This is a genomic window from Psychrobacter sp. NZS113 (assembly GCF_015864825.1).
GTDB lineage: Bacteria > Pseudomonadota > Gammaproteobacteria > Pseudomonadales > Moraxellaceae > Psychrobacter.
The window spans coordinates 288,358-403,700 of the sequence record NZ_JADYWL010000001.1; the positions used below are offsets into that span (position 1 = coordinate 288,358).

Annotated in this window: 93 protein-coding genes, 4 tRNA genes and 1 pseudogene (2 of these 98 only partly in view); 48 read left to right on the top strand and 50 right to left on the bottom strand. The window is 42.2% G+C overall.

Annotated features, from left to right (window positions below):
- A protein-coding gene (locus I6E61_RS01245; protein ID WP_197128752.1) for a Tex family protein crosses the window boundary here: on the top strand, nt 1-351 show its final stretch. 2,187 nt of this gene lie to the left of the window's left edge; 351 of the gene's 2,538 nt are visible here — the last part of the coding sequence; the start codon falls outside the window, past its left edge; the stop codon is at nt 349-351.
- Between the two features lie 133 nt (nt 352-484).
- Here I6E61_RS01245 and I6E61_RS01250 read toward each other — a convergent pair whose 3' ends face one another.
- Both I6E61_RS01250 and I6E61_RS01255 read right to left on the bottom strand, forming a co-directional pair.
- A complete protein-coding gene (locus tag I6E61_RS01250; protein ID WP_197128754.1) occupies nt 485-1,036 on the bottom strand; it encodes a hypothetical protein in 552 nt (183 codons plus the stop codon).
- A 613-nt stretch (nt 1,037-1,649) separates the two neighbouring features.
- Nucleotides 1,650-2,936, bottom strand: coding sequence for a trans-acting enoyl reductase family protein (locus I6E61_RS01255; protein WP_197128756.1), 1,287 nt, complete (start codon nt 2,934-2,936; stop codon nt 1,650-1,652).
- A 578-nt stretch (nt 2,937-3,514) separates the two neighbouring features.
- Here I6E61_RS01255 and I6E61_RS01260 point away from each other — a divergent pair.
- Entirely contained in the window at nt 3,515-3,670 is a 156-nt protein-coding gene (locus tag I6E61_RS01260; protein WP_082624527.1) for a DUF1328 domain-containing protein, read from the top strand.
- A 129-nt stretch (nt 3,671-3,799) separates the two neighbouring features.
- Here I6E61_RS01260 and I6E61_RS01265 read toward each other — a convergent pair whose 3' ends face one another.
- The 4 genes from I6E61_RS01265 to I6E61_RS01280 form a co-directional block, all read right to left on the bottom strand.
- Nucleotides 3,800-4,093, bottom strand: a complete 294-nt coding sequence (locus tag I6E61_RS01265; RefSeq protein ID WP_194196141.1) for a 4a-hydroxytetrahydrobiopterin dehydratase — start codon at nt 4,091-4,093, stop codon at nt 3,800-3,802.
- A gap of 326 nt (nt 4,094-4,419) precedes the next feature.
- Entirely contained in the window at nt 4,420-4,713 is a 294-nt protein-coding gene (locus I6E61_RS01270; RefSeq protein WP_197128758.1) for a GNAT family N-acetyltransferase, read from the bottom strand.
- A gap of 178 nt (nt 4,714-4,891) precedes the next feature.
- Nucleotides 4,892-6,220, bottom strand: coding sequence for an acyl-CoA desaturase (locus I6E61_RS01275; protein WP_197128760.1), 1,329 nt, complete (start codon nt 6,218-6,220; stop codon nt 4,892-4,894).
- Nucleotides 6,221-6,322: 102 nt separating this feature from the next.
- Nucleotides 6,323-7,579, bottom strand: a complete 1,257-nt coding sequence (locus tag I6E61_RS01280) for a flavin reductase family protein (protein ID WP_197128762.1) — start codon at nt 7,577-7,579, stop codon at nt 6,323-6,325.
- 456 nt (nt 7,580-8,035) lie between these two features.
- Between I6E61_RS01280 and ettA the strand changes: the two genes are divergently transcribed.
- Nucleotides 8,036-9,697, top strand: coding sequence for an energy-dependent translational throttle protein EttA (gene ettA / locus I6E61_RS01285; protein WP_197128764.1), 1,662 nt, complete (start codon nt 8,036-8,038; stop codon nt 9,695-9,697).
- Between the two features lie 95 nt (nt 9,698-9,792).
- The gene (locus I6E61_RS01290) at nt 9,793-10,206 is read left to right on the top strand and encodes a hypothetical protein (protein WP_197128766.1); all 414 of its coding nucleotides are present in this window, start codon (nt 9,793-9,795) and stop codon (nt 10,204-10,206) included.
- Nucleotides 10,207-10,358: 152 nt separating this feature from the next.
- On the opposite strand, the gene plsB is transcribed toward I6E61_RS01290, so the two are convergent.
- Complete coding sequence (plsB, locus tag I6E61_RS01295) at nt 10,359-13,202, bottom strand: glycerol-3-phosphate 1-O-acyltransferase PlsB (RefSeq protein WP_197128776.1); 2,844 nt, start codon at nt 13,200-13,202, stop codon at nt 10,359-10,361.
- Between the two features lie 248 nt (nt 13,203-13,450).
- Here plsB and ybaK point away from each other — a divergent pair, with 248 nt between their 5' ends.
- Together ybaK and I6E61_RS01305 are read left to right on the top strand one after the other, a co-directional pair.
- Entirely contained in the window at nt 13,451-13,939 is a 489-nt protein-coding gene (gene ybaK / locus I6E61_RS01300; protein WP_197128786.1) for a Cys-tRNA(Pro) deacylase, read from the top strand.
- Nucleotides 13,940-14,041: 102 nt separating this feature from the next.
- Nucleotides 14,042-14,416 (top strand): 5-carboxymethyl-2-hydroxymuconate Delta-isomerase, encoded by a 375-nt coding sequence (locus I6E61_RS01305; protein WP_197128788.1) that lies wholly within the window; start codon nt 14,042-14,044, stop codon nt 14,414-14,416.
- 113 nt (nt 14,417-14,529) lie between these two features.
- Here the strand turns inward: I6E61_RS01305 and I6E61_RS01310 are convergent, their stop codons facing one another.
- Nucleotides 14,530-16,350 carry an acyl-CoA dehydrogenase C-terminal domain-containing protein gene (locus tag I6E61_RS01310; protein ID WP_197128790.1) on the bottom strand — a complete coding sequence of 607 codons (1,821 nt, stop codon included), beginning with the start codon at nt 16,348-16,350 and terminating at the stop codon, nt 14,530-14,532.
- Nucleotides 16,351-16,766: 416 nt separating this feature from the next.
- Between I6E61_RS01310 and I6E61_RS01315 the strand changes: the two genes are divergently transcribed.
- Nucleotides 16,767-17,894: an FUSC family protein gene (locus I6E61_RS01315; protein ID WP_197128792.1), complete on the top strand. Its 1,128-nt coding sequence runs from the start codon at nt 16,767-16,769 to the stop codon at nt 17,892-17,894.
- 84 nt (nt 17,895-17,978) lie between these two features.
- On the opposite strand, the gene aroE is transcribed toward I6E61_RS01315, so the two are convergent.
- Nucleotides 17,979-18,839, bottom strand: coding sequence for a shikimate dehydrogenase (aroE, locus tag I6E61_RS01320; RefSeq protein WP_197128794.1), 861 nt, complete (start codon nt 18,837-18,839; stop codon nt 17,979-17,981).
- 479 nt (nt 18,840-19,318) lie between these two features.
- Between aroE and I6E61_RS01325 the strand changes: the two genes are divergently transcribed.
- Complete coding sequence (locus I6E61_RS01325) at nt 19,319-19,987, top strand: hypothetical protein (RefSeq protein WP_197128796.1); 669 nt, start codon at nt 19,319-19,321, stop codon at nt 19,985-19,987.
- Nucleotides 19,988-19,990: 3 nt separating this feature from the next.
- Nucleotides 19,991-20,983, top strand: coding sequence for an aminotransferase class IV (locus I6E61_RS01330; RefSeq protein WP_197128798.1), 993 nt, complete (start codon nt 19,991-19,993; stop codon nt 20,981-20,983).
- A 3-nt stretch (nt 20,984-20,986) separates the two neighbouring features.
- Here the strand turns inward: I6E61_RS01330 and I6E61_RS01335 are convergent, their stop codons facing one another.
- On the bottom strand, nt 20,987-21,175 hold the full coding sequence (locus tag I6E61_RS01335; RefSeq protein WP_197128800.1) for a DpnD/PcfM family protein: 189 nt from the start codon (nt 21,173-21,175) through the stop codon (nt 20,987-20,989).
- Between the two features lie 153 nt (nt 21,176-21,328).
- On the opposite strand from I6E61_RS01335, the gene I6E61_RS01340 reads away from it, so the two are divergent.
- Nucleotides 21,329-21,895 (top strand): hypothetical protein, encoded by a 567-nt coding sequence (locus I6E61_RS01340; RefSeq protein WP_197128802.1) that lies wholly within the window; start codon nt 21,329-21,331, stop codon nt 21,893-21,895.
- On the opposite strand, the gene I6E61_RS01345 is transcribed toward I6E61_RS01340, so the two are convergent.
- The gene (locus tag I6E61_RS01345) at nt 21,887-22,651 is read right to left on the bottom strand and encodes a DpnI domain-containing protein (protein WP_197128804.1); all 765 of its coding nucleotides are present in this window, start codon (nt 22,649-22,651) and stop codon (nt 21,887-21,889) included. The genes I6E61_RS01340 and I6E61_RS01345 overlap by 9 nt on opposite strands.
- A 170-nt stretch (nt 22,652-22,821) precedes the next feature.
- On the opposite strand from I6E61_RS01345, the gene mltG reads away from it, so the two are divergent.
- The gene (mltG, locus tag I6E61_RS01350; protein WP_197128805.1) at nt 22,822-24,102 is read left to right on the top strand and encodes an endolytic transglycosylase MltG; all 1,281 of its coding nucleotides are present in this window, start codon (nt 22,822-22,824) and stop codon (nt 24,100-24,102) included.
- A gap of 88 nt (nt 24,103-24,190) precedes the next feature.
- Nucleotides 24,191-24,892 (top strand): dTMP kinase, encoded by a 702-nt coding sequence (gene tmk, locus I6E61_RS01355; protein WP_197128806.1) that lies wholly within the window; start codon nt 24,191-24,193, stop codon nt 24,890-24,892.
- Nucleotides 24,893-25,092: 200 nt separating this feature from the next.
- Here the strand turns inward: tmk and I6E61_RS01360 are convergent, their stop codons facing one another.
- Nucleotides 25,093-27,414 carry a sodium:proton antiporter gene (locus tag I6E61_RS01360; protein ID WP_227685617.1) on the bottom strand — a complete coding sequence of 774 codons (2,322 nt, stop codon included), beginning with the start codon at nt 27,412-27,414 and terminating at the stop codon, nt 25,093-25,095.
- A gap of 1,012 nt (nt 27,415-28,426) precedes the next feature.
- On the opposite strand from I6E61_RS01360, the gene I6E61_RS01365 reads away from it, so the two are divergent.
- The 5 genes from I6E61_RS01365 (at nt 28,427) to purC (ending at nt 34,218) form a co-directional block, all read left to right on the top strand.
- Complete coding sequence (locus tag I6E61_RS01365) at nt 28,427-29,881, top strand: Do family serine endopeptidase (protein WP_197128807.1); 1,455 nt, start codon at nt 28,427-28,429, stop codon at nt 29,879-29,881.
- 469 nt (nt 29,882-30,350) lie between these two features.
- On the top strand, nt 30,351-31,532 hold the full coding sequence (locus tag I6E61_RS01370) for a hypothetical protein (protein WP_197128808.1): 1,182 nt from the start codon (nt 30,351-30,353) through the stop codon (nt 31,530-31,532).
- 488 nt (nt 31,533-32,020) lie between these two features.
- On the top strand, nt 32,021-32,926 hold the full coding sequence (dapA, locus tag I6E61_RS01375) for a 4-hydroxy-tetrahydrodipicolinate synthase (protein WP_197128809.1): 906 nt from the start codon (nt 32,021-32,023) through the stop codon (nt 32,924-32,926).
- Nucleotides 32,927-33,062: 136 nt separating this feature from the next.
- Nucleotides 33,063-33,377, top strand: coding sequence for a hypothetical protein (locus tag I6E61_RS01380; RefSeq protein WP_227685618.1), 315 nt, complete (start codon nt 33,063-33,065; stop codon nt 33,375-33,377).
- A gap of 127 nt (nt 33,378-33,504) precedes the next feature.
- The gene (gene purC / locus I6E61_RS01385) at nt 33,505-34,218 is read left to right on the top strand and encodes a phosphoribosylaminoimidazolesuccinocarboxamide synthase (RefSeq protein WP_197128811.1); all 714 of its coding nucleotides are present in this window, start codon (nt 33,505-33,507) and stop codon (nt 34,216-34,218) included.
- Nucleotides 34,219-34,439: 221 nt separating this feature from the next.
- On the opposite strand, the gene I6E61_RS01390 is transcribed toward purC, so the two are convergent.
- Nucleotides 34,440-36,122: an AAA family ATPase gene (locus I6E61_RS01390; RefSeq protein WP_265091272.1), complete on the bottom strand. Its 1,683-nt coding sequence runs from the start codon at nt 36,120-36,122 to the stop codon at nt 34,440-34,442.
- A gap of 40 nt (nt 36,123-36,162) precedes the next feature.
- Nucleotides 36,163-36,657 (bottom strand): AAA family ATPase, encoded by a 495-nt coding sequence (locus tag I6E61_RS14260; RefSeq protein ID WP_197128812.1) that lies wholly within the window; start codon nt 36,655-36,657, stop codon nt 36,163-36,165.
- Between the two features lie 509 nt (nt 36,658-37,166).
- On the opposite strand from I6E61_RS14260, the gene I6E61_RS01400 reads away from it, so the two are divergent.
- Nucleotides 37,167-37,799 (top strand): DNA-3-methyladenine glycosylase, encoded by a 633-nt coding sequence (locus tag I6E61_RS01400; RefSeq protein ID WP_197128813.1) that lies wholly within the window; start codon nt 37,167-37,169, stop codon nt 37,797-37,799.
- 69 nt (nt 37,800-37,868) lie between these two features.
- A complete protein-coding gene (locus I6E61_RS01405) occupies nt 37,869-38,180 on the top strand; it encodes an NGG1p interacting factor NIF3 (RefSeq protein ID WP_197128814.1) in 312 nt (103 codons plus the stop codon).
- A 172-nt stretch (nt 38,181-38,352) separates the two neighbouring features.
- On the opposite strand, the gene I6E61_RS01410 is transcribed toward I6E61_RS01405, so the two are convergent.
- Complete coding sequence (locus I6E61_RS01410; RefSeq protein WP_197128815.1) at nt 38,353-38,982, bottom strand: hypothetical protein; 630 nt, start codon at nt 38,980-38,982, stop codon at nt 38,353-38,355.
- A gap of 346 nt (nt 38,983-39,328) precedes the next feature.
- Between I6E61_RS01410 and I6E61_RS01415 the strand changes: the two genes are divergently transcribed.
- Entirely contained in the window at nt 39,329-40,036 is a 708-nt protein-coding gene (locus I6E61_RS01415; protein ID WP_197128816.1) for a ZIP family metal transporter, read from the top strand.
- Nucleotides 40,037-40,582: 546 nt separating this feature from the next.
- Here I6E61_RS01415 and I6E61_RS01420 read toward each other — a convergent pair.
- On the bottom strand, nt 40,583-40,786 hold the full coding sequence (locus I6E61_RS01420) for a CsbD family protein (protein ID WP_194196114.1): 204 nt from the start codon (nt 40,784-40,786) through the stop codon (nt 40,583-40,585).
- 429 nt (nt 40,787-41,215) lie between these two features.
- Nucleotides 41,216-42,463 carry an NADH:flavin oxidoreductase/NADH oxidase family protein gene (locus tag I6E61_RS01425; protein WP_197128817.1) on the bottom strand — a complete coding sequence of 416 codons (1,248 nt, stop codon included), beginning with the start codon at nt 42,461-42,463 and terminating at the stop codon, nt 41,216-41,218.
- 221 nt (nt 42,464-42,684) lie between these two features.
- Between I6E61_RS01425 and I6E61_RS01430 the strand changes: the two genes are divergently transcribed.
- Together I6E61_RS01430 and I6E61_RS01435 are read left to right on the top strand one after the other, a co-directional pair.
- A complete protein-coding gene (locus I6E61_RS01430; protein ID WP_197128818.1) occupies nt 42,685-43,383 on the top strand; it encodes a TetR/AcrR family transcriptional regulator in 699 nt (232 codons plus the stop codon).
- Nucleotides 43,384-43,448: 65 nt separating this feature from the next.
- Nucleotides 43,449-45,623 carry a molybdopterin oxidoreductase family protein gene (locus tag I6E61_RS01435; RefSeq protein ID WP_227685619.1) on the top strand — a complete coding sequence of 725 codons (2,175 nt, stop codon included), beginning with the start codon at nt 43,449-43,451 and terminating at the stop codon, nt 45,621-45,623.
- 119 nt (nt 45,624-45,742) lie between these two features.
- On the opposite strand, the gene I6E61_RS01440 is transcribed toward I6E61_RS01435, so the two are convergent.
- Both I6E61_RS01440 and I6E61_RS01445 read right to left on the bottom strand, forming a co-directional pair.
- The gene (locus I6E61_RS01440; protein WP_197128819.1) at nt 45,743-47,068 is read right to left on the bottom strand and encodes a D-amino acid dehydrogenase; all 1,326 of its coding nucleotides are present in this window, start codon (nt 47,066-47,068) and stop codon (nt 45,743-45,745) included.
- Nucleotides 47,069-47,143: 75 nt separating this feature from the next.
- Nucleotides 47,144-47,896, bottom strand: coding sequence for a folate-binding protein YgfZ (locus I6E61_RS01445; RefSeq protein WP_197128820.1), 753 nt, complete (start codon nt 47,894-47,896; stop codon nt 47,144-47,146).
- Nucleotides 47,897-48,165: 269 nt separating this feature from the next.
- Between I6E61_RS01445 and I6E61_RS01450 the strand changes: the two genes are divergently transcribed.
- Both I6E61_RS01450 and hemL read left to right on the top strand, forming a co-directional pair.
- Nucleotides 48,166-48,519, top strand: a complete 354-nt coding sequence (locus I6E61_RS01450; protein WP_227669171.1) for a zinc ribbon domain-containing protein YjdM — start codon at nt 48,166-48,168, stop codon at nt 48,517-48,519.
- A gap of 123 nt (nt 48,520-48,642) precedes the next feature.
- Nucleotides 48,643-49,944 carry a glutamate-1-semialdehyde 2,1-aminomutase gene (gene hemL / locus I6E61_RS01455; RefSeq protein WP_197128821.1) on the top strand — a complete coding sequence of 434 codons (1,302 nt, stop codon included), beginning with the start codon at nt 48,643-48,645 and terminating at the stop codon, nt 49,942-49,944.
- A 72-nt stretch (nt 49,945-50,016) separates the two neighbouring features.
- Here hemL and I6E61_RS01460 read toward each other — a convergent pair whose 3' ends face one another.
- On the bottom strand, nt 50,017-50,406 hold the full coding sequence (locus tag I6E61_RS01460; RefSeq protein WP_197128822.1) for a lysozyme inhibitor LprI family protein: 390 nt from the start codon (nt 50,404-50,406) through the stop codon (nt 50,017-50,019).
- Nucleotides 50,407-50,800: 394 nt separating this feature from the next.
- Between I6E61_RS01460 and I6E61_RS01465 the strand changes: the two genes are divergently transcribed.
- Nucleotides 50,801-52,549: an AMP-binding protein gene (locus tag I6E61_RS01465; RefSeq protein WP_197128823.1), complete on the top strand. Its 1,749-nt coding sequence runs from the start codon at nt 50,801-50,803 to the stop codon at nt 52,547-52,549.
- A 126-nt stretch (nt 52,550-52,675) separates the two neighbouring features.
- Here the strand turns inward: I6E61_RS01465 and I6E61_RS01470 are convergent, their stop codons facing one another.
- Nucleotides 52,676-53,083 carry a DUF962 domain-containing protein gene (locus tag I6E61_RS01470; protein WP_197128824.1) on the bottom strand — a complete coding sequence of 136 codons (408 nt, stop codon included), beginning with the start codon at nt 53,081-53,083 and terminating at the stop codon, nt 52,676-52,678.
- A gap of 412 nt (nt 53,084-53,495) precedes the next feature.
- On the opposite strand from I6E61_RS01470, the gene ppx reads away from it, so the two are divergent.
- The 5 genes from ppx (at nt 53,496) to I6E61_RS01495 (ending at nt 59,697) form a co-directional block, all read left to right on the top strand.
- Nucleotides 53,496-55,022 (top strand): exopolyphosphatase, encoded by a 1,527-nt coding sequence (gene ppx / locus I6E61_RS01475; RefSeq protein ID WP_194196104.1) that lies wholly within the window; start codon nt 53,496-53,498, stop codon nt 55,020-55,022.
- Between the two features lie 186 nt (nt 55,023-55,208).
- Complete coding sequence (locus I6E61_RS01480) at nt 55,209-56,012, top strand: acetyl-CoA carboxylase carboxyltransferase subunit alpha (protein ID WP_194196103.1); 804 nt, start codon at nt 55,209-55,211, stop codon at nt 56,010-56,012.
- A gap of 164 nt (nt 56,013-56,176) precedes the next feature.
- Nucleotides 56,177-57,766: a tRNA lysidine(34) synthetase TilS gene (gene tilS, locus I6E61_RS01485; RefSeq protein ID WP_197128825.1), complete on the top strand. Its 1,590-nt coding sequence runs from the start codon at nt 56,177-56,179 to the stop codon at nt 57,764-57,766.
- Between the two features lie 190 nt (nt 57,767-57,956).
- Nucleotides 57,957-58,790 (top strand): pyrroline-5-carboxylate reductase, encoded by an 834-nt coding sequence (proC, locus tag I6E61_RS01490; RefSeq protein WP_197128827.1) that lies wholly within the window; start codon nt 57,957-57,959, stop codon nt 58,788-58,790.
- Nucleotides 58,791-59,127: 337 nt separating this feature from the next.
- Nucleotides 59,128-59,697, top strand: coding sequence for a YggT family protein (locus I6E61_RS01495; protein ID WP_197128829.1), 570 nt, complete (start codon nt 59,128-59,130; stop codon nt 59,695-59,697).
- A gap of 132 nt (nt 59,698-59,829) precedes the next feature.
- Here I6E61_RS01495 and I6E61_RS01500 read toward each other — a convergent pair whose 3' ends face one another.
- Nucleotides 59,830-60,618, bottom strand: coding sequence for a hydroxymethylpyrimidine/phosphomethylpyrimidine kinase (locus I6E61_RS01500; protein WP_197128831.1), 789 nt, complete (start codon nt 60,616-60,618; stop codon nt 59,830-59,832).
- A gap of 467 nt (nt 60,619-61,085) precedes the next feature.
- Here I6E61_RS01500 and I6E61_RS01505 point away from each other — a divergent pair.
- The 3 genes from I6E61_RS01505 (at nt 61,086) to I6E61_RS01515 (ending at nt 62,310) form a co-directional block, all read left to right on the top strand.
- Nucleotides 61,086-61,175: transfer RNA gene (locus I6E61_RS01505), tRNA-Ser, on the top strand.
- Between the two features lie 176 nt (nt 61,176-61,351).
- Nucleotides 61,352-61,428, top strand: a tRNA-Arg gene (locus I6E61_RS01510).
- A gap of 210 nt (nt 61,429-61,638) precedes the next feature.
- Complete coding sequence (locus I6E61_RS01515) at nt 61,639-62,310, top strand: RDD family protein (protein ID WP_197128832.1); 672 nt, start codon at nt 61,639-61,641, stop codon at nt 62,308-62,310.
- Nucleotides 62,311-62,383: 73 nt separating this feature from the next.
- On the opposite strand, the gene I6E61_RS01520 is transcribed toward I6E61_RS01515, so the two are convergent.
- From I6E61_RS01520 to I6E61_RS01550, 7 genes are all read right to left on the bottom strand, one after another.
- A complete protein-coding gene (locus I6E61_RS01520) occupies nt 62,384-63,367 on the bottom strand; it encodes a calcium/sodium antiporter (RefSeq protein ID WP_197128833.1) in 984 nt (327 codons plus the stop codon).
- 209 nt (nt 63,368-63,576) lie between these two features.
- Nucleotides 63,577-63,957, bottom strand: coding sequence for an aspartate 1-decarboxylase (gene panD, locus I6E61_RS01525; protein WP_197128835.1), 381 nt, complete (start codon nt 63,955-63,957; stop codon nt 63,577-63,579).
- Nucleotides 63,958-64,130: 173 nt separating this feature from the next.
- Nucleotides 64,131-64,712, bottom strand: a complete 582-nt coding sequence (gene pth / locus I6E61_RS01530; RefSeq protein WP_194196097.1) for an aminoacyl-tRNA hydrolase — start codon at nt 64,710-64,712, stop codon at nt 64,131-64,133.
- A gap of 191 nt (nt 64,713-64,903) precedes the next feature.
- On the bottom strand, nt 64,904-65,578 hold the full coding sequence (locus I6E61_RS01535) for a 50S ribosomal protein L25/general stress protein Ctc (RefSeq protein WP_194196096.1): 675 nt from the start codon (nt 65,576-65,578) through the stop codon (nt 64,904-64,906).
- A gap of 380 nt (nt 65,579-65,958) precedes the next feature.
- Complete coding sequence (locus I6E61_RS01540; RefSeq protein ID WP_110921948.1) at nt 65,959-66,906, bottom strand: ribose-phosphate pyrophosphokinase; 948 nt, start codon at nt 66,904-66,906, stop codon at nt 65,959-65,961.
- Nucleotides 66,907-67,016: 110 nt separating this feature from the next.
- Nucleotides 67,017-67,092: transfer RNA gene (locus tag I6E61_RS01545), tRNA-Gln, on the bottom strand.
- Nucleotides 67,093-67,337: 245 nt separating this feature from the next.
- Nucleotides 67,338-67,413 (bottom strand) — tRNA-Gln (locus I6E61_RS01550).
- A gap of 340 nt (nt 67,414-67,753) precedes the next feature.
- Between I6E61_RS01550 and I6E61_RS01555 the strand changes: the two genes are divergently transcribed.
- Complete coding sequence (locus I6E61_RS01555; protein ID WP_194196095.1) at nt 67,754-68,668, top strand: hypothetical protein; 915 nt, start codon at nt 67,754-67,756, stop codon at nt 68,666-68,668.
- An 11-nt stretch (nt 68,669-68,679) separates the two neighbouring features.
- Here I6E61_RS01555 and ispE read toward each other — a convergent pair whose 3' ends face one another.
- The 3 genes from ispE to I6E61_RS01570 all read right to left on the bottom strand — a co-directional run bounded on the left by ispE (nt 68,680) and on the right by I6E61_RS01570 (nt 72,486).
- Nucleotides 68,680-69,642: a 4-(cytidine 5'-diphospho)-2-C-methyl-D-erythritol kinase gene (gene ispE, locus I6E61_RS01560; RefSeq protein WP_194196094.1), complete on the bottom strand. Its 963-nt coding sequence runs from the start codon at nt 69,640-69,642 to the stop codon at nt 68,680-68,682.
- 103 nt (nt 69,643-69,745) lie between these two features.
- Nucleotides 69,746-70,369, bottom strand: a complete 624-nt coding sequence (gene lolB, locus I6E61_RS01565; protein WP_194196093.1) for a lipoprotein insertase outer membrane protein LolB — start codon at nt 70,367-70,369, stop codon at nt 69,746-69,748.
- A gap of 164 nt (nt 70,370-70,533) precedes the next feature.
- Complete coding sequence (locus tag I6E61_RS01570) at nt 70,534-72,486, bottom strand: tetratricopeptide repeat protein (protein WP_194196092.1); 1,953 nt, start codon at nt 72,484-72,486, stop codon at nt 70,534-70,536.
- Between the two features lie 540 nt (nt 72,487-73,026).
- On the opposite strand from I6E61_RS01570, the gene hemA reads away from it, so the two are divergent.
- The 4 genes from hemA to I6E61_RS01590 all read left to right on the top strand — a co-directional run bounded on the left by hemA (nt 73,027) and on the right by I6E61_RS01590 (nt 77,369).
- Nucleotides 73,027-74,454 (top strand): glutamyl-tRNA reductase, encoded by a 1,428-nt coding sequence (gene hemA, locus I6E61_RS01575; protein ID WP_197128837.1) that lies wholly within the window; start codon nt 73,027-73,029, stop codon nt 74,452-74,454.
- A gap of 707 nt (nt 74,455-75,161) precedes the next feature.
- Nucleotides 75,162-76,295 (top strand): aminotransferase class V-fold PLP-dependent enzyme, encoded by a 1,134-nt coding sequence (locus tag I6E61_RS01580; RefSeq protein WP_194196090.1) that lies wholly within the window; start codon nt 75,162-75,164, stop codon nt 76,293-76,295.
- 141 nt (nt 76,296-76,436) lie between these two features.
- The gene (locus I6E61_RS01585) at nt 76,437-76,874 is read left to right on the top strand and encodes a YeeE/YedE family protein (RefSeq protein ID WP_197128839.1); all 438 of its coding nucleotides are present in this window, start codon (nt 76,437-76,439) and stop codon (nt 76,872-76,874) included.
- 75 nt (nt 76,875-76,949) lie between these two features.
- Nucleotides 76,950-77,369, top strand: a complete 420-nt coding sequence (locus tag I6E61_RS01590; protein WP_197128841.1) for a DUF6691 family protein — start codon at nt 76,950-76,952, stop codon at nt 77,367-77,369.
- A gap of 222 nt (nt 77,370-77,591) precedes the next feature.
- Here I6E61_RS01590 and I6E61_RS01595 read toward each other — a convergent pair whose 3' ends face one another.
- Nucleotides 77,592-79,256 carry an AMP-binding protein gene (locus I6E61_RS01595; protein ID WP_197128844.1) on the bottom strand — a complete coding sequence of 555 codons (1,665 nt, stop codon included), beginning with the start codon at nt 79,254-79,256 and terminating at the stop codon, nt 77,592-77,594.
- Between the two features lie 363 nt (nt 79,257-79,619).
- Between I6E61_RS01595 and I6E61_RS01600 the strand changes: the two genes are divergently transcribed.
- Entirely contained in the window at nt 79,620-81,755 is a 2,136-nt protein-coding gene (locus I6E61_RS01600; protein WP_197128845.1) for an NADPH-dependent 2,4-dienoyl-CoA reductase, read from the top strand.
- Nucleotides 81,756-81,904: 149 nt separating this feature from the next.
- Here I6E61_RS01600 and I6E61_RS01605 read toward each other — a convergent pair whose 3' ends face one another.
- The 3 genes from I6E61_RS01605 to I6E61_RS01615 form a co-directional block, all read right to left on the bottom strand.
- Nucleotides 81,905-82,678 (bottom strand): lysozyme inhibitor LprI family protein, encoded by a 774-nt coding sequence (locus tag I6E61_RS01605; RefSeq protein ID WP_197128848.1) that lies wholly within the window; start codon nt 82,676-82,678, stop codon nt 81,905-81,907.
- A 111-nt stretch (nt 82,679-82,789) separates the two neighbouring features.
- Complete coding sequence (locus I6E61_RS01610; RefSeq protein WP_197128853.1) at nt 82,790-83,206, bottom strand: VOC family protein; 417 nt, start codon at nt 83,204-83,206, stop codon at nt 82,790-82,792.
- Nucleotides 83,207-83,415: 209 nt separating this feature from the next.
- Nucleotides 83,416-84,420, bottom strand: coding sequence for a lipoate--protein ligase (locus I6E61_RS01615; protein ID WP_197128854.1), 1,005 nt, complete (start codon nt 84,418-84,420; stop codon nt 83,416-83,418).
- 332 nt (nt 84,421-84,752) lie between these two features.
- Between I6E61_RS01615 and I6E61_RS01620 the strand changes: the two genes are divergently transcribed.
- Nucleotides 84,753-85,649: a DMT family transporter gene (locus I6E61_RS01620; RefSeq protein ID WP_197128855.1), complete on the top strand. Its 897-nt coding sequence runs from the start codon at nt 84,753-84,755 to the stop codon at nt 85,647-85,649.
- Nucleotides 85,650-85,681: 32 nt separating this feature from the next.
- On the opposite strand, the gene I6E61_RS01625 is transcribed toward I6E61_RS01620, so the two are convergent.
- Both I6E61_RS01625 and I6E61_RS01630 read right to left on the bottom strand, forming a co-directional pair.
- A complete protein-coding gene (locus I6E61_RS01625; protein WP_197128856.1) occupies nt 85,682-86,833 on the bottom strand; it encodes a hypothetical protein in 1,152 nt (383 codons plus the stop codon).
- Nucleotides 86,834-86,921: 88 nt separating this feature from the next.
- Entirely contained in the window at nt 86,922-88,307 is a 1,386-nt protein-coding gene (locus I6E61_RS01630; protein WP_197128857.1) for a hypothetical protein, read from the bottom strand.
- A 445-nt stretch (nt 88,308-88,752) separates the two neighbouring features.
- On the opposite strand from I6E61_RS01630, the gene I6E61_RS01635 reads away from it, so the two are divergent.
- Nucleotides 88,753-89,856 carry an alkene reductase gene (locus I6E61_RS01635; RefSeq protein WP_197128859.1) on the top strand — a complete coding sequence of 368 codons (1,104 nt, stop codon included), beginning with the start codon at nt 88,753-88,755 and terminating at the stop codon, nt 89,854-89,856.
- 106 nt (nt 89,857-89,962) lie between these two features.
- On the opposite strand, the gene I6E61_RS01640 is transcribed toward I6E61_RS01635, so the two are convergent.
- Together I6E61_RS01640 and I6E61_RS01645 are read right to left on the bottom strand one after the other, a co-directional pair.
- On the bottom strand, nt 89,963-90,946 hold the full coding sequence (locus I6E61_RS01640) for a pirin family protein (protein WP_197128861.1): 984 nt from the start codon (nt 90,944-90,946) through the stop codon (nt 89,963-89,965).
- 269 nt (nt 90,947-91,215) lie between these two features.
- A complete protein-coding gene (locus tag I6E61_RS01645; RefSeq protein WP_197128863.1) occupies nt 91,216-92,517 on the bottom strand; it encodes an NAD(P)/FAD-dependent oxidoreductase in 1,302 nt (433 codons plus the stop codon).
- Between the two features lie 489 nt (nt 92,518-93,006).
- Here I6E61_RS01645 and acs point away from each other — a divergent pair, with 489 nt between their 5' ends.
- The 5 genes from acs (at nt 93,007) to I6E61_RS01670 (ending at nt 99,270) form a co-directional block, all read left to right on the top strand.
- Nucleotides 93,007-94,959, top strand: a complete 1,953-nt coding sequence (gene acs, locus I6E61_RS01650) for an acetate--CoA ligase (RefSeq protein ID WP_197128865.1) — start codon at nt 93,007-93,009, stop codon at nt 94,957-94,959.
- Between the two features lie 249 nt (nt 94,960-95,208).
- The gene (locus I6E61_RS01655) at nt 95,209-96,390 is read left to right on the top strand and encodes an NAD(P)/FAD-dependent oxidoreductase (protein ID WP_197128868.1); all 1,182 of its coding nucleotides are present in this window, start codon (nt 95,209-95,211) and stop codon (nt 96,388-96,390) included.
- Nucleotides 96,391-96,664: 274 nt separating this feature from the next.
- On the top strand, nt 96,665-96,910 hold the full coding sequence (locus I6E61_RS01660) for a hypothetical protein (RefSeq protein ID WP_320158556.1): 246 nt from the start codon (nt 96,665-96,667) through the stop codon (nt 96,908-96,910).
- A gap of 690 nt (nt 96,911-97,600) precedes the next feature.
- Complete coding sequence (pgsA, locus tag I6E61_RS01665) at nt 97,601-98,281, top strand: CDP-diacylglycerol--glycerol-3-phosphate 3-phosphatidyltransferase (RefSeq protein WP_110922213.1); 681 nt, start codon at nt 97,601-97,603, stop codon at nt 98,279-98,281.
- Between the two features lie 293 nt (nt 98,282-98,574).
- Nucleotides 98,575-99,270, top strand: a complete 696-nt coding sequence (locus I6E61_RS01670; protein WP_265091275.1) for a hypothetical protein — start codon at nt 98,575-98,577, stop codon at nt 99,268-99,270.
- A 134-nt stretch (nt 99,271-99,404) separates the two neighbouring features.
- Here I6E61_RS01670 and I6E61_RS01675 read toward each other — a convergent pair whose 3' ends face one another.
- Nucleotides 99,405-99,899 carry a pyridoxamine 5'-phosphate oxidase family protein gene (locus tag I6E61_RS01675; RefSeq protein WP_197099712.1) on the bottom strand — a complete coding sequence of 165 codons (495 nt, stop codon included), beginning with the start codon at nt 99,897-99,899 and terminating at the stop codon, nt 99,405-99,407.
- Nucleotides 99,900-100,460: 561 nt separating this feature from the next.
- On the opposite strand from I6E61_RS01675, the gene purL reads away from it, so the two are divergent.
- Nucleotides 100,461-104,471 carry a phosphoribosylformylglycinamidine synthase gene (purL, locus tag I6E61_RS01680; protein WP_197128874.1) on the top strand — a complete coding sequence of 1,337 codons (4,011 nt, stop codon included), beginning with the start codon at nt 100,461-100,463 and terminating at the stop codon, nt 104,469-104,471.
- Nucleotides 104,472-104,630: 159 nt separating this feature from the next.
- Here the strand turns inward: purL and I6E61_RS01685 are convergent.
- Nucleotides 104,631-104,828: pseudogene (locus I6E61_RS01685) on the bottom strand (transposase); the annotation flags it as partial.
- Between the two features lie 248 nt (nt 104,829-105,076).
- On the opposite strand from I6E61_RS01685, the gene I6E61_RS01690 reads away from it, so the two are divergent.
- A complete protein-coding gene (locus tag I6E61_RS01690; protein ID WP_197128876.1) occupies nt 105,077-108,901 on the top strand; it encodes a DUF4365 domain-containing protein in 3,825 nt (1,274 codons plus the stop codon).
- Here I6E61_RS01690 and I6E61_RS14380 read toward each other — a convergent pair.
- From I6E61_RS14380 to rsfS, 8 genes are all read right to left on the bottom strand, one after another.
- Nucleotides 108,891-109,214, bottom strand: a complete 324-nt coding sequence (locus I6E61_RS14380) for a DinB family protein (RefSeq protein ID WP_369074421.1) — start codon at nt 109,212-109,214, stop codon at nt 108,891-108,893. The two genes, I6E61_RS01690 and I6E61_RS14380, sit on opposite strands and share 11 nt — an antisense overlap.
- Before the next feature lie 82 nt (nt 109,215-109,296).
- Nucleotides 109,297-110,322 (bottom strand): L-threonine 3-dehydrogenase, encoded by a 1,026-nt coding sequence (tdh, locus tag I6E61_RS01700; protein WP_110921907.1) that lies wholly within the window; start codon nt 110,320-110,322, stop codon nt 109,297-109,299.
- Between the two features lie 77 nt (nt 110,323-110,399).
- A complete protein-coding gene (kbl, locus tag I6E61_RS01705) occupies nt 110,400-111,590 on the bottom strand; it encodes a glycine C-acetyltransferase (protein WP_197128880.1) in 1,191 nt (396 codons plus the stop codon).
- 235 nt (nt 111,591-111,825) lie between these two features.
- Nucleotides 111,826-112,572: a pyridoxine 5'-phosphate synthase gene (locus I6E61_RS01710; RefSeq protein WP_197128887.1), complete on the bottom strand. Its 747-nt coding sequence runs from the start codon at nt 112,570-112,572 to the stop codon at nt 111,826-111,828.
- A gap of 50 nt (nt 112,573-112,622) precedes the next feature.
- Nucleotides 112,623-113,504, bottom strand: coding sequence for an N-acetylmuramoyl-L-alanine amidase (locus I6E61_RS01715; protein ID WP_197128889.1), 882 nt, complete (start codon nt 113,502-113,504; stop codon nt 112,623-112,625).
- A 213-nt stretch (nt 113,505-113,717) separates the two neighbouring features.
- Nucleotides 113,718-114,146, bottom strand: a complete 429-nt coding sequence (locus I6E61_RS01720) for a hypothetical protein (RefSeq protein ID WP_197128891.1) — start codon at nt 114,144-114,146, stop codon at nt 113,718-113,720.
- A gap of 129 nt (nt 114,147-114,275) precedes the next feature.
- The gene (locus tag I6E61_RS01725; protein WP_197129448.1) at nt 114,276-115,043 is read right to left on the bottom strand and encodes an MOSC domain-containing protein; all 768 of its coding nucleotides are present in this window, start codon (nt 115,041-115,043) and stop codon (nt 114,276-114,278) included.
- A 226-nt stretch (nt 115,044-115,269) separates the two neighbouring features.
- Nucleotides 115,270-115,343: the final stretch of a ribosome silencing factor gene (gene rsfS, locus I6E61_RS01730; RefSeq protein WP_194196055.1), read on the bottom strand. It continues 340 nt past the right edge of the window; the window shows 74 of its 414 coding nt (coding positions 341-414); its start codon lies off the right edge, out of view; it ends in the stop codon at nt 115,270-115,272.

Sequence of the window (115,343 nt, forward strand, 5' to 3'; positions counted from 1 at the left end):
CCGGGTGATATCGTGTCAGTACGTGTCATCTCTATTGATGAAAAACGTGGTCGTATTGGTTTTAGCATGAAGCCTGAATCTGAAAAACTAGCACGCTCAGCAGCAAAATCTACTCCCAAAGAAACTGGATCTGATGAGAAAGTCAGTCGTCCTCGTAGCAGTCGCCCAAATAGTAGCCGTCCCGCTGCTGACAAACGACCAAACAAGCCACGTGGTGATCGTCAGGATAAAGGTAGTGCTAGCAGTAATCGTAGCAAAGCGCCAAGAGCTGAGAAAACTGAAGCGCCTAGCAAATTGGGTACACTTGGGGCCTTACTGCAAGAAGCTGGCGTGACCAAAACTAAGAAATAAAACATCAAGATTTTTGCAAAACAAAAAAGGCAGCCTGATGGCTGCCTTTTTTGTTTTGCAAAAATATCATATTCGAAGAATATTTTAACATCAGCTATCAAGTAATAACTGCTTGTCAGTAGCGGCTGTCTTATTATCTAATAATAGGCTGCATATCGTTTGGTTGTTGCATGCCATTTTGTGATTGTGACGTATCTTTTGATGACTGTTGCGTGCCGTTTGACGACTGTTGCGTGCCATTTTGTGATTGTGGCATATCTTTTGATGACTGCTGCGTGCTGTTTGATGACTGTTGCGAGCCGTTTGACGATTTTTGCATGCCATTTGACGACTGTTGCATGCCGTTTTGTGATTGTGACATATCTTTTGATGACTGCTGCGTGCCATTTGACGACTGTTGCATGACGTTTGATGATTGCTGTCTATTATTTACTTGTGAAGCCATATCTGCGCTGCCGTTTGTTCTGGCAACTGAGATAGTCTTTGTTTCGCTAATTTTGAACGGGTTTGCTTGACTAGTATTTTGTTGACCTTGCGCACTTCCGAGTTCAGTTTGAAGATCTCTGTCAGCCATTGATGCTTGTTTATCTACTGATTGATGGTTAGCAGGTGCTGCCATTGCCAAACTTGGAAGAGTAAGCGCTGCACCAATCAATAATGATAAAGGTAAAGTACGTTTTTTCATGATTTAATTCCTTGAGTTACAAATTTAATGTGCCAGTTAAAAGTAGTGTTTTTTAAAACTCTTAAACTAACCAGTGTTCAATAGTATTTCGTACAACTTGTCACGTATGACATAGAGATGTTTATAATTTTAAATATATATATTTATTATGTTTAATAAATGATACATAGACAAAATAAAATCATGATAACGGCTACGTTGGCTATCATGATTGAATAAGATGATATTATTAACTGACTATTAACCAGTCATAAACTCTGTAGAGGAGAATACCAATTAAGCTCACATTAATTCAGTAGTACATAAATTAATAGTCTCACAGCTTGATGTTTTCATGTGACATCGTGCAATGACTGTATTTGTGTTGTTGTAATGGAGCATTTATTGGTAGTTGCGATGTATTTTTCTCTTCCTTAGCATCGTTATTAAATCCTAATACTAAGAAACCGTACCTTGATATCAAGATACGGTTAGAAGAGTACTGAAAATCAAATTGCTCATTAGCTATTGTTGTGCCAATAGAATTTAGGTACAAGGAAACTAAGTAGAATTGCTATACTTGCTAACTTGAGTAAAGGTCACTCTATATCTGGTTGATATAGGATGGCCTCTATTAATGGTCAACGACTTCGAAACTTAGTCCTGCATGCTCTTCTAAACGCGTAAGTAACTGATCACCCATCGCAGATGCTGGTGTCCAAAAACCACCACCAACAGTCTCTTTACTGACATCTTGCGCCAAACACAGTGCCGCTTGAGCCAGCATACGTGAGGTGCTACCGTAGCCAGGATCTTTATCACCTGTGACTTTGGTGTTGATCGTGTGTTTCTTGGTGGTTTGACCAAAGAGACGAATATCAAAATAGCCATTTTTCTGCTCTTCTTTAGAAGGGCCAGAACCTGATTTGGGCAATACGTGTTTGGATAATAACTCACGGCTCGGCGTAATCATCATGGCCGTGGCAAATCCAAACAACCCTGCGCTCAAGGCATAGCTTGATAGCTGACCCTTCACCCCATCTTTCATCCACATCGCTTCGTCATATTTAAAGCCACGGCCATATTCATAGCCGAGCAGCTGGTTGCTACGATGAACGATACGAGTATTGATACTTGCCATCACAAAAGGCGCCAACCAGCGCTTATGCTCACTATCGTATTCTGGTTTGCTGACATTATCTTGGCGCACGTTTGGCGCATCTGTATCATCATTAAGCAAATAAGGGTTTGCTACCTGTTTACGACGTGATTTGTCTTTCCCAACTTCTTCAAATATAGTCGCCATAGAGGCAATGGTACCGCCCGATAGACCACCTTTTGCCGCTTTTACACGCATATGAATCACATCACATGCTTCACCGAACTTTTCTTTTGCTTTGGTTTGCGTAAAGTACACACCCAAGTCTGATGGAATTGAATCAAAGCCACACGAATTGACGATACGAGCACCACTTTGTTTTGCTGCATCTTGATATTTATCCATCATATCTTTGATAAAGATAGCTTCACCCGTGAGGTCGACATAGTCCGTACCATTAGCGCTACAAGATTTAATCAGCGTTTCACCATACTTAAGATAGGGGCCGACGGTAGAGATAATGACTTTGGTCTGTTTGGTCATTTCATCGAGGCTCGCCGAATCATTACTATTAGCAATAATAATATCTACTTTGCTTTCCAGCTCCGACTGTAGCTCATTCAGTTTTGCTTCATCACGACCTGCTATGGCCCACGTGACGTTAGCCCCATTTGCATCTTTAGCATTGGACAAAAACTCTGTTAGATAATGTGCCGTAATTTCCCCAACGAAGCTGGTTGCACCATACAGAACAACCGCGTAAGGACGGCTTTCACTGCTGCTTTGTAGCGTGTTATTTGAGGTTTCCGTATTGGTATCCATATTTATTATCCTTAATAGGTTATTTGGTGAGTCACTTTAAAATGAATGGTTTCTTGATGAATGACTTAGTACAACTAAGACTAAGCCAAACTATCCATAGAAGTTAAATGTTTATCTGACTATGGCTATCATAATTGGCATTTGTGTTTTGCAAAAAACGGTTTTTGGGAGTAATGATGACGAATGAAAGGTATTTGCTACTTACTGTTTATAGCAGATTATATGATGAAAGTGGTAGCGGATAAAAAGCCACTCACCCTCTCTATACACAAGACCTATAAATCTAGGAAAAAATGCCAAAATGCTAAGGTTTGCTACAAAGATTACATAACTTGCCGTTTTTATTACCAAAGTGAACGTTTTTTGAAGAGGAATATTGCTAATCTATGGTCATAAGCAGTTATCACTAATACTAAAAATATCATTAATACTAAAAACAAAAAAGGGAATATCAGATATAGCAGGACGAATATGAATAATAGCTATTGATTGTACTGGTCGATATTAGCCAGTTTTAATTGATACTTATCTTATGAGTCTTATGTCTGATTTTTCAATAATTATTTAAGGAGAAGATTATGTTTCGCTGGGCTATTATTTTTGCTGTAATCGCATTGTTGGCAAGTTTCTTAGGTTTTGGCGGCGTCGCTGGACTGTCTGCTAATTTGGCATACATTTTCTTGGCTGTGGCTGTGATTTTATTCATTGTCGCGTTCGTCAGTCGCAAGATGTAATAAATCATCACAGCATATTAAATAAACACAGTTTACTAAACAAAAAAGTCCTCATAAATTATGAGGACTTTTTTATTTCCAGTTTTCTTTGAACTGTTTATTTAAATATCAAAAATTATTCACACATCACTATAGGCGTTTGGGTTGAATAATATGTTCCATACGTTTGGCCAGACGGATATCATGGCTCGTAATGCCGCCTGTATCATCTGTGGTCAATCGTACCTCTACCACGTTGTAAGTATTACGCCACTCAGGGTGATGCTCAAGTGCTTCAGCATGGAATGCCGCTTGATTCATAAAGCTCATAGCTTCAATAAAATCGCTAAAGTGATATGTTTTCACGATAGCATCGCCATCACGCTGCCAGCCCGGTAAATCTTCTAACTGCAAATCCACTTGTTTATCAGATAGACTACTCATATTAATAACCTTTATTGTTATGTTGAATTGGTTTATTAAAAATTATATTAGATAATATTTTATACAGTGTAATTGACGATATAGAATAAATTTAAGAGTGACTTATTCTATCAATCATTATAAGACATAAACCGTTATTATATTTGTCATCTTGCCATATATTTAAAGATAAATATACGAGCGCAGACAACAAATAAAAAGAAGATTAGGTTGGATTCTTACTCAAAATATACATGCTAATACTGGGTTGTATAGTCAGTTTAATATGATTACGATACAGCTAGATCAATCATGGATGACGATGTAGCGGGTTTATATGAATTTGACTACAGCAGGTCTTTATATTCAGGATGCTTATTGATGTATGACGATACAAATGAGCATTGCGGTACCACTTTCTTATCATTCTCACGTGCATAATTGAGTGCGTGCTTGACCAGTGCTGATCCGACACCGCGTCCGCCTAAAGCTTGCGGTACGATAGTGTGATCATAGACCAGTTTGCCATTTTGCTCTTGATAGCTGATATAACCAATATGACCGTCGATAGCGGTCTCAAATCGTTTGGCCTCTATATCGTGGCTAATTTTCATAGGTTGTTCAGCAGTTTGATTACTCATAGCTACTCTCCATTATTATTAAGTGTCATTATTGTCAGTTATCGTTTGTGTCTATATTTCTACTTCTTATTATGCGTATTTTGTCATTTAATCTATAGTTCTTTACCGTAAGGGTAGATAGGGTAAATGTTAAGAGTCATTAGAATGACTGGTTATGTATGTCTATATTGGTCATGTCTTACAAGTAAAACAATGCTTGGCGCATGACAGGTGGAAGGTATTTCCCTAATCCACGGATAACTGGAGCATCGTCTTGTTTTTCTTTGGCAACCTGAGTCAATTCAGTAGCTTGCGATTGTAAATATACCTGCCATTCCTCGGCACTCGGTTTGCTAAAGTGACGTATACGACCAATGACCTGACGAAGCTGGCGACCAAAACGCCCAGTGTTGTAGGGTAGGTCGTATTTTCGGCATATGTCCTGTACTTGCGGTGATATGCGAGCGTAGTGGTTGGCTGGCATATCAGGAAAAATATGATGCTCAATCTGATGTGATAAATTGCCCGTCAAAATATGGAATAACTTGCTACCTTGGATATTACTAGAGCCGAGAATTTGCCGTATATACCAGTCACCCTTGCTTTCATTGGTATCAAGCTCAGTATAAATATGTGCTTGCTCCGTAAAATGCCCACAAAATATCACTGCCCAGGTCCATAAATTACGCGCCATATTTGCAGTGATATTACCGCTCAGTGTGGTCATCGCGCTACGTCGACCTAGTGCCAACCATGCTAGGGCAGGAAATGCAATATGGTCTTTGCCGACTTGCCTTGCAATTTTGGCAAATAATCCACGAGATTTGGGCCGCATGATCTCTGTGAGCTGCGGCGAATCAGCATATTCATCAGCACTAATTTGAATATCATGAAAGGCGACTGCCCACTCAAACCCCAAGGCCAATACCATGGTACTGAACAGATTATAGCGGTCGCTTGGTGTCCACGGCTGCTCGTCAGTCACGCGAATCAAATGATAGCCGACGTCATGATCACGGCCAACGATATTGGTAAACGTGTGATGCAAGTAATTGTGCGAATGCTGCCATAGCGGTGCAGGGCAAACGATGTCCCAATCAAATTTTTGACTGTTGAGATAGGGATGTTGTATCCAGTCATATTGCCCGTGCATGACATTGTGCCCAAGCTCCATATTGTTCAAGATTTTGCTGAAGCTCAGTAAAGAAGTACCAAGTAACCAAGTAGCGACCAGACTTCGTTTCGATGGCATGCGCCCAGCCGCTGCGAGTAAACCACGAGAGATAATTTCGCTATAGACCACGGTGGCATGTACACGTTGAATATAACGGGCATCATCGCTACCCAATGAATTCATGACACTTTGATATAGCGTGTTCAACTCATCGGCTAGCGCATCACTTTGATCTTTTGGTAATTGTGCACCCGTTAATGTTGGATATCGCTTTTGTTTCGATTGCATATTCGTGTCTGTCGAAAATGCAGATACGGCAGATTGAGCAGTGAACATAGGCGGTAATAAACGCATGGAAACTCCTTAACTAAGGCTATTAATATCAAATGTTATAGGGCTAGTTTCATCAGGTGTCTACGTACTATTGGACTATCTGACTCATGTTTTTTAATGATCTTAGATATCTAATACTACGTCCGTCATGGCAATATTGATACAAGTTTGAATCGATTCATAGCCATTGCTACTTATTTTTCCCGTCTCAATATTTTTGACTACGCCGCTGGCTTTGTTACAGCGACATAGCTGACAAATACCTTGCCTACACCCATAACTGAGAGTGATACCTGCTTGCTCAGCACCGATGAGTAACGTGGTATTGGTATCGAACTGTCGCTGTCGACCGCGTAAGTAGACCGTTTGTTTTGCTATATCATCTTTTGCGTTGTCTGTATTATGACTATTGTCATCGATAGCAAGCTCATGTGACAGATTACCAAAGCGCTCGAATATAATATTATCGCGTAACGAGCATTTATCTTTCAGTGAGTCCATATCTAACGATGTTATTGTTTGAACGGCGTCATATAGTCCTGCTAATAATGCTTGCGATCCACAAACAAATATCTGTGTATTTTCTAATGGCAAATTAAGTGCTAACAAGCTTTCTACACTTAAATGTCGCGTACCTACCAAATAACTATCAGGGTCTTCTGTATCGATAAAGTGATAAGTGAAGTTTGGATAACTGTCTTTTAATTGCTGCCAATGCTTTAAAAAAGGTGTCTCTGCCAGTGGCATGCGACTGTAATATAATAAGGTGACCGTATGGCTTTGCGATAAGGCTTGTGTGATAAGGCCTAGCATTGGGGTAATGCCACTACCTCCTGCTATAAACAGTAGCGATGAGGGTGTAGAGGACAAGTGGTTAGCACCTTGTGTATCAAGCTTTGCCTGTGCCAAGGTGAAATCGCCATCAGGCAAACTACTATCAAATATAGTACCCAGTGGTGCTTGCTGTGTTAGATAGTTGGAGACCAATCCTTGAGGTTTGATGGCAATGGTAACGATATTCGATTGTGATTGCTTGTTTTCACTATTCTCACTATTTTCACTATTGTCAATGTCTGATTGCAAATAGAAGGGTTGTTTTGGTAAGCCTACCAACGAGTAATAGCGCTGATGGTAAATGGCGTCAATAACGACCGTTAAATTTATATGTTGACCACCATGCCAACCGCCGTCTGAATCAAGTGCTTGCCGTTTAAAAGCATGATTGCCTTCGAACTGAACCGCAACCAAGTCATCATTAAGAACCTGCCGTGCAATCAACCGTAATTTAGGGCGGGTCAACGACCAAAACGGATGCAAACGTGATCCAATGAAGTCAACAAACGCACGTTGTATAATTTCAGGGCGATAGCCAGTGGCCATAAACTCATTACCTTGTATGATGCTATTTAGAGATGAATGTCACATGTTTTATTGTCAGGTCTAATTGTTCATATTTATTTAGAGGTATCGTACTGAGTGTATCTCAAATTAAATGACGTTACCTTATTAAGGTAAACTAATATTCTAAAGGCTATTCATTAAGTTTTCGAAAGGTTTGATGCTATTTTTTGTGGTCTTTATAAAGCAGTAATGAGTCAAAATGTTAAACGAGGCGTTTTGACAGTAGGTTTCCATAGCCACTTTTAGGGAGAAAGCGTCATGCTAAATGCCGAAAGCCGCAAAACAAACGCTAAAACAATCTGTTGGCTTGCAGGGTATGCGCCACAATGCGATAATGGCTCATAATTTGTAACCCTGATTTTGAGGTGCGGCGCGCTTGGCATCATTGCCAAGTATGATTTGCTCGCCTCTTCTATGCAGTCTATCGGAGTGTTAATGGCTCAATATATCTACACGATGAACAACGTGTCAAAACTTGTTCCACCTAAGCGTGAAATTCTAAAAAATATTAACCTATCGTTTTTCCCAGGTGCCAAGATTGGTGTATTGGGTATCAATGGTTCAGGTAAATCGACCTTGCTACGTATCATGGCAGGCGTTGACACTGAATTTAGCGGCGAAGCACGTGCGCAGACAGGTACCAAGATCGGTTATTTGCCGCAGGAACCACAGCTTGATGATAGCAAAGATGTACGCGGTAACGTTGAAGATGGTATGCGTGAAGCGTTAGATGCACTGGCTCGTCTAGATGCCATTTATGCTGAATACGCTGAGCCTGATGCTGATTTTGATAAGCTTGCTGAAGAGCAGGGCAAGATGGAAGACATCATCCAATCGTGGGATGCACATAACTTAAACAATCAGCTAGAAAAAGCGGCCGATGCGCTACGTCTGCCACCATGGGATGCGGATGTTAGTAAATTATCTGGTGGTGAAAAACGCCGTGTGGCACTATGTCGTCTATTATTGTCGCGCCCTGATATGCTGTTACTTGACGAACCGACCAACCATTTGGACGCCGAGTCCGTCGCATGGCTAGAGCAGTTCTTACAGAACTACAGCGGTACTATCGTTGCTATTACCCATGATCGCTATTTCTTGGACAATGTCGCTCAGTGGATTTTAGAGCTTGACCGTGGCCATGGCTATCCGTATGAAGGTAACTATACCGAGTGGCTAGAGCAAAAGAACACGCGTCTAGAGCAGCAGAACAAGCAAGAAGAATCGTTTGCTAAAGCACTGAAAAAAGAGCTTGAGTGGATTCGTAAAAACCAGAAGGGCCAACAAGCCAAGTCTAAATCTCGTGTACAGCGTTTTGAAGAGTTGAACTCAACAGAGTTCCAACAGCGTAATGAGACGGCTGAAATTTACATTCCACCTGGTCCACGTTTGGGTAACAAGGTTATTGAGATTAACGACATCTCGAAATCATTTGGCGATCGTCTGCTGTATGAAAACCTAAGCTTCAACGTGCCAGCAGGTGCTATCGTAGGTATCATTGGTCCAAATGGTGCGGGTAAAACCACGCTATTTAACATGATTACTGAACGCGATACGCCAGATACTGGCACTGTTGATTTGGGTGAAAGTGTTAAAGTTGCCTATGTCGGTCAGGTACGTGATCACTTAGATGATAGCAAAACCGTATGGGAAGAAGTATCTGACGGCCTTGATATCATTACTGTCGGCGATTACACCACGCCAAGCCGTGCATATATCGGTCGCTTTAACTTTAAAGGCTCAGACCAGCAAAAACGTGTTGGTCAGTTGTCAGGTGGTGAGCGTAACCGTCTGCAATTAGCAAAAACCCTAAAGCAAGGCGCGAACGTACTATTACTCGATGAACCATCAAACGATTTGGATATCGAAACCTTACGTGCACTAGAGGATGCGATTCAAGTATTCCCAGGTACGGTAATGGTTGTATCGCATGATCGCTGGTTCCTTGATCGTATCGCTACTCATATCTTGGCATTCGAAGAAGAAGGCCCAGTTTGGTTCGACGGTAACTACTCTGAGTTTGAAACCTATCGCAAAAAGACCATGGGTGATGATGCCAGTCCTAAACGTGCGAAGTATAAGAAGATTACGAACTAGAGGGAATTCAATAAAAACCCATAGATAGTCCATTATGGTTGCACAAAAAAGGCATAACTTAGGTTATGCCTTTTTTATTGTTTAAGAGATAAGTTATGGAAAAAACACTCGAAATACTAAGATTGTTGTCTATATTTGCAACGATATTGTTACCTATTGTGATGGTCTATAAACATCAGTTTTCAAAAAAATCTCGTCTGGCTTCTTGGCAAATATTTTTTATTGGCATAGTTGTGGTTTGGTTGTTGGTTCAAATAGGTGTTTATTTTACCGATGCTTATCTACAAGCCAAGCTTGATGTTTTTGATTTAGATGGCAATGGTTTTTTTACGGCGGATGAAAGAAGTGAGGCACAGCATCAGGCTATGATGAGAGTGACGTCAGACACAGGTAGGGTATTTGCTCCTATTACTGGTGCCATATTTGCCTTTGGCTACATGTCGATACTTATCATATTTTTTAAGCTGGTAGGTTTTTTCACGAAAAAAGAGCCGAGCTCAAAAGCCTGACTCTTTTATGATAATCGCTAAACCCATTTACAATGCTTAACTGTTGCAGTTACAGCAAAAAAGAAGTGGTTAATAAAAAAGGGACTGAATGCAGTCCCTTACTATTATTAAAACTTCTATTTGATGAATAAGCTTTATCTTGTCGTCAAAACCTAACGCTTCCGCCCAAATTTACGCTGCTTTTTATTACTAATTTCAGTAATGGCATGGTTGATTTCATTCTCGTCTAAGGTAGCGACTTGCTTCAAGATTTGCATCATGTCAGGCGTTAGGACGTACTTAGCATGATGGGCAATGTCATTGATACGGTGATCAAATGTCAGAACGCCAGTCTCTTCATCTTTCTGTAAATAATCAAGACGCGTCAGAGCACCAATGAAACTGGTGAATAAAGCACGGTCAAAGAAGTCAGGAATATCGTCTGCATATAGCACAGATAAGCGCTGACCAAGTAGATGACACAAATCAACGACTTCGTTTTCGGTCAAGTTGCCCGAGCCTTGTTGAGCGAGTAACGCAAGCGTCATAAAGTAACGCTCAAGACTTTGGCCAACTGGAGTCGCCAGTACTTGTAGCTGTTGATAGGACTTGCTATTTGACTCAGGAACGCTAAGTATGCCGTCGCCCAACTCTACGATTAGCCCATGAGAGAGTAGGCTATCGACCTTTTTATTGAGTGTATCTGCTAAGCCGTGAGCTGGATAATATAAGAATAGCTCACTTTGTAAGAACGGATACAGCTGCTCAGCGATGCTATCCAAACGACTGCGTTTGATGCGACCATTGCGTGCAACTAGCGCTGACAAAAATGACAGCAGAATGAAGACATGCAAGATGTTATTACGGAAATAACTGAGTAAGGCAGCCTGCTTGCCGACGACCTGAATGATATCGCCTAGGATATGCGGTGTTCGCTCTATCAGCTTGAGTTTAATACCGTAATCAATGATTTGCTGCGGGGTCATGTCTGTGATGACGGTATCATCTGAATAAGCAAGCTGCTTAGCCAAACCTTGATAAAGCTCGATTTGCTCTCTGCAGCTGTTTTCATCCAGTGCCGCTTTGGGCGCTGACAATAACACCAGTGACAACAGTGATACAGGTGTGACCACGGCGGCTTTATTGATATGCTGCATGATTTTCACGCCGATATTATCGACCATCGCACTGGCTTTCTCATCGAGTGGGGTATCGGTACGGTCAGAAGGTAAACTGTCTGCAGACACGTCAAACTTTGTCATAAATTCTGTAAGATGTAGTGGCGTACCAAAGCTTAAGTGTACGTTACCGAAGATACGCTCAATTTTTCGACCTACCTTGAGCAGACCAAGCAAAGATTCTGATTCTTTTGGCTTGCCCTTCAGCTCACCAACATACGTGCCGCCTTCCATAATACGCTCGTAGCCGATGTAAGTAGGAATGAACACGACAGGCTTATTGGTTTTGCGTAATTGACTGTGTACTGTCATCGCAAGCATACCCATTTTCGGCGGTAGCAGGCGACCTGAGCGTGAGCGACCACCTTCGATAAAGTATTCGATAGGCGTATTGCGTGTGATTAATGTGTGCATGTATTCACGTAATACAGAGGTGTATAATGCATTACCACGGAAACTACGACGGATAAAGAACGCCACTGCACCGCGTAACATAGGGCCTAATACTGGTACATCAAGGTTATCACCTGCGGCAACATAAGGAATGCTCAAACCGCGTTTATAAATAACATAAGACAGTAATAGGTAGTCAACATGGCTACGATGGCACGGCACATAGATGATTTCGTAGTCAGTCGCTATCTCTCGTACTCGCTCAAAATGATGTACTTCTACGCCATCATACAACTGCGTCCACAACCACGTCAAAAAGCGGTCGAATACTCGAATGATAGGATAAGAGTAATCATTTACCATCTCGTTGGCATAGCCTTTTGCTAAGCTTCGGGCTTCACGGGTAGTAGTGCCGCTTTCTGCAGCTTCTGTCTCTATCGCATGCTTGATCGCTGGCGAGTACACCAGTTTGTCTACCAAATTGCGTCTGTCTGACAAATCAGGGCCGAGCATGCTGGCACGTTGCTTGTCTAAATAAATAGAGAGCTGTTGCTGCAATATGCGCACCAGTTCGCGATTACTATCGGTAGTTGCTACCAACGCGTAACTTGGGGCGTCGTCAGTAGCTTCTACATTACTGTTATCGTCTAATTGGCTATCTTTTGCAGGACTTTCTTTTGCAAGACTGTCCTCTATAGAAGTACTTTTTATATATACCTCTTTGACTGAGCTATCTTGTAAGTCAGTGGCTAGCGAATCAAAAATAGAAGGCCCTTCCACATCGCCTTTGAGGCTATTGTCGATAAGAGTGCGCAAATCTTGTGGTGGATGAAACTGTACAAAGGTATCGCGTCCCATTACCCCGATATTAAATAACTGCTTAGTAATGCTTGGGTCTTCCCAGTTATCAGTAGTCAACAGCTTAAACAGCGAATCCTCTTTTTCTGGCGCGCGTCCCCATAGGATGGAGACAGGTACCAAACGCACTTTTAGTTCTGGGTACTGTAGTACAGCCGATACCAAGCGTGACAGGCGTGGTGATAATTGACTGTCTTTGGCACTTGGGTGATTCAAAAAGATGATGGCCGCATTTTCTTTAATATTATGCTCGGCATCTTGCACCCCAACCAATGCTGGCGGTAAATTGTGCTCTTGCGTCTGCAAATCAATCAAAATACTGTTGGAACGGGAATAGTCTTGTAAGACATAGAATCTTAATGTCTGATCGTCAGCATCAAACTCAGGTAACTCACCTAAAAGTTTAGGTTTGACAGCAACGTCGAGCATGTGACCCGATAGCTTGCGATATAGCTGATTAATCGGAGCACTCGAATAGGACTTGGCGGCGATTGGACTGACGTCAGTATTAGAGCCGCTGTCAGTAGTGACGGGCGCTTTAAAAATCCGTTTTTTTAGAAACTTATTCTTTAAGAAGCTGGGTATCATAATCAGTATCAAAAGTAGTTAAATATATTGCGCTTATGATGCCATAAAAGCCATCAAAGCGATATATAGTGTCTGTATATACTGCTAATATTCATACGGGCTGTTTACCAGCTGGTGATTTACCGACATACTGGATGTACTTAATTGTTTGAAAGTTAAGGTCTTTAGCATAGTAATATAGTGGTATAAAATACGATAAATACTATCTCTCTCTACTCAAAAACTTCACTTAACGATATGAAAATATTATGACTCCAGCGATCAATCTTGCTAAAAAACGTGGCCTTGACTACCAATTACATGAATATACTCATGACAGTAATGCGGTCTCTTTTGGCTTAGAAGCTGCCGAAAAACTCGGTGTAGATGTAGCACAAGTTTTCAAGACCTTGGTAGTAGCGACCGAAATAGGTACGCTAGCTGTTGCTATTTTGCCAGTAGACAAGACTTTAAACTTTAAAAAAATGGCCAAAGCTTTATCCTCTAATAAAGTACTGCCCTGCAAAAAAGTACAAATGGCAGATCCCAAGCAAGTAGAGCGTAGCACAGGCTATGTACTGGGCGGTGTCAGCCCACTAGGACAAAAGAAACGCTTAGCGACTATCATAGATAGCTCGGCTGAAGCGCATACAACGATGTATGTGAGTGGCGGTCGCCGTGGTTTGGAGATTGAGCTGCCACCTCTGCAATTGGCTGCCACTCTATCGGCACTTTTTAGTAACATTACTGATGATTAAAAAGCATTGTCGCTGATATCAAATAAGTTTATCCTTTTGAATGTTCAACAGACTCTGATCATTTAAGTCCTACCTTTACCCATACTCTATAAGGATATATTCATGCCACATTTAACTCTGCAAGTGACACCCAATGTCAGTGTTCCTCACGAAGAATCATTGCTTAAATCTTTGAATAAAGCCCTATGGGATACCGGACATTTTGGTAAACCAACAGATATCAAAGCTCGCATCGTACCTATTAAGACGTTTCTAGTGGGAGTTGAGGATGATGAGCAAGCAAATGGCATGGTTTATGCGAATCTGAAAATGATGGCTGGTCGTGATATTGCTACGCGCAATCAACTTGCTGAGCTATTGATGACAACGATAGAGGAGCAGCTAAGCGCAGAGCAGTCAGGGCGAGCAGCACTGCAAGTGTGTGTGGAAGTGGAAGAGCTTAGTGCGGTATATCACAAAAAAATGCTAGGTAGCTAGAAATTGGCTATCGGTTAATTTTTTTTAGTTTGAGAGCACTGATTTTCATCAACCACAAAAAAAGCGCCTATATCTAGGCGCTTTTTTATGTGTCATCTATTAACTTTTTAATCTTAATCTAGGAAAGCAAAGCTTTCGATTGGCATTGTCATCATGCTTTCGCTTGGTGCAACCATACCTTCGGCGTGACCTGAGGTACGTGGTAACAGCTTATCAAAGTAGAATTCTGCCGTTTGGATTTTGGCTTTATAGAACTCTGGGGCTTCTACGCCGCCGTTTTTGAGTTTGTCATGAGCCACTGCTGCCATACGTGCCCAGTGGTAACCCATCATTACATAGCCTGAGTACATTAAGAAATCGTCCGATGCTGCAGAGATGATTTCACGATCTTTACGTGCCATTAGCATTAAGCGTACGGTCAAAGTATTCCACTCAGCACATAGCTTGGTTAGTGCCCAAACAAATTTACGCATGTCTTTGTCTAGCGCATATTCACCACACCATTTCATAATGCTAGATGTGTAGTCGCGAATAATTTTACCTTTTGACTGCAAAATCACTTTACGGCCTAACAAATCTAACGCCTGAATACCGGTGGTGCCTTCATACATGGTGGCAATACGGGCATCACGAGCAATCAGCTCCATACCCCATTCTTTAATATAGCCGTGACCACCGTAAATTTGCTGACCATGTTTGGCTGCTTCAATACCAAGCTCAGTCAAAAAGCCTTTTAGAATTGGCGTGTAGAAGCCAAGCTTGTCATCCCATTTTTCGAACTCTTCGTCATCACCATTAATGATGCCTTGCGCCATTTTGTCCGCATAGCGTGCTGAATGATAAATCATTGAGCGGCCGCCTTCGGCAAAGGCTTTTTGAGTCAATAGCATGCGGCGTACATCGGCATGATTGATAATGGCATCAGCCACTTTTTCAGGCTCTTTAGTGCCTGATAGCGCACGCATAGAACGGCGATCTATTGCATAAGGTAGGGCGTTTTGGAATGACAGTTCAGTATGTGCCAAACCTTGGATACCAGTACCGATACGTGCCGTGTTCATAAAGGTGAACATGGCTTTCAGGCCTTTGTTCGGCTCACCAATTAGGTAACCGACCGCATCATCAAAGTTTAGGACACACGTTGCTGATGAGTTGATACCCATTTTGTGTTCAATAGAACCACAAGTGACGCCATTACGCTCGCCAATCTCGCCTTCTGCATTTGGCAAGAATTTTGGTACGATAAATAGTGAGATACCGCGAGTACCTTCTGGTGCATTTGGTAGGCGCGCTAGTACAATATGCACAATGTTTTCTGTTAAATCATGCTCACCGCTTGAGATAAAGATTTTGGTGCCGCCAAGCTTATAAGTACCGTCTTCTTGCGGAATAGCTTTAGACTTAACCTGACCCAAATCGGTACCACATTGTGGCTCAGTCAAGCACATGGTGCCAGCCCAAGAGCCTTCAACCAATTTATGCAAGTAGGTCTCTTTTTGCTCATCAGTACCGTACTGCAATATGGTGTTGATACAACCTGTTGATAGACCAGGATACATTGCCCAAGGCCAATTAGCCGTACCAATCATTTCAGCTTTAATTAGGTTTAACGACGTTGGTAAGTTCATACCACCGTATTCTTCTGGGTAAGAAATACCTTGCCAGCCGCCTTCGACGAACTGGTCATAGGCATCTTTAAAACCTTTAGGCGTAGTCACCACACCATTATCAAAATGACAGCCTTCTGCATCAGCCGGTTGATAAAGAGGGGCAAGTACGTTTTCGGCAAAGTCAGCCATGCCTTGCAAAATCATATCGATTGTTTCAGGGTCAGCATTTTCGCCATTGTCTAAATCTTTATAATGCGTTTGAAAGTCAAAAACATCATTTATCAAAAACTTGATATCACGTAAAGGCGCTTTGTAAGTTAACATAGGTGCTCTCTTTAATTTGTTGATGTCGATTTATAAGTGAGATATGCGTTAAATATAAGTGTGTTCAGAAATGGGTTGGTTAAGGCGGTTTCTTTGATGCTGTTATTAGCTGATATGTTCTATTTAATAATGGGCAGTGGTGTATAATTTTTCTTATTATAAATCTTCTTTAGCAATAAATATATGTTTCATAACTAATATTCATAAATAATAAAAATTAATATAAAAATTAGTTATTGATATAAAGGATTTGTTTAAGGTTAATCAAGTATTTCCTATATGTTTATACATTTAATATTTTGTTAGATGTTCAGAATTACCAACACTCAGATTTACCAGCATTAAGAATATCATCACATACTTATTAACCGCCATTGTGTTAATAACGTTACGTTATTTTGTAAGGACAGGGTCTTATGGTTGACTCCAAACCAATGTCGTCGCTCAAGCGATGGTTCGCTATTTTTAAAGTTTTTATTGCGAACTTTATTAACAGTGAGCTAACACACTTAACGACAGTCAATAAAAGCCGTCGGCCGTGGCACATCCCGCTTTTTTCTGCGACTACCATCAGTTTTCCTGTCTTTGTCAGCGCTTATTTTGATGCATTGTCTGCAGGAATTATCAGCTCCTTAGGTGCAATGGTGATTCTGAATTTGCCCTTAGTTGGCAAGCTGCCATATCGTTTGGTCACTGTGATGGCTTGGGGCTTTGGTATGTCGCTATGCTTTGCGCTCGGTCTGATGGCGCAGCAGATTCCTATTTTGATATTCCCCATCTTTGTACTGATATCTTTGAGTGTGGTTCTGTTTAGCCGCTATTATCAGCAGCCACCACCGGGTGGGCTATTTATTATGATGGCAGGCGCTATCGCGTTATTTATGCCTATCACACTTGCTCAGCTACCACATACCATTGGTCTTATCATGCTCGGTAGTGCATTCGCAGTGCTGATGGCATTGCCATACTCTTTGTTTTTATTACTGACACGTGAGTGTAAACCTGCGCCAATCTATACTTATCAGGAAGATACCATTAGTGAAAGTGTGATTGTGGCAGGGTTTGTGACGTTGTCTTTGTCCATTGCAGTGATGCTGAATATGTCTCACCCTTATTGGGCGGCAGTTAGTTGTTTTATTATTATTCAAGGCATTCATCTGCGTACGATATGGATTAAGCAAGCACACCGTTTGCTTGGGACATTGGTGGGTGCAGGGCTGGCCAGCTGGATGATGTCGTGGGGGTTGTCGGTATGGGGCGTGGCTGCTTCAGTGTTGATGATGATTCTGTGTATTGAATCCTTGGTTGACCGTCATTATGGTTTAGCCGTGATATTTATCACACCGCTGACCATATTTATTGCTGAATATGGCAGTGGTGTACCGCTAGTGGAGCAGGCGTATAAACATGTGACCTACGTACGTTTGGTGGATACCGCCATTGGTTGTATGGTGGCTCTGGCTGGCGGCGTGGTGATGCATTCTACCAATTTACGTGTGCCATTACGGCGTATGGAAAACTGGCTACTGGCACGTTTTGGATAAGAGCTAGATAAGAACTCGATAAGAGAAAGGCGTATAAATTGAATTTATACGCCTTTTTTACTGGTAGAGCCTGTGTCTGTTAGCTTAACGACCATTTAGGGCCTTTGTGGCTTGCGTCACATCAACGGTATGACCCGTCCAACGCTCAAAGCTTAAGGCGGCTTGCCCAATCAGCATGCCATAACCCTCTGATATCTGCGCGTCACGTGCCGCAAAATGCTGTAAGAATGGTAGCGTGCGACCGTACATCATGTCGTAAGCATAATGGCAGTTTAAGTCATTATCTAGTGGCAAGGTATCACCTGACAGACCGATAGAAGTGGCATTAATAATGATATCAAATTGTCCGGTCAATTCACTGGTCGCACAAGTTTCGATACTATGTTTACCGATAGTTTCACTCGCGGTACTTAGCTCATCTACTAAATTGGTCGCCTTACTCAGTGTACGATTAGCAATGGTTAATGCCCCGATACCTGCTTGAATCAATGGCAATACCACGCCTCGCGCCGCACCGCCTGCACCAATGAGTGCCACACGCGCACCTTTTAATGGCCAGCCTAAGCTCGTGATATGATTGACGAGACCTTGACCATCAGTATTGTCACCATAGAGTGCATCAGCGATTGGTGTACCACTCTCTAATAATGCTTTATTCAACAGTAGCGTATTGACTGCACCTGCAACTTTGGCATGCTCAGACAGACCGCCACGCGCCACGCAGCAGTCATAAGCGATTTGCTTAAATGGCACCGTCACGTTGGCACCGACACCGCCACCATGAAAAAACGCTTCGACCACTGCGGTAAAACTGGCAGCATCGTCAGGGCAATACTGGCGTTGGTAGCTGATATCAATAGCTGCTTGCTCTGCAAATAGCGTATGGATTTCAGGGGATTTACTGTGGGCAATAGGATTGCCAATAACGATAAAATGCTGGGTCATATATGGTCCGCGAGCTATAAGAGGCAAAAAAGCATTAATAAGAGAGTCGTTGGAGCGCTATTATCATAAGGGATAACACGAAGTTTGACAAACCGAGGCTTTCGTGAATAAATGCTTGAATAGATGGCATTTTTTTATGCGTTAGGTATTTAACAAATATGTACTCTCTAGGAGTGTTATCCGTAACGTAAAGGGTAGTCAAGTATCAAGCAGTTGGGTAAACTATATGACACGCCCTATATAGTCATTCCACTATAAAAGTATGACAGCGTTAACCTCGCTTGAAGTATCACATATATATCTACACTCGTTTGCCTTGTACTACTTTTAAATTGAATCGACTATAGTGGTTATTACATTATAAAAAATTGGCTTTGAAAACGTGAAGCCATAAAAAAACATTATTCATTAGCAGCGGCATATTTGCTTGCTCGCTAATATTCTTTTGAGATCAATCTGAAAGTGTGAGTAAATTGCCCATGTGGAATAATAGCCTACAGACCTTTTTGGCCAGTACGATAATGGCAGTTGGTGTGTCGTTGAGTGGCTGTAATAGCAATACAGATAATGACCAAAGTGTCGATGCAGGAGCCAGTGAGCAGGCAGTCACTGATACGACTTCAGCAGATGATAGCGCTGCAACGAATACTGAGGTAGAAGCTGGAACAGCTCAGCAAGGCACACAAGTAAAGTATGACGTCTCGGCATGGGGCAACGAAAGTGTCAAATCAATCAACGTCGGTGACTTGGATGGTATCCAGTCGACCTTTGGTAAAGTTTTGAGCACTGATGAAAACAGCTTGGACTATGCCAGTAATCCGGCTGCCAAGTATCGTTTTATGGATACTGAAGCGCCTTACTTAGACATCATTGATTCTGAAAAGTATCTGGAGCTGGGTTGGTATTTTGCGAATCCTACCGACTCTGATGAAGAAAAAGAGCTGAGTCAAAATCATGCCAAAAAAGCGTATCAGCTTGCACGCAAGTTGATGGGTGATGAGGGCGGTAATCTCGTGGCTGATATGCTAAATGTACAAATTATCAAAAACAAAACCATCGGTGGTCAGAAAGTAGAGCTGGCAAAATGTGAGTTCTATAGTTGTATGCTGGTCATCAATAAAGCAGATGCCCAAACAGATAATAGCTAACTCATGATAGATACGACGTCAGTGCCGAACGGCTGGGTATGTCTATACCCACAAGACAATAAGGTGATCGAAGATAATAGGGCGATTGACCCAACGGTAACGATGTCTCTAGATAATCGCGGACTGGCATACGCTGATGGGTTCTTTACTACTATGGGCGTCATCGATGGGCAAATATTGTGGTCAGACTATCATTATCAGCGGCTTGTCTCTCATGCTAATGCGTTGCAGCTAAATATAAATAGCGAAGAGCTATTAGCAGTACTGCAATTGTACGCCCAGCAATTACAGCAAGGGATGCTCAAACTGGTAGTAACCCGCGCTACGCAGGATGTGCGCGGTTATGGTTATACACCTAGTGCAAATGGCAGCGACTGTGAGATGTGGCTAAAGGCTACGACCATGAGAGTCACTACGGCGCTGCAATTGTCTTTGCCCGATGGGAGCTTGGTACCCATCCAACCTAATGCCTCTGCAATATGTTTGTCCTCTCAGATTGCTTGCTTACCGCCACCGCTGGCAGGTCTCAAAAGCCTCAGTCGTTTAGATAATGTCCTCGCTAGTGGTGAGCTACAGCGTATAAAATCTGAGCCATTGGCATCTAAAATTGCTTCAAAACTTAGTGAAGGACTGCTGCGCGATATGAGCGGGCAGTGGGTTGAGGGTACGATGAGCAATGTATTCTATCAATTGTCAGAAGCACCACTATCAGAATCCGAAACCACTTCTAGCGCTCATAAAGATAATGAAAATTACCTAATCACTGGCCAGTGGTATACGCCGTCTATGGCTCAATCGGGCGTTGCTGGCGTTATGCGGCAAGTGATTATCGATGCTTTATCAAATACGGAATATCCAGTTGTGACAAGGTCGCTACAAGATGAAGACTTACCCAAACTAACGCAGGTTTTCTTTTGCAATGCATTACGTGGCATCATGCCAATGAATAGTCTGACATTATTATCTAGTGAGGTTGTGGATTTTCAATCCGTTTAGCTATTATTGAAAAATATTAACTTTGGTATCGATAAAATCATCAGAATATAAAACCACTTGCTCATTTCTATACATCTCTTGCGCTTTCAAAAGCGCACTTTGTTTATCTTCTGCAACCACTTCTATAAGAGCACTCATCGTCTCAACAATCTCTATTTGAAATTTTCGCGCTGCTTTCTCATCTTTTTTCATCGTATTCACTTTCATTTCTCACAAATAACTTCAGTTATCAATGCCAACTAGATTAGCAAAAGTGCTCAAAAGAAGTGATCGTCTTTTGTTACGTGGTCTTGTGTCTTAAAGCAAATCGATCAATGATCCGGTTTTTTAAAAGGATAAAATCGCATGCGCTCAGTCTATGAAGAAACTAGGATTCCGCTACAAATTCGTCGCTTGATGGTTTTTGATGAAATTTGCCAACTGGCTAAAAGTAAGCCTGATGAAATTGTGCATTTATCACCTTATACCCAATTATCATTTGGTGTGATGTATTTACTAGACTTTAAAAGGTTTTTAGCCTTTGGTGGTATGTTCGAGTATGCGTACACGCGAGAGGAGGTTATTGAGCAGCGTATTTCAGTTATCCCTAATGATGAGCTAGTGATGTGTGCATTGACAGTCAACTTAAAAGCTTTTACCAAGCCTGCTCGCAATGCAGTTGGGCTTTTATGGCAGTGGAATGATTATGTGAAAAATAGAATGCATGCTTACGTTGATTATAGTGAAGAGCATTTTTTCAAAATTAATGATGAGACTGATTGGAATTACCCAGCGCATAAGTTTCATCAGCGCCTTGTTGCCACTGCAAGATTACCGCTATGGGATGATAGAGATGAGCTAATTGCCGATGTATACCGTGATAAAAAAGGAAAGCCGAGACCTGAGCGCTACAACGAGAAGCGATTAGTATAACTTTCGATAATGACCACGGCTCACAAATTCAATAATGCCTTTATCACGTAGTATCTGTAGCTGCTGACGGATTTTATCTGGAATATATTTGTTTTCGGGATGTTTAAATTTTAACTCGTCAGCAAAACCATAAACTTGCTTTAGCGAAAAATTAGTATCGAGTCTATCGATACATTGCCAGATATCTAGTGTCCAACCACGAGACGCAACAGACTGTTTTCGTAAAAACAAGGTTTTTTGAAATTGCTGGCTGACATCTTCGCGTGGTATGACTTGCTGATTTTTGACCAAAAACACTTTGCCTGATTCTGGTACTTGGCGCAAGTCGATATTACAGCCGACCCAACCTGCGCGTTTGGCAGTCGCTGATAACGGCTTACGCTTGATAATAATATCTGGCTTAAAGAACTGCTTAGGAATAATTAGAAAGTTATTGACGGTATATTCTTTTGAGTACGTCAGGAAGAAAAAATTGGGATTGTCTGCACTATTGATGCGTTCAATCATCGTCTTATAAGCACCATCGTTAATGATGTTACTTAATTTGGATTTTTTACTTTTTAGCTCATATTGCTCACTACAATGTGCACAATAAAAATCAGCGACAGGTTTGCCGTTCGTAAATTCTGATAATGGTTGGGTATTACAGTTAGGGCAGTAGCTATTGGTTGCGACCCAGTTTTCACTTAATACCCGAATTATTTGACTAGGTGATTTATAATTTTTGGCAAGACTTTGATTAAAATGTAGGTTCATAGGATGTTTTCATTCTTGATAGATAAGCTCAGAATACTGAAAAAAGGGTATGAGTATTAAGCCATATAAATGAGCATCAATAGCAAGATAATTCATAAGCTAAGCAAATACCATTGAAAATCGCACGGTTCAGTGCTAAATTCTAGCAAACATCTGCCTCGCGAGTTGCCATGAGCACACCTACACCTGAAACGCCTCCTGAACGTCCTAATAATGAGCCATCTAATAAAAAAGATAGCAGCGTTGAGGAGCGTGTCGATACCACACTACCAGACTCGCAGCCGGTAGTGGATAAGGTGGAGGATAAGCCCGCGACCAATGTCTCACTGATCAGCGGAGAGAGTAAGCCGCGCCAATATAGAGTGGACAATCAATCGTTCTTTATGCAGCGTGGTTATCAGGTATTGCTCGTGCTTGGGCTGATTGCTGCTTTTTTCTTAGTGATGGTCTATCAGACATTGTTTGGACGTATCGAGCAGCCCGCAAAAAAGGTCACGATTGAGCAGGGTCAGACCTACTATGGTCTACTGCCGCAGTGGCAACAGCAGATTCCGCTGTTTTCTGCCAGTGTGGCCAAGCTTTATATCAAGTCGCAAGTCGATGCACCATTACATTCGGGCATTTACCAGTTACCAGAAAATCCTACTATTGCCGAAGCGTTGCAAGTGCTAGCACAAGGTGCAAAAGCAGCGATGGTAAAGGTACAAATCATCGAAGGCAAAACCTCTAAAGACCTATATCAGACACTACGTGATAATAATGGTATCAAAAAAGAAGTACTGACTGCTGATAGCGACAATGCCAGTATTGCCAAAGCGTTGGAGTTAGATGGCATCTTGCCAGCATCGGTCATCAATGACAGTGATCCTATCGTCAATCACAATCTCGAAGGGTGGTTTGCCCCTGATACTTATTATTATGGTGAGGATACCACTGATAAGCAGGTACTGACGGATTTGTATAAGCGTCAGCAGCAAGCGTTGACCGAAGCGTGGGAAGGTCGCGCGCCTAACTTACCTTATAGCACACCTTATGAGGCGTTGGTGATGGCTTCTATTATCGAAAAAGAAACCAGCGTGGCAGAAGAGCGTCCGTTGGTGTCGGCGGTATTTAGAAACCGTCTGAATCAAGGCATGCGTATGCAAACTGATCCGACCATTATCTACGGTATGGGCAGTCGCTATGACGGCAATATTCGCCGCAAAGACATCAATGAAAAAACGTCTTATAATACCTATCAAATTGATGGCCTGCCACCAACACCAATCGCGCTACCATCAGCGGCTTCTATCGAAGCAACTTTGCACCCTGCAGACAGCGAAGCATTATATTTTGTAGCGACTGGTACAGGTGGGCACAAATTCACCAATAGTCTGGCGGCACACAATCAAGCGGTAAAAGACTATCTAAAAGTCATGCGCGAAAAGAAAGCACAAGCAGCATCACAGTAAATTAGTCCGTCTCTCTTTTAAAACCTATCATTTACTGAGCGCTATGTAATTATCTACATAACGCTCATCAATGACACAAGGTCATATCATGTCAGCACCTATGCAAGACCATCTATCTCAAACAACCTCATCCAACGAAATCCATGACACCATGCCCAATCAAGGACGTTTTATCAGTTTTGAAGGTACAGAGGGTGTAGGGAAAACCACAGCAATTGAACAACTCTGCCTGCGATTAGAGGACAGTGGCATCCAGTATCTGCGCACCCGTGAGCCAGGTGGCAGTCCATTTGCAGAGCGTTTACGAGAGATATTATTAGATCCTGCGACCGATATTAATGATGATACAGAGCTGTTGCTACTATTTGCCGCCCGATGTGATCATCTACAGCAAGTGATTATACCCGCGCTACAACGTGGCACATGGGTGATATGTGACCGTTTTACTGATTCAACCATTGCGTATCAAGGCTTTGGTCGTGCGCATGGCGATGAGGCAGTACGAGCCAAGATTGATGCGCTCATCGAGCAGTTTGTGCCACAACTGCCCGAGCTAACATTATGGTTGGACTTACCAGTATTAGAGGGTATGGCACGCGCCAACAAGCGCAGCGCTGCAGATCGTTTTGAGCAGCAAGCGACCGATTTTTTTACTTGGGTACATACAGGTTTTGATGGACTTGCCACCCAGTATCCTGAGCGCATACAGCGTATTGATGCATCAGGCAATGCCGATGAAGTAGGTGTGCGAATATGGATGACGGTACAAGATAAGTTGGATATTAAATAGCCGTCCGATTAAGAAAATTCTGAGATTCCAGATTTTGACGATTGACCACAGTAGGGCGATTATCAAAATCGTCACCATAAAAAGCCCCAACATTACGTTGGGGCTTTTGTTTTTTTTGAACCATTAATACAGTCGGTAAATAGCCACGCAAAAAGTGGTCATCATTACTTATTTACTGGCTATTTTCTAACTATTTACTATTACTTCTCTTTATTATTTACTTCGTTATCTACCTTGCTTTCTAAACTCGTCGATTTTGCATCCTGAGCAGTGTCGATGTCAGAACTGTTGGCATTGTCTTGACCAGAGTCAGGTAAGCGACTTGGATCAAGCGCGCCTTTCTTGGTCTTAGGTGCATTACCATTACCGTTGGTATTGCTACTGGTAGATGTCTTAGTTTTGGAGATAGCGGTTGAGTTCGCTGACATTACCCCTTTATTAGCAGACTCGTCTTTTGGTTCGACAATTTTGTCATTAGTCGTTGCTGGCGACGTTGAAGAGTCTTTAGATTCAGCATCGTTGCTTGAATGACTTGATGAATCGCTCATGGTGTTTTGCTCAGTGCTTTTCTGCTCAGCGCCTTTTTCTTTGTCGTTATCCGTCGCTTGCTCGGCTGCATCAGTATTCTCATCGCTCAGCTCTTTTTCCTTGCGTTTTTCTGGTGCTTTTGAGCTGGACTCAAAGTTGGCATCTGCTGCCATACGCGCTTGCTCTTGCTTAGGTGTCACATCTACTGGCTTTGGCTGCACTTCATCCTCTACCACTAGTGAGATAAGCTTACGATCGCGCGGTACGATGCCATCGAACTTATCGGTAATGACGTGCAACTTGCCTTCTTTGTCTATGGTATAGAGCGGGACAAATTGCTTGTTATCCGCTTTATATTGTTCAAAGGTATAGCTATCCGTGATGTTGGTAATCTTGATACGTGCCTTTTTCGACAGCATGCTGGCAAGCTTGGTATAAGTCGCATCTTTGCCAAACAGCCACTGTGACTGAAAGCTCGACTGCTTGTCTTCACGTTCGCTTTTGACTTTTTCATCACTGAATTTGAGACGGTACAATTTACGCTCACCGAATTCATGACGATAATGAATCTCGGACAAGGTATTCATTTCTTTATCCATACTCATGGCAAATAGACGACCAATACCGATAAGATCAAGGTTATGATCGGCATGGTCAGAGATGGGATTGCCAAAATAAGTACGCAAACCGCTCATGCGTGCACGGGCAATATTGGTATAGTTATTATGCGCAACGATGACATCAAAGCCTTGGTCTTTTAGCGACGTGGCTATCAATAGTGCGATAGGGTTTGAACCAACGATAAGAATACCGTTGGTCTCAGGCTCACGGACGCCAAGCAAGTTGCCGACCACTTTTGAGCCCAAGCCCTGAATCATAACGGTACCTATGATGACCATAAATACCAAGGGCACGAGTAGCTCAACACCTTGAATATCATACTCTTGCAAACGAATGGCAAACAGTGAGGAGATAGCCGCCGCGACGATACCACGTGGGCCAATCCAACTGATCATCAGCTTTTCATTTGTCTTGAGGTTTGAGCCGATAGCCGATGCCCAAACAGACAATGGGCGCGCCACGAACATCACGATGGCGAGCAGCAGCAAACCTGCAAAGCCCACACTCATTAAGCTTGCCAGTTCTACCCGTGCCGCAAGAATAATAAAGAGCACCGAAATCAGTAGAATAGTTAAAGATTCATTGAATTCTAGAATGGTCTCACGTGGGAATTTTGGCCAGTTTGCCAATGCCACGCCTAATACCGTAACGGTCAATAGACCAGACTCATGCTCTAAATGGTTCGATATTGAGAACAGAACCAAGACAAAGGCAAGGGTAAAGACATTGCGTAAAAACTCAGGAATCATATGGCGGCGCATGAGGAACGCGAGTACCCAAGCACCCGCCATACCCATTGCAGTCGCTAATACGACGATTTTAGCAAACAATAATATACTGCTGGCTTCACCGCCAGAGATAATATATTCATAGACCAATACCACCGCAATGGCGCCGATTGGATCAATGATGATACCTTCCCATTTCAGAATGTTAGATATCGTCTTATTCGGGCGCACACTACGCAGTAACGGCATGATGACCGTTGGGCCAGTTACGCAAACCAGCGCACCGAATAGCAAGGCGATCAGTGGATCGACGTCAAATAATAGATATGTCGATAACGCGACGATAGCGATGGTAATAAGCACGCCGACCGATACCAGCATTTGTACAACGGTACCGTGTTGTTTAATCTCATCGAACTCTAAAGTCAGTGACCCTTCAAAGAGAATAATCGCCACGCCCAAAGAGATGAAAGGGAACATCAGCTCCCCCAATACCAAATCGGGATCGAAGATGCCTAGCACTGGGCCGACGATAATACCAATCAGTAATAAAAATAAAATGGACGGCTGCTTTAAATACCAAGCCAACCATTGGGCGGCAATGCCAATCCCAACCACGCCAGATAATAATAGGGCGGTATCCATAAATTGATCCTTTTATAATCTTGTCATATTTTATATCTATCAATCGCTTTTTAGCGCTTGCCCATAGAGTAACTGCCATAAGACAGTGTCATAAATAGTTTGATGCCATACTCTATAGAGGCACGTTTTACAAAATCTGAGCGACAACAATGGCTAAGTGACAATAATGACAACGATGGTAATAATGACAGTCATCATGAATCACAACGTGAGCCAGATATGATATATATACTATAAAGTAATAAAGACAAACGCATTCCTAGACGAATAACACCCATTCCAAGAAATACAATTAGCAGTGTCGACAGTGCTTATTCTACAAGCTTAGCTTACTAGCGGTAGTACTTACCCTTGTTTTGCTGCTATGCAAATTTTTAGAAATGGTATAAGCGCCTCTAGATATGCAAAAGATGAAAAATAAGGGTGATGATAGCCAATGCTATAAATATATAGTCCGTAATGATTATGGCTATTAACCTGCGTTTTTTATAAAGTTATTAGGCTTGCCATCATAACATGGTTTTATTTCCTACTTACTAGGACCGACCTTATCACGATACAGTTTACCCATTATGAAACGGTTACATCTTCAACTTTGCTGACTATATAGAGGTATTGCTTGTATTCGGCTATCTTGTATCGATATTATAGTGGGTTGATTATAATAGTGAGCAGCCACAATAGGGTGCAGAACCATTATGAAATAACCTTACATTGGGTTATCCTGAATTATCAGAGCGATGGCAAGATAATGTGATGGTTTATTAATCATACAGTAGCGGCATTTATCGTGCACGTAGCTTGTATCGCGAATCTACTATAAAAAGTTGCAGCAATGATTGCAATACAGAGGCAGCAACATATACATATACGCACAAGCTAAAAAACACCAAGATGACCTGAGCTCAAGTCACATTTTTCACCTGTCTAGTAATAGCTTTAGAGAATAACCAGAACAAATTTATTAACGTTGACAATAATAACAATCATGATCACTCATATGGAGGATGGTATGCCTACAGATATGTTTACAGCACAATCTAAATTGAATTTGCAACATTGGTTGCAGCGTAGTGCGTTGGCGCTCGCTGTCAGTACATCGCTAGTCGTTGGTATGACTGCCACGACTATGACGAGTGCTCAAGCCGCGGTTACTACAGCAGACTTCTCCGATTTAGTGCAACAAGTGACCCCAGCAGTCGCCCGTGTGAACGTCACAAAAACGATCAGTGAGGCTGAACTTGCCAAGGCGCAGACAGCTGAGCTGCTACGTCAGTTTTTTGGAGACCGCCTAAGTATCCCTGAACAGGCTACCATGCCAGCGATTGAGCATGCTTATGGCACGGCTTTTTTTGTCACCTCTGATGGTTATATGCTGACCAACCATCACGTGGTGGAAGGCGCTGATAAAATCACGGTGACGCTCAATGATAGAACCGAGTTAGATGCGGTTTTAGTCGGTAGTGATGAGCGTTCAGATGTGGCAGTGTTGAAAGTCGTGGGTAATAAATTCCCACCTCTACCTATCGGTGATTCAAATGCTCTGAGAGTAGGAGAGCCTGTACTAGCAATTGGTTCACCATTTGGTTTTGATTATTCGGCATCCGCTGGTATTGTCAGTGCCAAGTCACGCAGTTTTTCGCGTGAGACCAGTGTGCCATTTATTCAAACAGATGTGGCATTGAACCCCGGTAACTCAGGTGGTCCATTATTCAACCAGCGCGGTGAAGTTATTGGTATCAACTCGCGTATCTTTAGTGGTACCGGTGGTTATATGGGTCTATCGTTCTCGATACCGATCGATGCGGCAATGGATATCTATCAGCAGTTAAAAACAGATGGCGAAGTGGTGCGTGCTTATCTAGGTATTTATCCACAAGATATCGATCGCAATTTGGCTGAGGCTTATAAGCTGGCTCGCCCTCAAGGTGCCTTATTAACACGTGTGTCACCAGACTCACCAGCACAAAAAGCCGGTCTAAAATCTGGTGACATTATTTTGCAATATAACAATGTGCAGATTATGCAGGCATCAGATTTATTGAATCTGCTCAATAGAGCCAAACCAAGTGATGCTTTCCGTGCGCAGATTCAGCGTAATGGTAAGCAGATGATGGTCAGCGGCCAGCTTGCTTATGCACCCGATGATGTTAGAGCTCAAGGCGGGGATCAACAGAATGACGATGTACAGTTGGGCTTGCGTCTACGTAATTTGACCGTTGATGAGCAAGCCGAAATCGCCGTAGACAATAAAACAGGCATTTTGGTGACTACGGTTGACCCTACTGGGCTTGCTGCACGTTCGGGTATATTGGCGGGGGATGTGATTACCAATTTTCATCAAAAACCGATTAAGGAAGTGACTGACTTTTCAGATGCTATTTCATCGCTACCTGAAAAGGGCGTGGTGACTATGGAGGTTATCCGTCAAGGCATCCCTGCGATTATCGGGTTAAGAATTGAGTAGTTAGGAAGGTAGTGATCATCAATGCATTATAAAAGAGAGGTCACGTTAACCTTGCTTGAAGTTGTGCCTATACAGCTGTACTTGGTATCTTGACCCTTTTTGACATTGATTCAACGACACGAGAGATACTATTAAAAATAGTATGAGTGAACAAATTGTGATAGTAGGCGTCAACAATTATACTTGTCTATCGTAGAGGCTGACCTCTATAATGGCTGATTTTTTTATCCCATGATTAAAGGTTTGTCTTTAGCGAGATAGAAGATTGCTTCAATAGATGATCGTTTTGATGGGTTAAATGCTCCATTTTTATGATTGTTATTACAATCGAAACACGCCCTCATAAATTATTACAACCTATGATAAACGTATTCATGGAGTGATTTATTTAGCACTCCATACACTCTAATATAGGATTGACTATAAGCTGTTTGATAGGCTCATACCGTTACACAACCATCAGGTAATTATGACTGACCATGTTTTATATATACTAGGTATCTCTACGTCAGCAGCATTGCTAGCGTACATCGTACTGTGGTCAATATTACAAACGTTTAATGCGAACCCTACTAAGCGTTTTTTGCGTATCTGGATTAAATTAGTATTGTATTACGCAGCCTATACCATGCCCGTTTGGATCGTATTGATGGTGATAGGTTGGTCGCAGAATGTGTTGCCAGTGCTGGCGCAATTATCCGTACCATCATTGCTTTTAGCCATGTTCGCAATGGGCCTGTACTTTTATACTGTGGTGGTACAGCCTAATTGTTTACGAGTAGAGCATCATGCTGTTGATTTAAATTTATCAAAACCACTTACTGTCGCTGTGCTGGCTGATTTACGTATGGGGATATATAGCGGTAAACCACGACATATTCGCAAGCTTGTTGCCACTATCAATGCTCTGACAGCCGATGCTGTACTGATTACAGGTGACTGGCTGTATTACCCAAGTGCAGATTTGGTGGGGCAGCTTATGCTGTTTAAAGCGGTTAATAAACCTGTCTATACGGTGATGAGCACGTCAGATTTGTGCTATCAATCGATTAATACAACTAAGCAAGGTCAGCCGCTACTGGAAGATACGTTGGCCAGTACTTTTGATGTACTCGATATCAGTTATATTGGTCAGCAGTGTACCTCGTTGCCGCTTAAGTGTATGAGCCCTGTGAGTAGTCGACCGTTTAACCAAGATACTCTTAAACAGCAAGACTTGAATGCCAACTCAATAGTCGCAGCGCTCTGCGGCTGGCAAGATACTCCTCAGAGATTCACTGATACTGAGAACTTGAATACTACTGCAAAAATAGCACTTGGTCTTGAAATCGCTAACGCTATTAACCCTGTTATCATTTTGGCTTCACGATTTGATAGTCTCAGCGACTTACCCAAATCTCTACAGCCGAGACCGCTATTGATTACGGGTGCTGATAAAGCCATTCAAGGAAACAGTTGGTGGGGGCAAAAAAATCCAGATGTACAACAGAGCGATGAGCAGTCGACATTGTCAAATAACGGTCGTGTGGGTAAGCAGCGAGGTTTATATCAACATGCCAGTGCGCAGATATTTGTCAGTAGTGGTATAGGCACACGAGGACTACCTTTTCGGTTGTATCGCCCCACTATCGATGTGTTGACAATTCGTTAATATGTGCCAAAAGCCTTATAAGTGCTTATCCATTGCGCTAAACTGACTGTTTAATAATAATGTTATTATTAACACGCTTTTTTAGGCCCTACATTGGCAGTATATGATGAGAGAAGCGGCGTGTTATTTGCTGCATAATAACCATATTGACCGTTAATTGATTGATAGCGGTCAAATCAAAATATGCTACACTAGCAGGCGTTTTTATCATTAAATTTCTATTGTCGAATAAGCCCTGTCAGTCATTGGCAAAAACAATGTCAATGCAGATCTGAGCACATCATTATTTATGTGGTGGACGCTTTTGCAGTAGAAAAATATTTGTTTTAGAAATACACTTAGCACTACCATCAGGCAAGACATTGCTAATTGCGTTTATGGTTATACATATTGTTATGTACTACCATAAGTATGAGAATTGGCTCTTGCAAACGACCTATCATGTGACAGCTTTGACAAAAGCTAGGATAATACAGTAAGGCACGGTTATGAGCACAGCATACGACGAGATCAAAACCCGACTACAAGGCTCAATGGTAGCTTTGGTAACGCCCATGCATCCTGACGGCAAGGTTGATTATAAACGTCTGGCAGATCTCATAGATTGGCAGATTGAACAGGGCACCCATTGCTTAGTTGCTGTCGGTACCACTGGTGAGTCAGCGACATTGTCTATGCAAGAGCATAGCGATGTGATTCGCTACTTTGTACAGCATGTCAAAGGTCGTGTACCGGTCATTGCTGGTACAGGGGCCAACAATACAATGGAAGCCATCAAGCTGACTCAAGATGCAGCCGATGCTGGTGCAGACTGCGCATTGCTCGTAGCACCTTACTATAACAAGCCACCTCAAGAAGGTTTGTTCCAACATTATAAAGCCATTGCTGAAGCGGTAAATATCCCGCAGATGCTTTATAACGTACCAGGACGCACAGTCGTCGATATCGCCCAAGATACCGTTGAGCGTTTATGTGATATTGACAATATTGTGGCTATTAAAGATGCGACCGGATCTGTCAGCCGCGGTGAGCAATTGATTAAAGCCGTTGGTGATAGAATTGTTGTGCTGTCAGGTGATGACGGCACTGCGCTAGAGTTGATGAAATTCGGCGGCAAAGGTAACATCTCAGTGACGGCCAACGTTGCACCGCAAGCGATGAGCAAGACGTTTACGGCTGCGCTCCGCGGTGACTTTGACGCTGCCAATAAAGTACACGATATCGTTAAACACTTACATCGTGATTTGTTTATCGAATCAAGCCCTATCCCAGCTAAGTACGCCTTGCATAAAATGGGCATAATCGATAAGGGCATTCGTCTGCCATTGGTTTGGCTAGCGGAGCAACATCATGCGACTATTGATGAAGCCTTGGTTCGTGCTAACTTAATATAGATTTGTGTGAACTTATATAACATCGAGTATTATAAATGCTAAGTCAGTCATCAGTGACATAGGCTTAGCAAATTCTATATGACCTCATACACACGATAAGCCAAATAAGCAATCATTGCTAACTCAGAGAGATAATATGATGAACAGCTCATCAACGACCACAAAAATATTCCCTGCGATGCTGACTTTGATACTAGGAAGTACCCTAGTATTGAGCGGCTGCCAAGCGACTAAAAACCTACTTGGTAAGCGTGACAACGGTAGCTTAGAGTATCAGCAAAGCAAAAAGCTTGCGCCAATAGAACTGCCAGCTGCTACAGAAGCAGCACCTTTTGTGCCTTTATATGCCACACCTGATGCAGGTACAAATACGCTAAAACTAGAGAACGAATCTGGTAGCCAGTATAAATTACCACAGCCTCAGCGTGCTGTAAGCGGTCTTTCCAATTAAACATATTTCCCTATTTATACCGTTGGTTTTTTATACTCGTTAATTTAATTATGAACGCTGTTATAAAAAAACTAGCGGTAGCTGCGCGTTTTTACCACATAAGCTTGAACGAACAGGAACTCTCATAATGCAAAAGCAACAACTGCTGTATAAAGGCAAAGCCAAATCTGTCTATGAAACAGAAGACAATGATCTTTTAATTTTACATTTCCGTGATGATACATCAGCGCTTGATGGTAAGCGTATCGAGCAGTTAGCACGTAAAGGTGTGGTCAATAACCGTTTCAATGCTTTTATCATGCAAAAGCTCGCTGATGCTGGTATCGAAACGCATTTTGAAAAGCAATTGTCTGAAGACGAAGTATTGGTAAAACGTCTAGATATGATTCCGGTTGAGTGTGTAGTACGTAACTTTGCTGCTGGTAGCTTGGTTCGTCGTTTGGGTTTAGAAGAAGGCCAAGCATTGACGCCATCTACTTATGAGCTGTTTTATAAAGACGATGCGCTTGGTGATCCAATGGTTAATACGTCACTGTCTGTTTCTCTTGGTTGGGCAACTGAAGCACAATTGGCAAGAATGAAAGAGCTGACTCATCAAGTAAACGATGTACTAAAAGCACTGTTCGATGCAGGCGATTTGATACTGGTTGATTTCAAGCTGGAGTTTGGTGTATTCCATGATCGCATCGTTTTAGGTGATGAGTTCTCACCAGATGGTTGCCGTATTTGGGATAAAATCACCAAAAAGAAACTTGACAAAGATCGTTTCCGCCAATCATTAGGCGATGTGATCGAAGCTTATGAAGAAGTGGCCAACCGTATTGGTGTGCCATTAAGCTAAGCGATTAAGTTTCATAACATACAATAAAAGACTGAGCCATGTGCTCAGTTTTTTTATGGCATTATATTAATGTCGGTTCCTCGTAAGGACTCGAATCTTTGGCTGTAGGCTAATGGTATCAATAGTTTGAGTTATTTAGGTAGTCGCGGTGTACTTGGTAATATACATGTAGTGAGCCTTTGTATCGTTATTTTTGTTTACAATAAGGGCTGTGAGATTTCTTAGACAGCTATTTGACTTATATTATTGTTCGTATTTCTCATCATCATATTATAGTGTGAGATATGACCTGTCTTTTCGAACACAGCCTCAAAAATTCTATTATATTCGTCTATAGATGCAAATTGCCCATCAATAAATAGATCATCTGGAATACAGTGAGATCCGTCATTGACCCAACATATGAGGGATTTACAAATTAACTGCTCATTCGGACATGTGAATTTATTTAGAATATCATCATCCCCCATACTGCCAAGAATTTTAAAATAATTCTCAATTATTCGTCGCATAGAGTTCTGAATAGCTATTGGAGACCTCATATTTTCTTGTAACTCTCGCCACAACATCTCATAAGAACTGTATATCGGATTCTTATTTTGATAATTGATAATACTTGTCTTATTTTCTGATTTTCTCAATTTCCAGAAATTAACTGTATTCTCCGACTGTGCTTGACCGTTCACAAATGATATTTCTTTATGGAAATAAATATTATGGGTCAATATTATTAATTGTTTAAATTGATGATTATCATCAGTTTTTACGTTTTTTATTATGTCTTTAACCAAGCTATTAACAACGAACAGGATATTACTATCTAAACTTGATATTGGATCATCAATTACAATCACCCGATCGGTATTTATTGAAAATTCAGTTCGCCCTCCTTTACATAGGTGATAAAAATAAAGAAAAGTTATGAATGTTACTTCACCTTCACTTAAAGTATCCCTAGCAAGAGTACCGTCACTTCTATGTAGCTGATATTTATTTTCAGCAACAGGTTGTATAGTAAACCCAGTAAAACCGAAAGATAATAACGAAGCGTTTATGCCATGAACTGTTGATAAAGTATTAGTTGGTATCTGCGAAAGATCTACTAGCACTTCCTCAATACCCGCAATTCTTGAGTTCGCAATACCAATTGCCTTTCTAAGAGCTGTTATAGCTCTACCTAGCTTGATTTTTTTGGAGTTATATTCGTCGAGTATGGTTTTATTGGAAGCGACTGTGTAGTGCCATACTTGCTGTTTCAAGAGATTTTTTGAGGTACTTAAGGTGGTAACTAAATTATTATGAACTTGAATAGCACCGTTCGAATTAGCAATAATTTCCTGTAATTTCTCGAACTCGTCTGAAGTAGTGTGAATATCTAAATCACGACTCAACTCATGTGATTTCTCACGCATAATATTAATGTTTAACTCGAATTTTATTTTAAGTTGAGTAGAAATTTGCTTGAATAGGTCTATGTCAAAGCTATAAGGAGTAGGCTGCTCATGTATACCGATTATATGATCTAATGATGATTCTATAGCTCTGGCTTCGGTAACGTAATGAGTAAGCAACGTCTTTACTAGAGTGGCGTTTTCTTTGTAAGTATCATCAAAATAATTTTCTATACTCTCTCTAAACCCATCGTCGATTGTCTCTTTTTGACAAAATGGGCATGTGCTATTATCTTCTTGAATATATGCTATACCAGTGCTTACCCAATCACTAATTCTCAAATGCTCTATTAGATTTGATATGCCAACGTTATTTTTACCTATTATTATTTCTTTCCAAATAGTGTTGTTTTCTATTCTGGACAGAGTTTCTGGTGATATATTGTGTATGTTAGATATTGCAGATGTGTCGTCATAAAAAAGAGACGTTGCAGTGGCTTCTAATTCTTCCAATGTTAAAATTGGCGTATTATCGCTTAACCCTTGTAGATTCCTAGTGAAAAAAGAACTTTTTTTTGCCTAGGAAACCTGATAAAGAACTCCTGAGGAGATCATGGTTTATTAGCGCACTGTTATTCCACACAGCCTCTACTTTTTCTTCTTCTAATGCTGTTAATAAATCTTGTTGAGCTTTTAATGTAACTGTATACCGTCTAATATTATCTATCAGTTTATCTAATTTAACCTTTTCTTCTATGATTTTTCTTTCGTTATCTATATCTTCTTCACCAATTGTAAAAACACCTTTAAGACTACTATTAAGAATATTTTTTTCTTTAAAATCTTTATTATATACAAGAGTTTCAAGTGTACGGTTATCTAACCAGTTAATCGTACAGTTAGATTGTGGGTTATTTAGTAGCTTAGAGATTGTAGTCTTTCCACTACCATTAGCTCCATAAATAAAATTAACTTTTTCTAAGTTATCACAGCTTATTCCTGCTGCATCGTATGTACCAATATTTCTAATTTGGAAGCTCTGAATCATACCTATAACCAAAGTAAAGAGTATTTTCGCTTGTAGAAAACACTAAGAAAGAGGAAAGACACAACTAATATTGATAAATGTCATATTTGCACATCATATGTTACTTATGAGAGTAAAATCAAAATTAAATAACATTTCCACTCAGATAGTATCTATCATTTATGAGTATACCCCAGCGGAACCAATTATTTTACCTTTTAAACCTATTAACAAACCACTTAAAACAGCCTATATTTGTGGAACTACTCAAAACAGACTACGGTGTTTATCTATTTATTAATAATGCTTAATGACGAAATCCTCTTTATCCATAAGTATCGATGCTTACTACGCACTATCGATATTAGCCTTTTGGACACAGATTTATAGTCTAACTCGTATAAAAAATCAAACATAGCATAAACATTGTTCTCAATACCTTATTTTAATTTTGTGCTAATTTATTAATACTGGTTTATTAGTATTTGGTCATGTCAATTAGATGATAAAAATAAGAAAAGGTTTCGCTAATGTCTACTGCTTCTTCAACTGTTTTAGCACCTGACTGGTTTACTCGTCCTACTTGTGTGGTCGCCGCCGATTTAGTTGGCAAAGTGCTCTGTAGAAAATTGATAGATACCGATGGCACGGTGAAAGTATTGCGCATGCGTATCTCAGAGACTGAGGCCTATATCGGTGAAAGTGATCCTGCCTGTCATTCCCATGCAGGCACACGAACCTCACGTACTGAAATCATGTATGAGCAAGGCGGTGTGTTCTATGTCTATTTGACCTACGGCATACATCATATGCTTAACTTAATCAGTGGTGCTGCAGAGTCGCCAGAGTCGGTGTTGATACGGGCTGGGTTTTTGACAGAGGATAGTGATCGTCTAGTTGACGAGCAGTTGCTTAGCTCAGACAAACAACTTAACCATCCCAAGCAGTTTGCCGGCCCTGGAAAATTAACCAAGCGATTGCAAATTGATCGAGATTTATATGGCAAAGTGATTGGTTCAGCGTCAGCTGTTTGGGTAGAAGATGATGGATGTCAGCCACCAATATCGCTGCGCCCACGTATTGGTATTGACTATGCAGGTGAAGCGAAAGACTGGTTATTACGTTATGTTTGGACTGACCATCCTTCTTTATCCAAAAAATAGTATCGCCTGTAGATTAGACAGTTTATCTTGAATGTATTTTATGAGATTAATGTAGAGAGGATGGACGATATGTATAAGCTCACGGTTTTTATCCCAGAATCTGCTTTAGAGCAAGTGAAGTCTGCATTGTTTGCGGCCGGTGCAGGTACCATTGGTAATTATGAGCAGTGCTGTTGGCAAGTGAGAGGTATGGGGCAGTTTATGCCGTTGGCAGGCAGTAATCCAAATATCGGCGTGCACAATAGACTCGAAGCTGTTGAGGAATGGCGAGTTGAGATGGTCGTTGCTGAAGGGGTTATTGGAACTGTCATCGCTGCGTTAAAAGAAGCTCATCCGTATGAGACACCAGCTTACGATGTAATAAAGGTCTTAGATTTTTAGTATTGGGATTGAGGGGACGCTCTAGTTGTACGTAATAAAACGAAAAAAAGGTCAAATATACCAAGAGCTGGTTTATTTGACCACAGGCATCAAGAAGTTAATGATGCCAAAAGTTTATACTCGTATCTGTGTTGTAAAATACGAATGTCATAAATAGTCGTGCTATAGAAAATCAGTCTTTTTTAACTTGAATGACATTTAGATTAGGATAGCCAAGTAGTATTTCATAATCTTGTGAGCCACGTCTTGCTTCGATTTCAAACACACCGCGATTATTCTTTTCTTCAAGCTCAATATCTTTTACACGGTAGCCCATTGCGCTAACTTTTCTGACGGCTTGTTGTTTGATAGCTGGATAGCGTGCTTCTCTTATAATACTGTCTTCGACATCATCGTTTTTATGATGCTTACTGTTTTTATGCTTACCGTTGTCTTTATATTTGTCCTCTTTACCATTAGATGACCATGATTTTTTGTCTGAACTGATAAGCCTCAAGGCAGGATACGTATACTTAAGCTCATAGGCTTGTTTACCTTTAGTAGCATAAGCAGTAAGTATTTGATTCCCTCGATAATTGCTAGCTTGAATGTCTCTGACATCATAACCATTGCGGCGTAAGTCTTGACGTAGCTGCTGACTAACGCGGTTGACGTTATTGTTACTCGTATTGCTATCACGGTATACAGGGCGATTGTCATAAGGGGAAGCGATAGTGGTACAGCCGACCATCGTGCCCAACAAAGCAACTGAAAGTCCTGATGAAAGAATCGTCTTTACGGTAGAGCGTTGTAGTGTTCTCATAATGAATCTTCCTATTGTTTGGTAGGGCACAGCGACTGTATATTTTTAACTATGTATTCTTAATTTGGTATGCGTAATTTGACATCTAATATATTGGTATTTACTAACGTGCTGTCGAAAATACCTTACCTAGCAACTGCATCCTAATTGTTTAGCTAGTAATGAAATATTTACTTACATTATCAATCATAAGGTATAAAACTTGGTGTTAGATGTCATTTACGTTAAGAAGTTGTAAATGAGTAGAATTTGGATACATTGTTGATGGGTTCAAAGCTAAGCTGTTGAGCGATATCAGCCAAAGACAATAAATTAATAAGATACTCAACCAACAATAAGGAAAAAAATGCCACTCAAACTTATTTTGTTTTCAGGATTTGCAGGTGCAACGGTATTTATCGGTGGACTATTAGCCAATATGTTTGACCATCATATTAAAGACAGTCCGGTTAAATCACAGTTGGTTCACACGTTAATGTCCTTTGGCGCAGGTATTATTTTGTCTGCACTGGCATTGGTATTAGTACCCAAAGGCATGGATGAATTGAGCGTTTGGGGAGTGATGGGATCATTTTCATTTGGTGCTATCTTATTTATGTTGATAGACCGAAAGCTAGCATCGTCAGGCAGTCAGCAGGCAACGTTGTTAGCGATGATGATGGATTTTGTGCCAGAGTCTATTGCTTTAGGTGCTGTTTTCGCAATCGAGCCACAAATGGCATTGCTATTGGCTATTTTTATTGGTTTACAGAATCTGCCTGAATCCTTTAATTCGTTTCGTGATTTAGTGCGCAGCGGTTTCAGTGTGGGAAAGACATTGACCATATTTTTTGGTTTAAGCTTTTTTGGGGTTATATCTGCCTTAGTCGGGCATTTTTTGCTGAGTCAGCATCCTAATATTACTGCACATTTAATGACGTTTGCGAGTGGTGGCATCCTTTATTTACTGATTCAAGACATCATTCCTGAAAGTAAATTAGATAATAATTATCTGACGTCATTGGGTGCATCACTAGGGTTTTTGGTCGGCGTGGTCGGTGAAATGGTCATTTAGCCATACAAAAGCAAGAAAAATTGGCTTGTTATTAAAAAGCGTGTAAGCATATGCTTACACTCAATGACGCTTATGCGACTTAACATCAGGTTAGGAATTGGGCATTATAGTCACACGGCATTAGGAAATGTGACTCAAGGATTGAGTTGACCGCATTAAGGATAATGACTGACTTATTGGCATCAGGATGATAATAATAAGTGAGGTAAGGACACATAACCTTTGCTGATAGCAGTAGTTAATGCTGTAGACGTAGTAAATAGGGCAGGATGCCCAGTATCACAATATGCTGAAGACTATGCAAGGATGTATAGAAACGGTCGTGATAGGTAACATGGATAGTTAACAATAAAACCGCATAACAATTAATTGCTATGCGGTTTTATCGTGTCTGGACATTAAGAAAAGTATGTCAATTCAAACGGCGAACAGCTCTCTACCTATCAGCTCGTACTCAATATATTTATCCATTACTATAGAAACCATTATCCAATAAAAAGCCGCATAGTTTGTATGCGGCTTTTTGTTTTTTATAATTAAAATGAATTAATATTTATTTTCACGGCGCCAGTCATCTACTTCACGCTCAGCGTCGTCTTTGGCATGGCCATAACGCTCTTGTACACGGCCAACCAACTTGTCACGGCTGCCTTCAATGTGCGTTAAATCGTCGTCAGTTAGTTCAGCCCATTTTTGCTTTGCTGAGCCTTTTAGCTGATTCCATTCACCTTTTAGCGTATGTTCATTCATTATTTTCTTCCTTATTTTATTGGACGTTTTTGATTACTTTTTGATTACATCGTGTTTTTAACTAATCTTATTATTGGTTATTTTTATAATTATCTAATCACAAAAGCAGTTGGTTTTTATTAGTATTGACTGCCTTGTGGTAATAAATATAATCAGTTTTAACAGTGGTGTCTGTACATCCAATGTTTATAGTGTTGCTTAATTATAATGAATGGCATAGGTCTGTTACCTGTACCATCATTGTGTCAAAATCGCGCTCACTTGTGTTTGCAATACGTAGTAGCTACCAAGCATTTTTCCATGAAATTATAATTTCAAAGCCATTTAAATTTATAAAACCACTCTGCTGCATGCTACATAATTAGAAGAATGTAGATGGTAAGGCAGCTACAATGCGGTCAAACTTATAAATAACTTTTAACGTTGATATTACGGCGTAGGATTTTTTAAAGTGGCCAAATATGTGTGATAGCGTTTGGTTAGCTTTTTTAATCGAATGCGATCAGCAATGAGTGAGAATATCGGTGAAGCATCGGGTTTAGGTAGCTTGCCTTTACCCATGCGCTGCAGTTGGCGCTTGATCACTGCCATAGTAGCAACAGCGCTCAAGGTTTTATCACGCCATTGCACGACTGGATTATGAGCGCTAGTAGTTTCATATTTTTTCCAATCATTGAGTAATGAAGGGTTCATGGCAAGAGCGGTTCCCATACCAACGATATCAATCCCTTGCGCGAGTACATTTTCTGCAACGGCCAAGCGTCTAACACCACCTGTGGTCATCACTGGCATGGTAGCTACCTGCGCAATCTCTTTTGCAAAATCTAAAAAATAGGCTTCTCGTTGTAGCGTTCTGCCGTCTGCCGTACTACCTTGCATAGCAGGACTTTCGTAACTGCCACCAGACAGCTCAACCAAATCTACCGCCAATTCATTCATAGCTAAAACAACCACTTTTGCATCGTCTGCATCAAACCCACCACGTTGAAAATCTGCTGAATTTATTTTGACCCCAACGGCAAAACTGGGTGACACTTCAGCACGAACCGCTTTAATGACTGCAATCAATAGTCGCATACGGTTTTCAATTGAGCCGCCATATTCATCTTGGCGCTTATTGGTCAGTGGTGATAAAAACTGAGAAATGAGATAACCGTGAGCGGCATGAATTTGTACGCCATCAAACCCCGCCTGTTCGGCTCTGACTGCTGTGTCTACGAAGCGTTGAATGAGCTGTTCAATATCTTGTAGCGTCATGGCTCGGGGTTGGCTAAATAAACCAGAGTGCTTACCCAAGTCAATGGCCACATCAGAAGGCGACAACACATCCCCGCCCATGGCAGCATACACTTGACGGCCAGGATGGTTGAGTTGCATCCAAACGTGCGTATTGTTTTGTTTGGCAGCCTGCGCCCATGCTGTGAAAGGAGCCATGTCGCTGTATTTATCTAATACGATGCCACCAGGCCCAGTCATTGCGCGACCATCGACCATGACATTACCTGTAATCAATAATCCTGTACCGCCATTGGCCCAGTGCTGATATAAGAGCAGTAGATCAGTGCCAGGAATTTGTCCTTCATCCGCCATGTTTTCTTCCATAGCAGCTTTAGCCAAGCGGTTAGGAAGGGTAGCGCCACAAGGCAATGTGAAAGGGAAAAAAACAGATGATGTCATGATGGCAACCTAAAAATTTCGTTTTGTGAAGCACGAGTTCTACTATGGATTTCACTATAGACTTATGGTTTAAATGACTATAACCTTATAGTTGAAACAATAGTTATCGGCGTGTGGCCGTCATCATCACATTTTTTCGGCACAATAGCACTCAAGGTAAATTACTGGTGTGTCGATTTAATTATTTATCGAGTAAGTAAATAAAGAAGGATGCTTTTTCATTGACTGTACTAGCGCAACATTTGGTTGTACCAACAGAGTCTAAACGCGAGATGGCGAAAGCCAAAACACGCCGTGCATTACTAAAAAGTGCATTAAGACTGTACAGCTTAGAGGGCGCTCAGGGCATGAGTATGAATAAAGTGGCCAAAGGCGCTGGTATTGCACAGCCCAGTTTTTATAACCATTTTGATAGCCTAGACGCGCTGCAAAATGAATTGAGCACCCAGTTAAAGGATAATTACTTATCGCCCATGCGACTGGCCTGGGTCGATATGCTCAAAGATTATGATGTATTGAGTAAAGTGCAGTTCAATGAGCGCTGTCAGCAATGTTTGGTGATGATCTTTGATTCGGCCTTTCAAAATATTGCACTGTTTCAGCATTTGTTAGAAGATCGCCCTCGGTTTACTGCCAATATAGAAAACCAATCTTCGTTAAACAACGGATTGGGTAATCTGGTCACCGAGATACAAGAAGAGTGGACAGAGATATTTATTCAAGGATTGCAGCTATCCAATCGTTCTTGTGAACGCAGTGCTGTCAATCTTTGTGTTGATATTGCTGCTGCACAAGTACATGAGCTCATATTAGGCTGTCATCAGCAGCGCTACTCAAGGCAGCAAGCGATTGATACGTTAAGCAGCAGCTTTGATGCACTGTTCGCCAATTTTTTGCACGGAAGCAATAGTAGTGAATAACGATAATAAGCGACAACTATTATCGTAAAAACTAGGATTAATCAAACACAACAAGGAGAGTTATTATGGCCACAACCATGGCTACACCAACGTTAGGCGAAGCGCAAACGCATTTTAGAACTTGTACATTGTGCGAGGCCATGTGCGGTGTTGAGATAAAGCATGATGGTGAACAAGTATTATCGATTAAAGGCGATAAAAACGACCCTTTTTCTCAAGGGTATATTTGTCCAAAAGCAACGGCTTTACAGGATTTGCATGAAGATCCTGACCGTCTGCGTCAGCCTGTCGAAAGAACGGCCGATGGCTGGAAAACCATCAGTTGGCCCGAAGCGTTGGATAAAGTGGCCGCTGGTATTCAATCAGTACAGCAAAAGTATGGCCAAAATGCATTGGGGGTCTATCTTGGCAACCCTAACGTGCATAACATGGGCGGTATGCTGACCATCAAACAGCTGCTCACTAGCTTAAAAACGCGCAGTCGATTTTCTGCCACTTCAATTGACCAACTGCCGCACCATATCGTCAGTATGCACTTATTTGGCCATATGCTACGCATTCCAGTTCCTGATGTGAATCACACTCAGTATATGCTCATTATCGGCGGTAATCCGCTGGCCTCTAACGGCAGTATCATGACCGCCCCAAACATGCGCCAAAAACTAAAAGACATCAAAGCCCGTGATGGCAAAGTGGTGGTGATTGACCCAAGACGTACAGAAACTGCTGACATTGCCAGCGAACACCATTTTATTCGTCCTGCAACAGATGTATTGCTGTTACTGGCGATGCTCAATGAGATCTATGCACAAGGCTATGCTAAGTTAGATACTAGAGTGGCTGCCTTGGCACCAGAGATTGATCGACTTGCTTTGTTTGCCAAAGAGTACACGGCTGAATCTGTAGCAGACATTACGGGTATTACGGCTGCTGAAATCAAACGTATTGTCAAAGAATTCTGCGAAGCGGAAAGCTCAGTCTGCTACGGCCGAATGGGTATTTCGGTGCAAGAGTTTGGCCTACTGAGTCAGTACCTGTCTATGGTCATTAATATCGTCACAGGACGCTTAGACGAAGTGGGCGGGCTGATGTTCCCTAATCCTGCAATGGACGTTGTGAACAGCTCAGGCCCAGGCTATTTGGGTAAACGCCACAGCCGAGTGAGCAACTTGCCTGATTTTAATGGCGAGTATCCTGTGGTCGCCATGGCAGATGAGATGTTGGTCGAGGGCGAGGGGCAATTAAAAGGATTCGTCACCGTTGCGGGTAACCCTGTGCTCAGTACCCCAAATGGTGAAAAGCTAGACGAAGCGCTGTCAAAACTAGAGTTTATGGTGTCACTCGATTACTTTGTGACCGAGACCAGTCGTCATGCCAATATTATCTTGCCGCCTGTATCGCCACTAGAGCGTGACCATTATGATGTTACGTTTAACGGTTTTGCTGTCCATAATGTCGCCAAATACTCGCCCGCCTTGTTTGAGAGATCAGAAGAGACGAGACATGATTGGGAGATTTATTTAGAGCTCGCAGCGCGCTTGGATAAAGATGCGCCAGAAGCAACGCAAAAAGAGCGTGCAGCGATAAAAGCATTTGGGCCGAAATTTGTTTTAGAGCAAGGTCTAAAGTATGGGCCTTATAAAGAGGTCACGTTAGATGTGCTCATGGAAAACCCGCATGGTATCGATTTAGGGCCTCTACATAGTATGTTGCCAGACGCTATTAAGCACGCAGACAAGCAGATTCATCTTCATGTCGATTTTTATCAAGCAGATTTAGCACGGGTGAGAGAGATGGTACAGCAGTATAACGATAATGAGATTTTGCTCATTGGCCGTCGTCATGTGCGTAGCAACAACTCATGGTTGCACAACAGCCATCGATTGGTAAAAGGCAAATCTCGTTGTACATTGATGCTGCATCCTGACACAGCGGCACAGCATGGCATTGTTGATGGTCAATCTGTAAAAGTCACCTCACGGATTAGCAGTGTGATCATTGCAGCAGAAGTGACCGACGAGCTGATGCCAGGCGTGGTGAGTATTCCGCATGGCTTTGGTCACGGCCGTAAAGGGGTCAAGCAAAAAATCGCCCAAGCAAATGCAGGGGTGAGTGTGAACGATTTGACTGATGACACTTTGATTGACCAGTTAAGTGGTAATGCGGCAGTTAACGGTGTACCGGTACAATTGGAAGCCCTTGAATCAGTAACAGATGACGCATTGGCTACCGCATCATAAACCTTGATGGATAACGCAATCACTTAAGAATTGTCCTAAATTTAAAGTAAAAAGAAGGCGCTTACCTACAATAAGCGTCTTCTTTTTTTGCATGAAACTTTAATCTATTGCTTATATGATCAAGTGCTCATACCGACAAAGTCAAAATCAACGTTAGGGGTTTCGCCTTGGATTAATAAACTAAGGGCTTTTGCAGAACCACAAGAATGCGTCCAACCCAGCGTACCATGCCCAGTATTGAGCCATAAGTTGTCAAAAGTCGCTGAGGCATTATGGCTGCCGTGTTTGACTTGACCGCAGTGTGCGCGACCAATAAGGGGCACGTTCGATGGGGTCATCGGGCGCAGTCCTGTCCAATATTGCACAGAGTTTGCAATGATACCTTTCGGAAATAATTGCTGCACGCGGCGAGTAATGGCTTCACAGCGCGTAGCATTTAGGTCTAGGTTATAGCCATTGAATTCAGCCGTACCAGCCACCCGTAATTTGTCACCCAGTCGTGAGGTGACTAGCTTAAACTCATCATCAATTAAGCTCACAAAAGGCGCTAAATGTGGAGCGCGCGGGTTGACGGTATAGGTGGCAGAGTAGCCTTTTGCTGGAAATATTGGCGCGTGTATGCCCAAAGGTTTTAACAATGACACGCTATAGCTGCCAAGCGCCAACACATAAGTACCTGCAGTAAAGGTCTGGGCATTTTCACCTGCTGGGCGAATGGTAATACTGTGTACGTGCGGACGCGAAGAGTCTGTATCGGTATTGAGTGCTAAAATCTCAGTATCATATAAAAACTGTACACCAGCATCGATGCAGCGCTGCGCTAACCGCTGCGTAAATAGATGGGCATTGCCAGATTCATCACGACTGGTATAGGTTGCCCCAGTGAGTTTGTGAGCAATTGGGTAAAGCGCTGGCTCTAAATTGACGGCGTTATTGATATCAATCACGTAACGCTCACAACCGAGCGCTTGCATGCGTTCAGTTGGTTCAATGGCGGCATCAAACTCTGCCTGATTGGTATAAAAATGCATGATGCCGCGTGTTTGCTGTTCGTAATCAATACCGATATCCGCACGCAGCTGCTGCAAAGCGTCTCTGGAATACAGACCCAAACGTACCATTTGCACTAGATTGGCATCGGCTTTGTCAGCGCGGCATTCTTGCAGAAATTGCATCGCCCATTTTAATTGAGCTTTGTCAGCCCGCAAGCGATACAGTAGCGGGGCATCTTCTTTAAACAACCATTTGAGTGCTTTCATCGGAGTCGCAGGGTTGGCCCAAGGCGTGGCATGCGACACCGATATTTGGCCACCATTTGCAAATGAGGTTTGCAAGCCTGCTGCGGGTTCACGCTCAATCACAGTCACATCATAGCCTGCTTGACGAAGATACCATGCGGTGGTCACACCGACCACGCCTGCTCCAAGTACTGCAACATGTGTCATAGGGTTCTCTACTGTGATTGTCTAATGGCCTGACAGCAATGGGTTAAACTTTTAACACCATTTATAGGGCAAATTTTATTTGGCGCGGGCCACATCAGCTTGCAGCGCGGCTGGCAAGTCTAGTGGTGTTAGTGCGCTATCAACAAGGTATTCTGGACGAGTAATGACCAATGCTTCAAAACCTTCAGCATTAGCAATCGCATTGACCACTTGAATTTTATCGATTTTATCACCCGCAGATGGTAGCTCACCAACGCCTTTTACATAGTGCAAAAATGCTTTGGGTGCTGATTTAAAATAAATACGAGCGATGACTTCTTGACCCAGATAGCAGCCTTTGTCGTAGTCCATGCCGCCGCGCTGATGTAGGCGCAGCTCTTGCGGTTGGAATTCACCTTGAGTGGCAGCTACGATCCAATAGTTGCCAGTGGCAATACTGCATTGCGTCCAAGCTTGTGTATCCTCAGTCGTATTATGGTCATCTTTATGGCTAAAAGTTGGTACATTATCAAGGACACAAGGATAAATTGGCGTTGGCGCGCTGGTTTCAAATTTAGAAAATGCACCATACTTTTTGAGGTGGGCTTGTAGAGCATCCGCGCAGTCAGCACTAATGACCACATCATATTGCTTTTCTGCTTGCTTCTTAATCCAAATACCAAATTCAATACGGCCTTTCAAGTTACCAATGGCAGCAGCTTGATAGCTAAGCCCGAGCTTGGTGACATCACAGGTCAGCTGTCCTTGAAAGAATTTTTCGGCATCCTCACCTTGAATGGTTAATTGGGCAAACTTTGGTAATATCGATGCATTTGAAATTTGAGTCATTATTATTATCCTTTTAATGTCAGTTTATTCATTAAAGATATCGGTTTGGGAGTTAATTGATAAACGTACATGCACATAAAACTAAATGAAGCTAAGAAGAGTACCACAAAAAACACGGTCATAAAAAAGCTCGTGGTTAAGTGGTGAGTTAAGCGTTAAATTGGGCTCAGTACCCAGTTTTCAACCGTACAAATTGGTTAAAATTGTCGAGTTACGGTACAATGTTAGCTCTAGAATAAACTTAATTTACAATGGCTGCCGAGGAAATTATGAGCTTACCCAATTGCCCAAAATGTGATGCTGAATATACGTATGAAGATGGTGCGTTACTGGTATGTCCGATGTGTGCTCATGAATGGACGGCGGCAGAGTCTGATGCTGCGCAAGCTGAAGAGCAAGATGCAGTTATTCGTGATGCAGTGGGTAATGAGCTACAAGATGGCGATGCCGTGACTGTAATCAAAGACTTAAAAGTCAAAGGCTCTTCAATCGTGATTAAAGTAGGTACCAAGGCGAAAAGTATTCGTCTATTGCCGGATGCGACCGATGGTCATGATATCGACTGCAAACTCGATGGCTATGGCCCGATGAAGCTCAAGTCTTCTGTCGTTAAAAAAGCCTAGCATTTCAGATATGCTTGAAAGATTAGATAATAAACAAATATAAAATCAACGACAGTCAAAAAATACAGAAGCTATTAAGACATAGAATTTATAAAACATAGAACCTATAAGTAGAGAATAACTATGAGTACTAAAAACGAACAGCTCTTTGCACAAGCCAGCAAGCATATTCCAGGTGGTGTCAACTCGCCAGTCCGCGCCTTTGCGGGAGTCGGTGGTACGCCTATCTTTATGCACCGTGCCAATGGCAGCAAGATTTATGACACCGAAGACAATGCCTATATCGATTATGTTGGCTCTTGGGGCCCGATGATTTTGGGTCATGCGCATCCAAAAGTTATTGATGCGGTTAAAAAAGCCGCTGATGATGGTCTTAGCTTTGGTACACCAACGCCGTTCGAGACGACAGTTGCCGATAAGATTTGCGAAATAGTACCTAGTGTTGAAATGATTCGTATGACCAGCTCTGGTACCGAAGCAACCATGAGTGCGATTCGTCTAGCACGTGGTTATACTCAGCGTGACAAAATCGTTAAATTTGAAGGTTGCTACCATGGGCATTCAGACAGCTTGTTGGTAAAAGCAGGTTCGGGCATGCTTGATATTGGTGAGCCAACCTCAAAAGGCGTACCTGCTGATTTTGCTAAGCACACGATTACGATTCCTTATAATGATCCTCAAGCGATTAAAGACTGTTTTGAGAAATGGGGCGAAGAAGTCGCATGCGTTATCTTAGAGCCGATCGCTGGCAACATGAACATGGTCATCCCTACACAAGAATTCCATGATACGTTGCGTGCCGAGTGTACTGCTAATGGCGCGGTATTAATCTTTGATGAAGTCATGACAGGCTTTCGCGTTGGTCTTGGCGGCGCACAGGCGCACTTCGGTATCGACCCTGATTTAACTTGCTTTGGCAAAATCATCGGTGCAGGTCTACCCGTGGGCGCTTTCGGCGGTAAAAAAGAAGTCATGTCTTGTATCGCGCCACTTGGTGGTGTCTATCAAGCGGGTACGTTATCAGGTAACCCACTAGCGATGCGTGCTGGTATTGCGATGTTTGAAGATTTAACGGCAGACGGTTTTTATGATGAATTGGCAGCGAAAGTTGATCGTTTAGTAGACGGTTTCCAAGCGGCGGCTGACAAGCATGGTATTAACCTTCGTACCAATAAATTGGGCGGCATGTTTGGTATGTTCTTCGTTAGAGACAACGAGACCACTGTGCCTCAGAACTTTGATGATGTGACAGAGTGTGACATGACTGTGTTTAATACTTTCTTCCACGGTATGCTAGATCGTGGTATCTACCTTGCACCGTCGGCTTATGAAGCAGGCTTTATGTCTATCAAGCATAGCGATGAAGACATCGACGCATCAATCAAAGCGGCTGATGAGATATTTGCAAAAATGGCAAAAGCGTAATTTAGCTAGAGCTATTTTTTGGCTTAATAAAAAAACCAGTACCTTAAGAGGTGCTGGTTTTTTTATGCTCATTTATTTATTTTTGATGCTTTTAATATCGGCGTCCAACTGTACGCGTCGTTGTTGTGTATAAGTGGTCAAACAACTATTGAGCACCATTGGATAAATACTACCGCCACGAACCGAACTGGCAGAAAACTGGCAAGCTTTGTCTCTAAAATTAATCCATGCCAATTGCACCGTTTTTAATTGCTTTTTCTCAGAGCTATTAAGTAAGCGCTGAAAATCACGGTAAGATTGGTTTAGCTTTTGGTCTTCTACGGCCAACTTAGCTGCAGCACACTTATTCATATCTGTTTGAGTATAGGCATTGTCGCAGGTGTTTTCTGCAGACGCTTGAGCATTGACAAATAGCCCTGTTGACAGTAAAGCAAGACAGCCGACTTTTTTAATATGGCTCATAATAAACATGTAATCTCGTTATTTGTGTGAAATGGCATTTAGCATAACATGGCTATATTTCGGCTATATCTCAAATATATAAGGGGTTTAGTAAATGTGCGTACGGAATTGAACCTATAGTCGATTCAATTCAAAAGTAGTACAAGGCAACCGAGTATAGATGTATATCAAATACTTCAAGCGAGGTTAACGCAGTAACACTTTTTTAGTGGAATGACTATATAGTTTTAAGCTGATCGAGCTAAGTTTTTGTCCTGTATCTTGGTCATAAAAAGCGATATATAGCCCAAAAGTATGGTCAGTGACAGACTTAGCAAAGTGACTCAGCCGCTTAAAAAATCATGATTAGAGTGTGCTATGCTGAGAAAAACACACTCAGCAGGGACGCTAACTCATGACTACCAGCACTAACGATATGCCTAGCAGCAATACGCCACCGTTATGGCAAGCCTCGTATGAGAAACATGGACTAAGAAATAATCTAGATGTGTTAGAGGGCAAGCACAACCTGCTAGATTTATTGCAACCGAAGATAAATCAACATAGTGATTCTGTAGCTTTTAGTATGGGGCCCGCTACGCTTACCTTTGCACAATTGGATATTGCCAGTCGCCGCTTTGCTGCTTTTTTACAAGCAAAAGGAATCAACAAGGGCGATCGTGTCGCGGTACAACTACCCAATATATTACAGTATGCAGTCGTGCTGCTTGGTTGCCTGCGCTCAGGCACGGTACTGGTGAACGTCAATCCGATGTATACCCATTATGAATTGGCACACCAACTGACGGATGCTCAAGCCAGTGTGTTGATTGTCCTTGATGGGATGACAGCCGCTTTCGATCAATTAGACGATGCAGTGAAATCGCAGCTGTCACTGGTCGTACATTGTTCTGTCAATCCGAATGCTGTACCTACTGATAACGATATTACCTTACTTACTCAACTTGAGCTGTCGACCGATACAACTCGCCAATCTAGTCAATCCAACCAAACCACAACCGATAATGCTGCAAACAATATCTCAGAGCAGAATGTAAGCTTTGCGCATATTATAAATACATACCACGCTGGGCAATATCAGTCTGTGACTATCAAGCGTGAGGATTTGGCGTTATTACAATATACAGGCGGCACGACTGGTAAGCCAAAAGGCGCCATGCTGACACACTATAATGTCATGGCTAATATCTGTCAGTGTTATGCGATGTTTGGCAAGGCGATAGAGGCTGGTCGTAGCGAGCAGATCAAGATACTGAATCCTTTACCGCTTTATCATATCTTCTCATTTACCGTTTGCGGTCTGCTCGGTATATATGGTGGGTGGGAGGATATCTTGGTTACTAATCCACGTGACATTGATGGGCTAGTCAATACCATCGAACAGCATCGTCCGCATGTCATTCCTTCTGTGAATACCTTGTTTATTGGTATGCTCAATCATCCAAAATTTTCTGGCCTTGATTTTAGTCGATTGGCCTTATCTATCGGTGGTGGCACTGCCATCATCAAAGCTGTATCTGATCAGTGGCAACAAGTGACTGGTATGATGATTCATGAAGGTTATGGGATGTCTGAAACAGCACCGGTAATCTCGTTCAACCCACCAGGGATTACGACTTTTAATGGTAGCGTTGGTCTGCCGTTAGCAATGATGAATATCAAAATCATTGACGATAATGGATCTTCGTGTGCGATTGGAACACCTGGAGAAGTTGGCATCAAAGGGCCACAAGTAATGCAAGGCTATTGGCAAAAAGATAATACAGATACCTTTACTAAAGATGGCTATTTTAAATCAGGCGATATTGGCGTCATGGACAGAGATGGTTTTTTGACACTCGTGGATCGTAAAAAAGACATGATACTGGTTTCAGGATTTAATGTTTATCCTAATGAAGTAGAGGCTGCACTAACTGAACATCCAAAAGTGCTAGAAGTTGCTGTCATTGGGGTTGAAGACAAGCATAGCGGTGAAGTACCGAAAGCTTTTGTGGTCAAAAAAGACCCAAGTTTAACGGCTGATGAACTGGCGGCTTTTGCCATTGAGCGTCTGACTGGCTATAAGCGTCCGCAGTCTTATGTGTTTATCGATGAGTTGCCGAAAACGGCAGTAGGTAAAATATTACGTAAGTCTTTGCGATAAATGAATACGTCATTTCATTGATTAGAATGAAATAACACGAATAAAATTCTCTAAACGAACAAAAAACTGGGCTGCTATTTTTAGCAACCCAGTTTTTTAATGCGTGCTGTATACAACGATTGAATCTTATCGTGCTTTATCAAATTTGCGATCCTTCAGGCTCAAGTTACCGCGCACCACATCGCCATACATTCGGAAATCACTGACAAAACTCTTTAGAGGAGATTTAAAAGAGGCTGGTTTGTTTTTTTCAAAGAAAAAATGTCCGACCCATGCGCAAGCATATCCAGCAGCAATACCTTTGAGCAATGGTTTGGGCGAACGGGTTTTGACAGATTTGGCCAATCCTAATAATCCAAAACTGCTACCGGCGAAATGCAAGCGACGGCAAGCCATGTTTTGATGCTCATCCAAATAGAAATCATAAAATTTCTGCTCAGTTGGCGTATTGTTTTTAACGACTTCTTTCTTGGCATTGCTGTTTATCTGCGTATCAGCAGTTTTGGTCATGTTCTGTGTGGCAGTTTCTTTCATTTTTAGCTTCCTTGCTAGTGGTGTATGCCATATAAAATTAAGGCAGACTTTAACATTGGTGAGTAAGTTGCTTTCTATTTAGATGCGGATTATAGGTGATAGTCTATTTATAAACAGACACCAAGTCACTGTTATTTATTATAATATTAGTGGCTTTCAATGTAGCAAACCAATATTATTAACACAAGCAATAGATGCTAACTGTGCCTCCATTACTGTATATATGGTGTCATAACACGTTCACTGTGGTTTTGCGTCGCTTGCCAGTGTTTGGCATAAATGCTTTAATGGCAAAAATACCGTCTATTCATATGGATAGATTTATTTATGCATCTGTATTTTTGTACAGATCAGCCTCCTGATTTTAGTAAGTATTCTTTTTCCTTTATCTAACATGGTAACGACCCCTCTTATGCCTATTGACTACCTTACGAATCCACCGCTTGCTGATGACGAAATGATGGCAGCCATTGATATTGGCTCCAACAGCTTTCACCTAGCCATTGCGCGTCTCGATCATGGTGAGGTGCGAAAAGTAGTGTCTATGTCTGAAAAGGTTCAGCTGGCCGCCGGATTAGATGAAAATAAGATCCTAAGTGCAGCAGCTGAAAAACGTGGCCTTGAATGCCTGAGTCGCTTTGTGGCGCGCTTGGATTCGGTACCACCTGAGCGTATCCGTATCGTCGCGACCAATGCGCTGCGACAAGCCAAAAACGCAAACGACTTTATTGCACGTGCCAATAAGATTTTGCCTAAGCCTATTGAAATCATTGCAGGACGCGAAGAGGCTCGATTGATCTATTTGGGTGTCTCGCATACCAATGCCAGTAGTGATAAACGCTTGGTGATGGATATCGGTGGTGGTTCGACAGAGTTCATTATTGGTCAAGAGTTCGATCCACTATTGACTGAAAGCCTACAGATGGGCTGTGTGTCTTTTACGCAAAAGTATTTTTCTGACGGATTGATTACCAAAGAAGCCTTTAATAATGCCATCTTGGATGCCCGCAAAGCAGTGTTGGCGATTAATGGGCGTTATCAAAAGACGGGTTGGAGTAGCGTGGTTGGCTCCAGTGGGACGATAAAAGCGGTGCGTAACGTCCTTGTGTCCAAAGGCTGGGCTGATGAGCAAGAGTGCATCACTTATAAAGGTGTCAAAAAACTAGAAAAGCTACTGCTTAAAATTGGCAACGTTGATGATATTGACTTAGAAGGTGTTAAAGAACACCGTAAAGCGGTATTCCCAGCAGGAGTAGCTGTGCTGCTTGCTATCATGGATGTGCTGGGTGTAGAGAGTATCACTTACTCAGATGGTGCACTACGTGAAGGAGTGATGTACGACATGCTCGGCCGCTTTGTGAGCGAAGATGTACGTGATCGCAGTGTGATGGCATTGATTAAACGTTATTCAGGCGACAAAAAGCAAGCCAAACAAGTGGTCAAGACCAGCCGTCATTTATTTGAGCAAGTAAAAGACAAGCTTACGCTGACCAACGATGACTGTGATTTGCTCAGACGTGCAGCCTTCTTGCACGAGATAGGACTAGCGATCAGTCACAGCAGCTATCATAAACACAGTGCGTATCTGCTCGAATATTCAGATATTCCAGGGTTTTCGCAAGTCGATCAAAAGCGTATGGCGCAGTTGATGCTCAATCATCGTCGTAAGCTTAAGGCGGATATGCTTGAGCAGACGTGTACTATCGGTGGTGATCAGCTCGTCTATCTCTGTTTGCTATTACGTCTGGCAGTATTGGCGCATCATAGCCGCAGCGATTATGAGTTACCCGAATTAGAATTGAAGGTCATGGATGATAACTGTTGGCAAATCACCGTCATCGATAGCAGTGAGCACTATGCTTTCTTATTGTCTGATCTCCGTACTGAAGCGGATCAGTTCGCCAAGTGGGGCGTGAAGCTGAGCGTGGTTGAAGCTTAGCGCTGATAGAAATTACGGTTGTAATTATTAAGCTAAAGATTCGCGTAACAAAAGCTGCTCTGTCGGTAATGTTATGCGATTTAAGATGTGCTACTATAGCCTCTATTGAGTTTACAACTGTACTTTCATTAGCTGTAAACCGATAACGATGCCATTGTTAAATATAATTATTAAAGGGAAAGGTCTATGAGCACTGTCTGGGATAGTGTGCAGCTTGCACGACACGCCAAGCGTCCATTATTTATGGACTATGTTAATCAGCTGTTTACCGAATTTGATGAATTGCATGGCGACCGTGCTTATGCCGATGACAAAGCCATACTTGGTGGCTTGGCTCGTTTTGACGGTCAGCCTGTGATGGTAATTGGCCAACATCGCGGTCGCAGTACTCGCGAGCGTATTGCTCATAACTTTGGTATGGCCAATCCTGAAGGTTATCGTAAAGTTATTCGTCTGGTCAAAATGGCTGAGCGTTTTAATATTCCGGTGATGACCTTTGTAGATACCCAAGGTGCATATCCTGGCATCGGTGCAGAAGAGCGTGGACAAGCGCAAGCCATTGCAGAGAGTATCGCAGTCTTTTCTAGTCTAAAAGTACCTATCATTGTCACGATTATCGGCGAAGGTGGTTCAGGTGGCGCATTAGCCATCGGTGTGGGTGATAAAGTAAACATGCTGCAAAACAGTATTTACTCAGTCATCTCTCCTGAAGGGTGTGCGTCTATCTTATGGAAAACGGCTGAAAAAGCACAAGATGCTAGTGAAGCATTGAAATTAAATGCCATTAACCTATATCAAATGGGCTTAATTGATGCAGTCATTGAAGAGGGCGAAGGTGCTCACGTGCAACCGCAGCCAGTCATGACCGCATTGAAAGCACTTATTGCTGAACAGTTAGATGAGCTTAAAGATTTGGATGCGCATGATCGTTGCGAGCTACGCTATGAAAAGCTAAAAACGTTTAACTCTGAAGTGATGTTGCCTGCCTAGTCAGCTAATACTGTACTAACCTAATATTAAACGTCATGAATACGTGGCTTTTCATATTAGAGTCTGAGTCTTAGTGCTAAAATAAAAACGTGTCATTTAATGGCGCGTTTTTTTGTGGCTGTTACTATATAAAGCATCTAACGTAACTGAAAATAAGGCTGACTATGACCAGCAGTGCAATCCTTTCTTACTCTATTGAGCCAATCGATGAGTTACCCGCTGATAATAAGCTAGCCGCAGCATTATTGAACAGTTTGGCTGAGTATGGTGAACAGCTGCATGGTCGACGACTTTGGCTGGCATGTAGTGGTGGGCGCGATTCACTGGCATTAGCAGCGTTATGTGTGCAGCTCTATCGACAAGGAAAATTGCCGTTTTTACCGCAGCTCTTACATGTAAATCACGGTCTGCAAGCGGATAGTAACGCTTGGGCATCACATGTCGCTGATTGGGCAGCGGCTCAAACGATACCGTGTCATATATTACGTGCGCAAGTAAACGGTCATGATGAACAGGCAGCACGGCAAGCTCGCTATGACGTCATGCGCGCACATATCAATCAAGGTGATGTTTTGCTACTGGGCCATCATGCTGACGACCAAGCAGAAACCGTATTGATGCGATTGATTCAAGGCGCTGGCGTGAATGGTCTATCGGGCATGCAGCCGTGGCGCGTACAAAGACAAGGCGGGCAGCACAATATACTATGGCGACCTTGGCTAACTATTCAGCGTGCCCGCATTAGCGCCTATGCTCAGCGTCTACAACTGCCCTATATTGATGATCCCACCAATGACACAGGTGATAACGTGCGTAGTGGATTACGCCGTGACATCATGCCAGTATTGGCGAGATATAATCCCAACGTCATTGATAATATTGCTCGTAGCGCGCAGCTATTGAGTGAAGCGCAGGCAAGTATCAGTGCACAAGCAGATGCGGATTTACAGCAGACAGCAGTTGCTTCATTACAATTGCCATCTGTACAGCAAGTCCTGAGTATTGATGAATTGCACAATCTGCCACTGTATCGCCAACGTCAATTATTACATTATTGGTTGGGTCAAGATGAGCCATTACCGCCGGCTAAGCAGCTCGTAGATGATGTATTACTTCTAAGTCAACGTGATGACCATGATCATCAAACGGAAATTTTTTGGCAAGGTCGTCAGCAGTCTTATACTATCCGTCGTTATCGGCAGCAGCTTTATCGTCTAAGCAATGAGTGGCTGACTTGGCTGAAATTGCCACTTATTGAACAGAGACGAATACTAACTCAAAGACCTTCTCCTGATATCGCTGTTGAGCCACACGACTTCATTACTTTGCGTAGTAGTCAACGTGCTATCTGGCAGTTGCAGATTCCGACGGATGCGTTTGTGCGATTTTTACTAGACGGTGATAAAGATGAAGCAGTACACGATACAGTATCTCCTATCTTACAAATCGCCCCATTGCACCGCAATCAACGCCTGAAGACAGCGTTGGCATCGCGTCCACAATCTGGCAAGAAGCTTTATCAAACACTGGGAATACCATTATGGCTGCGTGAAAGTTTGATCGTGGTTAGTATTATTTGGCCAAATGAAAAAGATGAGCTGCCTATAGAATTACCCTTGTTACTAGTCTCTCCTTTTGATAGTTGGACATTGAGTAGTGATAACTTAAGCAATAAGTATTTGAGTATTGCAGATAAAGTTATCCAGTTGTCTAAACTGGTAAAAAGCAGTGTGAATATAAAAGAGATGCTGTAGAAATGCGACAAAACTTGTTCTAAATATGGGATGAAGGTCTTTCAATTTATTGGGTTTTTTAGAGTCTGGTTCCTATGCTGACTTGTTCAATTTGTCAAACAGCCCTAGTGGCAGTATGGTAAACTGAATGTCATTTTGCATAAGCTTATGTTAGTTTGAGTATCTTTGAATTTTTGAGCAGGAGACACATATGTCAGTATTAGATAATAAAAAAATCAGCTTTATCGGCGGCGGAAACATGGCACAAGCGCTTATTAGCGGGCTTGTGGGCTGCGGCATCAAACCAAATCTAATCACAGTCGCTGATCCTAGCAGCGATGCACGTGAGCAATTAACTGCCAAAGGTCTAAACACTGTGGATCCAATGGCTGATCCTAAATCTGCTGTAATCGATGCTGATATCGTGGTACTAGCAGTAAAACCACAGATGATGAAAGTGGTCGTTAGTGCCTTCGCAGATATATTAGACACTCAATTAGTCATTTCAGTAGCGGCAGGCTTGTCGACTGATCTTTTGTCAAATATGCTAGGTGGCTATAGCAATATCGTCCGTGCGATGCCAAACACGCCTTCTATGATTCAAATGGGTGCTACTGGCCTTTATGGTACAGCTAATATCTCAGCAGAACAAAAAGAATTGGCAACTGCTGTTATGGAAGCCTCAGGCTTAGTTATGTGGGTTGATGATGAAGCGCAGATGCATGCTGTAACAGCGGTATCAGGTTCAGCGCCAGCCTACATGTTCTACTTCCTCGAATCGATGATTGATGGCGCAGTGGCGTTAGGGTTAGACAAAGAACAAGCTTCAGCACTTGCTATGCAAACCATGATAGGTGCTGCAAAGATGGCGATGGAAAGTGATGATGCGCCTGCTGAATTACGCCGCAAGGTTACCTCACCGAATGGCACGACCCAAGCTGCGGTTGAGTCAATGCAAGCCAATGAAATTGGTCGTCAAATCAGCGAAGCCATGAAAGCCTGCTCTGATCGCAGCCAAGCGCTTAGTGAAGAGATGAGTAAATAGTTAGACAACACCCAAAAATACGATTGCTGGTGTCAAAATCGTTTTAGTCTGCAAGATGTAGTATTGATATTCGCATCACTGGCTAATTTTATTTTTGGGCATGATATTACCTATATGTCAGGTGCTTATTTTTCCAAAGTTAATAACGCATATGACTGGTAATATAGTCGGCTCCATATAATTTGGATACAAGTCAGGCGAGTGAAAGTACTACAAGTAGTAGGCTAAGCGAGTCTGACACCGTATCCAACTTATAGAGGGTTGACTATACTAAGCATCTGATAATGACATTCATCATCCTCTAACCTGTTAATAACGCCACATTGAGTAGCACTTCATGAACAACATGTTATTTCAAATCTTTGATTTGGTCACCACCTTTGCAATGATGTTGGTATTTATTCGCTTTATGCTACAGTTTGCGGGTATGGATGCGAGCAATCCAATGATAGCCCCTGCTTATAAAGCGACCCATATTGTCGATGTTTTTGGACGTATTTTTCCAACGGTTGGTCAAGGTCGTATCAGTATTGCAGCGATTGTACTGATGTTTTTGATTCGTCTGATTGATATCTCTGGAAAGGCAGCACTGACCCATAAAGGCATTGCACCCGTACCGTTATTTTTCACTGGTACTATCAGCTTGATTTTAGATTTTTTGCGTATGTGTCGCTACTTGGTTATTGGTTCAATTATCGTCAGCTGGATTGTCGTTTTTACGCAATCTCAGCATCCGATTATTGGCATCATTATGAATCTTGCGGAGCCAATCTTGGAACCATTCCGCCGTATCACGCCAAACATGGGTATGCTTGATTTATCACCGATGATAGCCTTTGTTGCTTTTATTCTGCTAGAGATGTTTATTGGCGGTTTGGCAGCGAGCTTCTTGCCGATGTTAGGCTAAGCCAAATTTATTAAGCTAAAAGCTACATTGTCGAAAATACAATACATAAAAAAGGCGCTCTATAAGACATAGAGCGCCTTTTTTTGTCACTGATAAAAGTTATCAGTATATAAAGACATCAATCAGTTGCAATCAGATGAAACGATTGGGTATCAACTGGGCTTGAGCATTATCAGGGTGCGGCGCATCAGCATCACGCAGCGTTTGGGTAATCCAGCTATCGGCTGCCTTGACTGCATCAACAAGTAAATCTTCCATTGCTAAGCGTCCAGCGATAAAGCTGGCTAGTGAGCAGCCTGAGCCGTGAAATTCGCCTTCTAGACGCGGCAAAATGCTTTGGTGTACCATTTCACCTTTTATATATAGATACTGCTCAATATCACCGCTATCAAAGTCATGTGACGTTTTTACCAATACGGCATGGGTACCTTGTGCACATAGCTTCTGCGCGCCGATATGCAAGTCTTGCTCACCGCTTAATGCACGTAGCTCATGCGTATTCGGTGTGATTAGAGTGGCGTAGGGGAGAAGCGCTTTAAATGCAGCTACCAAGGTCTGCTCATCGCCTAGGCTACCACCGCTATTGGCGACCAATACTGGATCTAATACAAAAGGTGTCTCAGCAGCGATAACCTGCTCAGCAAACAGTTGGGTCAACATCGCGATATTATCAGTCGTACCAAGCATACCTGATTTGATGACGCTAACAGGCAGATCATCGAGCACCGCTGTGGCTTGGTTCTTCACCAAGCTAGCGGCACACGCTTCAAAGCCAAATACCTGTTGCGAGTTTTGTACGGTGATGGCAGTACAGGCAATGGCGGCATGAGCACCTGCTTGGCCAACGGCTTCAATATCGGCTTGTAACCCAGCACCACCGGAGGGATCCAATCCTGAAAAGCAAAGAACCACTGGTCGCATAACACTTCCTTTGATATATTTTAAATATGAATAATAAATACTATAGCCATCCACTGCTGAAAAAGCCATAGTAGGTGAGAGATTGTATCGTTGAGTTCAAATAATTTCGATACAAGGAAACCGAGTGTAAGCTATACATTGGTATAGTTAGCGAGGATGACGATGTAGCGAATTTATATGGGTTTGACTATATATTGAAAATTAGTGCATCGATCAAATGTACTGATAAATAGTAATTAATCGCATATTGATTGGCTTAGACCTCATTCTTTCTGGTTTTTAGAGATACTTTACTCGTTAAAAAAGGCATAAGACCATATAAACAAATAAATATCATAAAAATTGCATTAAATAGTTAGACAATGCTTGCAATTCTTTTTGGTTTTGCTATAATCATCGCCCACGGGATAAGACGTATTATCAGCAATAATACTATTTTTTAGAACTTAAAAAGTCTTACGTCGTTTGGTGAAGTGGGTGAGTGGCTGAAACCAGTTCCCTGCTAAGGAACCATACGTTTGCGCGTATCGAGGGTTCGAATCCCTCCTTCACCTCCATTTATAGTGTTGTTTTTAGAGTAGCATCGCAAAAATTAGTTGTTAGTCTTTATAAGTTAAAAATTAATTATATTTTAATGAATAAAGATGTTGACACAAGCGATATTATCTATATAATGACCAACCTAATTTACTGTAATTGTTATTAACAATGCAGTGGATAACGTGCAAAATACGCGCCTGTAGCTCAGTTGGATAGAGCACTTGGCTACGAACTAAGGGGTCGGGAGTTCGAATCTCTCCAGGCGCACCATTTGCATACTAGCTTATTTTAAGCTAAAAAATTAAATCAATCGCCTGTCTTATGACAATTTGGCGGTTTTTTTATGTCTGTTACTTTTGTCTTAATACTTCCTGCCTTGATTACAGGCATGACCAGATAGCATCTGAGGATAATGTACGATACAACCGTGAATTACGGTACAATGGAGCCATTATTCACTGCTTGCTATGAGCTTGTACCATGTCAAAAAGTTTATCTAAACGCACATCTAAAGCAACCACAAAATCAAAGCCGCAACGTAATGCTCCTATGCAGCAAATACCTGATGAAGAGCCAACGATCGCTAAGCCTACCACACGTGTCGTGGCGGTACTCTACGACGGCATGTTGATTTTGGCATTGTTATTCTTAGTGGGAACGATGCTGACCGTGATTGGTACATTGCTGACCATGAATACAGGTACAGACTCCTCTCAAGCCCAGTCGTTGCCAACTTGGTATCAAAACGTCATTATGACGCCGTCTTTTGTACTGACGCTTGTGGCGTTCTACGGATTGTTTTGGCGTCGTGGTGGACAGACACTGGGTATGCAAACTTGGCGATTAAAAACCGTGAATAACTCAGGTCATTTATTGACGTGGGGGCAGTCGTTTAAGCGTATTTTGGCAGCATGTTTGATGCCATTACTATTCGGTATTATCGGCAGCTTAATTGGTGGGTCGCGTGCGATATTATTGACCAGCGCCTTATTAGGTTGGGTCTTTAATTACGCCTTTTGTTTGTTTAATCGTCGCGGTTTAGCAGTGCAAGACATGTTATCCAACACCATAACCCTAAAAATGCCAAAAGTAGCGCACGAAGGGTTATGGCGTGGTTTCAGGAATCGTAAGCAGTCGCAAAACAAACCGTAATATATAACCATAATATATATAGCTACGTATTACTCACTATGTATTGGTACGTGCGAACAATCACGTCAACACTTTATAAGTTGACGGTTTGAATCAGCCATCCAGTATAGCCCACAAAAAACAGCATTAACATGGCACCAGAGGTTCGTCCAAATGGTCGATTGGTGACAAAAGCAAATCCACAAAGTATTACTAGTAATACCGTAATCAGACCCATTGCCATCACGTCACGTGAAAAAATCACTGGGTTTACAGTGATAGGGGCAATGACGGTTGCCAAGCCTACAACGGCGAGGGTATTAAAAATATTAGAGCCAATAATATTACCTAGTGCCATGTCATGTTCACCTTTGCGAGCAGCAGACAAGCTAGAGACCAGCTCAGGTAATGAAGTGCCGACTGCAACAATCGTCAATCCAATGATCAACTCACTTAATCCCCAAAATGTTGCGACCTCAACTGCGCCCCAAACAATGGCTCTTGAACTGGCAACCAACATCAACATACCCAAAAACAAACTGCCCAAGCCTCTTATGACGCTAGGTTCTTCATGGTTGGTACTCGCATCATCGTCAGCTATGACATCGTTATCATGTTCATGGTTGCCTTCTCGGATGCTCAATACGATTTGAGTGGCCAATACCAATACTAACAATACTAATAGCACGATACCATCTGCTTGGCTGAGTGAGCCGTCACGTAACTGCCATGCTGCAACTGCCGTAATCATTAGTAAGATAGGCAAGTCGCGCTTGACGATGGCCTTACGGATGATAATGGGGCTTATTATTACGGTTGCGCCCAGTACCAAAGCAATATTGATAATATTAGAGCCATAAGCGTTGCCAAGTGCCAACTCAGGGCTGCCTTCTAATGCAGCTAGTACCGATACCACCATCTCAGGTGCTGATGTACCAATACCCAGAATAAGCACACCAATTAAAAAGCTGGGTACTCGAAATTTTTGTGCCAATGCTGTTGCGCCATCAATAAAAACATCAGCGCTCCAAACCAAAATTGCTAGACCAATCAAAATTGCAATGACTGCCAACCACATTTAGATAACTCCTTCGTTAGGGATAAAAATAGATATTGGGTTTTGAATAAGCTTACATCATATAAAAGTGGCATAAAAAAAAGCTGAATCACAATCTGGATTCAGCTTCGATATAAGTACAAGTATTTTAATGGGATTTTGACAACCACAGCAACTGTATGACGACGTATTTACTCATACTTTATGTAACAAGCTCTTAAATGATTTTCTTAAGCCACTTGTACAGGAATGATGTTTGCTGTGTCTCTTACGGTGTTGTCTTCATTACAATAAACCAGTTTTGGCTGATAAGTTTCTGCTTCAACCTCATCAAAATGAGCGTAAGCACAAATAATCACGATATCGCCCAAATCAGCCATATGAGCTGCAGCGCCGTTTAGTGAGATGATGCCTGAACCTGCTTCAGCACGAATCGCATAAGTGCGAAATCGTTTGCCATTGGTAACGTTATAGATGTCGATAGATTCATTTTCGCGCAGACCTGCAAGGTCTAATAAATCGCCATCAATACCGCAAGAGCCTTCATAATGAAGCTCTGCATGTGTGACGCGGGCACGGTGCAATTTGCATTTAAGCATATTAAGTAGCATGGATTGCTTCCTTAGCGTGATGAAAGTAATAAGTTAATGGGGGCAAATCTACCCAAAAAAAGGCAGTATCGCCCAAACCCTTAGCTGAATGAGCAGTGTTGGGTAAGTTATTGATTAACTGGGCAGAATTGGGATAAAAATACATCTGCCAGAGTAGGCGGTATCATACCGTGTTATTCGGGTAGTTTGAAACCATTTATCTGAGAACGCGCGCGTTCAATATCGCCATCTAGCAATAATGGTAATGCTTCAAAAGCTGCAGTTAAGGCGCTATCGATACCAATTTGCTCATCAGGAGAAGCTTTTGAGAGGACATGTCCACTAACTTTAGATTTATGACCAGGATGACCAATACCCACGCGTAGACGATGAAAATCGCTACCAATATGCGGTGTAATATCACGCAAGCCATTGTGACCACCGTGACCACCACCTGTTTTTAATTTAATGCTGCCAGCTGGAATATCGAGCTCGTCATGAGCAATGAGCAACTGGTCGTTATCAATACCATAAAAATTGACCATCGGCACAACCGACTCACCAGACTTATTCATAAAGGTGAGAGGCATTAGTAAGCGCACATCATGCCCATGAATTTGTCCACGCCCTGTCACTCCATGGAATTTTTTATCAGGAGAGAGAGTAATATTGAACTGTTGGGCCAAATGATGGACAAACCAAAATCCTGCATTATGACGCGTAAACATATACTGCTGACCAGGATTACCAAGACCGACAATAAGCTTTATGGCCATAAAAACACCCTGCTTGAATTTAATAAATGAGTGGTAACGTCCGAACGCATAAACGTTGAATAAATAATATCCGTATTATGCTCAAATCCTACTTACAAAAACAGCAGGAGATATTCATCACCTGCTGTTTTTTGACTAAAAGAATCGAGAATTATATAGCAGATAATAGATCGCTATATAGAAGTCGATTATTACTCGCCGTCTTTGCTGTCTTCGCTTTGCTCACTAGCAGGTACGTCAGCTGCGTCAACTTCTTCAGCATCTGCATCAACTTCTTCAACTGTTGGTGGCTGCATGTTAACGATAGTACGGTCATGGCCGTCTTCTAGCTCAAGCTCATGAATTACAACGCCTTCAGGAAGTGTAATGTCTGATAAACGGAACAAATCACCGATTTCCATACCAGATACGTCTACTTCTAAATATTCAGGAAGTAGTGATGGGATACAGATGATTTCGATATCAGATACTAGTGTAGATAGAACACCAGCAGCAGCAGTACCTGGAGCATCTTCACGACCAGTGAAATGCACAGGAACATTCATGTGGATTTTTTGACCTTTTACAATGCGCTGAAAGTCAGCATGCATTGGGAAGCCTTTGGCTGGATGACGTTGCAAGTCTTTGATAACTGCTTGATGCTCTACGCCGTCAACATTGATAGTCAAAATGTGTGAGAAGAACGCTTCAAATTCAAGCGATTTTACCAACTCGTTGATTTTGATAGAGATAGAGGTAGGCTCTTCGTTGCCACCATAAATAATAGCAGGAACTAGATTCTGCTTACGTAGGCGGCGGCTCGCACCTTTACCTTGTTGTTCAGCAGAACGATCAACTGCGTTTAGCTCAAAATGGTTAATGCTCATGGATATAATCCTATAAAAAGAATGATGAAGTGTCTGGTCATAAAAAAGTGGATTTGCGACCAATCCACTAATACGTGATGATAGCTAAGCATTGTCAGTGATAGTTACTACCAAAAACTCTAAGCTTAGCCATTTGCTTGTCATAACGATTTTTATGATAGTTATTATCATGGTCGTCGTTACTTCACAGCATGATCAGCACTTTCGATAATACCAACCTGATTGAATAAAACAAACGGGCGGCACAGGCGCGCATTATACGTGATTTTGTAGTAATAATAAAGACCTACGAAAAATGGCTATGTAAAATTATTAAGCAAAAAAAAGCGCCAAGTAATGAAACTTGACGCTATTTTTATGACGAGCAACACTGTTAAGTGTTAGCCATCAAACATTGCGCTAATAGATTCTTCGTTATTAATACGGCGTAGACTTTCAGCCAGCATTGGCGCGATGCTTACTTGGCGAATTTTGCTACATGCTTTTGCCGCATCAGACAGTGGAATCGTATCAGTCACAACCAGTTCATCTAACGCAGATTCACTGATGTTTTTCAGTGCATTACCCGATAGAACAGGGTGAGTAATGTAAGCTAAGACGCGACGTGCGCCGTTGGCTTTCAGTGCTTCAGCGGCTTTACATAGTGTGCCTGCAGTATCGACCATATCATCAACGATAACGCAATCACGGTCACGAACGTCGCCGATGATATGCATCACTTGTGATTCGTTGGCACGAGCACGGCGCTTGTCAATAATTGCCATATCGGTATCACCCAACTGCTTGGCCATGGCGCGTGCACGCACAACACCACCAACATCAGGTGAAACAACCATGATGTTGTCATAATCTTGTTTTTGTAGGTCGTTCAATAGCACAGGCGTGCCGTAGATGTTGTCTACAGGAATATCAAAGAAACCTTGAATTTGATCTGAGTGCAAATCAACCGTCATTACGCGATCGATGCTAACGATGTTTAGCATATCAGCGACGACTTTAGCAGAGATAGGTACACGAGCTGAGCGTGGACGACGATCTTGACGAGCATAACCAAAGTAAGGCATGACAGCAGTGATGCGACCAGCACTAGAGCGACGCAAGGCGTCAGCCATCATCATGATTTCCATCAAGTTGTCATTGGTCGGTGCACAAGTAGGCTGCATGATAAACACGTCTTTACCGCGCACGTGCTCTTTGATTTCCACGGCAATTTCGCCATCAGAAAAACGCGTGATGTCAGCTTTACCAAGAGGTATGTGAAGATGATCGGCTACGGTTTTTGCTAATTCTGGGTGGGCATTGCCCGTAAAAATCGCCAAATAAGGCATGACAGAAGTCCTATTGATTGACTCAAGCAGAGACCGCTAAGCAGTGTCAAACTGCTCAAATTCAGAAAAGAGTGGTGAAAAGTTTTGATGACTGCTATTACAGTAAAAAATGGCAGGGGTAGCTGGACTCGAACCAACGGATGTCAGGATCAAAACCTGATGCCTTACCAACTTGGCTATACCCCTGTAATGTCTAGGCTGTGTACGTCCGATTTCTAGCAGTAACTTTTAATAATTGTCACTTCTAAAATGGCGTTACGACCTTTCAGTTATCTACAAAACGGATAAACCGTTTAATATCTAACTTTCCCCTAGCGGCGTTCATTGCGAACTATACCGAAACTGGGATGGCGTTGTCAATGGTAATACCATAAGTGACGATTTATAATTCACTTATAATGTATACATATCAAACACTTCGAACTTAAAAATGGCAGGGGTAGCTGGACTCGAACCAACGGATGTCAGGATCAAAACCTGATGCCTTACCAACTTGGCTATACCCCTATTTAGGCGACCTATTATAAGTAATTTTTCAGATTTTGCAAGTCATTTGCGCCTTTTTATGGCTTTTATTCGTAATGAGGTGATTTTGGTAAGTAAGTGCCGAAAATTGAAGTGTTAATCAAAGTGATTATAGGGTTGTGTAAATGGATTTCAGCAGGGTGAGTCTGATGCGTAATTCTTGATATATATGTACTTTTGGCGTAATGGAAATACTTTAAGGGTGTCATATATAATGTGATTTAGGAAAAATCTCTAAACTCAAGTTCTATAATTTCCAAGATAGCTTACAATAGAAAGTAACTAAATATAGTTATGTAAATAGCCAGTGAGGAATGTTTTTTTGGATATAAAACAGTGGTTTATTCAACCAACACCGAAGCAATTTTTTTATACAAGTTTAATTTACGCAATAGTGTTTCCAGTGATAGGTATTTTGAGTGCTAACTCTATAGTTTCAGCTTTTATGCTTTTCTTTTTAGCTTTATCTGCTTTAATAACGCGAAACTACCTTAAGCCTAGTATTTCGAGCAAAGGATATAACATTGTCACTATTCTTGTACCTTTTATTATAGTTATTGGACTTATTGGATCTTGCCTTACCTCCAGTATATTTTTTACAAAAATTGTTGAAGATAAAACTAGTCTAGAACAAGTGAGTGGCACTATTCCAGATGAGCCATTTGACAGTCGAGTAGGTAAACACACTTCATCATCATTACTCATTAGAGATACAAGGCTACATTGTAAACATCATGACCGTGATAATTGTAGTAAAGTTTATGATTACTCTGGACAAACTGCGGATATTCTTTATCAGCCAGGCATCTGGATCGGTAATGTTGTATATGAAATCAGTATTGATGGCAAAAAACTATACAAATACGAAAATCAGCGCGCTGATTTTAAAACAAAACAGCGCACAGATCATCGTCAATGGTTTTTAACGTTTATGTTATTTGGCATTCCTAGTTACTGGTTTTATAAGCATGATAAGCGACTCAGAAAAGCCACACCTAAAATATCTATTGAAGAAGAGCAAGCATTAAAAAAACATCAAGAATTGGCTAGTAACGAAATGGGTTGTGCAGGTGCAGTTGGTTTTTTTATATTCTTTCCTATAGTAATTTTTGCTGGCTTGGCAGGCATAATGCATTTCGCTATTCAGAAATTTGGTTTATCGATGATATACTTTGGTATAGCTGGGATGTGTTGGTATGTGATAGGTATTTTATCGAAACCAAGCTCAGAGTTGTAAATAATAACTAGCTACAAGCTCCCAACCAAGTACCCATTACAAGGTGCTTCCGCAATCCACTTGGCTAAAAGTGCTTTGTCAGTAGTCACGCTTGCATCCAAAGGTAAAAACACTGCGCTACCAGAGCCAGTCATGCGTGCTGTACCCAGTACTTGCACCTCTAACCCTTGCAAATAATTAAAAGCCTCTTCAACAGCAGTTGCGAGGCTCGTCACCACTGGCGTAAAAACATTGTGATAGGGCGCAATAAGAGCCTGCAAATAATCATTGGACTGGTTTTTAATGGTTTCAGTCGATAGGTGCGTGATGTCTCGCTGTAGTTTTGGGTGCGCGAAAAGTTTGGCGGTATTCACATGAGCAGCAGGCGTTAAGATTAAATACTGCTGCTTTGGCAAATCAATCGCTGTCAGTTCTTCACCGATACCCATCGCAATCGCATCCTGACCAAAGATAAAGATTGGTACATCTGCGCCAATAGAGGTAGCAATGTTGATAAGGTCATGCTGATTAAAATTAAGCTGCCAAATCTCATTTAATGCCAATAAGGTAGTGGCAGCATTGGAAGAGCCGCCACCTAATCCTGCGCCCATTGGTAAATGCTTATCTACAGTGACAGCTACTTGTGCCAACTGCTTGGGCAAATGATTCGACTGCATGGCAGCAGAGAGCAATGCGTGTGCTGCTTTAAAAATGAGATTGTCTTCTATGCTGGTCGTTATCGCTTCTGCGCCAGTTAATGTCAGTAGTTGATGGCAAAGCTTCGTAGCTTCTAACGCGTTATCGCTAGTATCAATGACCACATCACTGTCTACTGAAAAATGTAAATAATCGCCCCAATCGAGCAGACGAAAGACTGTTTGCAAATTATGATAGCCATCAGCACGCTTACCAGTAATATGCAAAAATAAATTAATCTTTGCAGGTGATAAGCGGGTGATAGTAGAGGCAGACGATGCGGCTATATTTTTAATCATAATGTACAGTCATAAAGTTTTCAGCCATAAACGGCTATCTTAATAAGCAATGGTGGCTTGATGGGTAATTGCTCTCATTAGTAAGTGATTAGCGATTGATAATTTAGTGATTGATTGTCATCACGACCTTGTTACCTTGAGGCTGCACAGCGCTGATTTTACTCGGTAGTTTGTCAGTACCCTTGTAAGTGAAGCTTGCTGTCCATTCACCATTAACTGAGCTGATTAAGCGCTTTTGGGCATCCATTTCTGGTGCACTATCTGAAGGTGCTGGGTGGCCAGATATCCAATAAGGCATTTGTGAGATAGGAGCCTGCCAGCCGGTTGCTTTTTTCAATAGAGTCTCAGGATCGTTGGCTGTCAATGACCCTGTTTTTTCACTGACTAGCGTGGCGGTTTGACCATCATATTCGATATTGGTTTTACCGATACCTAGCGCGCCAATCAGCTCGATAGCAAAGCGGTCTTCTTGTTGTCCCCACGCATAAAAGGCACTGCCACCTTGAGCACCTGTGGTGTCATTAGCAGGCATCGTTACACCAATTTTGCCAGTAATATTAAAGGTTTCAAGCTTTTGTGGTTGCTCTTGTATAGTCGTAGTTGGTTGGTTGGTAGTCGCACTCGCTGTTTTTAACGACTGGCAACCAGACGTTATCACGAGCGCCGCCGCCATGGCTGTGAATAGAGTGACTTTATTAAGCTTATAAGAAGTGGCTACTGCTGACATGATGTTTCCCCAATAATGAACAAATTTACAAAGATATTAGCTTAAATGTTATTTGTTACTCAGTTATGCGTGGCTGTTAGCTTCTTATAAGTGCCTTGTAATTAAGTGCTCTGCAATCGTAGAACTGCTATGCCTACTATCAAAATGATTTGTTGACCATGCATCTAATACAGCTGTATGCGGTCATTGATATTATGCTGTCCGAATGAAAAGCGTTTCTGCAAATCTGTGAGTAGTGTCTCGACTCTGGCATTATTGCCTAGGCCTTGATACGCACGCAGCAGTAAAGCACCTGAACGTAGCGTAGGCAATACGTCATAAGGCGTTTGTAGGTAGTCGATCACTTGCTGGTAGTTTTTGTTAGCCAGCGCATTGCTTGCTAGGATATTGAGTGCTTGTAGATGTAGCTCATTATCGTAACGTGGGTCATCATAGTGAATTTTAATGATAGCTGTCGCAAGCGCAAGACCTTGCTCTGAGCTGCGTTCGTTAGCCAGTAGTAGCTGTGCATAACTGAGCTTATAAGATAGATTGCTAGGATCTAAAGCCTGTAAGTGGTTGAGTAGGGGCCGTTTTACGATATAGTCTTCTTTGTCATCGAGGAGCTGGGCGCGTGCAAACAAGAGCATTTCATTATCGGGATAATTACGCGATGCTTTAGTTAGCAGGCTCAGGGCTTCGTCAGGTTTGTTTTGCTGCCATAAGATATCGGCTTGCATCACAAACGTGTCAGGTGCAAATACTTCAAAATCTTTACGCAGCTTTTCTAAGACTGACATTGCCGCCTTAGTATTGTTATTGAGTAATTCAAATGCGACGACTTTTCTACGAGCTTCTAGCACCAAGTCTTCTTGCATGACGCCATTGAGATAGTATTTGGCTTGTTCAAATTTCTGCTGGCGCTCGGCACTGATACCAAGGTAGTAATAAGCCTGATTAAGATAAGCGGGTGTCTTTGCCAGCATATTGAGTAACTGATCGGCACTATCATATTTTTCGATATCCAAGCTTACTAATGCTGCTAGCAAGGTAATCTCGGCATCATCATTGAAATGCTTATGCGCTTCAATCAGTAACTCCCACGCTTTTTGGCTTTGCTTTAGGTCCAACAAATAGCGGATTTCATACAAGTATAAGTTCTTACTGTCTGGGTTACGCAGCCGTGCTTGGCTGACATAATTGATCACTGTCTCAGCAGTGACGATTTTGCGCAATATATCAGCCTTTAAAGTAATAAAGGGCACATAATCAGGTTGGCGTTCTAAAGCGCGATTGATATGGACAATGGCATTTTCAGGCTCATTAAACTGGTAAAGCAAGCCTGCTTTTAATACGGACAATGAGGCGTTTTGCTCACTATCTAACGGCTGTAGCGCGGCAAGTAATTCGCGCTTATCTTCATCATCGTTTGGATAGATACCGATAAGGATTTCGCTTAGGTCTGCTCGAGGATCGTAACGCAAGATACGATTCAATGTCTCGCCAGCTAGCAAATAGTCGTGTGCTCGTAGCGCCAAATGCGCCACATAAAACCAAGCAGGCACGTGATCGGGGTTTTGGTCTTGCCATGTCTTGGCAAATTGTAATGAATCCTCAACCCGCTCATTACGTAAGGACAAACTCAGTGCTCGCTCAAACACTGCCGTTGCATCTTCTTTAAAAGATTGCTGCTTGTAGATAGTAATCGCGCGTCTCTTGTCATCACGATCTGCTGCAAACTCGGCATCTAGCAGCGCATATAAACTTGGCTCTTCGAGATCAGATTGCCATAAGCTTGCTGGGGCTAAGCCATTAATATTGGCAACCTTGCCTGTGGGCTGTATGCTTGTCTGAATAGTTGTTGTAGTATGACTCGTCGCATGGTTATTCGATGCATTGTTGCTGTATGCATTGTCGTCTACGATAGCTGCTGATACGCTGGGTCCAGTAGTCTGCAATAAGACGTTAGAAGAGTTTGCGTATACAGAAGAAGATCCTAGGCACAGACAGACGGCCAACGATAATGTTAGCTTATAGTGTTGCCATAGACGTTCAATAATGTCATGCCATAAAGCATGAAGGGTAGATTGGGCGTCATGCGCAAGTTTTGATCGAAGTAATGACCCGAAAAAAATCATAGATAACCGTATTTGCCCGTTATTTATCTATATCGATAAGTAAGCTATTTTTTAATTATTTTAAACTAAATATTGGTAACGAGTACCCATAGCAAACATTATAAGAGTAGATAGCTGGTATAAACAATAGTGACCGTGTTACTCAGGTAGTGGCATTAACTATTCTATTGATAGCTATTCAGGAAAGCATGGCTCTTTGACTGTCTATGTCGATAATCCGTTATCAATATTAGTCAGAATATTATGGAAATATAACAAGTTAATACAAAGTAAGCGAATGATTTGTGAGCATTTTTTAAACATTTGCTCAAATTCAAACATTGGCTTTACCAATCGTATGAGCAGTTGATTTGTGACAGGTGTGCCCAGATACAAGCAAATAGTTATCATCGGTAGGCGAGTGTTAATTAAAGCTGGCAATAATGATATAATAAACGGTTTTCAGATTATTTCTTTTAACGCTGTCACCCAAAACTGTCTTTTACAAATAATAAGATAGAGCGGCTGGCAGATGAGCATCATTTTTATGGTCTATCAATAATGAGATTAGTGGTCATTGGGGTCAATCACAAAACTGCACCAGTCGCTCTACGAGAGCGCTTGGCGCTAGTAGGTGACGATGTGAATGTCGCGCTCAAACAGTTAGAAGCATTCACAGATGGTAGTGTGATTGTCTCTACCTGTAACCGGACCGAGATTTATGCTCTTGTACCACAAACCTTAGTACCACAAACAGCATCGCAAAATCCGATCTTACCGTCGTTAGGTTCATCATCGTCAGAATCCCAAACAGATGAACCTACTGGGCAGGAAGTGGCTAGTAATGCTTTTACCAGCAGTAGCAAGCTCTCATCTGCCGCTATCAGTGCTCATATTATCAAAATTAAAAGTTGGCTGGCTACTTTCAAGCAGCTGTCACTGTCTGAGATTGACTCGTATCTCTATGTGCATCGTGATACGCATGCTCTGACCCATTGGCTCAGGGTCGCCGCAGGGCTAGATTCTATGATATTAGGTGAGCCGCAGATACTCGGTCAAATCAAGCGCTCGGTACACCTCGCACAAGAGCAAAAAGTATTGAGTAATCAGCTCGGCTGGGTCGTCGATCAAGTATTTGCGGCTGCTAAGCGTGTGCGTAACGAGACCAAAGTAGGTGCACAAGCGGTATCGCTCAGCTTTGCAGCGGCCAAACTCGTCACGCAAATATTTGATGATTTGCCTAGCCGCACTCTATTGGTCGTGGCAGCAGGCGAGATGAATAGATTGGTCGCGACACACATTGCTGGGCTTGGGGTCGGGCGGGTTATCATTTGCAATCGTAATCCTGAACGAGCGGAAGCGTTAGCGGCTGAGCTGCGCAATCCTAATCGCCGTGTGGAAGTCAGAACATTGCAAGAGCTACCGCAAGTGTTGGCAGAGGCTGATATTGTCAGTAGCTGTAGCGGCAGTATGGATTTGTTGATTGATAAAACCATGACGTTGCAGGCGCTCAAGCGCCGCCGCTATCAGCCAATGTTGATGATTGACTTAGCAGTGCCCCGCGATATTGACTCTACCATTAGCCGCATAGATGACATCTATCTGTATTCTGTCGACGATCTGCAGCACGTGATTGCTGGTAACATCGAGCAGCGCAGACAAGCAGCGGTAGATGCGGAGCTACTGGTCAGCCAACTGGTCGTTGAGATGGATCGTAGTTTTCAAGTGCGCCAAGTCGGTAAAGACATAGAGCAGTACCGTGCACGTACTCAGGATCAAGTAGACAAACTACTGCATGACTCTATCGCTCAGCTACAGCAGAGTGATGCCAGTCCTGAAGATATCCTCACCGAGCTGTCACGCCGTCTGACCCAGAAACTCACACATGCACCATCGAAGCTGATGCGTAAAGCTGCTCGTGAAGGTGACAGCGAGCTGTTAGACTTTGTGGTAGCAGGCTTGAACGAGTCACATCGCGGCCGTCGATAGTAGCCATTCCTTTATCAAAAAATCATAGATTCGCCAGTGCACGCATTGCGCGAACATATCGTTGTCAACCTGCATTATCAGTGCTAATATCGAGCTGTCATAAGCATGTTAAGCGATGATAATCTGTCGGGATACGCTAGCCGCTATTCTATAAAAACCTTAGCGCATTTATGCTGGCTCAGTATCTATTTATGTCATTCATCATCCGAGACCACTATAATTAGTCTACCACTGCGTAGCATTTATATTGGTGCATATGTTTTGTACGGTTTTGTCTCAAGTTAATAAAATAAATGCATGCAAGACACAATCATCAACGGCAATAGCACTAGGATAAAGCGCTATATCGTCAACCCTGCGTCGTACTCTCGATTATTACTCGATATTATATCCAAATGAATATTAGCTATAGTAGTCTCTAGCAACATTGCTATTTCACTATAAAAGTATTACTGCTTTAACCTCGCTTGAAGTATTAAACATACATCTACACTCGGTTGCCTTGTACTACTTTTAAATTGAATCAACTATAGTCTCTAGCAATAGTGCTATTTCACTATAAATAGTATTTGGCTAGGGTGGCATTTAGATTTTTGCACTTAGACTTTAGTATCTGCATTCTAATATTGAGGTTTTAGTGTCTGGAGCTTGCTGTAGCTACAGCTTAAGAATTATTAAATCATCTAACAATAAACTAGGAGCGCCCTATGACTGCATTACGTCAAGATATTGATCCAAACGGCTTATTAGAATACTCAGTGGTCTATACTGACCGCGCCCTCAATCACATGTCAAAAGTCTTTCAACAAGTGATAAATGACCTATCTAGCGACCTAAAATCAGTTTATAACGCTGATGCAGTCGTGATTGTTCCGGGTGCTGGTACTTATGGTATGGAAGCGGTTGCGCGTCAGTTGGCAAACGATGAAGATTGCCTCATTATCCGTAACGGTTGGTTTAGCTATCGTTGGTCGCAAATCCTAGAAAAAGGCAAAATTGCCAAATCGACTACGGTCTTGACTGCTCATCGTGCAGAAGGCGATTCTCCAAAGCCGTTTTCACCTGTCGATATCGATGAAGCAGTGGCAAAGATTAAAGCAGAAAAACCAGCAGTGGTATTTGCTCCGCATGTCGAAACCTCATCAGGGATTATTCTATCAGCGGACTATATCAAAGCCTTGAGCGCGGCCGTGCATAGTGTTGGTGGTTTACTGGTTATTGACTGTATTGCCTCAGGTTGTGTCTGGTTGGATATGCAAGATTTGGGGATTGATGTCCTTATTAGTGCCCCGCAAAAAGGCTGGAGTAGTACGCCATGCGCTGGCCTAGTCATGCTCAGCGATGCTGCTATCAAAAAAGTAGACAGTACAGAGTCTGATAGCTTCAGCTTAGATTTGAAGCAGTGGTTAAACATCATGCGTGCCTATGAGAATGGCGGTCACGCCTATCACGCGACTATGCCAACCGACAGCTTACGCCAGTTCCGCGATACCATTCTGGAGGCTAAAAAAATCGGCTTCGATACATTGTGTGATGCACAATGGGAGCTGGGCAATCGCATCCGTCAGGTCTTTGCTGATAAAGGTATCGAGAGCGTGGCAGCTAAGGGTTTTGAAGCACCAGGTGTTGTCGTAGCTTACACCGATCGTGATGACATGCATAAAGGCAGTGCTTTTGCGGAAGCCGGTATGCAAATCGCCTCTGGTGTACCGCTTAAAGTAGGTGAACCGGATAACTTTAAGACCTTTCGTTTGGGCCTATTTGGTCTAGATAAATTGACTGACGTTGATGGCGCAGTGACGCGTTTTGAGTCAGCACTCGATAAAGTATTGGCTAAATAAGCCCAAATAATACGTTGTTTTTCAGATAAGAAAAATACTGAGCTACAGGATAATACTGGGTTCAGTATTTTTTTACCTTTTTATTATATTTTATAATATAATGTATTTATGTAAAATAAAATATAAAACTGGGTAAGCAATATGAGTATACAAATTGACTGGCAGGCCTTTACACCAATCTCTTTAGTGGGTGGCCTAATACTAGGTCTGGCAACGGTCATACTGCTACTGGGTATTGGACGTATTGCGGGTATTAGCGGCATATTCTCAAGCCTGCTAAAGCCCAAGCGTGTAGAGATGTGGCAGGTATTATTTATCATTGGTCTGGTCGTCTCGCCAGTGTTGTACAGTCTGGGAAAGCCACTACCTGATATAGAAATCAGCACTTCTTTGCCATTGTTGATTGGTGCGGGGTTATTGGTCGGTTTTGGGACGCGCTTGGGATCGGGCTGTACCAGTGGTCACGGTATCTGTGGCAATGCACGCTTGTCTCCACGCTCGATGGCAGCGACAGCGACCTTTATGTTCTTTGGTATTGTGACGGTTTATATGGGTCGGCATGTTTTAGGTTTGATTTAAACAAATCGTTGATAAGACGGCGTTGAGTACTATTTATAGTAGCTTGAATTAACATATTAGATGCGAGAAAAAAACATGCTAAAAAATATAATTGGATTGCTGGCAGGATTATTATTTGGTTTTGGGCTGTTGATATCTGGCATGACCGATCCTGTAAAAGTCCAAGGATTTTTGGATGTCTTTGGTGCATGGGATATTTCCCTCGCATTGGTCATGGGTGGTGGATTAATCGTGGCAATCGTTGGTGTGCAATTGGCCAAGCGTCAGCAGACCAGCTTGATTGGCACATTGATAGAGATGCCAAGCAAAACCGTTATTAATAAAAAACTCCTTATCGGCGCGATGCTCTTTGGTATTGGTTGGGGTTTGGTTGGTATTTGTCCAGGACCAGGAATCGTACTGCTCGGAACAGGACAATGGCAAGCATATGTATTCATCCCTGCCATGATAGTCGGTATGTTGGTCTATCAATGGCTTGAGCCGAAGCTTGGCTGATATAGTTAGCTCTCTATAAATTGGATACGGTGTCAGCCTCGCTTAGTTTACTAGCTGTAGTATTTTTACTCGGCTTCCTTGTTTCCAAATTACATTGAACCAACTACAGTATAAATAAGCTAGTACTCAAAAAATGGTCAGCCTAATTCAATTAAGCTAACCTTTTCTATATTTCTATAAAAGACGTTTCACGTTATAAAAAAATTTGACGCTGTCAAAGCCCTATTTCGCACTGACCGTGACTTTTGGGGTTTCGTGTGCCAATGATTTGGCCGCTTGTCGCAGCTCAAATTTCTGAACTTTGCCCGTACTGGTCTTTGGTATTTCAGCAAAGATAATATATTTGGGTACTTTAAATCCCGCTAAGTGCTGCTTGCAATGCGCCATCACGGTATCGCGCTGCAAGGTGCTACCAGCATGAATCTCGATAAAGGCAACGGGTACTTCGCCCCATTTTTCATGCGGTGCAGCGACCACAGCGCAGCTTTGAATCTCAGGCATTTTATACAGGATGTTTTCGACCTCGATACTAGAGATATTTTCACCACCTGAGATGATGATGTCTTTAAGCCTGTCCATGATTTTGATATAACCATCAGCGTATTTGACGCCCAAATCACCTGTGCGAAACCAGCCATTAGCAAAGGCTGCTTCGGTGGCTTTACGACTTTTGAGATAGCCTTTCATCACCATATTACCGCGTAATGCCAGCTCGCCCATCTCTTCACCATCGGCCGCGACAGGTTCAGTCGTACCTTGCTTAAACACTTCAAACCCAGTCATCAAGTGTGAAGTCACACCTTGTCGTGATTTCTTTTGCGCACGTACAGTGACATCCATCTCATCCCATTCTGTTTGCTCGGCACAGACTGTCACTGGTCCATATACTTCAGTAAGACCATAAACATGAGAGATGTGAAAACCCATGGCTTCCATTGCTGCCAGCATAGTCTCAGAGGGCGGTGCACCAGCGACCCAACCTTTGACCGTATGGGTGATGGCTTCCTTATATTCAGACTTACCGCCTGCAATCATATTGTGTACCACAGGCGCTGAGCAATAATGGCTGACTTTGTACTTCGCAATCAGCTGCAAAATCAAATCAGCATCAATGTTACGCAAGCAGACATTAATACCGGCACGCTCCGTGATGGTCCACGGAAAGCACCAACCGTTACAGTGAAACAACGGCAGCGTCCAGAGATACATAGGGTGCTTCGGCAGGTCCCAATCTAAAATATTGGATACCGCGTTGAGCGTGGCGCCGCGATGGTGGTAGACCACACCTTTGGGTTTACCTGTGGTGCCAGAGGTATAGTTCAGCGCAATCGCATCCCATTCATCTGATGGTTTTTCCCAGTTATCCAAACTTTCTGAGCTGGCAACCAATTCTTCATAGCTCATCTGCCCAAATCTATCGACTTTGAGTGCCGCATCTGTTGAGTGAATAACAATTAGGTTGGGAAAGGTTTCGTCGATAATCTCGGCATATTCAGCAAACTCACTGTCTAAAATGAGCACTTTGGCTTCGGAATGTTGCAGACAAAAGGTGAGGGCGTTGATATCGAGTCGGGTATTCAATGTACAGAGTACACCACCTGACATCGGCACACCAAAGGCGCATTCAATCATCGCTGGCGTATTCGGCATCATCACTGCCACGGTATCGTTTTTATCAATGCCCAGTTTGCGCAGCCCATCAGCCAAATGCCTGCAACGATCATAGGTCTGTTGCCACGTTTGGGTAAAGTTATTGTATTCTAGGTCGTCATAGATGATGGCGGTCTTGTCAGGGTATACCTGCGCACTGCGAATGATAAAATCAATAGGAGTGAGCGGTTGATGGTTGGCTGCATTTTTGCCAAGACCAGTATGGAAGTCTGTCATTGCGATAATCCTTTATCGTATGTTTGAGCTTTTCTGAAATAATACTTTAGCCGATCGACTTTATCAGGGCATACCATCAATTGAAAGTCTTTGTATTTTTGTCTACATAATCTAATCGATTAATCCAATCGATACTAAGTCCTAGTAACTAATTATTATAGACAGTCGTCATTGATAAATGGACTGGTTTTGTCGTGTTTATTTAACCAAATATTATGTCGTCACTTACTAAGTAGAGTCATTTGGTATGGTAATTAATAAATGTCCACTCATCAGTCGTTTGTCTGCATAGCTGATGATAATAGCGGTGTGGTACGATACCAGTAACGTTAAACCCCGCAAGCCATTCATAAGGAAAATGATATGACCGCCAGCCGCACTGCCGCGCCGATTGAAACTGCCACTACCAATGAACATTACCCGCATTTATTTGAGCCACTCGATTTGGGTTTTACCACGCTCAAAAACCGTCTAGTGATGGGCTCTATGCATACGGGTCTTGAAGATCGTTTTTATAATTACGGCAAGTTGGCGGCATATTTCGAAGAGCGTGCCAAAGGCGGTGTAGCGATGATGATCACTGGCGGTATCTCGCCCAATCGTGAAGGGTGGTTGCTTCCTGCGGGCGGTACGATGAATACAAAGGCCGATGTCATCAATCACCAACGCGTGACCCGTGCTGTGCATAAACATGACAGCAAACTCATCATGCAAATCTTGCACAGTGGTCGTTACGGTTATCATCCTTTTGTGCTGTCATCAAGCCCGATTAAATCGCCAATCTCACCATTTAAACCGCGCAAGATGAGTATTAAAAACATCGAGCAAACGGTAAAAGATTATGCCCGCTCAGCCAAGCTTGCCAAGCAGGCAGGATATGACGGTGTCGAAATCATGGGGTCAGAAGGGTACTTGCTGAACCAGTTTTTATCGCGTCATGTCAACAAGCGTAAAGACATTTATGGTGGTGACATCGAAGGCCGTATGAAGTTTGCCGTTGATGTGGTTAAAGCGGTTCGTGCTGCTGCTGGCGAAGATTTCATTATTTTGTTCCGCTTATCAGTGATCGATTTGGTCAAAGACGGTAACGTTATGGATGAAGTCATCACTGTCGCAAAAGCACTAGAAGAAGCGGGCGTGACCATCATGAATACGGGCATCGGCTGGCATGAAGCACGTGTGCCGACTATCGTTACCAGTGTGCCACGAGCAGCTTTTGTTGATTTCACCGCTGAGATCAAAAAGCACATCAATATCCCAATGATGGCCGCCAACCGTATCAACATGCCAGAAACAGCAGAAGAGATCGTCGCCAATGGTCAAGCGGACATGATTCAGATGGCGCGTCCGTTCTTGGCTGATGCACACTGGGTCAATAAAGCCAAAAACGGTCAGACAGATCGCATCAATACCTGTATCGCCTGTAACCAAGCTTGCCTCGATCATACGTTTGAAAATAAACGCTCGACTTGTTTGGTGAACCCACAAGCCTGTTATGAGACTGAGTTGGTCTATAAGAAAGCGAAAAAACCCAAGAAAGTTGCCGTCATCGGTGGCGGTGTCGCTGGTATGTCAGCGGCGCATGTGGCAGCACTGCGCGGTCATGAAGTGACATTGTTCGAAGCAAAAGACGTGTTGGGCGGTCAGTTCAACTATGCCAAAGTTATCCCTGGTAAAGAAGAATTCTTTGAAACCATTCGCTACTATATCAATGAGCTTGAGCACTTGGGTGTCGACGTAAAACTGAATACCAAAGTCGATAAAGACATGCTTGAGAAAGCCAAATTTCACCATGTCATCGTCGCAACGGGTGTCGTGCCTAGAAGCCTAGCAGGAAAGCTTGAAGGTGCTGATCTACCACAAGTGATGAGCTATGCTGAGCTGCTATCTGGTGAGAAATCAGTTGGTAATACCGTTGCCGTCATCGGTGCTGGCGGTATCGGTTTTGATGTCAGTGAATATCTCACCGCCAACCACGGTAAATCGCTTGATGAGATCGGTCCTGATGGGCTAAAAGATCCAAGCTATCGTCCTGAACCGCAGTCTATCAGCGAGTGGCGTGAGGAGTGGGGCGTGACCAATGAGGTTGACTATCAGAGTGAGGGTGGTTTGGTTAAGCCTGAAGCCATTAAACCTATTCGCCAAGTCTATCTCATGCAGCGCAGCAAAGGTCGCTTGGGTAGTGGATTGAATAAAACCTCTGGTTGGGTGCATCGTGCTCATATCAAATCACATGGCGTCATCCAAGTCGCTGGCGTGCAATATGACAAAATCACCAACGAAGGTATCTGGGTGACCAATGGTCAAGGTCAAAGCCAGCTACTACGTGTTGATAGCGTCGTCGTCTGTGCAGGCCAAGAGTCAGTCGTTGAGCTAATGCCAAATGTCGGTGATGCACCAGATGCTCAATATCATTTAATCGGTGGAGCAAAACTGGCCGCTGAATTGGATGCCAAACGTGCGATTCGTGATGGGGCTGAGGTTGCAGTGCAGATTTAAACGATTGATTTAAAATCAGTGTCTGAGACTAGAAGACGGCAGGGGAGTGATCTCCTGCTGTTTTTTTTATTTAGAGCTTAAGTATCGCTCAAGGTTTTTATTTCAATTGAGATAAAATTCAGCCTATTGTTGCTTAGATGTTTGAAAACCTACCTCACCTCACGCTCTAATATAATACCGTCAAAATACCCTCGCATACCACAATGCAGCCTTCTATATTGATCATCCATATCTCTTAATAATAATTGAGTCTGGCCTTTATAAAGTGCTGGATATAAACGCAGCTCAACCGTTTTATCTGGCTGATCATCATTGATGACCCAATGATTTTCTGACCATATGGCTTTACTCTCTCCCAAATCACAGGTATGAGCATTGGTAAAAATCAAAACGCCATCGATAATGGAAAGATAAGGCTTATTAGCGACACTATGAATCGATACCGTGTTTGTTGCCTCTCCTGAATCCTCCCAACGCTGAGTACCTGAATTGTATATTGAGATTTGAGATTTTTGAGAAAATTTACCAAAGGCGTTTTTGCTTGGTAAATCAGAAGGACTTAACTCATCTGAAAAATTCCAAGACACACTGTAATTGGTTTGCTCTTCGGAATACTCTTTATACTCACGTATCAGACATTCTTCACTTTTACAGGTATCACGCTGAAAATTTAGCCATGTGCGTTGATTGGCAATGAGCCTATCTTTAAAAGCTTTGCTGTCTTCATAGTCAGAAGAAGTGACTAGATTGCTTTTGTACTTTTCTGCCATGGCGTCATCAAGCTTAGAAAGCTCAGGGCTTTCGCAAACGGTTTTTTCTACCCAGCTAACCGTTTTTTTGCAATCAAAACTTGCTGCATTTGCATAAGTGGAGAGTAGGCAAGTGCCTAAAATACTGATTGTAGTGATGCATAACTTTTTCATATTACCCTCATTTTTTAGAGCTTGATTGTACTTTAAGAAAGCTATAATTGTGATATACGTGCAATCATCACTTTCTGCAAAAAACAAATCAGCCTAGTCAGCCTCACTTACTTACCAACTGCCAATATTTTTCATCGAAATCCAGGGCTCAATAGGTTCTAAGTCTTCGCCATTTTGTAGCAGCTCAATTGAGATATTATTAGGGTCTTTAACAAAAGCCATATGTCCATCTCTAGGTGGTCTTAATATTTCGACCCCTGCCTGTATAAAGGTGTCGCACTGCGCGTATATGTTGTCGACTCTAAAGGCAAAGTGCCCAAAATTATCGCCATTGGTATACTCTTTTTCATCCCAGTTGTGTGTCACTTCAATCTCTGGTGCACCCTCATGCGTTGCTAAAAAATATAAGCTGAATCTGCCTGATTCAGAGTCTCTCTTTCTTAGCAGTTGTAAGCCCATAAGGTCACAATAGAAAGATAACGTTTCTTCTAGTTTGTTGGTTCTAATCATTGCATGTAAGTACTTCATAAAAATACCTTAATATTGATTATTCATAAAAAATGGAGTAATGGTAGGGTGCTTGTCATGCATCATTCATATATAAAATCTCAAATGGTGTCTGTATGATATCAATCCCATTAACTGTATAAAGCGTATTTGTGTCAGTAATTTTTTATCAAGTATTGCAAGCAGCATGCCTTGCAATACTTACTAGATTGCATCTGACGTCGCAAAATCTAACCTTCCATCTCGCTAGTCAACCACTCAGACACGTCATTCACTTGCGCTGCTACATCAGGATGCGCTATGCCTAGTTCATCGAGCTTAGTTTTTACGTCATTGCGATTATATTTGCTATCAGTCAGAGTCTCTTTTAACAGCTCAATCAATTCAACATTTAGTGCATCAGAGAAGATAACAACTTCACGAATCACCGCTTGCTTTACATCAAGGTGCAAATCGATAATGCCCCAATCAAAGCGTGTCTCAATATGATGGGTAAACTCCGGGGTCTTGCCAAAACGCCAATCCCAATTCGCCATCTGCTGATAGTATTTATTCAAACTAGGCTGCTTGGATAGACTGGCTTCATCTAGCGCTTCTACTGGTGCAGTGTCGCCGTAATACTCACAAAACGCCTCGATAATCGCATCAGACAGCGTGTCATGATTGATGTTTTTATTAAACTCAACCAAGTTAGCGACGCGAGCACGGACGGACTTAATACCTTTGGCTTTTAGCTTAAGTGGATGCGGGTTGAGATAATCGCCCAGCTTTTGCATGTTGGCATTGACGAGTAATGTCCCGTGATGAAAGCTGCGATCCGCTGAATGCTTAAAGGCACTACCTGAGATTTTTTTATCACCTACTTGCATATCATTACGCCCAGATAAATCAGCATCTATGCCTAACTTTTTCAGAGCATTAATGATGATGGTAAAGTTTGCTTCTTGGTCGTAGTCGTCTTTAGGTGATAAAAAGGTAAAGTTGGTATTGCCCAAGTCATGAAACACTGCACCGCCGCCACTCTGACGCCGCGCCAAAAACACATCATCGGCTTCCATCTTATCGATTTTGCATTCTACCCACGGATTCTGCGAGCGTCCGATAACTACGGTCTCAGAGTTACGCCATAGAAACAGCGTGTGCGAGTCGGGATTGAGGGTATTAAATATCCAATCCTCGGTCGCGAGGTTAAACCAAGGGTTGGTCACGGCAGATTTTAAGATACGCAGTTTCATTGTTTATCCTTTTGAGTAGAAGGTTATTTATTAGGTTTTATGAATTGGCTTTTATAAATAAGTATTATCATTCTTACCGATGCGAATTTTGAATTCAACGGGTGAGTAAAGAATGTATGGACTTCATTTTAGATAAGGTAAATTTATAAACAAAAGTGAGTGATGAGTATAGAAAAATAATCCCTTTTAAGCGATTAAAAAGTTATCATCGTGGTATTTTTTTACGATATAACCTTTTTAACGACTGAGACCTTTTATAACGGTACATTTATCATAAATGACCATTTTTTATAAATAGAAAACAGCCGTCCCATGCTTGATAGGATTTTTTCATGACTAACCGCGACCTCATTATTTTCATCACGCTGTCCTTTATGTGGTCGCTGTCTTTTATATTTTATCGCGTGGGCGTGCCGGAGTTTGGCTCGTTGACCTTTGCCAGTTTACGGGTCATATTTGCTGGATTGGTCATGCTGATTTTTGTATTAATTAGCAAGAAAAACAGAGAAGGTATCCGCGAAAATTGGAAAGTGTTGGCGCTTGTTGGATTATTCTCCGCTGCCGTGCCGTTTATACTGTTTTCTTTTTCTGCACGTTCGGTGAATGCAGGTGTCTTGGCAGTGCTCAATGCTTCTGTACCGATGCTGAGTGGATTTATCGCCAGTACGTTCTTTAAAGACAGACTGTCAAAAAAGCAAATTTTGGGCCTCATTATTGGTGTTATCGGCGTGGTAATTTTGATGAGTGAGAGTTTGTTTGGTGGGCAGGATTCGACGTCGGGTTCGAGTCTGTTGCCGATGGGTTATGGGTTATTGGCCTGTGTTGGTTATGCGCTAGGGGCGAACATTACTAGGAATTACTTGAATGATGTCTCTCCAGTGGCGATTACCGCCGGGTCACTCATCATTGCCAGTGTGATTATGCTGCCAGTTGCAATATATGAGTTCCCTTATGGCAAGAGTATCAGTGCTCAGGCTTGGGTTTCTGTTATCTGTATTGGTGTGTTTTCTACCGCCATTGCGCTGATTTTTATGAATCAATTAATCAAAAGTATCGGCCCTATGAGAGCGACGAGTATTACGCTAGTGATTCCCATTTTTGCGATTATTTTGGGTTATTTATTACTGGGTGAAGCGTTGGATACACCAGCCATTATCGGTTCGGTAGTGATATTGTTTGGGACATATTTGTCTTTAGAGTTGTCTGTTACTAGGATGATAAAGTCGTAAATTATGTACGGAATAATGTGTGTATTTTGGCTTTATTGAGCATTGTCATCCACACAAATAATGCCATTCAAACAATTTCTATTTTGAGTGACGGTCCATGGCGATGATAGCTCTAATGCTTTATGCAATTGATAAGGTGTGATATTTCGCTCGTCTATTTTACGACCGTTTTCATCTTTGTCAGGTATAGGGTATCGCTTAAGGCGTTCGGTATCGGACTGATCCATAAATATCAAAAACTCTTGCACATTTTTAGCCAGTTTACTATCAGAGCGTTGAGACAGTTGCACCATCAGTTGCTCGTTATCTGAGTCATAGAATTCGCGCATTTCTTCATCTGTCCACTGAGTATTCTCTGAGCCAAAGAACAGTAGATAACGATATACATTGAATAATGATTCGGCATCGTTATAAAAGATACTCTGTGGATACTGGTGCATGAAATCTTCCCAAAAGACAGTACGTTCAACTAAATCCTCAAAAGAAAAGGCAATCGCTGCATCAAACCAAAATATTCCTTGGTTGTCTTGAGCCAGTCGTTGGATAAAGGCCGCTTGATCCTCAGGTAAGTATGGAATGAATATATCTGCCATGGCCGTTAAGTCGTGATGAAACTCATAATCACCTTCACCCAAATAGCGCACGCTAACGTCAGACTTACTCCGTATTAAACTCACCAAATATCGTACATGAGGGTTCACTGCTTTTAATTGCGCTACAGTGATGGTTTGCCCTTGTTCAATAGTGCGCATTAAGGCATAAAATGCGCTGTCGTCTATAGCGCTATCAACGCTCAGAAAACGGGTATACATCGCCTGATACTCTGCCAGCCATTGCAATATTTCAGCGTTATTGGCCACTGGCAAGCAAGCGGTTAACTGGTGCTGAACCGCATGAATGTCTTCGATTTCATTTTTATTGTTGATAGCATCTATCGTGTCATTCAGCTTGCTACAAATCAGTCGCTCTTTTAATGTTTCTTCCGATAGCTCCACCAATGCCTTAGTGAGTTCTTTCGGCGTCTTTGCTTCTGCGACAGGCTGTGTGCTTTGGATGGTCGTTGATTGTGCTTCTGATGAGGTGGCTTTATCAGAAGGAGGCTGGCACGCCGTCATACCGAACAGTAGACTCGAACTTATAATAAGCGGTAGTTTTTTGTTTTGGATAAGTGATAACGACTTCATTTTTTATTTCTATACCTGTAGCAGGAAAGAGTGAGTAGGGCATGCCCTAACAGTCTAACAGACCCTAATAAATCAGCCATCTTGTATTTTATTTTAGGGCAAGCTCACAGTCTTCTAAACTCTCATAGACATTTTTGTATACATCTCTGTTGCTATAAATATCAATATTTGGGTTCTGGTGCCAATCAATGCTGAGGTTACATTCAAACTGCGAATACGCTTTTAGATTTGAAGGTTTGCAGCTTGACGCTTGCTCGGTAGACTCGGTGTCGAGTTCCCAAACTTGCAAGTCGCCTTCAAGCTGCATCGCTCCCTGCATAGCAGAAGGGCAGGCATAAGCGAAATCTGATGAGACGTCTAGGCTATCAAGGTCTATCTGGTCAGTGCAAGAAATACCATTTAGGCAATCTCTATCATGCCGCACATCCCAAGGAGAGGGTATTTGTAATACTTGGTGTAATTGATAACGCACTTTGGACCAATCATGTATTTCATAACCATCTTCATCTGTGCTAGGTACAGGATATTTAGTCTGTCGTTCGCTATCGGGTAACGCCAAGAAGCCAAGAAAAAGCTGAGCATTTTTGGCTAGTATACTGTTGGGACGCTTGGCTAAATCAAGCATGATTTTTTTATAATTAGGTTCCATAAACTGATGTATAGCGTCATCTGTCCACTGTGTATTGTCTGCGCCATAGAAAAGCACATAGCGATATAAGTTTAATAACGACTTGGCATCTTTTACAGCGTAGCCATTTGGATACTGCTGTATATAATGCTCCCAAAATGTTGCACGTTCGACCAACTCTTGAAAAGTAGTAGTCACCGATGCATCCATCCAAAAACTCTCTTGATTGTCCTGTGCCATACGCTGGATAAATGCTGCTTGGTCATTCCGTAGATAAGGTATAAATATGTTTACCATCGCTAGCATATCATGATCAAATGAAAATAGACCTTCTCCCAAGTCACGGAATCTCACATCGGCACCACTTTGTATTAGCCCAATCAAGTATTGTGCACGTGGGCTTAGGGTCGCTAGCTGCTTTGATGTTACGTTTCCTTCATAATATAAGTCATAGACAATGCTGTTAAAGTTTTCATCGTCTATATCAATATCACCTACTAAAAACTGTTTATACATTGACTCATAATTGCTCAATAATTCCATTACTTCAGCATTGCTGGCCGTCGGTAAGCAAGCATCGAGTTGCTTTTGAATGGCGTAAATATCTTCAATCTTGCTAGTGCCATCCACTGTTTGCATTGTCTGATTCAGCTGTACACAAGTTTTTGCATCTACGCCTAAGCTCTTTTTACTAGGCTCAAGTTTCTCTACGACCGTTGGTGTGTTTGATTCTTCAACAGCTTGTGTTTGATCTGATGGGATATTCGAGGTTGGCTGGCATGCAGTAACAGTGATAACGAGCAGTAAGCTTGCAACTATGATGAATGACACTTGATTCTTTTGCACAGACTACATCCTCTTAACATGCCGTAAAATATAAATATTTATAGTTTAAAATAAGTTCTCATAGACAAATAATAGAACTATTGTTTGCTTATGGTGATTTTACCCTTTAATAGGCTGTCGAGATAGTAGGTATTGTCCTTTATTAAATAAATATAAAGCAGTGTTTCTGTTTGTAAAGTTTACTTGAATAATAACGGACACTCCCTATAAAGATAACGGTCGTTCAATATGCATCTTTGCTTAGCGAATAGGCAATAATATATTCTATTGACCCATTACTATTGATTCAATAGCTCGCAATTTTTCACAGTTCTAAGCCAGTTATTTGCGAGCACTTTAACTAATAGTTGAGAACTCTAATGAATAGTCGAGCACTTTAATTAATAGTAATGAACCTCATAATAAATTACACCAACTTATAACGACAAACATAATAAGGCATAACATGGCACACGATAATTTATTTGAACCCGTAAAAATGGGCACGCAAACGCTAAAAAACCGCATCATTATGGCGCCATTGACGCGCCTGCGTTCAGTAGAGCCTGGTGATGTACCTACTGTACTTGCTAGCGAGTATTATTCACAGCGTGCTAGCTCAGGCCTTGTGATTACTGAAGCGACGCAAGTTTCTTTTCAAGCGAAAGGCTATGCAGGTGCACCTGGCGTTCATACCCAAGACCAAATCACCGCATGGAAAGCCATCGTTGATAATGTCCATGCCAAGGGTGGCAAGATTGTGGTACAGCTATGGCATACCGGTCTGGTCTCGCATGAGAGCGTACAGCCGGATGGCAAAGCACCAATCTCTGCCTCTGATGTCCATGTCGGTATACGTACCTCGTTGCGTGATAGCAATAACCAAGCTATCCGTGTTGAAGCAACGACGCCACGCCCAGCCACACTTGATGAAATCAAGCAAGTCATCGCTGACTTTGCACAAGCGACCAAAAATGCCAAAGAAGCGGGCTTTGATGGGGTTGAGATTCATGGTGCCCATGGTTATCTATTGCATCAATTCTGGGTTGAGCAAACCAACCAGCGTACTGACGAATATGGAGGTAGCCGTGAGAACCGTGCACGCCTAACACTAGATGTCATCGACGCCTGTGTAGATGCTTGGGATGCAGATCATGTCGGTATTCGTATTTCACCGCTTGGTACATTTAATAATGTAGAGGCTGGCTATAATGAAGACGAAAATATCTGGTTGATCGAGCAGATTAACAAACGCGGCATCATGTATTTGCATCTATCAGAGCCTGACTGGGCTGGTGGTACGCCTTATAGCGATGGATTCCGTCAGCGCGTCCGTGCGGCTTTTGATAACTTGATTATCGCTGCTGGTGGTTATACTGCCGAAAAAGCAGAGAAAAACGTTAAAGCAGGCTACATCGATGCTGTTGCTTTTGGTCGTGACTATATTGCCAATCCTGACTTGGTTGAGCGTATCCGTGAAGGCGCTGCGCTAAATGAGCAGCATCCTGACAGCTTTTATGGCGGCGGTGCTGAAGGTTATACCGACTATCCGTTCTTAAACCAAGCGTAGTGTTTTATTAGTTAGATAAAAATAAGATCTGCAAAAAAGCCACCAGACAATTATTGTTTGGTGGCTTTTTTTGTGAATCGTGATAAATGAATTTCGGCTACTTGAGCTATTTAATAAAATTACCCGTCTGATAATCTCGAAACGTTTGGCGCAGCTCTTCTTGCGTATTCATGACAAAAGGCCCATAGCCAGCCACTGGCTCACCAATAGGCTCACCGCTGAATAGCAAAAGCTTGATAGGATTTAATGTCGGTTCTTCAGAGATGGTAATAGAGCAGTGCAGCTCAATGGTATCAGTATCAGGCGCTTGCTCATCTTGCATATCAGCACGATGTTGCGTAGGTGCCTCAAACTGAATCAAACTGCCTGCGCTCACAGGCATATTATTTACCCGTAGTTCGCCTTCTTGCACTAGCAGCAGTGTATTGTGCGTATTGGGTATTTGTAGCGTCGTTGAACCAGAGGCATACAGCTCGATATTCCAGACATTAATGGGCGTAAAAGTACTGGCTGAACCTGTTACTCCTTGCCATTCGCCAGCGATGATGGCGGCTTTGCCAATAGTAGTTTGATTATCACCATCACTGTCGTCACTGTTATCTATCAAGTCAACGAGAGGTATCTCCGTCCGTTTGATACTTTGGTATTTTGGTTGGGTTAGTTTGTCTGCGCTCGGAAGATTGACCCACATCTGCACCATACTAAAGACGCCGCCACGCTGTCCAAATGCTGCTGAATGAAACTCCTCATGCATGATGCCCCGTCCTGCGGTCATCCATTGCACATCACCTTCTAAAATATCACCGCATCCACCGGTCGAGTCTGCATGACTGATTTCGCCTGAGTAGGCGATGGTGACCGTCTCAAAGCCTTTATGTGGATGCTCTCCAATACCATGTGGCTGTGACTTATAGTCAGGGTTTGGCTCAAAAACGGTGGGCACGCCATAATCGAATAACAAAAACGGGTCGGTATGCGTATAGTTAAAGTCGGCATTGTCATCGAGGTGGTTAATTAAGGTTTTTACATAGAAGCCATCACCCACCCAATACGGTGCTTTTTTACCATGAACGTTCTCAATCGGACGCATGTATTACCTCGTAAGACGAAATATATTTTTACTACTTGTGAAGCAGTAATACCCAGCGATAGAATTATTACCTATTTTTATTCTAGCAGTTATTGAACCTTTATTGAGTTAAAAGGCAACTTAAGTAGAATAAAAAATAAAGTCGTAATAATGCTGGCGTGTTCAGCAGGTTCTAAAAACATGCTCTAATACATGATAAAAAATATTGAACACGACTGATTGTTAAACCGATTAATAGTCAAACAAATGAGTTGCTAAAAAATGAATCGTTAGACAATCTCGCCACTGACGAAGCCGCTCGCCCACGCCCATTGGAAATTATAACCACCAAGCCAGCCTGTGACATCGAGCACCTCACCGATGAAATACAGACCATCTTGCAAGTTACTCTGCATAGTCTTTGAGGATACTTCGTCTGTTTTGACACCGCCGCGCGTGACTTCAGCGGTACGATAGCCCTCGGTACCAGACGGCTTAAGTTGCCAACCATTTAGACTCGCACCAAGCTCTGCCAAACGCTCATCTTTAATATTAGCAAGCTCGGTATCTTTTATATCTTCCCACAGGTGAGTCTGTAGCGCAGTCAGTAGCTTTTTTGGTAATGCATTATCTGTATAGTCCGCCAACACCGTACGAATCAGCTGTTTGGGGTGTGATTTTTTATGGGTCAATAGGAGCGCTGTCGTATCTGTCTCTGGTAGCAGGTTAATGCTGATGGTTTCACCCGTATGCCAATAGTTGGATAGTTGCAGCATAGAAGGACCGGACAGTCCACGATGAGTGAACAGCAACGGTAATTTAAAGGAGGTACGCTCGTTGCTAGCAATGACTGGCAAGCTAATACCTGACAATGCTCGAATTAGCTCACCTGTTTTATCAGTGAAGGTGAAAGGCACGAGACTGGCATCAGTCGGTATGAGTGTATGCCCAAACTGCTGTGCTAACTCGTAGCCCAAGCCGCTAGCGCCCATCGTTGGGATAGATAGTCCGCCAGTAGCGACGACTAGTGACTCACAGCGGTAGCCTGTCTGTGGCAGCTTGGTTTGATTTGCCGCCTCTTTTCTCTCTTGCTTTTCTTTTTTACTGAGTTGCTTGGTGGTCAATAATTGAAAACGAGCATTTTTATCGTGTTCGATGGTTTGCACACTTTCAATTTGAGCATTCAGCTTTACTTGCACGCCTGCTGCTGCACACTCATCAAGGAGCATGCTCAAGATATCTTGAGCAGAGTCATCGCAAAACAGCTGACCGTGCTCACGCTCATGGTAAGGAATTTTATGCGCCTCAACCATACCGATAAACTCCCAACTGGGATAACGGCTGAGGGCTGATTTGCAGAAATGCTGATTAGCACCAAGGAAGTGCTCAGGCTCGACGAAGTAATTGGTAAAGTTACAGCGGCCACCACCTGACATGAGGATTTTTTTGCCCGCTTTATTGGCATGATCTAATACCAGTACGCGGCGACCACGGCGACCCGCAGTGAGCGCACAGTATAACCCTGACGCGCCAGCACCGATAATAATGACATCGTAGTGGGCGTATTGTGATGTATTGCGTTGATTGCTCATTGTGGTCTCATAAAATGATACAGCCTGTCCACTATAAAATCGCTACAGGTATCAACCTCGCTCACTATCCAACGGTATAGCGGGCACTCAGTTTGTTGTATCGATAATAGGGTGAATTGACTATAGATATAAAATAGTAAAAATAAAGCCGATTGCTTGTATTTAATAAAATCGTGCTTTAAAAACTGTGCTTTAAAAGAGTCAGTCGCTCTTAGCGTTCGCTTTAGAGTAGCTATTGTCCATATTTTATTTAAGGTTACAAGGATTAAATAGCTTATTGCCCTGTCCATAAATTTTATCATGTATGACCAATTATGCAGCTGTACAGTGATATTGTTATGAATGGCAGTCGATGCCTTGCAACCATCCGGCTTATTTGTCAAACTAACCTTACGTGTCACGCATTATGGAAGATGGCTCTTATTACCTGTACAGGCGGTCTTTATTGACGATTGGTACAGGTTATAATAATTAAAAAGGATGACTATTATGACTCAGAAATCATTTCCTCTTGCAGCTGAGTTCATCGCTGCTGCCAATACGACAGCTGAACAATATCGCACCGACTACCAGCAGTCTATCGAATCTCATGATGCCTTTTGGGCGAAGCGTGCAGAGCTGATTGATTGGATAAAAAAACCCACCAAAATCAGCGACGTTAATTATGATTTAGAGGATTTTCGAATCAAGTGGTTCGAAGATGGCGAGCTGAACATTTCTGTCAATTGCCTAGACCGACACCTACAAAATAATCCTTACAAGCCAGCGATTATTTGGGAAGGCGATCATCCTTCCTTACATAAAATCATCTCCTTTAAAGAGCTGCACGAATCGGTCTGCCGCTTGGGCAACGCCATGCGTAAGCTTGGGGTCAAAAAAGGCGATCGCGTCACCTTATATATGCCGATGATACCGGAAGCGATGGTAGCGATGCTGGCATGTACGCGTATCGGTGCCGTGCATTCAGTGGTCTTCGGTGGGTTTTCTGCTGAGAGCTTGGGCAATCGTTTGATAGACAGTCGCTCAAAACTGGTTATCACTGCTGATGAAGGTTTACGCGGTAACAAACGCACGCCGCTCAAGGCGAATGTCGACCGTGCACTCGATATGGATGGCACTGATAGTGTGACCAACGTCATCGTCGTCCATCGTACTGGTAACTCTGTACCAATGAGTGGTCGCCGCGACCTTTGGTATCATAGTTTAGTGGATGGTGAATCGCAGTATTGCGAGCCTGAAGTGATGAATGCCGAAGACCCGCTGTTTTTACTCTATACATCTGGCTCAACTGGTAAGCCTAAAGGCGTGTTGCATACGACTGGTGGCTATATCACTTATGCGCTCTCTACGTTTCGAGATGTTTTCGATATCAAGGACGATGATGTCTACTGGTGTACAGCCGATGTAGGCTGGATTACGGGTCATACTTATTCAACTTATGCACCGCTCGCCAATGGCACAACGACAGTGATGTTCGAGGGTGTACCAGAATACCCAACGTGGGCACGCATCGGTCATATCATTGATAAACACAATGTGACGATCTTATATACCGCGCCGACAGCGATTCGAGCGATGATGAAGGAGGGGGATGCCTTTGTACGTGAGTCTAATCGTTCTAGCTTGCGCTTGCTCGGAACCGTTGGGGAGCCGATCAATCCAGAAGCATGGGACTGGTACTATCATGTCGTCGGTGATAGCAAATGTCCAATCGTTGATACGTGGTGGCAGACGGAGACTGGCGGTATCTTAATGGCGCCGATACCAGGGGCGGACGCACTCAAACCGGGTGCAGCGATGAACCCTCTATACGGTATAAAACCAGAAATCGTCGATAGGGATGACACTATATTAGAAGGCTCTGCTGAAGGTAATTTGTTAATTAATAGTAGCTGGCCAGGACAAATGCGGACGATTTACAATGACCATGAACGCTTTTTAGCGACCTATTTTAGCGATTATCCAGGCTATTATTTCACCGGTGATGGTGCGCAGCGCGACGAGGACGGACATTACTGGATTACGGGGCGTGTCGATGATGTGCTCAATGTTTCAGGGCATCGTCTAGGCACAGCCGAGATTGAAAGCGCCGTGGTCGCACATCCTGCCACGGCTGAGGCTGCGATTGTCGGTATGCCACATGAGATTCGAGGCACGGGTATTTGCGCCTTTATCATTCTAAAGTCAGGTGAGAAAGAGACAGAGTCACTGAAGGCTGAATTGAATCGACACGTGCGCTCTGAGATTGGCCCCATTGCCAATTTGGATACGATTCATATCGTCAATGTGTTACCAAAAACGCGCTCAGGTAAAATCATGCGCCGTATCTTGCGTAATTTAGCCGCAGGACAGTATGTCGGTTTAGGTGATTTATCCACCCTTGCAGACAGTTCTGTAATTAATCAGTTGGTCGAAGTGGTCAAAGCTGAGCGCGGAGCATAGTTACTCTACTATAAAAGTGTTACTGCGTTAACCTCGCTTGAAGTATTACATATAGATCTACACTATCCTCGTTAGGCAATTAAAAAGAAGCCATGTTATAGAAATAGCATGGCTTTTTTACGTAGACGATATTGATATGAATAGATTTTAAAGGTTCAATGCTATTTAGCCGTGCATCGACTAATAACAAACTGTTATTTTTATAAATACTATTTTCTGAACACATACCCTATAAGGCTTATTGTCATTATGACTCATCATCCTTTAAACCGTACCGATACTACTTCACCTAAAATCGCTATCATCGGCGGTGGTTTGACAGGGCTGTTTACTGCCACATTGTTGGAGCGTGCTTTTAGCCAAGATAATGATAAAACACTAGTCCCTAATATTACGATTTTTGAAAAGTCGCGAAGCGTTGGACGTTTAGCTACTCGTTATCGTACCGACAGTCAAACGGGTAAAAACTGGCAATGGGCATTTGGGGCACAGTTTTTTACGGCTAAAACAGCCAGTTTTCAGCAATTCATTGCGCCTTGGCTAGAGACAGATTTACTGCAGCCATGGTGTGCACAAGTAGTCAACCTAATGCCCGCCAACAATAGTATTGAGTCATCCGACATCCACAGCAAAGAGCAATGGAATACCACGCAAGCACGCTATATCAGTACGCCAAAAATGACCAGTTGGGGACGTGAATTAGCTAATGAATTGCAGCACACTACTATAAAGTTTAAAACCCGCGTTGCACCGTTGGCTCAATATGATGGTTCTATAACGGAAAAAGTTGATAAAAAAACGGAGTTATTTGACGATACTGGCGCGAGTCTCGGTTACTTTGATTGGGTGATTTGTACCGCACCTAATGGTCAGGCAGCCGAGCTGATGGCAGATAGCAACTTTGCTGCGCAATCAAGAATTACTGAGCCACAGATGCAGGCGTGTTATACGTTGATGTTGGGGTGGAGTGATATTGCTGCCTTACCAAAAGCGCTAAGTAAAGATGTTCAACCAGAATGGGATGTCGCTTATTTGAGTAACTCCATTCTCGATAGAATATTCATCGAGCATCAAAAACCTGCTCATGATGATCTACTACCCAGTGTTACCATTCATGCCAGCAATCATTGGTCAGAGCAGCATGTCGATGATGATATCGAAACCGTCCAAGCACAATTGCTACAAGCGGCACAGCAAGCATTAAACTGGAATGAAGCAAATGCACCTAGCCAAATAGACAGTCATCGCTGGCGTTATGCGGCAACGGTGATTAATGACAGCGCTGATAAAGAGGCACCAAGCATCTTAGTCGATGAGCCACATCAATGGATTATCAGTGGTGACTGGTGTGCACAGGGTAATATTGAAAGCTGTTATCAAATGGCACAACAGACGGTTGAGGCTATTTATAATCTTCGTAAAGTACTATAAGAGTAAAGGAGTTGCTCATTGACTAGTGAGGTCTCTTGGCAGATTCAAGATATTCAATAGGCATTTAAATGATCTAAACGCATTCGATAGAACTAATAGACCAACTCATGACGAGATGGGTAAAGTCATAAGAGATTGATGAGTGTTTCATTACTAAAATTATGTATATTAAAATTAATCCTTAAATTAAAAATAATGCTATTAAAACCTCTAATAAACAGATATATTTACCTATGGTAATATATGGAATGGTATAAAGCTAGAGGTGAATAAAGTGCTGATAGGAAGTGATTTAACCCGCGTGATGCTCGAAAATGGTTGTCAGGATATATGGTGTGCGGTAGATGATAATAGCGATGAAGATGCTATGAGAGATCAAATCGAGAATGATTTTACAGCGAGAATTGTATCTTATGACAATGAAAAATTCTACTGTACGGCAGGTATGGCATGGTTATGTGCCGTGCCAATCAAAGTGTTGCCGATGACGTTAAGTGATGTGAAATTCGAAATATCGTAATGTATGTTGTATCAGCTCAACAGGTTTATAACCTGTATTAAGAACCCACCGTTAAGTGGGTTTTTTAATTTAGGGCAGAGAAGATTCTGATAGGAATTTTATAACCAAAATGCTCAGATGGTTATAAAAGGGCACTATATGGATATAAACAATAAAAATTTTATTAATAAATAAATGTAGACAAAAAAGAGCCCACAAAGGAGGAACTGTGGGCTGAGGAAAACTGAGCGTGTAGTAATAACTATGATGACTACAAGGGCAGTGATTGGGCGTTGTTGTTATTATAAAATTTCTACTATTGCTCTCTAAGATTAGAGTAGTAGTGGTTAATTCAATAGGCAGATGTAGTTACTTACCTATTTAAGTGTACAAGTGTTTTATTGGAATGACTATCATAGCGTAAACAGTCACAGTTTGGCTGTTTTAGTTACATGATATTACGTTTAAAAAGACATTTAGAAGAGGTATTTGATAGAACATATACGTTAGTATAATGCGAATAAACATGAATGATTTTGTGGTTTTATGCGCATTACTAATAAATAATGTGAATACTTCATAGTTATATGATGATTACGGATGGATTTTAATATAATTGGTAACTTAGTAGCTAAAGAGATGGCATGACGACTTGCCCGAAAAATGCTAAGCTATCTGCCATTATTATGTCTATATGAAACTGGGTTTGCCATGACTGAAAATACGCATTTGCATACGCAGGAGCCATCAAGTACGCAAAATACCAAGAGTATTTTTAACTTGCCCAATAATCTGACTATTGCGCGAATATTAATGATTCCGCTATTTGTCGCCATTGCTTATTGGCCACCTTCCATGGGCATCGGTATGCCAGCCATCTCAGATAATGTGATTGCGCGAGTAGGCATGAGTGAGTTTAGCGATAGCTTGGTACGTCATTTATTATTGACGGGCGTTTTTATTATCGCTGCGATTACCGATTGGTTAGATGGCTATTTTGCGCGTAAGCTCAATGTGATGTCAGCCTTTGGACGGTTTTTGGATCCCGTCGCTGATAAACTGATGGTCGCGGTAGCGCTTATCATCTTAGTACAGTGGCATCCCAATATCATAATGGCGATCGCTGCCATCGTGATTATCTCGCGTGAAATCGCGGTATCTGCGTTGCGTGAGTGGATGGCAGAGTTGGGTAAAAGTACCAGTGTGGCTGTGTCTTATGTGGGTAAGCTTAAGACAACATTCCAGATGGTGGCAATTACCGTGCTATTGCTCAATTGGGAATCACTTGAAACCATTGGCTATGTATTGATGGTAGCAGCTGTTGTTCTGACCTTATGGTCGATGATGATTTATCTAAGAGCTGCTTGGCCATATCTCAAGCAGAGTGGTTAAGCCATACTATTGATTGTAGTATCATAAAATTTAGATAAAAACGCCAGTTGCATTAGCCACTGGCGTTTTTTGTTGTCTAGTATTCGCTTATGGGGCGATTGATTTATTTTACTCTTTGATTGTACATACTGTTGATATATACTCAAAATTAGTAAACAAAATACAAGAGAATTGGCCGAAGTATGATGAGAGGTCATTCAAATAAGGAAATAGGCATGACATCACATCAGAAAAAGTCGGGCGCTGCCGTATTACTATTGGCATTATTGACAGGGTGCTCTTCGGGCTCAAATATGCAAGAGCAGTCCACTTCAACCATTCAGCAAGAAAAATCCATTCAAACAGACTCTGTTGCAGAACGTTCTACTCAGGATGCTGCTGAATCAGAACGCTTAGGTACCAAATGGGGCGATGATGTTAACTCAGAGGTCACTACTGTTGATTTGCGCCGTACCAATCCTGAGCCTATTGAGCAAATGCAGGTTCGTTATGCAGACAAATCCTATACTGGCCGTGCTGTAAATAGCATGTCATTACTGGCTGGTAAGGTGGAGTTTTCGGCGGCAACCGATGCTGGAAAATTATCGCTCTATCGTAATGCTGGCAACTACTACCTTCAAGGTCAGGCGGGTCAGGCCTATCGTTTGGTATATCATAACAACAGTGCCAACACTTATGAAATCGTTGCCAGTGTCGATGGTCTAAATGTACTGGATGGCAGTGCTGCCAGTCGTTATGACAGTGGATATGTATTAGAGCCAAATGACGATTTGGTGATTGAGGGCTTCCGTAAGAGTCAGAGTTCAGTGGCATCCTTTATTTTTAGCAAGCCAGAGAGTGCCTATGCTGCCAATACCAGCTCGGGCTCTATCAGTAATACGGGTGTAATTGGGACGGCCATTTATGAGTTGTATGATCCTACTAAGCCAAAGCCTCAACAGCCACAAGCCTATCCAGCTGACAATGGCTATGCAAAACCGCCGCAATAATTATAGCTTTTATTTTACTGTGAAATAAGAGACAAACTACCAAACATAAAAAACGCCAGTCGCATTAGCCACTGGCGTTTTTGTATTCTGCTATTTTGCTTTTAAATAACGGTTTCTTATAACGTTACTAACTTTTATAAAGTCACAGAGTTGTTTTCACCCAAATTAGTCGCTTTTTTACCATCCATTACCGCAGCGGTGGTCATCTTGAACATGTTAACCACTGAGCTACCGCTTAGCCAGTATTCTGCACCATGTGGTACGACTTTAATTAATTGTATATTTGGATCTTCTTTACCTTGCTCATAAAACGCATTGTAGATCGGTGACCACAGCTCATCTAGCTTTTCTTGGTCTTCGACCAATTCTGCCTTACCGTTGATAGAGACATAATTTTTGGCATCTTGACTGACGTAGGCCAAGTTGACTTGCGGATTTCTTTCGATATCTTTAACCGTTTCAGTGGTCTTATCACCGATGAACCAAATTTCTTTTGCGCCAATACTTGTCTCACTGGTAGTCATTGGGCAAGCATGTAGGTGGTCTTCGTGAGTGCGGGTGGTCATCATGGCAAATTTAATGTCTTTTACCAGTTCTTGCACTTTATCGATATGGTCTTGTCTACTCATAGTAAATTTCCTTTTCTTTATAGTATTCAGTTAATAGTTATGAAGTTTTTGTTAGGTAAATTTTTATTTATTAATTTTTAGCTTTTTGACAATTCGTATTTAGAATACCGACAACCAGTAGTCTATTTATATAGGTTGCCAGTAATACGATGTGAGAGTTTGTAAGGAGTATAAGGGTTAAGTAAAAATTGTGACGTTATACTCATTTCACTACAAGAGTGTTACTGCGTTAACTTCGCTTGAGGTATTTAATGTACAGCTACACTCAGTTGCCTTTCACTACTTTTAAATTGAATCGACTGTATGCGCCCACCCAAGTTTGCTGCTCTGAAAAAACGGTATGCAATATGATGTCTAAGATAGAAGCTTATAGAGTAGATCAGGGAGAAGGTCAAAGGGAAGAACAAGGCAATTATTTGCTAACCGTTTGTGAGTTCAATAAATGTGCTTTTCGGCAATTTATCTTGGTTTAGACCTGCTTATTACAGGGCTTCTTGTTATAATACGCAGACCATTTACTTAGCATGGCAGAGATGCCTTGATCTTACGGATTATGCCTTTATGATGACCATCGCCGGACAACCGTTTCTTACCGATTTTCAGACGCAGCAACTCATCAGTCAGTTTCAGCAAAAAACCGAGCTCAATGTCAGTCAAATAAGTACCCAGCAAGTGTATGTGCTATCACGCAAGCTCGAAGGTGATGAACATAAAAAGGCGTTAGACCTACTCGCTGTTGACAGTGCGACAGTGCTCGCCGACCCACAGGACCATCAATTACAAGTCATCGTTGGTCCACGTTTTGGCACGATTTCGCCATGGGCAAGTAAAGCGACTGATATTTTTAATAACTGTGAAATTGAAATCAATCGTGTTGAGCGTGTGGTTGTTTATACATTAACAATTGATAGTGAAGCAGGCGAAAAACTACCAGTAGACGCTGAGCAGTTGTTGTTTGACCGTATGACGCAGAGCTTGGTCTATGATTTGAACGATTTGAACAAATTGTTTGATGATGAGCAACCAGCATCATTGAATCATATTGATGTCATCGGACAAGGTCAGTCAGCATTAGAGTCTGCCAATACCCAGTTTGGCTTTGCGTTATCAAGTGAAGACATTGATTATTTGATGAATGCGTATGTCAATGAGCTAAAGCGCAATCCAACTGACGTTGAGCTGATGATGTTTGCACAGGCCAACTCAGAGCATTGCCGTCATAAGATTTTTAACGCTGAGTGGACAGTTGATGGTGCAGTACAGCCAAAGTCACTGTTCCAAATGATTAAAAATACCTACCAGTCGAACCCACAAGGTATCTTGTCTGCCTATAAAGACAACGCTGCTGTGATGGCAGGGTCTGACGGTATGCGCTTTTACCCAATTCCAACTGATGCGATGGATGCAAACTCTGCCCATCCTTATGACTTCCATCAAGAAGCAATCGACATTCTGATGAAAGTCGAAACGCATAACCATCCAACGGCGATCGCCCCGTATGCGGGTGCAGCGACGGGTGCTGGTGGTGAGATTCGTGATGAAGGCGCAACAGGTCGTGGCGGTAAGCCAAAAGCAGGTCTAACAGGCTTTCACGTATCACACCTACATATCCCAGAGCTCGCTGAGAAATGGGAGCAGTCAGGTCAATTGAGTACTCAGGCTTATGGCACGCCAGATCGTATGGCAACCAGTCTTGAGATCATGACTGAAGCACCACTCGGTTCAGCCAACTTCTCAAACGAGTTTGGTCGTCCTAACCTATGCGGTTATTTCCGTAGTTTCCAGTTGGATACGTCAGCGGCAAAAGACGGCAGCGAGATGCGCGGCTATCACAAGCCAATCATGCTGGCAGGTGGTTACGGCAATATCAAACGCAACCTCATTGAAAAAAACGCCATTCAACAAGGTGATTTATTAATCGTCCTTGGTGGCCCTGCCATGCAGATTGGTCTGGGCGGTGGAGCGGCATCTTCAGTCGATAGTGGTTCACTCGATGAAGGCTTAGATTTTGCCTCAGTTCAGCGTGACAATGCTGAAATGGAGCGTCGTTGCCAAGAAGTGATGGATCGCTGCTGGGCACTAGCCGGTAATGATGTCGATGCGAGCAACAATGGCAAAGACGGCAACCCTATCGTGTCATTGCATGATGTGGGCGCGGGCGGTATCTCTAATGCAATGCCAGAGTTGGTCAATGACCACGAGATGGGCGCGGTACTAAACCTGCGTAAAATCCCATCGTTAGAAGCTGGCATGTCACCAATGGCCATCTGGTCAAACGAAGCGCAAGAGCGTTATGTCCTCGCGATTCGCCCAGAAAGCGAAGCCCAATTCAATGCGATCTGTGCGCGTGAGCGTTGCCCGTATGCCATCTTGGGATCAGCCACGGATGTGCGTCAGCTAGTCGTTGATGATACATTGCTCGCTGAGCAGCCTGTCGATATGCCGATGCAAGTACTGCTCGGTGGCACACCAAAGATGAAGCGTAGCTTTGAGCGTTCTGAGAGCACGTTGCCAGCACTAGAGCTTGGCGATGTTAATTTAGCCGAGTCTATTACTGATGTATTACGTCACCCAACGGTCGCTAGCAAGTCATTCTTGATCAGCATTGGTGACCGCTCTATCACTGGTATGGTCGTGCGTGATCAGTATGTTGGTCGCTATCAAGTGCCTGTATCGGATTGTGCAGTGACGGCATCAGGTTTGATCGCGCTAGATGGTCAGGTGATGAGCGGTGAAGCGATGAGTATCGGTGAGCGTACACCAGTTGCGCTAATCAGCCCACAAGCGTCAGCACGACTTGCAATTGGCGAAGCGATTACCAACATCGCTGGTGCGCGCATTGCTCAGTTGTCTGATATCACAATGTCAGCGAACTGGATGGCTGCCTGTGGTGATGATGCGGAAGATGCCGCATTATTCGACGCGGTCTATACAGTCGGTGAAGAGCTGTGCCCAGCACTCGGTATCGCGATTCCAGTCGGTAAAGATTCGCTATCTATGCGTGCTAACTGGACAGACAGCAGTGACGCAGGTGAGACGGATAAATCAGTCGTTTCACCAATGAGCTTGGTGATTACTGCCTTTGCTCCTGTGGTTGATGTGGCAAAAACGCTAACCCCTGAGCTAATCAATGGCGACAGCGCGTTCTACCGTATTGATTTGTCTAAAGGCAAATTGCGTCTAGGCGGTTCAATCCTTGCGCAAACGCTTAGCCAATTGGGTAACGATTGCCCAGATTTGGCTCAGCCAAGCGACTTGGTCGACTTCTTTAACTTTGTCCAAGCGGGCAATGCACAAGGCGTCATCAGCGCGTATCACGATATCGGTGATGGCGGTCTACTAGCGACCATCGCTGAGATGCAGTTCACTAGCCGTCAAGGTATCAAGCTGTCATTGACCGATGATAACTTACTCGGTCAACTGTTCAGTGAAGAGCTGGGCGCAGTCATCCAAGTATTGCCAGAAAACGTCGCGGCTTTAATGCAATTGGCAGAAGAGTTTAACGTTGCTGATATGCTGAGCCTCGTCGGTCAAAGCTCGGAAGAAGATAGTCTGCTTATCCAAACGCCAACGCTCATGGGTGAAGAAACCTTACGCTTTAGCCGTACTGAATTACAGCAAGCGTGGACTCAGGTCAGCTATCAAATCGCTCGTCGCCGTGATAATCCAGCATGCGTACAGCAAGAGTATGACTTGATTGCTGATGCTAGCCATAAAGGCCTCATCGCTGCGCCGAACTTTGATCTAAATCAGAAAGTTGAAGAGCCATATGTAAACAGTCGTGCCGATTCTGATAACAGCAAACCAAGAGTCGCTATCTTGCGCGAGCAAGGCGTCAACGGTCAGACAGAAATGGCAGCAGGCTTTACCCAAGCAGGCTTTGAAGCGGTTGATGTACACATGAGCGATCTACTCAGTGGTCGTATCAATCTACGTGACTTCGACGGTCTGGTTGCTTGTGGTGGCTTTAGTTATGGTGACGTACTCGGCGCTGGCTCTGGCTGGGCGAACTCTATCTTGTTCCATGACGAGCTACGCATGCAGTTTGTCCGCTTCTTTGCCCGTCCTGATACCTTCTCACTAGGTGTCTGTAACGGTTGTCAGATGATGGCTCAGTTAAAAGACCTTATCCCAGGTGCAGACAATTTCCCACGCTTCATCGCTAACAAATCAGCTCGTTTTGAAGCGCGTACGGTCAACGTAAAAGTCGAGCGTACCAAGTCTATCCTGTTCAAAGGCATGCAAGACAGCATCTTGCCAATCGCTGTGGCGCATGGTGAAGGCTATGCCACACTAGACAATACCCAAATCGACGGTATGGCAAAACACGGTCAGCTTGCGATGCGTTATGTCGATAGCCAAGGTCATCCAACTGAGACGTATCCGCTCAATCCAAACGGTTCGGTCGGCGGTGTCACAGGTCTGTGTAGCACTGATGGTCGTGTGACGATTATGATGCCACATCCTGAGCGTAACCTAAAAGCCTACAACCACAGCTGGAAACCAGAAGAGTGGGATGAGGACGGTGCGTGGATGCGTATGTTCCGTAACGCCCGTGCTTGGTTTAGATAGGCTAAGTTGGTTTAGAGTATTGTTGCAAATATAAAAAAGGTGAGCGTAATGCTCACCTTTTTTGTGTCTGGAATTTCTGATATTTTTAAAGATAAAAATTTTGACCTGATATATGAATGTTATCTGTTAATCTAAGCCATTAATCACTAGGGCGTGTCTTCAATTCAGCTGACAATGAACGATAGTACACGCCAGATAAAGCATTGACTTAAAGTTACGAGCTAACTTTTCATAGCGAGTGGCGATACTACGAAAGTGTTTGAGCCTTGCAAACATACTCTCTACCAAATGGCGCAGTTTGTATAAGTAGCTATCGAATTCTGGATTAGGCGCTTTAGCATTGCTCCTTTTGGGAATTATAGGAATCATGTCATGCATACAAGCTTTAATAGACGCGGTATTGTAACTATTATTTATGGCTTATCCAATTGAAGATATGCCCTAATCAGGGAGTTGTTATAGGTTTAACAATTGATGTACAGTAAGTTTTAGTTGCAAACTTATCCATCTGATAATCATATTTATAAATAAGCCATTATTAATATATTTTTGCAACAAAGCTGGTTATAGATAACCTTTATTCTACAAATATTTAGGATGTGAATATGACAAATTTGCCTGAAGAAGGTGATAGCCAAAGAATTGGACGACTAGCGAAAAAAGCTTTGACTAATCATATGCCACTTGATTGGATAGAGAAAGAACAAGATGGTGATTCAGACTATGGAATTGACTACTTGATACAGTTGAAAAATGACAGTAGTCAAGTCGAGTTTAGCTTCTATCTACAGCTCAAAGGTACTATGTCGCCAACATATAATAAAACTCATACATCCATCTCTTACGATTTCAAAACCACTACATTAGCATATTATCACCGACAAGAACCTCTTGTAATGGTAGCGGTTGTAGATATTCGAGATGAGAAAAAGTTTTATGAGTGTCCTATTTATTATTTTTGGCTTGATGAGAAATGGTTTGATGAAAATGCTAAAAAGTTGGATAGTCAAAAAACTATTTCGATAAACATTCCTACTACAAACCTGCTAAATCAGGATTTAGATATATATAGTTTTTATGCGAATAGATTTCAAGAAAAGCTAGCATTCTCCGAGATTAGAAAAGGTATTAACGGATTAGAAAGATCTGTATTGGATACTTTGAGTCTAATCGCAAAAAATATCGATGAAAAGCCTATTTTTTTAAAATCGATTGAACTGAAAAATGAAGCCCCTTGGATTGATAATCCTAAGGATGAATTTTCAACTGATTTAAAGGTGTGTTCAGATTATTTATCAAATAATCGCATACAGGCTGCAAAAGTAGTATTAGACAAACTAAATACTAAAAAAGATAACTTTAATACCCATGAAATGGCAGAGTTTTACTATCAAAAAGGTAATATTCTGTCTCATGAAGGATTTCGTGATGATGCGGAAAAATACTTTAAGTTAGCACAAGAGAAGAGTTGCAAAGATCGATATCGTTTGGCGTACTTAGAGTCAAAATTTAAACTACACTCAACACTTTCACCAGATGAGCTCGAAGAATCACTTGACACACTAGGGAGTAGTAGTCTTCCAGAATGTGCACTAAAAGCTAAAATTTTAGCAATGCTTAAGAGACCTACAGAGGCTCTTCAACTGCTAAAACAACATTACCCCACTGAAACTACGATACAAATGGTTATATGTACTATAGGATATCTTCATGAAGAACTAGATTTCATCATTGAAGAAAATTTAGGTCATGAATTTGAGGATGATAGAAAAACCTATATTTTTAATGCACTAGCTGCTAGAAGATTCTTCCAGAAATCTTCAAATGATGTGGGAATATCTGGAGAGATTCTTCCTATTGAGGGGAGACCTGATTACGATCTAGAAGGCATGAAGCAAGCATTTAGTTCATTACAGAAAGCATGGGTTGCAGCTAAAAAGCTAGGATATCCAAATGATATCACTGTGCTTATAGATATCAGTGCATTAATTTACGGATATTTTAACAAATTAGAAGAGCTTACCTGTTATTTTGATGAAATTTTAAGTGAAAGAACCTCACATTCAGAATTTATACGATCATATGTTCGTATATTATTTAATTGTGGGCAATATACAAAAGTGATCGAATTACTTGAAAAGCTAGAATTACTAGATAGTGATGAATGTGGTATACATATCCTCTCATATTATAACTTAAATAAATCTAAATTATGTTTATCGTTAATTCAAAAATATGAAAGTATTTTATTGAGTTCTTCTAGAGAAAATATTCCTGCTATCTTTTGTATTGGGGCTGAAATCGCTGACTCAATGTTCGACAAAATATTATCTGATCGATATGAGGAAATTGTAAAGTCGCTCCCAGACGGTGAAGCATTCATTGCGATTCAAGATTTTGTCAATAAGTCTAACCAAGATAAAAGTAGACATAAGGAGTTTACCCAAAACTTATATCAAAAGTATATAGATTTAGATAAGCCTTTAGTTATTGCTGTACAACTGATTAAATATTTAAATCCTCGGGACAGTATGACTGCTAATCAATTAATTGAGTTAGCAGAGAGTATATTAGAAACAAGAGAGTTGAGTAAAAATAGATATTTAGACCTAGCCCAAGCTTTTATCACTACAGAGCGCTGGGCTGATGCAGAAAGATTAGCAGAAAAAAATATTGCTAAAGGCGTAGCTGCTTCAAAATGGAAACTGGTACAAGCGGCAGCTTTACAAAATCAAGGTAAGGTTGGAGTTGCCTATCAGATTATTGCAGATGTAATTAAGTTAGAAGACATAGGAAAGCAAGAAAAAGATTTTTTTATCAATCTCTCTCTTTCATTAGGCTTAATTGATAATGTAGTCGAACTGCTTGAAGAGAATTTAGCAAATTCGTCTAATATAGAAGATAAAATCTTTATTATTAGACAACTTATTAGTATTTATCCGAATAGAGCTGAACATGCGGAAAAAACAAAGACTGCGGTTTTAAGATATGGAACACTTGTAGATCAAAATAACTGTGATCAGGAAGGTGATTATTTACAGTTGTGCATGCTTCTATGCCCATTTGAAAATGACAAACAGTTTACAGATTATACAGAAAGACAAAATGAATATACCAAAAAATTTCCTAACTCTAAAGTTTTTAAGGTAGGGAATATCAATATAGATGAAGGTGCTGAAGGATTATTAGAATCTTTGAGAGATATGGCAGGCATTACTCCAGAACAGATTGAATTATGGGAAAGTAACAAGCAAAAGCTTAGGAGTGGTGAATTACCTATACCTTTTTTTATGAGAGGATTATGTTTACAGGATACTAGAGATATTTTTACTACTTGGTTTTTATCGAAATTTTCTACAGATCAAGAGTTAGAATTTAAAATTATACATTCTCCTCAGTTAAATAAAAATGATTTTAAAGACCTTATAGATACGTCTGATGTTTTGTTAATAGAGGAAACTTCAATACTGGTTCTTAATGAATTAGAGGTTCTTGATAGCTTTTTGGAGTCCTTACCAAGATTTTCTATATTGGAAACGTTCTTTAAAAAAATTAACCTTACAGCTCATACTCTACTTTCCCCTTATAATAATATTGCAGAAGAAATTTTAAAAGCTATACAGGATAATCTGACTAAGTTGGATTTGATACACATAGATGAGGAAGGTTTATTACAGTATGACCAGCCGTTAAAGAATAAAAAAGGACTTTTAATTACTGACGATTTATACCTAAAGAGATGGATTTCTGTAGAAAATCATAATACTCAGCAGACTGGTAATATATTTAATGTCTTAGAGTATTTATATGATAAAGGTGTGTTAGACAAGAGTGTTTTACAAGAAAAAATAGTTAGTGCCAGTAAATTAGGTATTGTAGATTTAAATATGAGATTAGATTTTTTAGGTGATTCAATAGATTACTTTTTGGCAAGACCGGAAATTCTAGATTATAAAGATACAGATTTTCAATATATTTTTGACAAGATAATGCTGTTTCATACAGATTTCAAAATAAAATATAAGTTATTTTTAGATATTTTCCTTTATGTTGATGTGCAGAAAATTAGTCCACAGACTTTACTAACTCTAGTCTATAAACTCATTGAGAGTGAAGATAGTTACGAACCGCAGGCAGTTATTACGACGTGGTTAATCCACTCTGGGCTTGGAAGGAAATGTGAGAAAGGCATGGAAAATAACTTTAGTACTGAACATTTAATCTTGTGGAATAAATATACATCAGTTATGGGAATATTAGATTCTGAAAGTTCTTCAATTATATCTTTATTAGAGAAGGTGGTATCTGTAATACTGAAATTAGAACCAGAAATTAAAAGTATAGCGTTTAACAACTTAAAAAGTGGATTTTCTTCAGATTCAATAGAATATAGTAACTTAAAAAGATTAGATCGTTTTTTCAATCTATAAAGGTTGTGACTTGACCACGATGATGGGTTTGATGATTAAAAAAATGCTGTGGAAGCATCCAAAAGGATTTACTAAATATCTTATTTTTGGTGTTTCGGTAGCTTAGATTCTTTAAATAGTCGCTTTCGTCTGATTCCTCAATAAACCTGATGATCATCTGATCTAGGTTTTGTCTATTTGCGCTAAAGTCCTGCTTATCATCATATAAAATTTGATTGAGCGTGGCAGGTGCTGGGAAGTCTTTGAGTGATGTCAACGCCTCAAATCCTGATGGGTAACTGGGGTGTTGGTTGAGGTGACTTACCCAAAACAAACGGCACTGAAATCAGTGCCGTTTTATAAGTCATGTGAGGGTAAAAGCTAGCTACGATTCCTCAAATGCTGAATCGCTAAAATCAATCCCAGCTTAAAATCACCTTACCGCATTGTCCACTTTCCATGATATCAAAGCCTTCTTGAAAGTCATCAATGTGCATGCGATGGGTAATGATAGGCGACAGATCAATACCGCTAATCAGCATTTGCTCCATCTGATACCACGTCTCCCACATCTCACGGCCATAGATACCTTTTAGGGTTAACGCCTTAAAAATAATCTTGCTCCAATCCACCGTAGTAGTGTTAGGCAAAATGCCCAAGAGCGCAATTTTAGAGCCGTTATACATATTACTAATCATCGAATCAAAGGCCTGAGGCGAGCCTGACATCTCAAGCCCAATATCAAAGCCGTGCATTTTTAACTCAGCGATGGCGCCTTCGATGGTTTCACCTTTGGCTGGGTTGATGGTCATCGTCGCGCCCATTTTTTTGGCAAGCGCCAAGCGATAATCACTGATATCGCTGACCACAATATTACGTGCCCCTGCGAAGCGGCAAATCGCTGTCGCCATGGAACCAATCAGCCCCGCACCCGTAATCAGTACATCTTCACCGAGGACAGGAAATGAAAGGGCGGTATGAGTGGCATTGCCAAAGGGATCCATGATGGCTGCCATCTCATCGCTGATACGCTCATCGAGTTTGATGACATTATCAGCAGGTATCACCAAATATTCGGCAAATGCGCCATCGCGGTCGACGCCCACGCCGATGGTGTTTTCACACACATGCAGCTTACCACGGCGGCAGTTACGGCAATGCCCGCAAGCGATATGTCCTTCGCCTGTGACTCGGTCACCCACTTCAAAATGCTTCACACCATCGCCCATTTCGCTAATGATACCGACGTATTCGTGTCCGATGATCATCGGCGTCTTGATGGTTCTTTCTGACCACTCATCCCACTTATAAATGTGCAAATCTGTCCCGCAAATGGCGGTTTTTTTAATTTTAATTTTAACGTCATTGATGCCAACAGTAGGTTCTGGCATGTCTTGCATCCAGATGCCTTTTTTGGCATGGGCTTTAACCAGTGCTTTCATACTTTTCTCTTATTTAACGGTGTTGTACTTAATGGTTGAATCTAGCGAGTGAATACCGAACAAATACCGAACGACGCTTAATCAATCACTTTCATTTGCTTAGCAACTTTGATAAAAGCGGCGATACACTGGTCGAGCTGCTCGCGGGTATGGGCGGCAGAGAGCTGGACACGGATGCGAGCCTCGTCTTTGGGTACGACAGGGTAGAAGAAGCCAATCACATAAATGCCTTCTTTTAACAGCTCATCCGCCATTTGCTGAGAGACATTGGCGTCATAAAGCATCACTGCACAAATGGCTGATGCGGTGGGCTTGATATCGAAGCCCGCATCTTGCATTTTCTTCACAAAATAGGCGGTATTTTCATGCAATTTATCTTGTAGGGTATTGTCTTGCGATAGCATTTCAAACGCTTTTACCCCAGCGGCAGCTACCATAGGAGGAATAGAGTTTGAAAACAGATACGGGCGTGAGCGTTGACGCAGCATCTCAACGATTTCTTTTTTACCCGTGGTAAAGCCGCCAATAGCACCGCCAAATGCCTTGCCCAAGGTACCAGTGATCAGCTCAATATCACCACGTAGATCAAACAATTCAGTCACGCCGCCACCAGTGTGACCGACCACGCCTGCTGAATGCGACTCGTCAATCATCACCATGGCATCATATTTTTGTGCCAACGCATAAATCTCATCCATTGGCGCGACATTACCATCCATTGAAAACACACCATCGGTGACAATCAAACGAAAACGCTGTGCTTGCGCCGCTTGCAATTGAGTTTCTAAATCTTGCATATCTGCATTGGCATAGCGATAACGCGCGGCTTTACATAGGCGCACACCATCAATGATTGAGGCATGATTTAACGAATCAGAAATAATGGCATCGTCAGCGGTCAGTAGTGGCTCAAAAGCACCACCATTGGCATCGAAACAGGCCGCATAAAGAATCGTATCTTCAGTATTAAAAAACTTAGAAATTGCCGCTTCTAATTGCTTATGCAAATCTTGCGTCCCACAGATAAAACGCACAGATGACATGCCATAACCTGAGTCTTCGATGGCTTTGATCGCCGCCTTTTTAATCTCAGGATGGTCAGACAGTCCAAGGTAGTTATTGGCACAGAAGTTAAGCATCTCACGACCATCGGCGATCTTGATTAGCGCATCTTGCGGAGAGGTGATAACGCGCTCGTTTTTATACAGGCCTGCTGCGCGTATGTCACTGATTTCTTGTTGTAGGTGCTTCTGAAAGTCTTGATACATAAAGATTCCTTTTTTTAATATTATTAGCGTTTGTATTGATAATGCAGATATTAGGACTGCTGATAGAACCGAACTGTAGTCATTTTAAAATAAAATTGATACGCCAATATTGCCGTGCTACTGGTATAAATTTTACTTGCTTGCTGTGTCTACGCTGACAGAGGCTGCATAAAATATATCCCAGCATCACCGCATCGAGTGTAAAGTGAATAAACTATTTGCTTATCAATACGGGTTAAGCACAGATGTCTAAATACTGACGCACCACATTATCCATGCCTTGCTCTAGCGACTCAATCGTAAAGGCATGACCAATCGACACCTCAGCGATATCACTAAGGGCGAGTAGATCAGCTAAATTATCCAAATTCAAATCATGACCCGCATTGACGCGGATACCGTTTTGATTGGCTAGGGTGATACAATCGCTAAAGCGTTGCTTGACCTCATCGAATTCAATATTGTCATCGCTCTTACTATTACTGTAAGCACGCGCCCATTCTTCGGTATACATCTCTATCGTTTGTACATCACTCTCGATGACCGCTTTGATTTGTTCGATATCAGGGTCGATGAATACCGCACAGCGCGTACCGAATGCTTGCAGCTCTTTGCTTAACGTTGATAAAAACTCATGATGAGTGATGATATCAAAGCCATGATCAGAGGTAAGCTGATCGTCACTGTCTGGCACGAGCGTGCATTGATGCGGCTTTACTTCACGGATAATCTTTAAAAACTGCTCGTTTGGATTGCCTTCGATATTGAACTCAATCTCTGGATAATCCTTTAAGAATGCACTGATATCATAGACATCTTGGTATCTGATATGACGCTCATCAGGTCGCGGATGCACGGTAAAGCCTTTGACGCCCAGATCAATCAGCTTCTTCACAAAATACAACAGGTTAGGGTAGTCAGTACCGCGAGAGTTACGGATCAAAGCCAATTTATTCAAATTTACGCTAAACAATGTGCTCATAGTATTTCCTTTTTCATTGTTGTTATGGATAGATTTTTGGTTGTTAATGGCTAATAAAAATCGTTGGTATCAGCATACTTCTTATTCAATGCCTTTAAAATAGCATAAGTTTCTAAATCTACTTCGCCTGTTGGATTCAGAGGTCGGAAGTGCAGCTGAAAGGCATAGATGACATCGCGACTGGCTTTGTCCCACTCGTCGCTACTGTTAATCTGATAGCCATAATCACGAAACTGCTGCTTAATCTCAGGTATCGTGGCCGCTGCAAATGTGTCTGCATCCATGAAAGCAAGCTTATCAGCGTCATCATACCAAGCGCCGATGCCATATTGCTTATACAGCTGCTGCCAAGGGAACTTTGCACCGGGATCTATCTTACGAGAGGGTGCCATATCAGAATGACCGATGATATTCTTTGGTGAGATGTCATATCTGGCGGTGATATCTTGCACCAGCTCCGCGACTTTTTTAATCTGTAACTCGTCAAAAGCCACATAATGCTCATAAGGATGATACGCCAGCTGGCCGTCTTTTAGGGCATTTTGATACTCAGGCGCAATGCCTATATTGACGATTTCTATGCCGATAGAGGTATCGTTTAAGATGGTTCTACCTGCAAAACCGCCATCACCCGCATGCCAAGCGCGCTCGTTTTCTGGTACGAGGTTATAAATTTTATCATCGTCATTATCTAACACTAGATAGTGGGCACTGACCTTGCCTGTGGTCAGTGTGTTGATAGATCGGTCATCGTCTGAAACCGTATAGTGCAGCACAATGGTTTTGATACGTTCGCTTTTGCCAGTAGCTTGATAGGTTTTACTATCTACGATGTAGCTTTCGGTGGTCGCTACTGGGGAGGTCGTGGTCACGCAGCCTGATAAAAATATCATGCCAAGAACAGTAGTAAGAAAGACGGTATTTTTTATCATATAATGTTTTGCTTAGAATAAATGACTTCATACATTTTAATATCAGCCATCATGATGACTAAGGTGTGGTATTAAATCATAGTAGATTTTTGAATCGACAATATCTGCTACAAAAAATCCGCTAGGACTATAATCCGAGCGGAAACCATGATAAATCATTTTAAGTAGTTTGAGTGATGCGATAAATGAAAAAAGTGCTCGATACACGTAGGCTTATCTTCTTCTAAGAGTACCATCTGCACCTTTCGATCCATCTCTATCATACCAAGCAAAGCTTACCGTGTTGGTACCAGTCTTAGTAATGACTGTATCGCCATTGTCTACACATGGGCCATAGGTTATCTTTTCTTTAAACTCCATTTTATTGGCAGTTGTATTCAACAGCGTCAATACTCCGCCACATTGCAATGATGGATAGTCAATTTTATATTCACCTCCGACTATTGCAAGCTTGATAGTCCAACTTTCCTCAATGTCGTATTGGTAACCTTGACCTTCCCATATACCTTGAAAGCTATTGGTAGCTGATGAAGCCTGTAGATTTGAGTTCGCCTTAACCTTAGCAGTGTCGGACATCGCGAATTGGCTACAAGCGCTTAATGCCAAGATGGGGATGGTCAGTAATAGTTTTCTATTAAACACTGATGGCTCCATAATAATGTTGACGTTATATACAAATAATAATGAAACCACTAGCAGTTGTATATCAATAATATTTTGTCATCATTTATAAAATGAAAGCGTGGTCGCATTCTTTGGGGTCAAGTTTTACTACTTCTGGATCTTCTTAGCCAATACCTTTTTCCAACTCTCTTCCAAACACTCAATCGCGAGCCACGGCTCGATCACACCAGCATCGTATTTCTCTTTAGAGTTAGACAGTTGCCATAACTTTTCAAGTGTCGCAAACGGATAGGGGCGTTCTATCAAGTAAACTGGTAAATCCGCATTAATCAGACCATCACGTACGACTTGAAAGTACCAGCCAAAGATGCCTTGCTTGCTGACCCATGCAGCAATATTCGGCACTTTGGTAAACTGTCCGATTTGATCATTGATCTTGTAGCAGGGGCGTCGTGGTTGAACGATGCGTAGCTGGACACTATCATCATTACTATTGTCTTGACCGTTCTCAAAATGTCCACCATATTGAAAAACGTCACCAATGCAAACCGTAGATTCAGTCATTTCAGGTAGACCGTTGACGGCTTCGGTCGTGAGATTTTCGCCCAATGTACCGACGCGTACCTTTAGACTGAACGCTGCATTGATTTTTTCATAAGTCGCAGGTGCTAGTTGATGCACCGCTTTTAGCGGGCCACCATGATGTTTGCGATCGGCTTGCTCATCAGTGGTCAATCCCATGAAGTTGACCGCAACAGGCGCTTTGATGGGTGCTTTATCAATGGCGCTCATTTCTTCGCGCGCAAATGGCATAGCTTTACCAGCGCGGACGCAGGTTAAGTTGGCGATATGTAGTGGCAAGTCTTGGTTAAAGTCTGGCTTGCTTTGTGCCGTTGCTGGTAGCGTAGATATCATCGGTTCTGTGCTCATAAGCCGCTCTGATGGTTGGTTGTTTTTTGAGGCAGTAATGCTGACTGGTTGCTGATATCTTAGCGTAATCTTGAACCATTTTCAGAATATTTATCAGTGCGTGTACTAGGCACAGAACCGCTTATTTTTACATAAAAAAAGACCAGAATAAGCATCTGGTCTTTTTGGTAGTGCATGTTTCAATGTTAAACGGATATCGTAATCAACAATCTTATTTGTTTTTGTTACGACGACCGGCAGTTTTCTTCTCACGTGGCACAGCGACCAGCTCAGCCAATTGCTCAG

Excerpts from the sequence above, each read along its gene's own strand:
- I6E61_RS01250 (WP_197128754.1), bottom strand. The coding sequence starts at position 1,036 with ATGAAAAAACGTACTTTACCTTTATCATTATTGATTGGTGCAGCGCTT.
- I6E61_RS01255 (WP_197128756.1), bottom strand. The coding sequence starts at position 2,936 with ATGGATACCAATACGGAAACCTCAAATAACACGCTACAAAGCAGCAGT.
- I6E61_RS01260 (WP_082624527.1), top strand. The coding sequence starts at position 3,515 with ATGTTTCGCTGGGCTATTATTTTTGCTGTAATCGCATTGTTGGCAAGT.
- I6E61_RS01265 (WP_194196141.1), bottom strand. The coding sequence starts at position 4,093 with ATGAGTAGTCTATCTGATAAACAAGTGGATTTGCAGTTAGAAGATTTA.
- I6E61_RS01270 (WP_197128758.1), bottom strand. The coding sequence starts at position 4,713 with ATGAGTAATCAAACTGCTGAACAACCTATGAAAATTAGCCACGATATA.
- I6E61_RS01275 (WP_197128760.1), bottom strand. The coding sequence starts at position 6,220 with ATGCGTTTATTACCGCCTATGTTCACTGCTCAATCTGCCGTATCTGCA.
- I6E61_RS01280 (WP_197128762.1), bottom strand. The coding sequence starts at position 7,579 with ATGGCCACTGGCTATCGCCCTGAAATTATACAACGTGCGTTTGTTGAC.
- ettA (WP_197128764.1), top strand. The coding sequence starts at position 8,036 with ATGGCTCAATATATCTACACGATGAACAACGTGTCAAAACTTGTTCCA.
- I6E61_RS01290 (WP_197128766.1), top strand. The coding sequence starts at position 9,793 with ATGGAAAAAACACTCGAAATACTAAGATTGTTGTCTATATTTGCAACG.
- plsB (WP_197128776.1), bottom strand. The coding sequence starts at position 13,202 with ATGATACCCAGCTTCTTAAAGAATAAGTTTCTAAAAAAACGGATTTTT.
- ybaK (WP_197128786.1), top strand. The coding sequence starts at position 13,451 with ATGACTCCAGCGATCAATCTTGCTAAAAAACGTGGCCTTGACTACCAA.
- I6E61_RS01305 (WP_197128788.1), top strand. The coding sequence starts at position 14,042 with ATGCCACATTTAACTCTGCAAGTGACACCCAATGTCAGTGTTCCTCAC.
- I6E61_RS01310 (WP_197128790.1), bottom strand. The coding sequence starts at position 16,350 with ATGTTAACTTACAAAGCGCCTTTACGTGATATCAAGTTTTTGATAAAT.
- I6E61_RS01315 (WP_197128792.1), top strand. The coding sequence starts at position 16,767 with ATGGTTGACTCCAAACCAATGTCGTCGCTCAAGCGATGGTTCGCTATT.
- aroE (WP_197128794.1), bottom strand. The coding sequence starts at position 18,839 with ATGACCCAGCATTTTATCGTTATTGGCAATCCTATTGCCCACAGTAAA.
- I6E61_RS01325 (WP_197128796.1), top strand. The coding sequence starts at position 19,319 with ATGTGGAATAATAGCCTACAGACCTTTTTGGCCAGTACGATAATGGCA.
- I6E61_RS01330 (WP_197128798.1), top strand. The coding sequence starts at position 19,991 with ATGATAGATACGACGTCAGTGCCGAACGGCTGGGTATGTCTATACCCA.
- I6E61_RS01335 (WP_197128800.1), bottom strand. The coding sequence starts at position 21,175 with ATGAAAAAAGATGAGAAAGCAGCGCGAAAATTTCAAATAGAGATTGTT.
- I6E61_RS01340 (WP_197128802.1), top strand. The coding sequence starts at position 21,329 with ATGCGCTCAGTCTATGAAGAAACTAGGATTCCGCTACAAATTCGTCGC.
- I6E61_RS01345 (WP_197128804.1), bottom strand. The coding sequence starts at position 22,651 with ATGAACCTACATTTTAATCAAAGTCTTGCCAAAAATTATAAATCACCT.
- mltG (WP_197128805.1), top strand. The coding sequence starts at position 22,822 with ATGAGCACACCTACACCTGAAACGCCTCCTGAACGTCCTAATAATGAG.
- tmk (WP_197128806.1), top strand. The coding sequence starts at position 24,191 with ATGTCAGCACCTATGCAAGACCATCTATCTCAAACAACCTCATCCAAC.
- I6E61_RS01360 (WP_227685617.1), bottom strand. The coding sequence starts at position 27,414 with ATGGATACCGCCCTATTATTATCTGGCGTGGTTGGGATTGGCATTGCC.
- I6E61_RS01365 (WP_197128807.1), top strand. The coding sequence starts at position 28,427 with ATGCCTACAGATATGTTTACAGCACAATCTAAATTGAATTTGCAACAT.
- I6E61_RS01370 (WP_197128808.1), top strand. The coding sequence starts at position 30,351 with ATGACTGACCATGTTTTATATATACTAGGTATCTCTACGTCAGCAGCA.
- dapA (WP_197128809.1), top strand. The coding sequence starts at position 32,021 with ATGAGCACAGCATACGACGAGATCAAAACCCGACTACAAGGCTCAATG.
- I6E61_RS01380 (WP_227685618.1), top strand. The coding sequence starts at position 33,063 with ATGATGAACAGCTCATCAACGACCACAAAAATATTCCCTGCGATGCTG.
- purC (WP_197128811.1), top strand. The coding sequence starts at position 33,505 with ATGCAAAAGCAACAACTGCTGTATAAAGGCAAAGCCAAATCTGTCTAT.
- I6E61_RS14260 (WP_197128812.1), bottom strand. The coding sequence starts at position 36,657 with ATGATTCAGAGCTTCCAAATTAGAAATATTGGTACATACGATGCAGCA.
- I6E61_RS01400 (WP_197128813.1), top strand. The coding sequence starts at position 37,167 with ATGTCTACTGCTTCTTCAACTGTTTTAGCACCTGACTGGTTTACTCGT.
- I6E61_RS01405 (WP_197128814.1), top strand. The coding sequence starts at position 37,869 with ATGTATAAGCTCACGGTTTTTATCCCAGAATCTGCTTTAGAGCAAGTG.
- I6E61_RS01410 (WP_197128815.1), bottom strand. The coding sequence starts at position 38,982 with ATGAGAACACTACAACGCTCTACCGTAAAGACGATTCTTTCATCAGGA.
- I6E61_RS01415 (WP_197128816.1), top strand. The coding sequence starts at position 39,329 with ATGCCACTCAAACTTATTTTGTTTTCAGGATTTGCAGGTGCAACGGTA.
- I6E61_RS01420 (WP_194196114.1), bottom strand. The coding sequence starts at position 40,786 with ATGAATGAACATACGCTAAAAGGTGAATGGAATCAGCTAAAAGGCTCA.
- I6E61_RS01425 (WP_197128817.1), bottom strand. The coding sequence starts at position 42,463 with ATGACATCATCTGTTTTTTTCCCTTTCACATTGCCTTGTGGCGCTACC.
- I6E61_RS01435 (WP_227685619.1), top strand. The coding sequence starts at position 43,449 with ATGGCCACAACCATGGCTACACCAACGTTAGGCGAAGCGCAAACGCAT.
- I6E61_RS01440 (WP_197128819.1), bottom strand. The coding sequence starts at position 47,068 with ATGACACATGTTGCAGTACTTGGAGCAGGCGTGGTCGGTGTGACCACC.
- I6E61_RS01445 (WP_197128820.1), bottom strand. The coding sequence starts at position 47,896 with ATGACTCAAATTTCAAATGCATCGATATTACCAAAGTTTGCCCAATTA.
- I6E61_RS01450 (WP_227669171.1), top strand. The coding sequence starts at position 48,166 with ATGAGCTTACCCAATTGCCCAAAATGTGATGCTGAATATACGTATGAA.
- hemL (WP_197128821.1), top strand. The coding sequence starts at position 48,643 with ATGAGTACTAAAAACGAACAGCTCTTTGCACAAGCCAGCAAGCATATT.
- I6E61_RS01460 (WP_197128822.1), bottom strand. The coding sequence starts at position 50,406 with ATGAGCCATATTAAAAAAGTCGGCTGTCTTGCTTTACTGTCAACAGGG.
- I6E61_RS01465 (WP_197128823.1), top strand. The coding sequence starts at position 50,801 with ATGACTACCAGCACTAACGATATGCCTAGCAGCAATACGCCACCGTTA.
- I6E61_RS01470 (WP_197128824.1), bottom strand. The coding sequence starts at position 53,083 with ATGAAAGAAACTGCCACACAGAACATGACCAAAACTGCTGATACGCAG.
- ppx (WP_194196104.1), top strand. The coding sequence starts at position 53,496 with ATGCCTATTGACTACCTTACGAATCCACCGCTTGCTGATGACGAAATG.
- I6E61_RS01480 (WP_194196103.1), top strand. The coding sequence starts at position 55,209 with ATGAGCACTGTCTGGGATAGTGTGCAGCTTGCACGACACGCCAAGCGT.
- tilS (WP_197128825.1), top strand. The coding sequence starts at position 56,177 with ATGACCAGCAGTGCAATCCTTTCTTACTCTATTGAGCCAATCGATGAG.
- proC (WP_197128827.1), top strand. The coding sequence starts at position 57,957 with ATGTCAGTATTAGATAATAAAAAAATCAGCTTTATCGGCGGCGGAAAC.
- I6E61_RS01495 (WP_197128829.1), top strand. The coding sequence starts at position 59,128 with ATGAACAACATGTTATTTCAAATCTTTGATTTGGTCACCACCTTTGCA.
- I6E61_RS01500 (WP_197128831.1), bottom strand. The coding sequence starts at position 60,618 with ATGCGACCAGTGGTTCTTTGCTTTTCAGGATTGGATCCCTCCGGTGGT.
- I6E61_RS01515 (WP_197128832.1), top strand. The coding sequence starts at position 61,639 with ATGTCAAAAAGTTTATCTAAACGCACATCTAAAGCAACCACAAAATCA.
- I6E61_RS01520 (WP_197128833.1), bottom strand. The coding sequence starts at position 63,367 with ATGTGGTTGGCAGTCATTGCAATTTTGATTGGTCTAGCAATTTTGGTT.
- panD (WP_197128835.1), bottom strand. The coding sequence starts at position 63,957 with ATGCTACTTAATATGCTTAAATGCAAATTGCACCGTGCCCGCGTCACA.
- pth (WP_194196097.1), bottom strand. The coding sequence starts at position 64,712 with ATGGCCATAAAGCTTATTGTCGGTCTTGGTAATCCTGGTCAGCAGTAT.
- I6E61_RS01535 (WP_194196096.1), bottom strand. The coding sequence starts at position 65,578 with ATGAGCATTAACCATTTTGAGCTAAACGCAGTTGATCGTTCTGCTGAA.
- I6E61_RS01540 (WP_110921948.1), bottom strand. The coding sequence starts at position 66,906 with ATGCCTTATTTGGCGATTTTTACGGGCAATGCCCACCCAGAATTAGCA.
- ispE (WP_194196094.1), bottom strand. The coding sequence starts at position 69,642 with ATGATTAAAAATATAGCCGCATCGTCTGCCTCTACTATCACCCGCTTA.
- lolB (WP_194196093.1), bottom strand. The coding sequence starts at position 70,369 with ATGTCAGCAGTAGCCACTTCTTATAAGCTTAATAAAGTCACTCTATTC.
- I6E61_RS01570 (WP_194196092.1), bottom strand. The coding sequence starts at position 72,486 with ATGATTTTTTTCGGGTCATTACTTCGATCAAAACTTGCGCATGACGCC.
- hemA (WP_197128837.1), top strand. The coding sequence starts at position 73,027 with ATGAGATTAGTGGTCATTGGGGTCAATCACAAAACTGCACCAGTCGCT.
- I6E61_RS01580 (WP_194196090.1), top strand. The coding sequence starts at position 75,162 with ATGACTGCATTACGTCAAGATATTGATCCAAACGGCTTATTAGAATAC.
- I6E61_RS01585 (WP_197128839.1), top strand. The coding sequence starts at position 76,437 with ATGAGTATACAAATTGACTGGCAGGCCTTTACACCAATCTCTTTAGTG.
- I6E61_RS01590 (WP_197128841.1), top strand. The coding sequence starts at position 76,950 with ATGCTAAAAAATATAATTGGATTGCTGGCAGGATTATTATTTGGTTTT.
- I6E61_RS01595 (WP_197128844.1), bottom strand. The coding sequence starts at position 79,256 with ATGACAGACTTCCATACTGGTCTTGGCAAAAATGCAGCCAACCATCAA.
- I6E61_RS01600 (WP_197128845.1), top strand. The coding sequence starts at position 79,620 with ATGACCGCCAGCCGCACTGCCGCGCCGATTGAAACTGCCACTACCAAT.
- I6E61_RS01605 (WP_197128848.1), bottom strand. The coding sequence starts at position 82,678 with ATGAAAAAGTTATGCATCACTACAATCAGTATTTTAGGCACTTGCCTA.
- I6E61_RS01610 (WP_197128853.1), bottom strand. The coding sequence starts at position 83,206 with ATGAAGTACTTACATGCAATGATTAGAACCAACAAACTAGAAGAAACG.
- I6E61_RS01615 (WP_197128854.1), bottom strand. The coding sequence starts at position 84,420 with ATGAAACTGCGTATCTTAAAATCTGCCGTGACCAACCCTTGGTTTAAC.
- I6E61_RS01620 (WP_197128855.1), top strand. The coding sequence starts at position 84,753 with ATGACTAACCGCGACCTCATTATTTTCATCACGCTGTCCTTTATGTGG.
- I6E61_RS01625 (WP_197128856.1), bottom strand. The coding sequence starts at position 86,833 with ATGAAGTCGTTATCACTTATCCAAAACAAAAAACTACCGCTTATTATA.
- I6E61_RS01635 (WP_197128859.1), top strand. The coding sequence starts at position 88,753 with ATGGCACACGATAATTTATTTGAACCCGTAAAAATGGGCACGCAAACG.
- I6E61_RS01640 (WP_197128861.1), bottom strand. The coding sequence starts at position 90,946 with ATGCGTCCGATTGAGAACGTTCATGGTAAAAAAGCACCGTATTGGGTG.
- I6E61_RS01645 (WP_197128863.1), bottom strand. The coding sequence starts at position 92,517 with ATGAGCAATCAACGCAATACATCACAATACGCCCACTACGATGTCATT.
- acs (WP_197128865.1), top strand. The coding sequence starts at position 93,007 with ATGACTCAGAAATCATTTCCTCTTGCAGCTGAGTTCATCGCTGCTGCC.
- I6E61_RS01655 (WP_197128868.1), top strand. The coding sequence starts at position 95,209 with ATGACTCATCATCCTTTAAACCGTACCGATACTACTTCACCTAAAATC.
- pgsA (WP_110922213.1), top strand. The coding sequence starts at position 97,601 with ATGACTGAAAATACGCATTTGCATACGCAGGAGCCATCAAGTACGCAA.
- I6E61_RS01670 (WP_265091275.1), top strand. The coding sequence starts at position 98,575 with ATGCAAGAGCAGTCCACTTCAACCATTCAGCAAGAAAAATCCATTCAA.
- I6E61_RS01675 (WP_197099712.1), bottom strand. The coding sequence starts at position 99,899 with ATGAGTAGACAAGACCATATCGATAAAGTGCAAGAACTGGTAAAAGAC.
- purL (WP_197128874.1), top strand. The coding sequence starts at position 100,461 with ATGATGACCATCGCCGGACAACCGTTTCTTACCGATTTTCAGACGCAG.
- I6E61_RS01690 (WP_197128876.1), top strand. The coding sequence starts at position 105,077 with ATGACAAATTTGCCTGAAGAAGGTGATAGCCAAAGAATTGGACGACTA.
- tdh (WP_110921907.1), bottom strand. The coding sequence starts at position 110,322 with ATGAAAGCACTGGTTAAAGCCCATGCCAAAAAAGGCATCTGGATGCAA.
- kbl (WP_197128880.1), bottom strand. The coding sequence starts at position 111,590 with ATGTATCAAGACTTTCAGAAGCACCTACAACAAGAAATCAGTGACATA.
- I6E61_RS01710 (WP_197128887.1), bottom strand. The coding sequence starts at position 112,572 with ATGAGCACATTGTTTAGCGTAAATTTGAATAAATTGGCTTTGATCCGT.
- I6E61_RS01715 (WP_197128889.1), bottom strand. The coding sequence starts at position 113,504 with ATGATAAAAAATACCGTCTTTCTTACTACTGTTCTTGGCATGATATTT.
- I6E61_RS01725 (WP_197129448.1), bottom strand. The coding sequence starts at position 115,043 with ATGATATCTACGCTACCAGCAACGGCACAAAGCAAGCCAGACTTTAAC.